The following is a 115343-nucleotide window of genomic DNA, read 5'->3' on the forward strand; positions in this document are numbered from 1 at the left end:
CGCTTGTCAGATGTTCATGATTCCAGCGACCATTCTGTTCGGTGCATTGGGCGTCGCTCACAGCTATGCGCTGAAACTTCTCGTATGCATCATGGGCGTCGCGACAACCGGACTTTGGCTCTATCGGATCTGGTATTGGACCGGTCTGTCGCTGATGGATCGCAGAACGGCGCTGGGTCTCGCGGGCCTGTTTGCCGCGGCTTGGATGATCACGTTGCTGGTTCAATTGAAGAATATGATCGCGCCGGGCTACAACAGGCGATAACGAAAATATCGAACGGTTGGCATCATCATCGCGTCAACTCGATTGCTGCGTCGAGTTGGCGCAGTTCCGCGTTTACAAATTTGGCGGCACTGTGATGAGTGGCTGCGAAACGCGCGATGCTCAAGAACCGGGCAGCGTCACAATCGCGTGAATCTCGAAAAGATAAGAAACTTCAATAGCTCAGGACGTGTGGCATTGCGCCGCCACGTAAATTGTTGCGTTGCATCCGAACATCTACTTCTCTCCCAGCACGCAAGACTGCAGGCACCTTTTCGTTTGACCGATTCATGCGGCCGAGACGTGAGTGTCGTTGTGTGTCGAGCAACAAAAAAAGGTGTGACGATGCAAACTCGGAATGGGTTCGTTTGGATGATCTTGCTTGCGGCTTCAGCACCTCTGCTGGCCGGTTGCAATGAACCAAACACAGCATCGGCCGCCACACCTCACATTCCTGAAGTCAGTGTCACCACGGTTGAGCCCAAGCCGCGTGCTTTGCTGCGTGAACTGCCTGGTCGAATTGCGCCGACACGCGTCGCCGATGTTCGACCACGGGTTTCCGGCATCATCGTCGAGCGGCGCTTCGAACAGGGAAGCGAAGTGAAGGCGGGCGACGTCCTTTACAGGATCGATCCCCGTCCTTTCGAGGTTGAATTACAGGCGGCGGAAGCCTCTATGGCCAAGGCCAACGCTGCATTCGAACAGGCGTCCCTCCAGGCCACCCGCGTTTCAACCCTCGTCCATCAGCGCGTTGTGTCTCAAGTCGAGCATGAGAACGCGAACGCACGCATGCTGCAGGCGAAAGCAGATGTCGCGGCTGCCGAAGCCGAGATCGCCCGTGCAAAGCTCAATCTGGAATATGCGACAATCCGCGCGCCGATCAGCGGCGTCATCGGTGCCGCGCTGGTGAGCGAAGGAGCGCTTGTGGTGCAGAACGACACGCAGAGCCTCGCGACGATCCAGCAGCTCGATTCGGTTTATGCAGACTTTACTCAGCCGATAAGCGACTTGAATCAATTGCGGCGTGCGCTTGAGGCCGGTGATCTGGAACAGGTCGCCCCCGATATGGCCGCCGTCAGGCTCGTTCTCGATGACGGCACGCTCTATCCGCAAAAGGGCAAGCTGTTGTTCTCTGACGCCAAGGTCGATTCCTACACCGGGCAGGTCACGTTGCGCGGCGAGTTCAAGAACGGCAAGCGCGAGCTTCTCCCGGGTATGTATGTCCGCGTCCTCATCGAGCAGGGTGTTGACAAGGATGCGCTTGCAGTTCCGCAGCAGGCCATTCAGCGCAATACCAACGGCGAAGCCGAAGTCTTCATCGTGAAGGACGACGACCACGTCGCCGTGCAGCCGGTGCGAACAGGGAGCCAGCAGAACGGTCATTGGCTGGTAAACGAAGGCTTGAAGCCCGGCGACCGCGTCGTTGTCGAAGGCTTCCAGAAATTTACGGCGGGCGACAAGGTCGCGCCGAAAGCCTGGACCGAAGTCCGTGCTGTCGCTCCTGAAGGAGCCGGCGACCCTAACGCGACCACTGAGCTTCGCAAGTAACGCCATGCCGAGTTTCTTTATCGACCGCCCGGTCTTCGCATGGGTGATCGCGCTGTTCATTTGCTTGATCGGCGCAATCTCGATCCCGTTTCTTGCTGTCGCGCAGTATCCGATCATCGCGCCGCCGTCGATCTCGGTGAGCACGAGCTATCCGGGTGCATCGCCAGAAAATCTCTACAACAGTGTGACGCGGCTCATCGAAGAAGAGCTCAATGGCGCTTCGGGCATCCTAAATTTCGAATCCACCAGCGATTCACTTGGCCAGGTCGAAATCACCGCGAACTTCGTGCCTGGCACGGATCCGAGCCTTGCCTCGGTTGAAGTGCAGAACCGCATCAAGCGCGTCGAAGCGCGCTTGCCACGCGCGGTGATCCAGCAGGGCATCCTGATCGAAGAAGCGTCCAGCGCGGTATTGCAGATCATTACGCTACGCTCGACCGACGGCAGCCTCGACGAAGTGGGTCTCGGCGATTTCATGATTCGGAACGTGCTCGGTGAAATTCGCCGCATCCCCGGTGTCGGCCGTGCCACGCTTTATTCGACCGAACGCGCGCTGCGCATCTGGATCGATCCAGCGAAGCTTGTCGGTTTCAATCTCACGGCCGACGATGTGACCAAGGCGATCACGGCGCAAAACGCGCAGGTGGCTTCCGGCAGCATCGGCGCGGAGCCAAGCGCAAGCGACCAGAAGATTTCGGCGCTGGTGCTCGTGAAGGGTCAGCTTAGTTCACCCGATGAATTCGGTGCCATCGTTTTGCGGGCCAATACCGACGGTTCCACGGTGAGGCTGCGCGATGTCGCGCGGATTGAGGTCGGTGGTCTGGGCTATCAGTTCACCACCCGGCTCAACGGCAAGCCGAGCGCGGGTCTTTCGGTGCTGCTGTCGCCCACAGGCAATGCGCTGGCGACGGCGGGTGCCGTTGAAGCAAAAATGAAAGAACTGTCGAAGTTCTTTCCCGATAATATCGCCTACGACATTCCCTACAACATCACGCCAGTGGTGGAAGCATCGATCAAGAAGGTGCTGACGACCCTGGTCGAAGCCGTCGTACTGGTGTTCATCGTGATGTTCCTGTTCCTGCAGAACATCCGTTACACCATCATTCCAACGATCGTGGTGCCGGTGGCCTTGCTTGGCACCTGCGCGACATTGCTGTTGCTCGGTTACTCCATCAACATGCTCACCTTGTTCGGCATGGTGCTTGCGATCGGCATTCTGGTGGACGACGCCATCGTCGTCGTGGAAAACGTCGAACGCATCATGGCAGAGGAGGGGCTTTCGCCGAAGGACGCCACGCGCAAGGCGATGTCCCAGATCACGAGTGCCATCATCGGTATCACGCTTGTGCTCGTTGCGGTGTTCGTGCCCATGGCCTTCTTCCCGGGATCGGTGGGCATCATCTATCGCCAGTTTTCGGTGACGATGGTCGCGGCGATCAGCTTCTCCGCGCTGATGGCGCTCTCGTTGACGCCGGCGCTATGCGCCACGATTTTGAAGCCCGTCGAGAAGGGGCATGAGCATGGCAAGAGCGGTGTGTTTGGTTGGATCAATCGTAAGCTCGACGCCATCAAAGAGCGCTATGCGACATTTGTCGGCTGGGAGCTGAAGCGAACCGGGCGCCTGATGGCGATTTACGCCATCCTGTTGGTTGGTCTCTCGTTTGCCTTTGTGCGCATGCCAGGCGGCTTCTTGCCTATCGATGACCAGGGCTTCTTCACCACGGACGTTCAGACGCCCTCGGATTCCTCGTTTAATCGCACCGAAGCGGTGGTTCAGAAGGTCGAGAAATATTTGCTGGAGCGCCCGGGCGTTGAAGACGTCACGTTCCTGACGGGCTTCAGCTTCCTCGGCCAGGGCATGAACAGCGCGCAGGCCTTCATCACGTTGAAGGACTGGTCGGAGCGTGGGCCAGGTGAGTCTGCGGCAGAGATCGTCGCGGACACCAACAAGGCGCTTGCATCGGTGAGGGATGGGCGAGTCTCGGCGTTGCAGCCGCCGCCGATCGACAATCTCGGCAATTCGAGCGGGTTCAGCTTCCGCCTGCAGGATCGTGGTCAGAAGGGTTACAAGGCTCTGATGGATGCGACCGATGCCTTGCTCGCAAGCGCCAAGCAGAGTCCGATCCTGCAGAACGTCTATGTCGAGGGCTTGCCGCCGGCTCCGCAGGTTAATCTTGTGATCGACCGTGAGAAGGCCAGCGCTTTTGGTGTCACCTTTGAGGACATCAACAACACGATCTCCACGAATCTCGGCTCGAACTACATCAACGATTTTCCGAACCGCGGGCGCATGCAGCGCGTCATCGTGCAGAGCGATGCTGCAAGCCGTATGAATGCGGATGATATTCTGGCGTACAATGTGAAGAACAGCCGCGGGCAGCTTGTGCCGTTCTCGTCATTCGCAACGGTGCAGTGGGCGCGTGGTCCGACGCAGATCGTGGGCTTTAATTATTATCCGTCCGTTCGTATCAGCGGTGAAGCCAAGCCGGGCTACACCAGCGGTGACGCCATCGCCGAGATGGAAAAGTTAACGGGTCAACTGCCACGCGGCTTCGGCTACGAGTGGACGGGCCAGTCACTGCAGGAAAAACTCTCCGGCTCGCAGGCTCCGTTCATTCTTGGCCTGTCGGCGCTGGTCGTCTTCCTCTGTCTGGCAGCGCTTTACGAGAGCTGGACCATTCCGCTTGCGGTTCTGTTGACCGTGCCGCTGGGGATCGCCGGCGCGGTGACTGCAGCCTCGATCCGTGGCCTTCCCAATGACGTCTACTTCACAGTGGCTCTCATCACGATCATCGGTCTGGCGGCCAAGGACGCCATTCTGATCATCGAATTTGCGAAGGACCTGCGGGCGAAGGGCAAGCCTTTGCTGGAAGCAACGATCGAGGCGTGTCATCTGCGCTTCCGGCCAATCTTGATGACGGGTCTTGCCTTCGTCTGTGGTGTGTTGCCGATGGTGATTGCCCACGGTGCCGGCGGCAAGAGCCAGCAGGCGATCGGCACCAGCGTGATGGGCGGCATGATTGCGGTGGTCGTTCTCGCACTGCTGATGGTGCCGGTGTTCTTCGTCGTCGTGCAGCGCTGGCTCTCTGGTGATCGGTCGGCGGATGCGCCTGTCGCCGAAAAGCGGGAGGCCTATGGTCCTCCATCGCCATCAGGACACGCTACAACCTCCTGACTCTTGAAATTAAAACGAGCGCGTCATGCCTGATGCGCTCGTTTCGTTTCATGTCCCACAGCCGGCATGATGCCTGTCACTGGCTGAAATCTGCCGCGGCCCTCTGCTCACCGCGCCCTATGCGCCGCGTGACCGCGCTTGTCGGCGTGTGCTATGAGGCGAGCAAAGTCACGCTTCCGGTAGGTGCAGCAATGTCGACCACAACAAGAAAAGATGCCAAATCGCTTCGGAGCGCCCGCTGGTTTGCGCCGGACGATCTCAGATCATTCGGGCATCGATCCCGCGCTATGCAGATGGGCTACGCCCCTGAGGAGTGGGTCGGGCGCCCGGTGATTGCGATCCTGAACACGTGGTCGGACGCTCAGCCATGCCACATGCATTTCAAGACCCGTGTCGACGACGTTAAACGCGGCGTGTTGCAGGCTGGCGGCTTCCCGATTGAACTGCCCGCGCTGTCGCTGTCGGAATCTCTGCTCAAGCCAACAACGATGCTCTATCGCAATCTTCTGGCGATGGACGCCGAGGAATTGCTGCGCGGCCATCCGGTTGACGGTGTTGTGCTGATGGGCGGGTGTGACAAGACCACGCCCGCGCTGTTGCTGGGCGCGACCAGCGTGGGATTGCCGACGATCTACTTGCCCGCCGGACCGATGTTACGCGGCAACTGGAAGGGCAAGACTCTCGGCTCAGGCTCCGATGCCTGGAAATACTGGGACGAGCGCCGCGCGGGGAAAATCACCGCCGAGGAATGGGTGAACGTCGAGGCCGGCATCGCGCGCAGTTATGGCACCTGCATGACCATGGGAACGGCCAGCACGATGACGGCGATTGCCGAGGCCATTGGAATGTCGTTGCCGGGAGCCTCATCGATCCCGGCTGCGGACGCAGGCCATATCCGCATGAGCTCCGAATGCGGCCGTCGCATCGTGGACATGGTGTGGGAAGATCTGACGCCGCAGAAGATTCAGACGCGCAAGGCGTTCGAGAATGCGATCACGGTGGCGATGGCAATGGGCTGTTCGACCAACGCCATCATTCATGTCATCGCGCAGGCGCGACGCGCCGGGCAGGATATCGGTCTCGATGATTTCGAGCGGGCAAGCCGCAAGGTGCCGGTGATCGCGAATGTCCGTCCGAGCGGCGACGCCTACTTGATGGAGGACTTCTTCTACGCCGGTGGGTTGCCCGCACTGATGGAACGTATTCGCGATCACCTGCATCTCGATGCAATGACTGTTACCGGAAAAACCCTTGGCGAAAACATTGCCGGCGCTGAAGTCTATAATGAGGATGTCATTCGCACGGTCGACAATCCGATTTATGCCGAAGGTGCGCTGGCGGTGTTGCGTGGAAATCTCGCGCCCGATGGCTGCGTGATCAAACCCAGCGCCTGCGAGCCTCGCTTCCTGAAGCACTCCGGCCCGGCGCTGGTGTTTGACGATTACCCGTCGATGAAGGCTGCGATCGATCGCGAGGATCTCGACGTCACGGCGGATCATGTTCTGATCCTGCGCAACGCCGGTCCACAGGGCGGCCCCGGCATGCCGGAATGGGGCATGCTGCCGATCCCGACCAAGCTGGTGAAACAGGGCGTGCGGGATATGGTGCGGCTGTCGGACGCGCGCATGAGCGGCACCAGTTATGGCGCATGCATTCTGCATGTCGCGCCGGAATCTTACATCGGCGGGCCGCTGGCGTTGGTGCGCAATGGTGACCAGATCACGCTCGACGTCGCAGCGCGGACCATCAATCTGGATGTGTCGGAAGAAGAGCTGGCGAAGCGTCGCGCGGAATGGAAAGCGCCGGAACCGCACTATGAACGCGGTTATGGCTGGATGTTCACGCGCCACATCCGGCAGGCCAACGAAGGCTGCGACTTCGATTTCCTTGAAAGCAGCTTCGGCGGACCAGTGGACGAACCGTCAATTTACTAGAGCGTTTTCGAGCGAAGTGGATCCTAGTGGCCCGATTTGAACGTTCGCATCCCGTCTCAGCAAGCACCGTTGCGAACGTTCAAATCAAAGGACCACGAGCAGATACATAATTGGAGTGGAGCTGAGGATTTGACCTTCGCATCGCGAATTTGCGGCAAGCATGGTGCGAAGGTCAAATCCGCTCCACTCGTTCGCGTGAAGAAAACGCGATAAAACAAAAGATTAGAGCCAGGCTTTGATGCTATCAAAGCCGGATAGGCTCTGACGGTTTGATCCAGACCCGGTTGTCGTGAACTGCCGCGCCGCCATAGGGCGCGATCGGATCGGCGCCGGTCAACGTATTGATGCCGCGTCCGTCTTCGTAGGCCGCATTCGGCCAGATCGACTCGGCGATCAAAACGCCACGCCGGACACCTTCGAACAGCTTGGCGTGCAGGCGCACCTCGCCGCGCGTGTTGCCGAGGATCACCTTATCGCCGTCGGTGATCGACAGCGCCGCCGCGTCATCCGGATGGATCATCACCGTTGGCTTCTGCTCGCGGCCGAGCGCAGTGGGCGTCTCGGTGAAAGTCGAATTGAGAAAGCTGCGTGCTGGCGAGGTCGCCAGCCGGAAGCCGTGTTCGTCGTCGGCTTCTTCGATCACCCGCCAGTGGTCCGGCAGCACCGGCATGTCGTTGATCGGGCCGGAATGCCAGGGACTGCGGAACGGCACCGTGGGCCATTCCGGCTTGAAGCGGAATTTGCCGCCGGGCCATGCAAAGCCCTTGGTGTAATGCGCGGTGTCGAAGTCCGGCTGGCAGTCGGCCCAGCGGTTACGTTTCAGACTTTCCCAATCGCCATAGCCGGAGTGCTGCAGGGTCCAATCAATGATTTCGTGCGGACTCATATCGAATCCGCGATGCTCCGCACTCAGACGCTTTGCGAGTCCGACGATAACATCGTGATTGGAGCGGCATTCTCCAGGCGCTTCGATCAGCTTCGGTCCGGCGAGAATGTATTGGTGTCCGCCGCCTTGGTAGACGTCATCATGCTCCAGGAACATAGTGGCAGGCAGGACGAGGTCGGCAACCTTCGCGGTCTCGGTCATGAATTGTTCGTGGACGCAGACGAACAGGTCTTCCCGTGCGAATCCTTGTTTGACGAGAGTCTGGTTTGGCGCGACCGATATGGGATTTGTGTTCTGGATCAGCATCGCGGTGACCGGCGGGCCGTTCCGCAGTGCCTCTGCTTCCCCGCACAAGACAGCTCCGATCCGCGATTGGTCGAGTGCGCGGATCGAGGGATCGAGAGCGTCGAGCCCTTCGATCAAAGTTCTGTTCCAGCGATAGATCGCGCCGTTGTTGTGAAACGCGCCGCCGCCTTCGTAGCGCCATGCACCGGAGACGGCTGCAATGCAACTCGCTGCGTGCATGTTGGGGGCGCCGTTGCGTGAGCGCGAGAATCCATAGCCAAGCCTGAAGTATGTTCGCTTGGTATCGCCGACGAGCTGGGCGAATTCCTCGATGGTCTCTACCGGGCAGCCCGTAATTTGTGAGGCCCATTCTGGTCCGCGCGTGCGCAGATGCTCTTCGAGTTCAAGTGGCGCATCGGTATGTTCCGCGAGGAAGTCACGATCCGCTTTGCCGTCGCGAAACAGGCAATGCATCACCGCGCAGGCGAGCGCGCCATCGGTGCCCGGCCGAACCAGGATCGGCAGATCGGCCTGTAGCATGGTGCCGTTCATGTAGACGTCGATTGCGACGATCTTCGCGCCGCGTTCTTTGCGAGCACGAACCGCATGGGTCATCACGTTGACCTGGGTATTGACGGCGTTGGTCCCCCAGATCACGACGCAATCTGACTTCGCCATCTCGCGCGGATCGGGGCCGGCTAGGCGGCCAGTGCCAGCGATGAAGCCTGTCCATGCGGGGTTGACGCAGATGGTCGAATGAAAGCCGGAATATTTCTTCACGTGACGCAGGCGATGGATGCCGTCTCGCATCACGAGACCCATCGTCCCCGCATATTGGTAGGGCCAGATCGCCTCCGATCCATGGCGCTGTTCGGCTTTGATGAACGCTTCCGCGACGATATCGAGGGCATCATCCCATGCAATCGGCTCGAAGGTGCCCGAACCCTTTGCGCCGGTCCGCCGCAATGGCCGCATCAGGCGATCAGGATGATGAACGCGCTCGGCATAGCGCGCGACCTTGGCGCAAATCACGCCTGCCGTGTAGCCATTGTCCGCCGCACCGCGAACACGGCCGATGGTGCGTTCGTCGAGGACGTCCACCTCAAGCGCGCAGGTCGAGGGACAGTCGTGCGGGCAGGCTGTGGCCGCGGTGCGAATGGGCTTTACCGCGGCGCTACGGGCTTTGGGACGGAACATCTCATTCATGGCATCGAACTTAATCAGATGTTCCGGGACATGCAAAGCAGCGATAAATGGCGTGTTTCTGCATGATTTAGCTGCAAAAAATCATTCCATCCGACTCAACGCAGGGGATGCAGATGTGCTATGCGAAGCCCACCCGGCGCGGGACTATGCTGTTCCCGCTCTGGGGACTATCTCTGTCTTGAAATTGTGGGGAGTTGCCGTCCGCATGAGCCCCTGTGAAGCCAATTGAGGAATTGTCGATGAATATTCTGCCCGGCAACATGCGTTTCGGCGCGGGCCAATCCGTGAAGCGTCTCGAAGACCAAAGACTTCTCACGGGTAAGGGGCATTTCATCGACGACAAGGCGGAAGACGGTGCGCTCTGGCTGTATGTCCTGCGCTCGCCCCATGCTCATGCGAGCATCAAGTCGATCGATTCCAAGGCCGCAGCAGAGCTTCCCGGCGTCAAAGCGGTGTTCACCGGCGCCGATCTGATCGCGGACAATATCGGTTCGCTGCCGACCTTGCCGATTTTCAAACGGCCCGATGGCACGCCCTTGGCGGCTCCGCCGCGGCGGCTGCTTGCCCATGAGACCGTGCGATTCGCCGGCGAGCCGGTTGCGGCTGTGGTTGCCACATCGCGCAGTGCCGCCCAGACGGCCGCGGAAGCCATCATGGTCGATTACGATGTGCTTCCAGCCGTTGCCGATCCACTCGCGGCGGTCGAGCCCGGTGCGCCAGTGGTGTGGAAGGATGCACCCGATAACATCGCGGCCGCGATGAGCTACGGCGACGCGGAGGCCACGGAAGCGGCGTTCGCCAAGGCCAAGCATGTCGTGTCGCTCGACATCGTGAGTCAGCGCCTTGTGCCGGCCGCAATGGAGCCGCGCAGCACGATCGCCGAAGTTGACAAGAAGACCGGGCGATTGACGCTCTACGTCCAATCGCAGACGCCGACCGCGACCCGCGACATTCTCGCCGATGCGGTGTTGAAGCGTCCCAAAGACAGCATTCAGGTGCTGGTGGGCGACATCGGTGGCGGCTTCGGTCAGAAGACCAATCTCTATCCGGAGGACGGCATTGTCGCCTACGCTGCCACAAAACTCGGCGGCAAGGTTCGCTGGCGCGGTGATCGTATTGATGAGTTCGTCGGCGGTTCACACGGCCGCGATCTCACGTCTGTCGGTGAATTCGCCTTGGATGAAAAAGGTCGCGTGCAGGCATTCCGCGTCCGCTCCTATGGTGGCACCGGGGCCTACCTGACTGGCGCTGGACTGATCATTCCGCTGGTGCTTGGTCCGTTCGTGTCTACGGGCGTTTACGATCTCCCGCTGATCCACTTCGACATCAAGGCCGTGCTGACCAACACCGCACCGACCGGGCCGTATCGCGGCGCCGGCCGGCCGGAAGCCGTCTTCATTGTCGAGCGATTGATGGATGCGGCCGCACGCCAGCTCAAGATGGATCCGCGCCAGATCCGCAAGGTGAACTACATCAAGCCAGCACAGCTTCCCTACAAGAATGCGGTTGGCCAAGTCTATGATAGCGGCGCCTTCGCTCACATGCTCGAACGTGCGTCAGAGCTCTCGGACTGGAACGGATACGCTGCGCGCAAGAAAGCCGCGAAGAAGAAAGGGCTGCTCTACGGCCGTGGTCTCACGAGCTATATCGAATGGACTGGCGGCCGTGCGCACGTCGAGAAGGTGACGCTCTACGCCACCACGGAAGGTCGCGTCGTATTGCATTCCGGTACGCAGGCTATGGGACAAGGCCTGCAGACGGCCTACTCGCAGATTGCCGCGACTGCACTTGGGATTCCCATCGATCGTATCGATGTCATTCAAGGCAACACCGATCTCGCGACAGGCGGCGGTAGCGTCGGTTCGCGCTCGCTGTTTGTCGGTGGCACTGCGGTTGCGGTCTCCACGGTTGATCTCATCGAAAAGGCCCGGGAGAAGGCGTCTAACCTGCTCGAAACCTCGATCGGTGACATCGAATACGGCGATGGCTGGCTGACCGTGGTCGGCACGGATCGTCGCGTCAGTCTGTTCGATCTGGCAAAGCACGAGCAGGGTGGGCGGCTCAGCGTCGACAGCCAGGGCGAGGTGGATGCGCCAAGCTGGCCAAACGGAACGCATATTTGCGAAGTCGAGATCGATCCGCAGACTGGGATCACCAAAGTGGTGCGCTACACCACTGTTGACGACGTGGGGATTGCCATCAATCCCATGCTGGTCGAGGGACAGATCCATGGCGGTGTCGCTCAGGGCATCGGTCAGGCCTTGTATGAAGGCGTGACCTACGATGCCGAGGGGCAGCTGATCACCGCGACGTATCAGGATTATTGCATCCCGCGCGCCAGTGACATTCCGCCAATCGCCGTCACGCTCGATGAAGCCGCACCATGCAAGACCAACCCGCTGGGAGCCAAGGGCTGCGGCGAGTCTGGGGCGATCGGTGGTCCGCCCTGCGTCACCAACGCGGTCATCGACGCATTGAGCGAGCTTGGTGTCAAAACGCTGCAGACGCCGCTGACACCGATGAAGATCTGGGAGGCAGTTCGCAGCGCGCAGTAACGCCGACTTAGCTTTCAGCTCGTTCCAATCCAAATTCTTGAAGCTGCTCCCAGAGCAGCTTCGAGATTTTTCTGATCTCGGTTGCTGACATCTTGCCGAGCTGCTCTGTATTCCAGACCTCGCCCGCGACCCGCAGGGTACCGATGGTCACCATGGCGAGGAGCCGTAACCGGAGCTGATCCGGCTTGCCTTTCGTGCGCGCGGCCAGTGCGTCGTACAGCTTCTGTTCGAGCTTGGCGTATTTGAGATGATCGCGTGCGCGTAAGGCCGGCGTGCCCTTAATCAATTTGCCGATCGCGAGCGACTGCGGACTGATGGCATCGAGGATTGTGGAGATCAGTGCTTCCTCGACGACCTTGGTCAGGGGTTCCTTAGCCGGGCGGGCGGCGACGGCGGCCAGAAGCGCATTGGAGAATTCGTCCTGCCAGGCGGCGACCACGTCCTCCTTCGTTGGGAAGTAGTCGAAGAAGCCACGCTTGGATACCTCCGCGGCGGCGGCGATATCGTCCACCGTGGTGGCTTCAAAACCACGTTCGAGAAACAGCGCCATGGCTGCGCTTGCGATGCGCTCGCGGGTTTGTCGGCGCTTGCGCTCGCGCAGTCCCTCTGTCGTTGCAGTTGTTGTCTTCTTCGTTCCGCGCATCGCCTTACCGGCTGCAAATGTGCATCTGATGCAGATACCACACCGAAGCGCGTCGAAGGCAAGGGATTTCGATGCGCGATGTCAATCGGCGAATGGAGACAAGGCGCGGCGCGTCACCTCGATGGGCTGTCGCCGTGTGATTCGATACACCGAAGCCGGTGGCAGGTTGAGCACTGTTCCGCCAATCCGCGTTGCCTTGAGACCCAACCTGTCGAGAATCGGGCGCGAGACGGGACAGCGTGGTCCATAGGTGAACTGATAAAATGCGCCGCCAGCGCGGATGTGGCTGAATGCGCCCGTGAGAATTGAAACTACTTTGCGCGGCGACATCGACAGCAGCGGCAGGCCGCTGACAACTGCGCCGGCGGGTGCATCGGGGAAGAGATCGTACTGGCCGAGTTGCGATGCATCCATCCAAAGCACGCGGGCACTCGGAAAGCGGAACTGCAGCACGCGCATGAAATCCGACCCGTATTCAACAAGGGTGAGGTCGCTCTCGCGGATGCCTCGGCCAAGCAGTGCTTTGGTGAAAACGCCAGTCCCTGCACCGAGTTCAAGAACCGGACCGTCCGAGGGCAGGATTTCCTGTGTCATGACGCGGGCCAAGGATTCTCCGGAGGGAGCAATAGCGGCAACGCGCAGCGGATCCGAGATCCAGGAGCGGAAGAACTGGAAGAAGTCTGAACACTCGGAAGCGGCTGTCATGATCGGCTCCGGCCGTTGAGGCTTTGAGGGAGGCGACCGGATGAAACCCGACGCGCCTGCGATCGCAGGCGACGTGAACGGCCGCCAGCATCTTTTTCTTTACCTATTGCAATTTTGCACTTAGTGCAAATATATTATTTGCGCGGCGCTGCAATGAGAGCGTGCCGGATCACGGATTGAACAGGAGAGCATCATGCAAAACTGGGGTGTCGCGGAGATTCCTACGCAGGCAGGTCGCATTGCGATCGTCACCGGAGCGACCAGTGGTATCGGCTATGAAGCTGCACTGGCTCTGGCTGGCGCGGGAGCGAGCGTCGTACTGGCGTCACGCAATGAAGCGAAGGGCGCGGAGATGCTGTCGCAGATTCGTGCACAGCACCCGGCAGCGGATGTCAGTTTCGAGCCGTTGGATCTCGCAAGTCTCAAGTCTGTCGAGGCGTTTGCCGATCGAATTTCCCGGACAATGTCCCGTATCGACCTGCTGATCAACAACGCCGGCGTCATGGCGATACCCACGCGTCACGTCACGGTCGATGGCTTTGAAATGCAGCTTGGTGCGAACTACCTCGGCCACTTTGCGCTGACCTTGCGCCTGTTGCCGCGGATATTCGCGGCGTCCAGGCCGCGCGTCGTGACGGTGAGCAGCCTCGCGCATCGGACGGGCCGGATCCATTTTGATGATCTGCAGCTCGAGAAACGATACACGCCGTGGTCAGCTTACTGTCAGTCGAAACTTGCGACGCTATTGCTCAGTCTGGAATTGGAGCGACGTGCGCGCGCCGAGAACTGGAATTTAATCAGCAACGCGGCGCATCCGGGATACGCTATCACCGGGCTGCAAAGCACTGGACCGCAAATGGGCCGCAAAAGTCCAAGCATGATTCAGCGACTGAGCAAGGTGCTTGAGCCCTTTTTATCTCAATCGGCAGCAGCAGGTGCTTTGCCGACGCTCTACGCAGCGACGTCGCCCGACGCTGGGGGTGGCGTGATGTATGGGCCGGATGGCTTTTATGAGATGACGGGTTCGCCGCGCAAAGCCAAAATCGTTTCGGGCGCATTGGATCCGGCGGTTTGGAGCAGGCTGTGGGAGGTCTCCGAGCGGCTGACCGGTGTAACGCTCGCCCGCACCCAGGCAGCCTAGCTGCTGAAAGACGCTGGCCGTCAGGTTACGCGGGACCATCTCCCGCCGCCCGGAGCGCCGTGAGGCCTTCGCGATACGTCGGATAGGCCAGCGTCACGCCAAGCTCGTCGCGCAAGCGCTGATTCCGGACGCGTTTGTTCTCGGCGTAGAACGAGCGGCCCATCTCGGTGAGGCCGGCATTCTCGATATCGACTTCACGCGGCGCCTCGCAGCCGCAGAGACTTGCGGCAAATGTCACAACATCCTGTGGCGGCGCAGGCTCATTGTCGGTCACATTGTAGATTCGCCCCGCATGCGGCCGGTCCATTGACGCGTCCACCGCGCGCGCAATGTCTTCGACATGAATGCGATTGAACATTTGCCCGGGTTTGATCACGCGCCGTGCCGTTCCCTTGGCGAGCTGTACAAGCTGGCTTTGGCCGGGACCATAGATGCCGGCGAGCCGGAAGATATGAACCGCGAGATCGTTCGCCGCGCCGAATGCGAGCCACGCCTGCTCAGCATTCGCACGATGATGTGACCGCGCATTGCTCGGAGTGATGGGCGTGTCTTCGTCGACCCACCCGCCATCATGATCACCATAGACGCCGACCGTCGAGAGATAGCCGATCCAGCGCAAATTCGGAGCCGCGGCAATATGCTGTGCGAAGGCCGTCAGAACCGGGTCCCCATCGGCACCCGGAGGTGCCGATATCAGCAATGCCTCGGTTGTCTCGAGATCGGACTCGATTTCGCTGTCGCTTTCATCTGGGCCGAAAACCCGTGTTGGCAGACCTGAACTCGCAAGCATGTCTGCCTTGTCACGCGAGCGCACAGTTCCAATTGCACGATGCCCGTTCGTCATATGCCGCTCGGCAATGTATTTGCCGCTATAGCCGAGACCGAAGACGAAGAGTTTCACGAAAAAGCCCTGTTCAAAATTGCCAGTGCAACGTACCTATCGGCAGATCATATTTCAAAACTGAGGTGTTGGGTGAGCGACTACGATCCGCTTCGCGAATATTTGTCGCAGCAGGCTGCGATAGAGCTGATTCTGACCTTCGATCAGATCGAGGACATTCTTGGCTTTGCGCTGCCGCGTGCCTCGCAGCGGGCGTCGTGGTGGGAAAAGGAGCGCAACCCTGAAAACGCGCGGCCACAGCGCGATGCCATTCGCGACGGGGGCTATGAAGCCACACGCCTCACCGACGGCAAAGGCGTTCGCTTCCGTAAGCTGTCGGCGGGCCGGTTCAGGCCGAAACACTAATTTCTAAAGCCTGCACGCTGCCTTGTCGCGTGCTGCTCCGGCGCGGTGAGGAGGCTGATCAGCGCGGCTGCCGCTGCAGCGTGAGCTGTCCGCGCCGTGGGTGTGGCAGCGTACATTGTCGCCAATTCGCATCCGGGAGGCAGCGGGCCGACGAGCGTCAATCCGGGTGTGTTGAGGATTTCCGTGGTCTGCGTGCAGCCGATCGGGCGTGCTGCATCGGACGATGCAAGATGGCGCATGGCGGTGGCGCCATTGGGAAATTCTCGCAGCCGGGATTTCATTTCATCGGCGAGGCCAAGCTGGTTCAATACTTTTGCGATGTGCTGTCCGGCAGTGGAGGCCTTGGTGTCCGGGACGAAGAAGGCATCGCAGGCACGCAGCGAATCGCGCAGTGCATCAGCTGTCTCTACATGAACTGCCGGGTCAGATGCACGCACGGCAATGGTGGTTTCAACCAAGCCGACATCCGTCGCCGCGCCTGAGGCTATGAAGCTATCACGGGCGAGGGCGTCGAGCACGGCTGTCGTCAGGATCAACACGTCCGCGGGTGTCCCGGTCCGCAATTTTTCGGCCATGGTGCCGACGGCGCCGAACTCGCCTTCGATGTTGTAGCCGGTCATTTCGCGGAATTTGGGGGACAGCGAGTCGACAAGACCTTGAGCGGCGCCGCCGCTGAGAATTCTGAGAGTGTTCATGGGGATGCTTTACTGTGCTTTGCTGTCGATCGTTTTGACGACGGTTGCCCATTTGGCGATGTCGCCGCGAAGGAATTTGTCGAACTCGGCCGGCGTCATGGACATCGGCGCGGCGCCCTGCTCGGCCCATAGCTTAACAACATCGGGCCGCTTGATAGCGGTATTGATCGCAGCGTTCAATCGCGCGACGATTGGCTGCGGCGTGCTGGCTGGCGCCATGATGCCGAGCCAGATCGTTGCCTCGTATCCCGGAACGCCGGCTTCCGCCACCGTCGGTACATCCGGCAAAACGCTGGAACGTGTTGTCCCCGTTGTCGCGAGCGCACGCACCTGTCCTGCCGCGATGTTCGGCGCCATGGTAGTGACGGCGTCGATCATCATCTCGATTTGCCCGCCGATGACGTCGTTACGGGCCTCTCCGCTGCCGCGATAAGGAACGTGAACGATGTTGGTGCCGGTCATGACCTTAAAGAGTTCGCCGGCCATGTGATACGGCGTGCCCTGTCCGGATGATGCGTAGTTGAGTTTTCCGGGATTTGCCTTGGCGAGGGCGATGAACTCCGACAAGGTTTTGGCCTGCACGGCCGGATGGACCACCATCACGAGATCGGACGTGTTGATGGGCGCAACGGGGATGAAGTCGCGCATCAAATCATAATTTCGTTGCGGCAATAGAGACTCGTTTGCCGTCTGGGCATTCGACATTATCAGCAGCGTATAACCGTCAGCTGGTGCCTTTGCCGCTTCCAGTGTTCCAATGACAGCGCCTGCTCCGGGCCTGTTCTCGACGATGAAGGGCTGCTTGAAGTCCTCCTGAAGAACTTTGCCGACCAGCCTCGCCGCGACGTCCGCAGGGCCGCCTGCCCCGAACGGCACAATGATCTTGACCAACCGCGACGGAAATTCCTGTGCCGACGACGGCGTTGCAACAAGAACGGCACAGAGAGCCAGGGCAAACTTCAGTCGACTCATCGCTTCCTCGCGGATCGTGATCCGTGTTCCATTAGGTGCAAAAAATGGCCGAATTGCCGAATGCGGCGCCCAAGGGTGCGCTGCAAAATTTAGGATGGCATGTCGCATCGGCTTTAACAGTCGCTGCTAAAGTCGAATGACTGTAAGGGCTTCGCCGGTATAAAAGGGACGGCCTCAAACGAAAAGTTTACTGGGAGTGAACATATGAAATCAAAGATACTGGCCGCCGCGGTTGCGGCATTTTGCGTATCGACGGCATTGCCGGCTGCAGCACAGGTCAAGATCGGTATTCTGAACGATCAGTCCGGCGTGTACGCTGACTACGGCGGTAAGGGATCCGTCGAGATCGCCAAGATGGCTGTCGAGGATTTCGGCGGCGAAGTGCTTGGCCAAAAGGTCGAGATCGTTTCGGCCGATCACCAGAACAAGCCTGATCTCGCCGTGAGCATTGCGCGCAAGTGGTTTGAGGTCGACGGTGTCGATATGGTCACTGAGCTGACCACATCGTCCGTCGCGCTCGCGGTTCAGGAACTCGCGAAACAGCAAAAGAAAATTGACATCGTTGTTGGTGCTGCGTCGTCGCGCATCACTGGTGATGCCTGTACGCCTTATGGTTTCCACTGGGCATTCGATACTCATGCCCTCGGTGTCGGCACCGGCGGTGCGCTGACCGAAGCCGGCGGCGATACCTGGTTCTTCCTGACCGCGGACTATGCGTTCGGATATTCGCTGGAAGAAGACACCGGCAACATCGTCAAGTCCAAGGGCGGCAAGGTGCTCGGTTCGGTTCGCCACCCGCTGAACTCGTCGGACTTCGCGTCCTTCCTGCTGCAGGCACAGAATTCAAAGGCGAAGGTCATTGGCCTTGCGAATGCAGGCCTCGACACCACCAACTCGGTGAAGCAGGCAGCGGAATTTGGCATCGTAGCTGGCGGTCAGAAGCTCGCTGGTCTGCTGCTGACGCTGGCGGAGGTGCATGGTCTTGGTCTGCAAGCCGCGCAAGGTCTCGTTCTGACCGAGGGCTACTATTGGGATCTGAATGACAAGACTCGCGATCTCGGACAACGTTTCTTCAAGCGCACCGGCCGCATGCCGAACATGATTCAGGCCGGTACGTATTCGGCCGTGCTGTCGTATCTAAAGGCGGTGAAAGAAGCTGGCACCAAGGACAGCGATGCGGTTGCCAAGAAGCTGAAGGAGCTTCCGGTCAACGACGATTTCGCGCAGGGTGGCAAGGTGCTCGCCAATGGCCGCATGGTGCATGACCTCTATCTGTTCGAGGTCAAGAAGCCGTCGGAATCCAAGAAGCCATGGGATTATTATAAGCTGATCTCGACCGTCCCCGGCGACAAGGCTTTCGCGACCGCAAAGGACAGCGGTTGCCCACTGACCAAGTAAGTTAAGCATTCCGTCCCGGCGAACGTACGCCGGGGCGGATCTCTTTTCGACTAAACGTTTCAATCCGCGCAAATTTTAATCATTGTTCTTAAGCATTCCGCATTGATTGCCTTTGTGATGAGGCAACGGCGCGCTAAAAAAATCGAATGAAGCATATTCTCGCCTCCTGCCTTTTTGTCGCGTTCTGTGCGCCGGCCATGGCACAGCCCTTACCTGAGCCGAAGCCTGCTGCGCCTGAACAGAGGCCTGCCGCGGCCGACCAAAAACCTGCTGCCACACCGGTCGCTCTCACCTGCGTCTACAACAGCAAGACTTACAGCGACGGCGCGTTTGTCTGCGTGAACAAAAATCTGATGCTGACGTGTGCAGCCGATAGCAGCAAAGCGATTTGGAACGTGGCGACTGATCAGGACGTTCATGACAAGTGCGCTCGCCCCGCTGTCCATCTGACCAAGGCGCAACAGCGCGCGATCTGGCAGCGGAACAATATTCGCCGGCAGATCACGCGGCCGACGGGATCTCCGCCGTTCTGCTTCGGCTTTGATGATGGCCCGCTTTACTGCGAGTAAGTTGCTCGCGTGAGCTTGCGGCAACGCGTTTGCCGCAAACTGATCAATTCACCTTGTAGATCGAATTCGCCCACGTGCCGCCGCAGGTCTCGTCGCGGTTGCCGGTGCACTTGGCGTTGCAATTATCCGCCGTCCCAGAGGCGCCGAACTTGTTGCCGCAGAAGCAATAAGACGCGTACTGCGTGCCGGCGTGGCTGAAGCCTTTGTCGCGGCAGGCCGAGACGCAAAGCTGCGTCGTCATGTTGCGGTCGTAGAAATTATGCCCGTCGAGATCGCGTTTAGGCTGGTCCTTGAAGCACCCGAGATAGCCCGTCGCAGTTGAAGCCGCTGTTGCCGCGGGAGCGGATGCCGCCGGTGATGAGGCCACAGGCGCTGTCGCCTTCTGCGCAGGCTGCAGCGAGCGTTCGTCAGGCGTCGCAGTCGCAACCTTTAACTCCTGTGCCTTCAGTTCCTGCATGCGCGCACGGGCGAGGTCGCCGTAGATGCTGTCGCCAAACCGGCGCACGAAAGCTTCGAGCACAGCGGGATTGTTGGTTGCGGAGACCGCACGCCATGCTTCTGCAATATCCGCCGACGACGGTGCAGCAGAGGCAGGCGCGCGTGCTGCCACGGATTGATCCGCCGGAGCAACTGCGACTTGCGTTGCTGCTGCAGCCGGCTTGTTCTGGGCCTGAACAGGCGATGCGGGAGTATCCACAATGGCAACGGTGTTGCCGCCGAGCGAGCCGTAGACGTAGGGCTCCTGCTTGCGGCTTGTCGACGCCATCACCGAGTCGCGGACGCGGCCGAATGCGATGCGCAGGTCAACGCCCGGGACGGCGATGTTTTCGAGCAAGGCCGTGGTGAATGGGCTGTTGGCGCTGTCGCCGTCAAGCGCGACCGAGCCTGCTTTCGCAGCGAAGGCGATCAGCGTGTCCGAGACGGTGGGCTCGACTTTCGCGAGACCGCGGCCAACCGAGCGCGAGGCGACAGTGCGCTTCATGGTTTTGGAAAACGGATTGTCGCGGCAGGCATCGAGCATGATGAGCCGTAAACGCTTGGCAGGCTCGATCGCCTTCAGCAGGCGATCAAGCGACAAGGCCTCGTCTTCGATGTCAAAGTCGCGCGCGAGCTTGGCGTCCGCAGGAATAAGATAGTTCGTTCCATCCACCTCGATGCCATGACCTGCGTAGAACACCACGGCGATATCCGCGTCCTGTGCCTTGTCCGAGAAGTTGCCCACGGAACGGCGCATTGCGGCAATGCCGACATCGCGATGGGTTTCGACGACATCGAAGCCTGCCTTTTTGAGCAGGTCCGCCATGGCACCCGCATCGTTAGACGGGTTCGGAAGCTTCGTGACGTGTTCGTATGCGGAGATGCCAAGCACAAGTGCCACACGTTTGTCGGCATTGGCAGCTGTGGCTGAATACTGCGCCGCCGCCAGCATTGCGCAAAGCACCAGAAAAGATCGCAGCGCTGTCAGCAACGTCAAATCTCCAAAAAAATCAATTTCTAAAAAGGTCTGGTGGGGTTTTTATCACACGCGCCGAGGCTCGGAAAAGAGGCGGAACGTCGCAAAAAATAGTGTAGCGGTTCAGAAGTCCGCATCATTCGTGCGGCGAGTCCGAAATGCGGACTTCTGAACCAAAGCCACACTAGAATCATAGGTTTACTGGTGTCCTTCGATTCCGAAGTTCGCAGACGAATGTGCCGCGGAATGATGCGAACTTCGGAATCGGGACACGAGTTGTTTCCCTTGAACTTTCTGGCCCGTGGCGTAGACATCGCGCGGCAGGAATTTAGCTGCCGGAACCTAGGAGACCGTTGTCAATGTCCGTTCGTATCGTCGATGTTCGCGAAGTCACCAAGCCGATCTCGTCTCCCATCCGCAACGCGTATATCGACTTCACGAAGATGACGACAAGCCTGGTTGCCGTGGTCACCGACGCGGTCCGTGACGGCAAGCGGGTGGTTGGCTACGGGTTCAACTCCAATGGCCGGTATGGACAGGGCGGGCTGATCCGCGAACGCTTTGCGCCGCGGCTTCTGGAGGCCGATCCCAAAACGCTCCTTGATGCCACCGGCGACAATATCGATCCCGATAAGGCGTGGGCCACGCTGATGTCGAATGAGAAGCCCGGTGGCCATGGAGAGCGCTCCGTCGCCGTCGGCACCATCGACATGGCGATCTGGGATGCGGTGGCGAAGATCGCGGGCAAGCCGCTGTTTCGCCTGCTGGCAGAGCGTCACAAGCGCGAAGCCGATCCGCGCGTATTCGTCTATGCAGCAGGCGGCTACTATTATCCCGGCAAGGATCTTTCGATGTTACGTGGCGAGATGCGCGGCTATCTCGATCGCGGCTACAACGTGGTGAAGATGAAGATCGGCGGGGCGCCGATTGCGGAAGATCGCGAACGTATCGAAGCCGTGCTGAAAGAAATCGGCGGTCAGGCACAGCTCGCAGTCGATGCCAACGGCCGCTTCGATCTGGAAACCGCAATCGCTTACGCCAAGATGCTACGAGAGTATCCGCTGTTCTGGTACGAGGAAGCCGGAGATCCGCTCGACTATCACTTGCAGGCGTCGCTTGCGGAATTCTATACAGGTCCGATGGCCACGGGTGAAAACCTGTTCAGCCATCAGGATGCGCGCAATCTCATTCGCTACGGCGGCATGCGGCCGGATCGCGACTGGCTGCAGTTCGACTGCGCCTTGTCGTATGGTCTGTGTGAATATCTGCGCACGCTCGATGTGCTGAAGACCCACGGCTGGTCGCCGAGCCGCTGTATTCCGCACGGTGGTCACCAGATGTCGCTGAACATCGCGGCGGGTCTCGGCCTTGGCGGCAATGAAAGCTATCCGGATCTGTTCCAGCCCTATGGTGGATTCCCGGATGGCGTGAAGGTCGAGAACGGCCACATCACCATGCCGGATCTTCCCGGCATCGGGTTTGAGGGTAAGTCCGATCTCTATACGGAGATGAAGGCGCTGGCGTCATAAAGCGCGCCAGGCGCCCTTGATTTTGTCGATCAAGCCGTGAACTTTCCTCCGCGCTCGCTTGACCAAAACAGAGCGGCGCGGAGGCGTGGTCATGGGATATCCGTCATCGAAGCGGGCCGGTATTGCCGGCTTTGCGCTCCTTGCCTTGAATGGCGCGGCGCAGGCCCAGCAGTCTGGTGGTCCGTTGAGCAGCTTGCTCAAATCGAAATCCGACAGTGTGTGTTTTCGGCGTGACTACGACGCTGCTCATCTCAAGCGTCATCCAGGTCAGATGACGGAAGCGATCACGCTGTCGTTCCGGGGCGACGGGGTCCGGATCGAACTGAAGCAGAAGGACCGCAAGGCACCGCGCTATATCGGAGCAAGTTGCGATTGGAGCGAGAAGGCCGGTCGCGATGTGCAAGATCGCCGATTGATTCCCGCCTTCAAAAAAGCTTCAGGCTATGACTGCATTGTCATTGTCTCGCCGTCATCCGCCGAGGAAGGCGGCTATGCCATCATCGATCCGGCGCGTGATGGACAATCGCTGATGCTTTATATCGATGACCCGGTGGTGGTTCAGGACGGTCTCGGCAAGGACGATCGTGCCTTGTCGTTCAAGCTTGGTCGCGAAGACCGTCAGTTTCAGCTCACGCGCGCGGATGCCGCGTTGTGCAAGCCGATGGACGATAAGCTGGAACTTCCATACACGCGGAATTTGAAAGAATGAAAGGCCCGTCCTATTTCAATCGCTGCTTCCGCCGTCGCTTTGGCCTGACGCCAACTGAGGCGAGAGGCGCTACCGCTAATGAAAGATCGCTTCAGCACGGGCAATCGTGGCTGTCGCATGTTGGCTTATGCATTGACATGGATGAAGTCGCGCAGCAGCGGATAGATTTCATTGTTCCAGCGTTTGCCGCTGAAGACGCCATAGTGGCCGACGCCGGCCTGCATGTGGTGCACCTTGCGATACGCGCGGACGCCCGTGCAGAGATCCTGGGCCGCGAGGGTTTGACCGATCGAGCAGATATCGTCTTTCTCCCCTTCGACAGTCATCAATCCCATTTTCCTGATTGAGCCGGGATTGATCAGCCTGCCACGGTAAGTGAGTTTGCCCTGGGGTAGCAGATGCTCCTGAAAGACATCGCGAATGGTGTCGATATAGAAATCCGCCGGCAGGTCCATCACTGCAAAGTATTCATCATAGAAAGTCTTGATGGTGTCGGCCTTGTCGGTCTCACCCTTGGCCAAATGCTCCAGCAGATCCTTGTGTGATTTGATGTGGCGCTCCAGATTCATCGAGACGAACGCCGTCAACTGGATAAAGCCGGGATAGACCTTGCGGAACGCGCCTTTGCACTGCAGAGGTACATAGTTGATCAGATTGTCTTCAAACCATTTCAAAGGTTTAGACTTCGCAAATTCATTGACCTTGGTTGGCTGAATGCGCGTGTCGATTGGTCCTGCCATTAATGCCAGGCTGGCTGGGCGCGCCGGGTGATTGTCTTCGGACATGATCGCGGATGCAGCGAGCGCCGACACGGACGGCTGGCAGATCGCGATCATATGAGACCGTGGCCCGAGCCAATCCATAAAGGTGATCAGGTGTTCGGTGTACTCGTCCAACCCGAACCTGCCTTGGCTGAGGGGAATATCGCGGGGATTATGCCAGTCCGTGATGTAGACGTCGTGATCCTGCAGCAACGTCTGAACGGTCCCACGCAACAGTGTTGCGAAATGTCCGGACATCGGTGCCACGAGCAAGACCTTCGGTTGCTCCGGTGCGCCATCCTTCCTGAAATGCAGAAGCGAGCCGAACGGTGTCGCGAACGGAATTTCCTCGCTCACCTCATGTGCGCGATTGCCGACCAATACCGGTTTGATGTCGTAAGGCGGGCGGCGATAGGTGAGCGAGCTGCGCGAAATCAGCTCCAGCGCGGCGGCAAGGCGGCCGAACACTTTGTCGGACAGCCCCTCTCGGAAAAACCTGCCTTCCGGAAAAAGCCGGAGAAGGGCCAGCGCTGACGCTGCCCCGCTTCGCCATGGGGCGGTTGCATCCATGGTGTTCTGATAAGTTTGATACATCATCGGTGACATCGGCATCATTCCTTGCCGTTTTTGCCATGCAACTTCGGCGCCAGAACCGCGATCCGCCCGCCTCTTGTGGCTGGCATGTGGTTTGCTGAGTGAAAGTGAGCCGCCGCTTAAACAACAGGCAGGCGGATATTTGTGCAGGCGTAGAAGAGGCATGTCATGGCCAAAGCCACACTCACCATCAGCAGTAAGAATTATTCGTCGTGGTCACTGCGCGGCTGGCTGCTGACCAAATTTTCCGGACTCGAATTCGATGAGATCGTTGTCGCCGCGGACGATGCATCGGCGCGTGCGGAGATCTTGCTGCTATCGTCTTCCATTCTGGTCCCCTGCCTCCGGCACGAGGGCGCAACCGTCTGGGACACTCTGGCGATTGGCGAATATCTCAATGATCTCAAACCGGAAGCGCAGCTATTGCCTGCCGAGCGGATACCCCGCGCGCATTGCCGTTCCATCTGCGGCGAGATTCATTCAGGGTTCACGACGCTGCGTTCATCGCTGCCGGTCAACCTGAAGGGCCACTTCCCCGGTTTCAAGATCTGGTCCCGCGCCCAAGCCGACATCGACCGGATTTGCGCGATTTGGAGCGACTGCCTGGAAAAATCCGGCGGACCATTCCTGTTTGGCCATCGCACGATGGCGGATGCCATGTATGCGCCGGTCGTGACGCGGTTCATGACGTACGATGTGCAGCTCCAGCCTGTTCTCGCAAGCTATGCAAAGCGGATCATGAGCCTTCCGGAAATGCAGGAATGGATTGCGGCCGCGAAGCTCGAACCTGCGGATATCGAAGAGCTGGAGGTTGAATATTAGGCGCACTTTGCGTGCAAATGCCTGCTCGCTAGCCAAACACCTTGCGTGTTCTCGGTGCGCAGCGAGCGACTTCTGGGATGCCAGAGGCTTTTCGACGCATCAATTTTCAATCGCGCCGTGTCGCATTGGGAATCTCATACGGGATTCAGCGACATCCACCGCTGCGCAAAACTTCCGCACACGTCGTCCATTGTCGAAGCCCGCAATGGCGCGGAATTCGCATGATCGATAGCAGAAGCAAACGAGTCGACGATGAGGTCGCTCACTGCGGCCTCGCCGGATATCGCTTTGCCTGAAAGGACAGCGTGGAGGTTGCAATGAACAAGCACGATCCGGTGATGAAGTTCTCGCACGTCAAGCCCGAAGACACGGAGTTCAAGGGCGGAGGCCTGCGCGATTTCTTTCTCTATCGCGATCTTGGAATCGCGGACGCAACGGGCGGCCAGGTGATTGCTCATCTCGTGAAAGCGAACATGCCGCCGACGGATGGCACCGGCTGGCATCGCCATGATTGCGATTTCCAGATCGTCATCATGACCAAGGGCTGGGCGAAGTTCATGTATGAAGACAAGCCGACCTTGGTGAAGGCAGGCGATGTCGTGCATCAGCGGCCGGGCATCACGCACTACCTGTTCGATTATTCACCGGACATGGAATATCTGGAGATTGTCAGCCCCGCCGACTTCAAGACGGTGGATATGCCTGCCCCGACCGACACCGTGCCGCCGGTGACGCCATGGCCGGCGGATGCAAAGCCGGACTGACTGTTCACTCGTGCAATCAGCGGCTGCGGCGGCAAGTCTGCTTGCTTATTCAGGCTCCCGGAGATCTCGCCTCCGGGCGGCGTGCGACGCCCAATTGACGTTTCGTTAACGTCTTGGGCAGCCATCCCCGCTGTCCACCGCTCTCCACCGAGAAAATCTGCAACAAGCCATTGACGCGAATCGCGATCTCATACCACATGTAGTCGTCATGGTTCTTCTGGGCACCAACACCCAGAAGCTAAGAGGGAAGCCGGTGCGCTGTCGGATCTTTACGATCTGCAGCAATGCCGGAGCTGCCCCCGCAACTGTAACGGCGAGCATCAGCTCTTATAGTCCACTGGACGACCCATCGGGGTGTATCCGGGAAGGCAGAGCGACGCGACGACCCGGAGCCAGGAGACCTGCCGTGACACCAGAAAACGTCCTCGGGCGGGGTGTCCCGGTGGTCGCCGCTGACGGCTGACATTCGGTCAGCCGCTTTCATGCAGCGTCCCCTCGGCCCAAGCCCCCTAATCCAAGAAGGGGTTTGCCGAATGTCTTTGTCAGTTGAGATTTCCAGTAACGGTCGTCAGGCGCCAGCCATAGCAGCGCGCGCACCGGAGGCGCCGTTTTCCGCGCCGGCGTTTCACGTCATCCGCCGCAATGGCAGCGTGAGCGGATTCGATGCCAGCAAGATCCAGATCGCGGTGACGCGTGCGTTCCTGGCTGTTGAAGGGCAGGCTGCTGCCGCGTCGCGGCGTGTGCACGAAACCGTCGAAGAGATCACCGCGCAGGTGGTGACGGCGCTGACGCGTCGCGTCGATGCCCAGCGCGCCCTGCATATCGAAGATATTCAGGACCAGGTCGAACTGTCGCTGATGCGCGGCGGTCATCACAAGGTGGCGCGTGCTTACGTGCTCTATCGCGAAGAACGCGCCAAGGCGCGTCGTGAATCCGACCCGGAAATCGCCGTATCTGCCGCGCCCACGTTGAATGTGCGCGGCGCTGATGGTGTGCTGCGTCCGCTTGACGAAGAGCGGCTGCGGCGCGTGATTGCGGAAGCGTGTGAAGGCCTTGATGGCGTCTCGGTCGAGCCGGTTCTGGCTGAGGCCCGACGCAATCTCTATGACGGCATGACGCTCGATGAGTTATCGCAGGCACAAGTCATGGCGGCCCGCACGCTGGTCGAGCAGGAGCCGAATTATTCCTACGTCAGCGCGCGCCTATTGCTCGATTCGTTGCGCCGCGAGGCGGTCTCCTTCGTCGAGAAGCGCGAACAGCTTCCCAGCCAGTCGGACATGACGTCGCAATATGCCGATTACTTCCAGACTTACGTGGGCACCGGCATCGTGCACGAACTGCTCGATCCCGAATTGCGCCGTTTCGATCTGGCGCGGCTTGCGGCGGCGCTGAAGCCTGAGCGTGATCTGCAATTCCAGTTCCTCGGCCTGCAGACCCTGTACGATCGCTACTTCCTGCATGTGCGCGGCACACGCATCGAGTTGCCGCAGGCGTTCTTCATGCGTGTGGCGATGGGCCTTGCGCTCCGCGAGATCGATCGTGAAGCGCGCGCCATCGAGTTTTATGATCTTCTGTCGTCGTTCGATTTCATGGCCTCGACCCCGACGCTGTTCAATGCCGGCACGCTGCGGCCGCAATTGTCGTCCTGCTTCCTGACCAGCGTACCGGACGATCTCGACGGCATCTTCAAGTCGATCAAAGATAACGCGCTGCTCGCCAAGTATTCCGGCGGTCTTGGCAATGACTGGACCCGCGTGCGAGGCCTTGGTGCGCATATCAAGGGCACCAATGGCGAATCACAGGGCGTGGTGCCTTTCCTGAAGGTGGCGAACGACACGGCGATCGCCGTCAATCAGGGCGGAAAACGGAAGGGCGCGGTCTGCGCCTATCTCGAAACCTGGCACATCGATGTCGAGGAGTTCCTCGACCTGCGCAAGAACACCGGCGACGATCGCCGCCGCACCCATGACATGAATACTGCCAACTGGGTGCCGGACCTATTCATGCAGCGCGTCGAAGCCGATGGCACGTGGACGCTGTTCTCGCCGGACGAGACGCCGGATTTGCACGATCTTTACGGCAAGCCGTTCGCGAAGGCCTATGAAGCGTATGAGGCCAAGGCTGAGCGTGGCGAGATGCGGGTGTTCAAGCAGGTGCGTGCGGTCGATCTATGGCGGCGCATGTTGACCATGCTGTTCGAAACCGGACACCCATGGATCACGTTCAAGGATCCTTGCAACATCCGCTCGCCCCAAGGGCATGTCGGTGTGGTGCATTCATCTAACCTCTGCACCGAAATCACCTTGAACACGTCGGACCGTGAAGTCGCCGTCTGTAATCTCGGTTCGATCAATCTCGTGGCGCACGTCACCCCGATGGGGATCGATCAGGCCAAGCTTGCGCGCACCGTAAAGACGGCTGTGCGGATGCTCGACAATGTGATCGACATCAACTTCTACACCATTCCGGAAGCCCGCAATTCCAATCTCAGGCATCGGCCAATCGGCCTTGGTCTGATGGGCTTCCAGGATGCGCTGCAGACGCTGCGCTTGCCTTACTCATCGGATGCGGCCGTCGCATTCGCCGACGAGAGCATGGAAGTCATCAGCTATCATGCGATTTCGGCGTCGGTTGATCTTGCCGCCGAGCGCGGGCGCTATCCATCGTTCGATGGGTCGCTGTGGAGCCGGGGCATCCTCCCGGCGGACTCCATCACACTGGTGGATGAAGCGCGCGACGGCATGCACGCCTTCGACCGCTCCGCGACGCTGGATTGGGAGCCGCTGCGCGCGCGCGTCAAGTCGACTGGCATGCGCAACTCCAACGTCATGGCCATCGCGCCGACTGCGACCATTTCCAACATCTGCGGTGTCGCGCAGTCGATCGAGCCATCGTACGAAAACCTCTACGTGAAATCGAACATGTCGGGCGATTTCACGGTGGTGAATGCGTCGCTGGTCCGCGATCTGAAAGCTCGGGGCCTATGGGACGACGTGATGATCTCGGACCTGAAATACTTCGACGGCAGTGTCGGTCAGATCGACCGTGTGCCGGACGATCTCAAGGCGATCTACGCCACAGCATTCGAGATCGATCCGTCATGGCTGATCGAAGCTGGAGCACGACGGCAGAAGTGGATCGATCAGTCGCAATCGCTCAATCTCTACATGGCCGATCCATCGGGTCGGAAGCTCGATGCGCTCTATCGCCTGGCGTGGCAGCGTGGTCTGAAGACGACTTATTATCTGCGGTCACGCAGCGCGACCCACGTGGAGAAGTCCACGTTGAAGGGCACGGACGGCAAGCTCAACGCCGTGTCTGCCCATGCGGTCGAAGCTGCGCCGGAACTTATTCTGGTCCCGGAACTCGCCTGCAACATCAACGATCCCGATTGCGAGGCGTGCCAATAAGCGCGCGCCACCGTGTCATGCCCGGATAAGACCGGGCATGACTAAATCGGATTTATCTGGAGGGAATTATGTTGGACTGGTCTGAAACATCTCCGTCGCCGGCCGCGACGGCCGGTATCCCAAAGCCGCCCGTTGCGGCCGCAAACAACGTTGGCCCGATCGATCGCGCGGGTGGGCGCGTGCGTGTCGACGACAAGGCGATGATCAACTCACGCGCCGACGTCAATCAACTGCTGCCGCTGAAATATAAGTGGGCGTGGGAGAAGTATCTCGCTGGTTGCAACAATCACTGGATGCCGACCGAAGTCTCGATGCAGGCCGATATCGCGCTGTGGAAATCGCGCGATGGCCTCACCGAAGACGAGCGCCGCATGATCAAACGCAACCTCGGCTTCTTCGCTGCGTCGGAGTCACTGGTCGCCAACAATATTGTACTTGCGATCTATCGTCATCTGACCAATCCGGAATGCCGGCAATATCTGTTGCGGCAGGCCTTCGAAGAGGCGGTGCACACCCATACGTTCCAGTATGTGGTGGAGAGCCTTGGTCTCGATGAAGGCGAGCTCTTTAACATGTATCGCGAGGTGCCGAGCATCACCGACAAGGCGGCATGGGCGCTGAAGCATACGCAGGCACTCGACAATCCAACGTTCGCCACGGGAACGATGGAAAACGACCAGACGTTCCTGCGCGATCTGATTGCCTTCTACGTCGTGTTCGAAGGCATGTGGTTCTACACCGGCTTTGCGCAAATACTGTCGCTCGGCCGCCGCAACAAGATGGTCGGTATTGCCGAGCAGTATCAGTACATCCTGCGCGATGAATCGATTCATCTGAACTTTGGCATCGATGTCATCAACCAGATCAAGATCGAGAACCCGCATCTGTGGACGGCGAGCTTTAAGGAAGAGGTCCGCCAGATGCTGCACGGTGCTGCGCAGCTCGAGGCTCAGTATGGGCGGGATACAATGCCGCGCGGATTCCTCGGTCTCAACGCTGCACTGTGCGAACAATACATGCACTTCATCGCCAATCGGCGTTGTGCGCAGATCGGGCTCGCTCCGGTGTTCCCGGAAACCGAGAATCCTTTCCCGTGGATGTCGGAAGCCATGGACTTGAAGAAGGAAAAGAACTTCTTCGAGACCCGCGTGATCGAATATCAAAGCGGTGGCGCATTGAGCTGGGACTAAGGAGCTATTTCCGGAGCGCCGGGCGTAGTATGTCTCCTAATCAAAAACCCGCCGATCACGGCGGGTTTTCCGTTCGGAAGGCGCCGCCGGCCCCAGCAGGCGGAAATTGTCTCATTGGTCGCGACGGTGGCCAAATGGCTCAGCGCTTCCACGCCGAGCGTCGCTGGTTTGCGCGATCGTTCCTCACGACCTCTTTCACCGCCAAGCCAAGCCAAGCCAAGCCAAACCGCACCTGCCACCTGCACGATGGTCGAGGCGTTGCGGCGGCGCAATCAAGGAGGCAAAGACTCGAAGCTCGGCCACATTGACCGGCAAGAATATCCGCAAATGATCGCGACAAGGCCGCCTCAGCGATCGCCCACCGACATAGGGACTATGTCCGAATTCCAGTTGGGAATGAACGCGGTGCGAAGCGCGTCGTTCACTTGATCGAGAACAGTTTCCCATTCCCTGGACGCAGTCTGTCTGAATAGTTGCGCGGTCGGATACCAAGGGCTGTCATCGCGATTGATAAGCCACCGCCAATCAGGAACATAAGGCAAAAGTATCCACACAGGCCGCTGGAGTGCCCCTGCCAGATGGGCGACGCTTGTATCCACTGAAATGACAAGGTCGCACTCAGCAATGAGCTCAGCCGTTTCAGTGAAGCTGGTTAGTTCGGTACGAAGGTCGAGAATTTCGCTGTGTGACTTAAGGATATCGGAATCGCGGGGCCTGACCTCTTTCTGCAAGCTTACAAAAGTCGCATCAACTCCTTCCAGAGCCCCGATAAACGTATCGAGCGGGATCGAGCGATTGTAATCATTCGGATGGGCGGTGCCGCCTGACCACACAATGCCTATTCGTGATTTTGTTTTAGGAAGGAGCTTGTCCCAGCGCCCACTACGAACCGGTTGAGGGAGGTAAGGCTTGTTGGGGATGGTCTCGAGCGTCGTGCTAAATCCAAGAGGAAGACTCAACAGCGGACAATGAAAATCGAACTGTTCGTATTTCTCGTCTGACCGCAAAACAACATTAACGCCTTGAATGCCGGATAGAATTGAATTCAGCGCTCGGTTGACATCCAAGATGACGTTTGCGCCTTTGGCTGCCAGCATCGGTATGTAACGAGCAAATTGAATGGCGTCCCCAAGACCCTGTTCGTTATGAACGAGAATCGTTTTGCCCTCTAGTGGCTCTCCCTTCCACATTGGTTGAGAAAATTGACGATAGGGCTTGAGAACCTCCTCAGATTTCCATCGCCACTCACTCTTTTCCCATCCGACTGTAAGATCTCCTGTCAAAAGTCGAGTGATGGCTTCGTTCCAGTGGGCATTGGCTAGATTTGGATTGAGTAAAATAGCCTTCTCGAAATCCCGGAGAGCCTCATCGTAACGTGCGAGATCCAGCAAGGTGATCCCCCGGTCCTGGTATCCTTCAGCAAATTCAGGATTCATCGCGATTACCCGGTCATACTGACCGAGTGCTTCCTCAAAACGGTTCAAGCGATGAAGGACGGCGCCCAAATCGACTATTGCGTGGAAAAAATTTGGCCGCAATTCGATTGCGCGCTCAAAATCTCTCGCGGCTTCCGCAAGCTTCTTTGTGTCTCTGAGTGCTCTTCCTCGAGTATGAAAGGCTTCCGGCATAGAGGGGTGCAAAGCGATCGCTTTATCGCAATCCGCAATTGCCCTCGCATGCTGTTGCTGTCTTAAAGCTATTTTGGCTCTATTGCTAAACGCTTCCGCAGAATCCGGATGTTGTTCGATGGCATCGTTGTAGAACCTAAGAGCTTCATCCAACCGATCGAGATCTGCCAATACGACCCCTTTACAATTCAGCAGCTCTGCTGAATTTGGAGAAAGGGATAGTCCACGGTCACAAATTTCGAGCGCCTCGGCAAGCCGTCCAGTCTTCTTTAGAATGTCTACACTATTGTTAAAGGGGAGAAAGTCTCCACTGCGACTCGTTTCAATTGCGTGCTCATAGGCAACAAGAGCTTCGTCGAGACGGCCGAGAGACTTAAGGATGATCCCGCGATTATTGTAGAGGCCGGATACATTCGGAAATCGAGCAAGTGCGCGATCACAGGCCGCCAGCGCATCTTCTGTTCGACCAGACTCGTGTAAAACGACAATTAGGCTCCGGTGAGCATCGAGGTGGTCGGGTTGGAGTGCAAGAACCTTATCGAATTGTTCGATGGCCTGTTCCCTCGAGCCGATGGCTTGAAGTACTCTGGCTCTCATGAACAAGGCGTCGACCCAATCCGGCTTCAGGTCGATCGCGAAGCGGTAACACTCTAATGCCTCGTTTAATTTCCCAAGCTTCTGAAGGGCCTCGGCAAGAGTGACGAAAAAATTAGGGTTTCGGTTGTCCAGCCGAATTGCCTGACTGATCCAACCGATCGCAGCATCATACTGCGCTGCTTTGATGAAAAGTGCGCCCAGCAGATGCATCGCTTCGGCGTTTTGTGGGGTATTTTCCAGTATCTGCCGGCAGCACTTTTCCGCGTCGCTTAGTCGTCCAGCCTGATAGTGGGCAACAGCGACATTGAGACGGGGATCTGAGGCAATGTGTGATCTGGCCCCATTCGTTTGTTGTCCGGCTTTCGCAGCTGCGCGACGTTTGTGTCGATTCATTTTTTAGCCAGCCAGTAAAAAATAAATCAACCGATAGTTGATTCTTAAGACTACGGAAAGAGGCGCGAGCCTTCGCTGCTGGGTCAATCGAAAAAGGCGTGGCGCGACAATACACCCGGCTCGGCAGGGAAAATCACGAACTGCCAGATAGGTGTGTTTGCGAGCTATGTTTCGCGTCACGGTCATGCGGTTATAGACCGCGCGTTATATCTTCCAAGGGAATGGACCAACGATCCCGATCGTCTGGAAGCCGCACTAAATGCTGTCGGTCCATATCTTATGCGAGACGGCCGATCTACCCGAGCACGGAGCTTCGATTCCTAACGACAGCCATTAGTCGAATATACTGGGACAGCATCAGTGATCTCTCGGCGCCGCCGGCGTCAGATATCTGAGTACTTACTTTACTCGGCATTCCACGGGTAACAACTCAGCGCAGCTATGACTAAACCCCGCTGCCGGAGACGGCGGAGGCTTAGTCATGACGGGATGTCGTTCGTTTAAGCTTACCGGTTCGTTTGTTGAGTTTTTGCAGGTCGAGGCAAATTTCGACTTTAGGGGATGTACTATGCCAGGAATCGACGTTTGATGACTGCGCTGTCTGAATCTGACACGCGAGATTTCAGCGGTCTAGCGGCAAGATAGGTGACATGCTATGCCCGAGACTGCAGAGCGCTCGTTTTCCGGAACCATCCTGTTTCTATCCGGAAAACGGGTCTCCTTCCTCTCGAATACACGCTAAGGTCCGCGGCCTTGCCGATGCACGTTGCATCGCATGCGCCGGGGACTTTAAAAACAATGACCGCGCCGCGCGTTGAATTCGCCGTCGACGAAACGTCCTTCAAGTACGGCGGCTGGCGCGTTGTCGCGGTTTGCTTCTTGGTCGCGACGTTCGCCTGGGGCGCAGGTTTCTACGGCCAGGGTGTTTATCTGGCGGAATTACAGCGCCTGCACGGCTGGCCGGCGTCGCAGATTTCCACGGCCACGACCTGCTACTATCTGTTCAGCTCAATTCTGGTCGCCTTCGTCAGCGAGGCCATCCGCGTTCTCGGTCCTCGCCTGCTGTTGATCTCCGGTATCGCCTGTATGGCCGCGGGAACGGCGCTGGTCGGGCAGGTCACGTCTCCGTGGCAGCTTTACGCAGTCTATGCGGTGTTCGCTTTCGGCTGGGCGGGGACGAGCGTGGCCGCCATTAACAACACGCTCGGGATGTGGTTCGACAAGCGGCGTGGCATGGCGATCAGCCTTGCCCTGAACGGAGCGAGTTGTGGCGGCGTCATTGGCGTGCCTCTGCTTGTTGCCGCGATCGGCCGGTACGGCTTTTCCTCAACAATGCTCATTGCGGCGTTGGTAATCATCGCGGCTGCGATCCCGTTCATTGTGTTGTGGGTTGGGCATCCCCCGAAACATCCCTCGGATGCGGCTGCTCGGGCTTCTAACTCGGCTACGCTCTCGGCGGCGCAAATACGAAGCGCTGCATTTCGCAGCCTGCCGTTCTGGACTATTGTCGTGCCATTCTCACTGGTCCTGACATCTCAGGTCGCGTTTATCGTGCACCAGATTTCGTTCTTTGACCCGATCATGGGGCGTGAAAGGGCCAGCATCGCTGTGTCTCTGATGACCGCGATGGCTGTGATCGGGCGGGTGGGTCTTGGCACCGTGATCGACCGGCTGGATCAGCGCAAGGCTTCCGCCGCGTCATTCGCCAGTCAGGCCGTGGCCCTTCTGGTCATGATCAACACCCAGAATGAATACGCGCTGTTTGCCGCGAGCGCGGTGTTCGGCTTCTCGGTCGGCAACGCCATCACGCTGCCGTCTCTGATCGTTCAGCGGGAGTTCAGCGCGGCGTCGTTCGGCGTGCTGGTCAGTCTGGTCACCGCGATCTGTCAGTTCACTTATGCGTTCGGGCCCGGCTTGATCGGGCTGCTGCGAGACGCTTTCGGCAGCTACACGGTGCCGTTTTACGTCTGTATGTCGTTTGAATTGATCGCGGCAACGGTCGTGCTGATCCGTGGAAAACCACCCGAGATCTAGGTCGCCTCGCGGTCCCGCAGCAGCGCTTCGACATCGAGGCGTCGGGTAAACATCGCCAGCGAACCGTCGGGATTGCGCGGCCACTCGGCCTCAGGCCGGTCGCGATAAAGTTCGACGCCGTTCTCGTCCGGATCACGCAGATAAAGTGCCTCGCTGACACCGTGGTCGCTGGCGCCATCGAGTGCAATTCCCGCCTGCAGCACGCGATACAATGCGTCTGCAAGCGCGGCACGCGTGGGATAAAGAATCGCAGTGTGAAACAGCCCTGTGGTGCCGGGTGGTGGTGGACTGCCGCCCTTGCTGTGCCATGTATTGAGGCCGATGTGATGATGATAGCCGCCTGCTGAAATGAAGGCGGCCTGATCGCCATAGCGCTGCATTAGCTGGAAACCGAGCAGGTCTTGATAGAAGCCGAGGGCCCGGTCGAGATCAGCAACTTTCAGATGGACGTGGCCGATGCGCGTGCCGGCTGCAATCGGTCTGGAAGGTGTTTCCGTATTTGTCTCGGGCAGCGACATCGTCATCTCCACATTCTGTCGTCACCCACATCTAGGTTGTGTTCCTTACGGCACAAGGTCGGACATCGCGCCTTCCGGTAACTCGACCTCAAATGCATTAAGCGTCATCGAGACAAGCGTGTAGTAACCGAGTAGGCCCACCAGCTCGACGACGCCTTTCTTGCCCAACAACTCAATGGCCTTGTCATAGAGCAGCTTCGGTACGGTGTGGTTCTCGTGGAGTGATTCGCTGAACTCGTAGATCAGCTGTGCCTTAGGATCATCAAAGTCCGGCACATGCCGATGATTGATCGCGTCGATAATCGCGGCATCAAGTCCGGCCTGCAGAGCCAGTTTCTTGTGCGCGTACCATTCGTATTGGGCGCTCCAGTATCGGGCTGTCACCAGGATCGCGAGTTCTGAATAACGTACGCCCAGTGCGGTGTCGTAGCGCAGATAGGCGCCAAGGCGGCTGGAGTGGCGCGCGACTTCCGGGGCGTGGATCCAGGCGCGAAGCGGCGGCGTGACGACGCCGCGTTTGCTTGCCTCAGATTCGGCGTAGATTGTTTTTTGATCATCGCTCATTTCGCTAGGCGAAAGTGTCGGCAAGCGCATGTTGGTTTCCTCTGTCTTTTCAATCATTGGGTCGCGAACCTCGTGCATCACGAGCATATCTCACAAGCGCTCGCTCTCGGCAGGGAGATATTGAAATCCCGCAGGCGGGCAGTACAGTCCGGCCAACCAAGCACTTATCGCCGCGCGTGCAGTGCTGACGGCGAATGAAGAGGAAACCGCACGATGGAAAATCTTGAACAATTCCGCGCAGACACGCGCGCCTGGCTGGAAGCCAACTGTCCGCTGGAGATGCGCAAGCCGGTGGCGAACGAGAGTGATGTGTTCTGGGGTGGCCGCAACACGGTGTATTCGTCAGAGCCGCAGCGTCTCTGGTTCGAGCGCATGCGCGACAAGGGCTGGACCGTGCCGGACTGGCCAAAGGAATACGGCGGCGGAGGCCTCAATCCTGAAGAGACAAAGATTTTGCGCCAGGAGATGTCCGCCATTTCGGCACGGCTGCCGCTGTCGAGTTTCGGTATCTGGATGTTGGGACCGGCATTGCTCAAATACGGGACCGAAGAGCAGAAGCGCGAACATCTTCCGAAGATTGCTGCCGGACTGATCCGATGGTGTCAGGGCTATTCAGAACCCAACGCGGGTTCGGACCTGGCATCGCTACAGACGCGCGCCGACGTCGACGGCGATGATTACATCATCAACGGTCAGAAGATCTGGACCTCGATGGCGAATTTCGCCGACTGGATTTTCTGTCTGGTGCGGACCGATTTCAGCGCCAAGAAACATGACGGCATCAGCTTCATTCTGTTCGACATGACATCGCAAGGTGTGTCGACCAAGCCGATTCTCTTGATCTCCGGCAAGTCGCCGTTCTGCGAAACTTTCTTCGATAACGTCCGCGTGCCGCGCTCCCATGTGGTCGGCACCGTCAATCGCGGATGGGATGTCGCGAAGTATCTGCTGCAGCACGAACGCTCCATGATCAGCGAAGTCGGCGAGCGCCGAGGCGCACGTCCGCTCGGGCAGGTGGCCGCGAATTCCATTGGCACCGACGAGCAAGGGCGTCTCGACGATCCGATGCTCCGCGGCCAGATCGCGGCGTTCGATATCGATGAAGCCGCCATGGCCTGCGCGGCCGAGCGCGCAGTGGATCTGGCAAAAGCGGGGCAGGGACATCCTGCTTATTCTTCCGCCTTGAAATACTACGGCACGGAATTGAACAAGCGCCGCCACGAAATTCTGATGTCGGCAGGTGGCATCAATGTGTTGGAGTGGGAAAGCCTGCGCTCGAATGAAGGATTGACCGCCCGGTCATGGCTGCGAACCAAAGCAAACTCGATCGAAGGCGGTACGAGTGAAGTGATGCTCGGCATCGTCGCCAAGCGCATTCTCGATCTGCCTGGCGCGTAACCTCGCTCATTCCTTTCATCGCGTTTTATTCGGATTTTTAAGATGGCTCTCGTCCTTAACGAAGAACAGTCAATGCTGCGCGACAGCGCGCGCGGTCTCATCAGCGATAAAGCTCCGGTCGCGCACCTGCGCAAGCTGCGCGATAGCAAAGATGCGACCGGCTTCTCACGCGAATTGTGGGCAACCTTCGGCGAAATGGGCTTTGCCGGATTGCTGGTTCCGGAAGATTTCGGCGGCAGCGGGCTCGGCTGTGTCGAGGCCGGCGTGGTGATGGAGGAAATCGGGCGCACGCTGATGCCATCGCCATTCTTGTCGACGGCTGTATTGACCGCGACGGCGCTCACGCGCGGCGGCAGCGATGCACAGAAGTCGGAATACCTGCCCAGGCTCGCCAAGGGCGAATTGATCGTATCACTCGCGGTGGATGAGGGGTCCAAGCACCGTCCGATCAAGACAGCGATGCAGGCGGTGCGGTCCGGGAATGGCTTCAAATTAAATGGTGCCAAGGCATTTGTTGTCGACGGTCATGTCTCGGATCTTTTGATCGTGGCCGCACGCACGGCGGGGAAGCCGGGCGAGAAGGAAGGATTGACGTTGTTTCTGGTCGATCCGAAGGCGAAGGGTGTGGAGATCGAGCGCACCATTATGGTGGACGCGCACAATGCGGCGCGCATCGATTTCAACGATGTTGAGGTGACCGCAGACAGTGTGCTCGGCGACGTCGATCGCGGCGGAGCATTGCTCGACGGAATTCTCAATGTCGGACGTGCAGCGGTCGCCGCCGAGATGGTCGGCATTGCCGAAGAGGCGTTCGGACGCACTGTCGCGTACATCAAAGAGCGCAAGCAATTCGGCAAGCTGATCGGTGAATTCCAGGCACTGCAGCATCGCGCAGCGCATCTTTATACCGATATCGAGATCACCAAAGCCGCGGTGATGAAGGCGTTGCAGGTGCTGGATACGGATTTCGACAACGCCGGTGCGGCGGTCGCGGTCGCCAAGGCCCGCGCCGGCTCAACGGCCACGCTGGCAGTTCAGGAAGCCGTGCAGATGCATGGCGGTGTCGGCATGACCGATGAATTCGACATCGGCTTCTTTATGAAGCGTGCGCGGGTGTGTCAGGAGTTGTTCGGTGATACCGCGTTCCACGCCGAGCGGCTGGCGGAGCTGAAAGGCTATTAAGCCTGGCGCTTGGAATCCCAGCCGAGAACGGCCCGGATTTAATCGTAAGGTCATCACGCCTCTCTCTGCTCGCGCAGAGAGAGGCGTTTTTGCATTGTTATCGGATCGGCGGGGCGTACTGGATGCCGCCGGCGTTCCAAAGCTGATTCAGTCCGCGCGGAATGCCGAGTTTCGATGCCGTGCCGACGTTGCGCTCATACACCTCGCCATAGTTGCCGACGTGACGAATGATGCGCGCCGCCCAGTCCTTCGTCAGGTCCATCTCTTCGCCGTATGAACCTTCGGTGCCGACCAATCGCATGACGTCGGGCTTCTTCGACTTCATCGCCTCGTCGATGTTCTTCGAGGTGATGCCAAGCTCCTCGGCGTTGATCATGGCGTAGATCGCCCACTTCACGATCAGCAGCCACTCGTCGTCGCGTTGGCGGACCACAGGTGCCAGCGGTTCCTTCGAAATGACATCGGGCAGGATGACATGCTCGCCTGGCTTCGACAGCCGCAGGCGAAGGGCGTAAAGTTGTGAAATGTCTGTCGTCAGGACATCGCACTTGCCGGAGTCATAGGCCGCGATCACATCGTCGAGCTTCGGGAAGTTCATTTCCTGATACTTGATATTGTTTGCGCGGAAATAGTCGGCGAGGTTGAGCTGTGTGGTCGTGTTGGCTTGCACGCACACCTTGCTGCCGTCCAGCTCCAGGCCTGAATCGATGTTGCGCGACTGGCGCACCATGAAGCCTTCACCGTCATAATAGGCGACGGCCGCGAAGTTCAAGCCATACTCAGTTTCACGGGACATGCTCCAGGTCGAATTGCGGGACAGGATATCGACCTTGCGATCCCGCAATTCCTTGAAGCGTTCATTGGCGTCGAGAGGAACGAACTTGACCTTGTTGGGATCGTCGAAGATGGCGGCCGCAACCGCGCGGCAAATATCGACGTCAAAGCCCGACCAGTTGCCTTTGTCGTCCGGCATCGAGAAGCCGGGCAGGCCGGTATTGACACCGCACAGCACCGCATCACGGCGCACCGTGCGTTTCAAGGTCCGCGTATCGTAGCGTTCGTAGGCGATCGCGGCTGCCGCGACGCCGAAAGCGACGGCGAGGCCGATCAGAAGTCCTGCCCGGAAATTCCACTTCATATGAATATCTCGCTGGTGAGCTGGCGAATGAAATGAGTGATGCTGGAAAGATGATTGATGCGATCAGAGTTCGGGTCGCTGCCGGATGATCACCTTTGTGCCGACCGGAACGCGATCGAAGAGGTCGGTCACGTCGGCATTGACCAGCCTGAAGCAGCCCGACGATACGGCGCTGCCGATGGTCTGCGGCTGATTGGTGCCGTGGATACGATAGACCGTGGCGCCGAGATAAAGTGCCCGCGCGCCCATCGGATTACCGGGACCACCTGCCATGAAGCGAGGCAAATACGGTTGGCGCTGGATCATCTCCGGCGGCGGTGTCCAGTCCGGCCATTCCTGCTTGCGCGTGATTTTCTGCAGCCCCTGCCACTGGAAGCCTTCCCGGCCGACGCCGATGCCGTAGCGTAGCGCGCGTCCATTGCCTTGGACGAGGTAGAGATAACGCTCAGACGTGCTGATGATGATGGTCCCCGGCGCCTCGGTGGTCCGATAGAACACTACCGTTCGCTTGTATTCCGGCGGGAGTTCTTCCTCGGCCTCATTCGGAACATAGCCCGGCTGATCGCCGACGTTCATCATCTCGCGGCCTTGTGCGAATGCCTGCGGCATGGCGAGAAAAGAAGTCGCCATAAGACACGCTGCAGCGACAACGCCCTGCAGAAGCCTGAACTTTGTCATCTGAGAATCCTGCGTTAGCCCTTGAATGGGTATCAAACCCCAGCCATGGGCGGCTGGCAAGTCACAGGCTTGCCAGCACGGCCGCACCATGTGTCGTAAATCCTTAAAATACTTATGAAATGTCGCGGTGACCGATCAGTGCGGGGCAATCCAGAGCCGCAAGATAAAGGCAATCAGGCCGACCGCGCCGATCCCAAGCAGCCAGAGCGCGGCGAACCACATCAGCTTCTGGATCAAGGGACGTGGGTGCTGGTGCGGATGGGTCATCATGAGTGATAGCCGCCGCTGTCGGCGTGGACCTTGCCGCGGAACACCCAGTAGGCCCATGCGGTGTAGATCAGGATGATCGGAACCAGGATGGCCACGCCGACAATCATGAAATTGAGGCTGATGGCGGGAGCTGCCGCCTGCCAGATGGTGACGCTCTGGGGCACGATATAGGGAAACATGCTGACACCGAGACCCGCATAGGAGAGCGCGAATAATGTCAGCGTCAGGAAGAATGGTCGGTAATCCTGTTTGTTCGCGACGCTCTTGAGCAGCATCAGGGTGACGATCGTGACTGCAATCGGTATGGGGGCCGTAAAGAGGATGTTCGGCCATTGAAACCAGCGCCGCCAGTAGTCTGCCTGAAGGAACGGCGTCGCGAGGCTGACAGCGACAATCGCGATCAGGGTCGCAATCAATAGCCACCACGTCAGCCGGTAGGCGTGATCGCGCAATTCGCCCGTTGTTTTCATCACGAGCCATGTGGCGCCAAGCAATCCGTAGCCGGCGATGACCGCGAGTCCCGTCAAGATGCTGAACGGTGTCAGCCAATCCCACCAGCCGCCTGCGTACTGACGGCCTTCGACATGAATTCCTTGAAGGATCGCGCCAAGTGCGATGCCTTGTGACAGGGCCCCCAGGAACGAGCCGCCAGCGAATGCAACGTCCCAGCGGTTGCGTTCGCTTTGTGTGCGCCAGCGGAATTCGAACGCGACCCCGCGAAAGATCAGCCCGATCAGCATGGCGATGATCGGTGTATAGATTGCGGGCATGAGTATGCCGTAAGCTAATGGAAATGCGGCAAACAATCCGCCGCCGCCAAGCACCAGCCAGGTCTCGTTGCCATCCCAGACCGGCGCGACGGTATTCATCATCACGTCGCGGTCTGCCTTCTTCGGAAACATCGGAAACAGCATGCCGAGGCCGAGATCGAAGCCGTCCATCACGATGTACATGAAGACAGCGAAAGCGATAATAAAGGCCCAGACGATTGCGATATCGATGGGAAAACCGGCCATGACACTTACCCTCGTGCTGGTGCGCTGACGCTTTGCGCCGGCGTGAGGCCGGCGGCGCGGGCCGGTATGTCTGCGCGGGGGCCTTCCTCGCCGTGATGGGGCGGAGCCTTCATCAGGCGCAGGATGTAGAACACGCCCATGCCGAAGACGATGAAGTACACAACGACGAATGCGATCAGTGAGGACGCGACGGCCGGCGCGGCAAGCGGGGAGGCCGAGTCCGCTGTCCGGAGCAATCCATAAACGGTGTAGGGCTGTCGTCCTGCTTCGGTCGTCACCCAGCCTGCGAGCACAGCAATGAAGCCGGCTGGCCCCATTGCCAGGGCAAAGCGATGCAGAAGCTTCCAATCGTGCAACATACCGCGCCACCGTGCCCAAAGGCTGAGAACGCCGATCCCAAGCATCAGAAAGCCGATGCCCACCATCACGCGGAATGACCAGAATACGATATCAACCCGTGGCCAATCTTTGCGCGGCACGGTGTCGAGGCCTTTCAGCGGCGCATCGAGAGAGTGTTTGAGAATCAGCGAAGAGGCTTTCGGAATTTCGATTGGAAATTTCACCACGCCTTCTGCCTGATCGGGCCAACCGAACAGGATCAACGGCGCGCCGTTCGGATGGCTGGTGAAATGGCCTTCCATGGCCATGATTTTCACCGGCTGATGTTCCAGCGTGTTCAGGCCGTGCTGGTCGCCGGCGAAAATCTGGATCGGCGCCACTAGCGCCGCCATCCACATGGCCATCGAGAACATCACGCGCGGACCTTCAAGCGCGGAATTCTTCAAGAGGTGATAGGCACCTACGGCACCGACGACGAACGCGGTGGTGAGGTAAGCAGCCAGCACCATGTGCACGAGGCGATAGGGAAACGACGGATTGAAGATAACTCTCCACCAGTCCTCGGGCACGAATTGTCCCGCAGCATTGATGGTGTGGCCGGTCGGCGTTTGCATCCATGAGTTTGCCGACAGAATCCAGAACGCTGAAACCAGCGTGCCAAGGGCGACCATCAGCGTCGCGAAGAAATGCAGGCGGTGGCCGACGCGCTCCAGCCCGAACAGCATGACGCCGAGGAACCCGGCTTCGAGAAAGAACGCTGTCAGCACTTCATAGGCCATCAAAGGGCCGATGACCGGTCCGGTCCTGTCGGCGAATACCGCCCAGTTGGTGCCGAACTGGTAAGACATCACGATGCCGGAGACGACACCCATGCCGAATGCAACGGCAAAGATCTTCAGCCAGTAATTAAAGAGATTGATGAAAACCTCGCGGCCGGTCCATAGCCACAGCGCTTCAAGAACTGCGAGATAGCTTGCAAGGCCGATGGAAAAGGCCGGAAACACGATGTGAAAGCTCATCGTGAAGGAGAATTGCAAGCGGGCCAGCGTGATAGCGTCGAAACCGTCGAACATCGCAACCCCCGGTATGGCCGTTCCAGGTATTCACGAAGGATACCATGCAACCGGTCGGGCTCATAACGCCGTGATCAGGCGGCGCGAGGCGGATTCGAGGTCGATCAAATTAAGCGAAGGGATTCATGCATTTGCTGCATGCGGCTGATTGAGCAAGCAGCTTTCCGGGCGGCCTTACCGCTTCACCCTAATTGAGGGTGAAGCGGTATGGCATGACGAATACGAGCGATGTTGCTGGAACGTCGGCAGGCGGCGCGGGCAGAGGCTGGGCGCGGCGAATGACGCCCATCGCTTCGGCATCAAGTGATGGATGCCCTGAGGACTTGGTGATCCGAATGCCGCTCGCTCCTCCGCCACGCGTGACAGTGAAGGTGACGATTGCGGTCCCCTGTTCACCTGCGGACTTCGCGCCCGACGGATACTGCTTGAAGCGAGCAATGTGGGCGGAAACGATGCCTTTATAGTCCGACATGGCAGCCTGCGATGCACGTGGCGGCGCAGTTGTGCGCGGCGCCGGCGTATCGGTTGGCTTCTTGGGCGGCTTCTTTTGGACGACGGGCTTTGGCTTTGGCTTCTCGGGCTCCGGCGTCGGGTCCGGTTTTGGCTTTTCCGGTGGCGCGACGACTTCAGGCGCTTCCTGCACGGGTGTCGGAGGAATTTCTTCTTTCTGTACTTCTTCCTGCTTTTCCGGTTCAGGCGCCGGTGGTTCGGCTTCCTGCATGACCGGACCCGGAGGCATATTGTCGATCGGAGTCTCCGTTGTCGGTGGCGCCGTTTCGAGGTCGAGCATGATGAGCTGGGAGCCCGTGCCGACAGCCTCCGGCGGTGGCGTCAACCACACGCCCGCACCGACCAGCGCGCCATGAATGCCCACAACCAGCAAAGCCGACAGGCCCCAACGCCTGAGGCCGGCCCGGGATGGGATGTAGAGAGCAAGAGCATTCATGACAATCAGTTCTTCTTTGGATTTCTTTGGTTGTCAGTTCTGTCTTGCGTCGAGGCCGACAAGCGCGATCTTGAGATAGCCTGCGTTGCGCAGCAGGTTCATGACCTCCATCAGGTCGCCGTAGTTGACCGTTTTGTCGGCACGCAGGAACACGGGATCGGCTTTCTTGCCGCCAGTTGCGGTGTCGAGTGCGCCGATAAAGGTGTCACGCGGAACGATGTCCTCGCCGACGGCCAGCGACAGATCGGGTTTGACGGTCACGAAGACCGGCTTGTCCGGCCGTGGCGGAGGCGTTGCGGTGCTCGCGGGCAGATTGACGCCCACGTCAACGGTCGCCAGTGGCGCGGCCACCATGAAGATGATGAGAAGCACCAGCATCACGTCAATGAATGGCGTGACGTTGATTTCATGCGTTTCGGCGAGATCGTCGTCGCCGAGGCCGAGATTTCCGCCCAGTTTTGCGCCCATGACTTAAATTACTCCGCAGCCCGCGCCACACGCAGGGACCGGCGGCCCTGGTCGCGGCTGATCAGCAACATCACTTGCGCCGACGCATCACCCAACAAAGCCCGGTAAGCCGAAATCTGGCGGGCAAGATGGTTGTAGATCACGACCGCAGGGATCGCCGCGATCAGTCCCATCGCAGTCGCCAGCAGAGCTTCGGCGATGCCAGGTGCAACGACGGCGAGGTTCGTCGTGTGCGATTCCGAGATGCCGATGAAGGAATTCATGATGCCCCACACCGTACCGAACAGACCGACGAATGGTGCGGTTGCGCCGATGGTGGCGAGAACACCGGTGCCGCGCGAAATTTTTCGCGCCATTGCCGCCTCGACCCGGCTCAGACGAAGTTCGACGCGCTCCTTAAAGCCATCGTCGAAAGCTTCCGACAGACTTGCTTCCTTGACCGCCGATTGCACGAGTTGCGCGACGGCGTCAGTCTTTTCGCGCGTATCGCGGTCAGCCTCCGCCATCGACGCATCATGAGACAACACCTTGATGCGCTTCTTGGCTTTCCGAGTGTCGGCGCGGAGTTCGACCATTTTGGCGAAGCAGACTGTCCAGGTCACGAGCGACGCGAAAGCGAGGCCAATCATCACCACTTTGACGACCACGTCCGCATTCATGAACATGCCCCATGGGGACAGGTTGTGCGGCAGCAAGGGATTAGGCGTGCCTGCGTCTGGAGCCGCGGCTGCGTCCTGCGCAAAGGCCATAACTGGCATCGCAAGCGATGTCGCAGATGCGATGAGTGAGCAGGCAATGCGGCGGGCGGTGTGCGAGACGCGTAAGCTGTTGTTCTTCATGTTGGACCGATCCGGTTATTCCGCAGGAGTTGTGTTGCTGATTGCGCCGGCGGGCGCGTTCGCTGAAGTGAGTTGTCCGCGATTGCCGCTTTTCATCATGGTGCGCTGACGGCGCTGACGGAGCCAGACCAGAATGCCGGTGACGCCAAGCACGGCAGGCATCAAGCCTGTCACGAATACGGTCAGACGCCAAATCTCTCCGGCGTGGCTGCCTTCATGCAACCAGCGAATCCAGAATGCGATCCGGTCACCTGCAAGCGGTTCGACGGTACTGACCGCGCCACTGCGGTCATTGATCAGGCTGGTTGTTGGCTCAGACTTGCCGTCCTCGCGAAGCTGAACCCGCCATGCGCCAGTTTGTGGGGTGGGAAAGAAGATCGCCGCAACCGCCGCGTTCGGCCGCTCTGTTGCAATGTTGTAAATCTCTGTCGGGGAACGCTGGGGATTGGTTATCGCCTGAGCGCCGCCACGTTGCTGTTCGGTGATCGGCGTGAACGTAGACAGCACGGAGCGACCCTGCTGCGGCCACGCGAGATAGATGCCGGTCAGCGACAGGAAAGCGAGCGGAAGGCAGACCCAGAAGCCGGCCACGTAATGCAGATTGGATGACGTCGCGGGGCTGCGCCGCCACGCGAAGGCGCGTGACCACTGATTGTGCCGCGGCCACCACAGATACAGTCCCGTTAACGACAGCGTGAGCATCGCGACGCCAACCCAACCAACGATGTCGCGGCCATAATAGAACGGGATCGTGAGGTTTTCATGGAAAACGTGCATGAAGCCGAAGAATGACGCGCGGAAATCGACCAGGTTCAAAACGCGCGAGTCGTTACGATCGACATATGCGGTCAGAAACGGCGGGCGTTCCCCTTTGGGAGCCTGTCCGCGTAGCGAGATCGTCATCGGGGCGCGTGGATTGTCCGGAAAGCGAACGACCGTCGGCTGGAATGTTTCGCCGGCTGCCTTCTTTGCGTTGGCGATCGCCAACGGCAAATCGACGGGACCTTGCGAAACGGTCGCTTCACGAGGTGTCTGCATCATTTCGTCGATGTCGTCGTGATAGACGAGGATCGCGCCTGACAAAGCGATCGGCACCAGCAGAACGAACAGGCCGATGCCGAGCCACAAATGAATATTGCGCCAAAGCCGCTGCGGCCATCCACGACGGCGAGGTGATGTTCGTTCTGACATTTGGATTCGTTCTAAAGTAAGCGATCTAGATCAATTCTAAAGAGCCGCTGTGATCGCGTCTGGTGCGGCTTCTTCTAGTCGCAGTGCGCACATGGTCGCAATTCCAAATGCCGCGAACGGCCCCAGTTTGCAGAAGTTCTAATTTTACCTCTCTTGTGTTGCGGCCTCCAATTTTCCAGAACCTGCGGCGAAATCGCGCGATCACGTGAACGTGCGAGAGATTTCCAAAATTTAAGTTGGTGGGGCGAGCAAAGCGATGCGGCGGGATGAGATCAATAATGGCCAGCACGAGGCTGGTGTTCCGGGTTCGGCCGAGATGCGGTCATCGTTTGTTCGTGCGGCGAAGAAGCCTGCTCCAGCGATGTGGGGTCTGGCATCGGCAATGCTTGCGAGCGGCGCCATGGCGCAGGAAGCGCTGCCGACCATCGATGTACAGGACACCAACAACAACGGTGGTGCGGGCGGCGGCTATCAGGCCCCGACCTCGTCAGGGCTTTCGCGCATGCCAACTCCGCTGCTCAATACGCCGCAGTCGATTACGGTTGTGCCGCAGCAACTGATCCAAGATCAGGGTGGAACCTCGATACAGGATGCGTTGCGCAACGTGCCGGGTATCACGTTCACGGCTGGCGAAGGCGGAGTTCAAGGCGACCAGATCACTATCCGCGGATACACCGCGCGAAATGATATCTATCGCGACGGCATTCGCGATCCAGGCTGGTACACGCGCGATGCTTTCAGCTTCGATCGTGTCGAAGTCTACAAGGGGCCATCGTCGTTTGCGTTCGGTCGTGGATCGACCGGTGGTGCTATCAATATCGTTTCCAAGTTGCCCCAGAACCGTGATTTCTACATCCTCGAAGGAACCGGCTCGTCGGCACCAGGAGGGCGCGCAACCATTGATGTCAACAAGACATTCGGAGACGTCGCCGTGCGCCTGTCTGCGCTGGGATACGATACCGATATCGCTGGACGTGATGCCGCGAACATCAGGCGCTATGGGTTTGCGCCGTCCATCTCGTACCAAATTAACGATCGGACCAAGAACACGTTCAGCTACATCTATCAGAACGACGACAACATCGCGGATCGCGGCATCCCAATGCTGCCGGGCTCGTATTTCGGGACTACGTACCGCCAACCCGCGCCGGTTCCCCGCAATACTTACTTCGGTGTGCTGACACCCGGTCAAAATGATGTTGAACAGACCGAAGCCCACAATCTCATGAACAAATTTGAGCATGAGTTTGCTCCCGGGCTGAAGTTCACCAACACGACCGGCTTCTCGTATGTCGATCGCTTCAATCGCACGCGGCCGGTGCAGATCAGCTTGAACGCGACGACTCAGAACTGGAATCTCTTCAATGCGCCTATCGGCGGCACAGCGTATAATTCTGGCAACAATCAATTATTGCCGGGCACGCCGCTCAGCAATGTCTGGATTGCCAATACCAACCACTTCCAGAATCAAACCACGAACCAGCTGATCAGTAACGTCAGCGACTTCAACGCGCGGTTCAACACCGGTTTCCTCGAGCACAATGTCCTGACTGGTTTGGAAATCAGCCGAGAAGATCGAGAGCAGCTCCGAACAAATTTCAATGATCCTTACCGGATCAACGTTGCGAACCCAAATCCTTACGTTACAGGAACACTCAATTCGTTTTCACAGAATACCTTGTCATCTGCGAACACGATCGGTGTGTATGCTCAGGATCAGGTCAAGGTCACCAAATGGCTAGAACTCATGGGTGGCGTACGCTTTGACAACTACACGGCTCAAGCGAAATCCTATTTTTTTGATAGGGCGAGTGGCGGCGTGTTGTCCTCCGGAACGGGAATTACCCCTCCAACAGATCTGTCGGCTGTCAATAATTTCGTGACCTATCGTGCCGGTGTCGTCGTGCATCCGACGGACAATTCGAGCGTCTATTACATGCACGGAACGTCGGCGAACCCGCCGGCTGAGTTTACGACGATCACTAATGGTCAGCAGTCGCTAGCGCCGGTGTTGTCGGAGACCGACGAAATCGGAGTAAAGGTCGACCTGCTCAATAATCGCTTGAGCACTAGTGCAGCCATTTTCCGTACCAAAAAGACGAACGATTACGAGAACCAAGGTACAGCCACCGCGCCGCAGTATGTTGCGATCGGCGACTCACAGGTGGAAGGTTTCGAGATTGGTGCTCAAGGCAAGCTGACTGACCAATGGAGCATCTTTGGCGGCTATACGTATCTGAACTCGAAGCTGACGAATTCGTTGACGCTGACGAACATTGGTCATGAACTAGCTAACACACCACAGAATGCCTTCTCGATTTGGTCGACCTACGACATCACACCCCTATGGACTATTGGTGGTGGCGCTGTCTTCGTAGACTCGCGATGGACCAGTGTGACAAATGACGGGCGCGTTCCGAGCTATTGGCGGTTCGATGCCATGGCTTCTTACAAAGTCACGCCGAATTTCAAACTTCAAGTTAACGTCTATAATCTGGCGAACGAATACTATTACGATACGCTGGCCGGTGCTGGCTATGCCGTGCCTGGTCAGGGTCGTTACGTAACTGTATCGGGCCGTGCTTCGTTCTGACGCGGCTGTGATAATGCTCTTCAAGCCGGCATCGAAAGATGCCGGCTTTTATCTTAAAGAAGGTGGTTAGTGTTTGGGTTGAGCTGACGGAGTATCGAGCACCGTCGCGCCGATAATGGAGACGATGCCATGATGCTGCATATCCCCAACGTGCTTACCCCGGAGCAGGTCGCGCGCTGCAAGGAGGTCATGATGAAAGCGGCGTGGGTGGACGGCAACGTCACCGCCGGTCATCAGTCGGGCAAGGTCAAATTCAATCTGCAATTGCCGGAGGAGACTGCCGAGGCGCGTGAACTCGGCGACATGGTACGCGGTGCTCTCGCGCGCAATCCGATGTTCATGTCGGCCGTGTTGCCGATGCAAGTGTTCCCGCCGCTGTTCAATCGCTACGATGCGGGCATGACGTTTGGGTCGCATGTCGATAACGCGATCCGCACCCATCCGCATCAGCCGGTACGCATTCGCACTGACGTGTCGTCGACATTGTTCATCTCATCGCCGGAGGACTACGACGGTGGTGAGCTTGTGGTCGAAGACACCTATGGCAGCCACAGCGTTAAATTGCCTGCGGGCGATCTTGTGATCTATCCGGCGACCAGTCTGCATCACGTGACGCCAATCACACGCGGTTCGCGTATCGCGTCGTTCTTCTGGACTCAGAGCATGATCCGCGATGTCAGCCATCGCACCATGCTGTTCGATCTGGATATGTCGATTATCCGGTTGACGCAGGATGCGCCCAATCATCCATCGCTGGTCAGTCTGACGGGGCTCTATCATAACCTGCTGCGGCAATGGGCCGAGCTGTAAGCTCTTCGAAAGCCTTTAGGCGAGAGCAAAACTGCCGGGACGAGCCCCGGCAGTTTTTATTTTATCAGCCGGCGATTTCGAGGCCCGGATTCGCATAGACCACGCCGCCATCCACCGCGATGGTGTTGCCGACGACGTAATCACCCGCACGCGAGGCGAGATAGATCGCGACGCCTGCCATATCTTCGTCGGAGCCGATGCGCTGCGCTGGAATGCGCTTGGCGACAGCGTCGGCATGGTCACGTGCCGCGGTATTCATGTCGGACTGGAAGGCGCCTGGCGCGATGGCGGTGACCACCACATTGTCCTTGATCAGTTTCGCCGCCATCCTCCGTGTGAGATGGATCACGGCAGCCTTGCTCGCCTGATAGGAATAAGTCTCCAGCGGGTTGACGAAGATGCCATCGATGGAGGCGATGTTGATCACTTTCGCCGGGCGCTCGTGTGAGCCAGCGGCGCGTAGCGGCTTCGCCAGCGCCTTGGTCAAGAAAAACAGCGACTTGACGTTGAGGTTCATCACCTTGTCCCAGCCGTTCTCCGGAAACTCGTCAAATGCCGCGCCCCATGCCGCACCGGCATTGTTGACCAGGATGTCGAGCTTCGGTTCGCGCTTGATGATCTCATCCGCGAGGGTCTGACAGCCAGCAACGGTGGAGATGTCGATCGGCAGAGCGATGCATTCGCCGTCATACTTCTCGGTCAATTCTTTCGCGGTCGCTTCACATGGTCCGGCTTTGCGCGCAGTGATGTACACGCGCGAGGCACCATAGGCGAGAAATCCGCTGGCGATCATCTTGCCGATGCCGCGCGAACCGCCGGTGACGACTGCAACACGACCCTTCAGCGAAAACAGATTTTCAAACATACGTCCTCCTGTTTATTTGGTGCGGATATAGCGCCCGCAGCGACAGGGGTGTCAAGGAAGGTTGACGCGAGAAAAGTGTTTGAAACGCAGTCTTGATTCGAAGGCGAGGCCAGCAGTTCGTGATGAACTCAGGCGGCATCCACGCGGCGGAAGCCATTCCACACCGCGGTTGCCGCCCCTGATGTGAGCACCGAAAGGAATCGCGTGCTCTGGTAATTGCCGTTCAGTGAGATGCGCGGCAGCGCCGTGAGATGATCGGCGTTTTCAGGGAAGATCATTCCGGGACGGGTCGTGACTGCGGTCTTAAATCCCAGCGTGCGTGCGATGGCAAATTCGCGGGCTGCCGCGGCGGTCTTGTAACCGTAGGGATAAGCGAAATGCAGCGCTGGTTTCTGCAGCTCGGCTTCGATGCGCTCGCGACTGGCGCGCATCTCGCGCGATGCTTCGTCAGTGGTTTCGTTCGCCAGATTGCAGTGACTGATCGTGTGCGCGCCGATCGTCACGAGCGGGTGGCTTGCGAATGACTTCAGCTCGTCCCACGGCATGCAGAGCTCGCGTGCGATCCCGGAATCATCGACGCCATGACGCACGCAGAGGCTGCTGACGGCGTGCTGAACGTGCATGTCGCTCGGCAAGCTCTGAAGCCAGCCGTGGAGCTGGTTGAAGGCGTCCTGCTTGGCGCTTGCACTGTTCGCGTCGATGCGCGTTGCGATGCCGTCCAACTCAACATCGAGCGTGTCGACCGCGGCAATCAGCCGTTCGAGCGCGACCCACCAGAGCCGGCCGCGACCGTCAGCGAAATCGCTTGCGACGTACACGATGAACGGCGCGTCATAGTCCTGCATGACCGGCAGGGCATGGTCGCGATTGTCGCGGTAACCGTCATCGAATGTGAAGCAGGCAAAACGGCGGGTGAAGTCCCGTTCGGTCATCCGTCGGTGCGCCTCGTCCATCGAAACGATGTCGATATTCAGCGCGTGGACGTGGGCCAGGACCTCGCGGAGGAATTCGGGGGTGATTTCGAGGTGCCGATTGGGCTGGAACAAAGAGTCGCGGGCCGGGCGGACGTGATGCAGCATGAAAATTGCGCCCACGCCTGCCAGAATAGGCCGCAAGACGTGGTGAGCGCCGGTGAAGTACAGCGCATCGAAGCCGGCGCGGATGATGTTGTTGCGAAACTGCTTCATTGGCGGTGGGCCGTGCCCGCGTTCGGGTATCGAAGCCGGGATATTTGACCGGAACGGCTGAACAAAGGGTTAGGCGAGCGGGGCAAAAGGCCGGGGAAACGGATGGGCGCATTTCTAGTTTGACACCCAGCCAAGGGTTTGTTTTGTCTGCTTCCCAACAGGTTAAAGGGTTGGAATGAGCCGATTTTCCCGCTGGGGACGTAAATGGTGGCCGGGGTTGATCCCTCTTGCCCTGGTCTGGATCGCTGCGATCTGGACCAGCAGCGTGCCTATCGAGAAAGATCTGGGTGCGCGGGCCGTTGATGCGCTCAAGGACACTGTACTCGACAAAACCCGCGTTGATGTCGCCGGCCGTGATGTCCGGCTCTCCGCAGAGGCGTTCTCGGAAGAGGGGCGGCGCAACGCCGTTTCGCAGGTCGAGGCTGTCGGCGGTGTGCGGCTTGTGAATGATGACACAGGTCTGATTGCCGAGGCCAAGCCGTTCGTCTGGACAGCGGAACGTGATGTCGTGCGGGTGACGCTGGGCGGCAATGCGCCTTTGCCGTCGGTGAAGGCGAAGTTACTCGACACGGCGCGCGCGTCCCTCAAGGGGACTGAAATTGCAGATCATATGACCATGGCGCGGGGGGCGCCGCCGCGTTTCGACAATGCGGTTTTGTTGCTGATCGATCAGATCGGCAGGCTCAAGGAAGGCAAGATCACCTTGAGCGATACCAGCGTGAGCCTTTCCGGCATGGCCCGCGAAATTGGTAACCGCGAGGCGATTGCCGCCGCGCTTAAAAATTTGCCTGAGGGATATTCAGTTGCCGAGAACGCCATCAAGGCGCCGCCCTATATCTTCCAGGCCAACAAAGACCCTGTTGCGAATACCATCACGCTCGCCGGTTACGTTCCGGACAACAACACCCATGCGGCGATTGTGGCTGCGGTTGGCCGCAAGTTCTTCAACGAGAAAATCGTTGATAATCTCAAGGCGAGCACAGGCGCGCCATCCGGCTTCTCAAATGCGGTTATTTCGGCACTCGGTGCGCTGTCGCGGGTTTCGACCGGATCGCTGGTGGTCTCCGATCGCGACGTCAAACTGTCGGGCGACGCGCTTTATGCCGTGGCCGCCAACCAGATCCGCGGCAACTTGAATAGCGATCTCCCTCAGAGCTGGAAGGCCAACGCAGAAGTCTCGGTCAAGCCGGTGGCAAGCCCTGTGGATGCGACAGTCTGTCAGCAGCTGTTTGTCGAGTTGCTGGGCAAGGCCAAGATCAGGTTCGATTCCGGACGCGCAACCATTGATCCCGATTCCATCGGCCTTCTCGATCGGCTGATCGAAACCGCCTTGCGATGTCCGTCCGCCAATATCGAGGTGGCAGGGCATACCGACACCGATGGTGATGATGCGGCCAATCAGTCGCTGTCCGAGAAGCGTGCGCAGGCCGTGGCGGATTACCTGATCAAGGCCGGACTGCCGCCGGACAGGTTGAAGGCGGAAGGCTATGGCAGTTCCAGGCCGGTTGCCGACAACGATACGGATGAAGGCAAAGCCAAAAACCGGCGCATCGAGTTTGTGGTGAGGTAAGGGACATGTTGTATCTCGCCATGTTCAATTGGCCTTGGCTGCTGGCATCGGCCCTGATCGGTCTCGCGATGGGGTGGATTGCGGTGGTTCACCGCGGGCAGGGACTGTCCAACGTCACGATGCGGAAGATCGGCGTATTCGTCGTGGCGCTGATCATTGCGTCCGCCCTGCATCTTGCTCCCGGCCGGGCTGGTTACTGGCTGGACTTGGGGCTCACCATGTTCGCAGTCTATATCGCAAGCTGCGCAGTCGGATCCTGGCTGCGCAACCTTGTGGTTTCGCGCGATATGCCGGCGTCTTGAGAGCCTGTCCCTGACACCCCATTTGAGGGATGCGCCAGTCTACTTTTTGGAGCCTCTCTGGAGGCCTGAATTTGATTATTTTTCAACGGCGGCACCCGTTCGGTCAGCTTCGGTTGCATTAAAAAGTGTCACCGCGACACCAGCCATTCGAATTAATCTTACAGGTCTCGCAGTCGCCGAAAGGGTCTGCTAGGACCTTTGTTAAGCCAATGCATGATAATAACGTGGGTCATGCATGCGTGCTGGTCATGTCGGGTTTGAGGTCTTGATGCTGGAAACACTGCGCGGGGCAATCGCGTATATGCGCGAGAAGCAGCTTCTTCATAAGCTCGGCGTTGCGCTCAGCATCGCGATCATCGCGGCTGCCTGTTACATTCTCTACAATATGCTTCAGGATCTCGATCTCGATGATCTTTATGCAGCCCTGCGCGAAACTGAAGCCCGCACGGTCATCATGGCCGGTCTCTGCGTGGCTGCGGGCTATTTCACCCTGACGTTTTATGACCTCTTCGCCCTGCGAACCATTGGTCGTAACGAAGTGCCGTACGGCATCGCCGCTTTCGCAGGTTTCACCAGCTATTCCATCGGCCACAACGTTGGCGCCAGCGTTTTCACGGGCGGCGTCGTGCGGTATCGCATTTACTCAGCGCACGGTCTCTCCGCTATCGACGTTGCCAAGATCTGCTTTCTGGCAGGATTGACCTTTTGGCTAGGTAACGCAGCAGTGCTCGGCATGGGCGTTGCGTACCACCCGGAGGCGGCCGCTTCCATCGACAAGCTGCCGGTTTGGCTCAATCGCTTCGCCGCAATCTGCATCCTGATTGCTCTGGCCCTCTATGTCATCTGGGTTTCGATCCGTCCGCGTGAGGTGGGTCGCGGCAACTGGACGGTTACGCTGCCGGGAGGCCGGCTTACCTTGCTGCAGATCGGGATTGGCATCGTCGATCTCGGTTTTTGCGCCCTGGCGATGTATTTCCTGGTTCCGGATGAGCCGCATGTCGGCTTCATCGTCGTGGCGGTTATCTTTGTCTCGGCGACGCTCTTAGGCTTCGCCAGCCACTCGCCGGGCGGTCTTGGTGTTTTCGACGCCGCCATGCTGGTCGGGCTGTTCCAGTACGATAAGGAAGAGCTGCTGGCGGGCATGCTGCTGTTTCGTGTGCTCTATTATCTTGTGCCTTTTGTTCTTTCCGTCATCTTGCTCTCGCTTCGGGAGCTTATCGTCGCGCTTCGGGCGAAGCGGGTCGCGGCGGCCTTGCGCAGACTGGATGAAGCTGCGAAGCCGCAATCACCCCAAGGCTCGCGGTCTCCCGCTTCATAATTCGAGACCGCATTCATTGCGCACAGGCAGTTTCCGGCGGCATGACGACGACGAATTCATCGACCTCAAGCTTCGCACCTTGGCCTGATCGGCTGAGGCGTTCGGCCATCGTTTTGATCGCTGTCATGCTGGGCTTGTCCGCGGCGGTGGCGTTCGGCGGACTCTCGCCTTCGCATGCGGGACTGATCTTTATTTGCGTGCTCGGAGCGGCGCTGGTGCCCTGGAGCCTGCATCACGCTGTGCCGGTCACCGACGATCAAGCCGGCATGAGACCCGCCGAGACGCCGGTCGTTCAGGCGCTGGTTGGGGGAATGCCGGAAGCTGCGGTGCTGCTCGATCGCGCGGGCCGCGTGCTGCATTTCAACGTTGCCGCCGGCCAACTCGCCCCGGCTTTGCGCAAGAACGAACTTGCGCTGTTCGCGTTGCGCACGCCAGAGATCATCACCGCGCTGCGTCAGGCGATTGCAACGCGTGAACCACAACGCACCACTTATGTCGATCACGTGCCAATCGACCGCTGGATGGAAGTGATCGTGACCCCTCTGTTGTTGCCGACGGCATTCGGCGGCACGGAGTATTGCATTCTCATGACATTCCACGACCAGACGCCGCTGCGCCGGGTTGAGGAAATGCGTGCGGATTTCGTTGCCAACGCGAGCCACGAGCTGCGCACGCCGCTGGCGGCACTATCGGGATTCATCGACACCCTGCAGGGGCCGGCGCGTGATGACGTCAGGGCGCGCGAGCGATTTCTCGGTATCATGCATGCGCAAGCCACGCGTATGGCGCGGTTGATCGACGACCTGCTGTCGCTGTCACGCGTTGAACTCAGCGCGCACGTGCGGCCGGACACGTTGGTCGACATCGTTCCGCTGGTGCACCAGGTGATCGACGGGCTGGAGCCGCTGGCAAGCGAACGGCAAGTCTCCATCGAGGCTGAGTTGCCCAGGACGTCGGTGACCATTGCCGGCGATACTGAGGAACTGCTGCGGCTGTTCGAGAACCTGATTGAAAATGGCCTCAAATATGGCGCGTCCGGTGGCCGGGTGGTTGTTTCACTGACGGAACCATCGAGCAAAGATGTCAACGAAATCCGTTTCGCGGTTCGCGACTTCGGACCGGGCATCGCCCCCGAGCATTTGCCGCGGCTGACAGAGCGGTTCTATCGCGTTGATGTCGGTGACAGTCGTGCGCAGGGTGGCACCGGTCTTGGTTTGTCGCTGGTGAAGCATATTGTGCAGCGGCATCGCGGGCGGTTGCTCATCGAGAGCATATTCGGCCACGGCGCTACATTTACAGCTTGCTTTCCCGCTCTGAAGGGGCCGGCGAAGGAATAGTGCAGAAGTCGAGGTGCTGTATTTGCCTTGCGTGGCTGCTGCACCTTTGTCCCTGACCTCGCGATCTTCCAGGCAATAAAAAAGCCTCATCGGTCAACCGATGAGGCTTTCGTGTTTTGCGTTGAAGCTGCGGCTTACTTACCTGGAACGCGTGCCTGACGGCGGCGGTCGCCCGCCGGCTGATAGGCGATGCGCGAGTGATGTGCGCAGTAGGGCAGGCTATTCAGGGCCTTGCCGCCGCAGAAGAAGAAGTCCGGGCTGCCCGGATCGCCGACCGGCCAGTGGCAGGTGCTTTCATTCAGCTCCAGCAGAGACAGCCGCTGGCTCATGGGAACCACGTTGTCGTAAGCGATCGGATCGGGTTCAACCTCCACCTCGAAGGCCTGCGCGAGGGCGGTGTTCCCGCGCGACACCGGGCGGCTGATCCGCATCATGTGTTGGGCGGGGCGCACCTTGCGCTGCCGTGGGGCGGCCGAGGATGGGCTCTTGGCGCGACCCGAGAGTCCAAGCCGGTGGACTTTTCCGATCACGGCATTTCGGGTGATATTTCCAAGCTCGGCTGCAATCTGGCTCGCCGACAGTCCGGCTTCCCAGAGCTTTTTCAGTTGTTCAACGCGATCGTCGGTCCAGCTCATCACCGTCATCGCACACTTCCTTTTGATATCGCACCGGCCGTTCTGGCGCGGCGTCGCGATTGCAAATTTCTAAAATCCCTGCGGTCAGAATCCCTTAGCCCTCGCCGACCGTATAAAAACGACCGGGCGTTTACGCCTACACCGGGACCATCGAGGATCAGAACTGCCGCACGAGATGTCGTATCCGACAATGCGAAAGCTACAATATGGCGCGACTCACGCGCAAGAGTCGGCCATTGCGCGTCCACATGTTCCGAATCAAAAGCAACTGAATTCGTCGTCCTGTCATGTTGCAAACGACGCTGAGGTGTCCTCCGAGGGGTTTACGCGCACGTGGTGCGGAACGTTCCGGGGCTGTTTTTGAAGGCCAAATGACGCCAGAAAACGGCTTTGGTTCGTGTTGACACCTGTAGGGTCCCCAATAGAATGACCCGTGCGTGCCGCCTTTCCGGGCGGCACGTTTTGTTTCCGGGGCAGGCAAGCGAGCACAACGGCATCTCCGTACTCGCAATTGTTGCCAGCCTAACACTGCAATCAGGTCGTCATGAGCCAAAGCGCCAAGCCGCAAGTCGAGTCCCACATGTTGCCGGTTTTTGCCCGGGTCGATGTCGCGTTCGAACGCGGCGAAGGACCCTGGCTGATCTCGACCAAAGGGGACCGCTATCTCGATTTCACCAGCGGCGTTGCGGTGAATGCGCTCGGCCATGCGCATCCGCATCTCGTTGCGGCGCTGCAGGAGCAGGCCGCCAAGCTCTGGCATGTCTCCAATCTTTTCAGGATTCCGGAAGGCGAGCGCCTTGCTGCGCGGCTGTGTGAAGTGAGCTTTGCCGACGTTGTCTTCTTCTGCAATTCCGGTGCAGAGGCGATGGAAGCCTGCATCAAGATGGCGCGCAAGTATCAGGCTGCGAACGGCAAGCCGGAACGCTATCGCCTGATTACCTTTGAAGGCGCTTTCCACGGCCGTACGCTCGCGACGCTCGCGGCAGGTGGCCAGCAGAAATATCTCGAAGGTTTCGGACCGGTCGTCGAAGGTTTCGATCAAGTGCCGCTCGGCGATCTCGAAGCCGTCAAGAAAGCAATCGGTCCGCACACCGCAGGTATCATCATCGAGCCATGGCAAGGTGAGGGCGGCGTGCGTGCCGCGGATCCCTCATTCTTCCGTGCCCTGCGCCAGCTGTGCGACGAACAGAAGCTCGTTCTGGTGTTCGATGAAGTGCAGACCGGCATGGGCCGTATCGGCTCGCTGTTCGCGCATGAGCGCACTGGCGTTACGCCTGACATCATGGCGCTGGCGAAAGCACTTGGTGGCGGCTTCCCGATGGGGGCATGCCTTGCGACGTCGGCGGCTGCTGTCGGCATGACGCCGGGAACGCATGGTTCGACATTCGGCGGCAACCTGCTGGCGGCCGCTGCCGGCAACGCCACGCTGGATGTGATGCTTGCGCCAGGATTCTTTGATCACGTGCAACGCATGTCGCTGTTCCTGAAACAGAAGCTTGCAGCGATTGTCGATCGCTATCCTGACGTCGTCAGCGGTGTGCGCGGCGATGGGCTTCTCATCGGCTTGAAAGCTGTCGTGCCGGCTGCTGATCTCGGCGTTGCGTTGCGCGATGAAAAGCTTCTCACTGTTGGTGCGGGTGAAAACGTCGTGCGCTTGCTGCCGCCGTTGATCGTCACTGAAGCTGAGATCGAGGATGCTGTTGCGCGCGTCGAGCGGGCTTGTGTGAAGTTCTCGCAGACCGCGTCGATGCAGGGGGCTGCGCAATGAGTGCAGCACCTCGTCATTTCCTTGATCTGTTCGATGTTCCAACTGCGGAATTGCGGTCGATTCTCGATGCCAGCGTCGCAATCAAGAAGCAGCTCAAAAGCAGCGCGAAGCCGGACAAGCCGCTCGAAGGCAAAACGCTTGCGATGATTTTCGACAAGCCGTCGACGCGGACCCGCGTTTCGTTCGATGTTGGTATGCGCCAGCTTGGCGGCGAAGCGATTATGCTGACCGGCGCTGAAATGCAGCTCGGCCGTGGCGAAACCATTGCCGATACCGCTCGCGTGCTGTCCCGCTTCGTCGATGCCATTATGATCCGCATCCTCAGCCATGATGCGCTGATGGAACTCGCGACATATGCCACCGTCCCGGTCATCAACGGCCTGACGCGCCGTTCGCATCCTTGCCAGGTGATGGCGGACGTCATGACGTTCGAGGAGCATCTCGGCCCCATCAAGGGACGCACCGTGGCCTGGACCGGCGATGACAACAACGTGCTGGCGTCTTGGGCGCATGCGGCAGAGCGTTTCAGCTTCAACCTTCGCGTCGCAACGCCGCCGGAACTCGCGCCAAACAAGCTGCTGAAAGACTGGATCAAGTCGGCGAACGCACCGATCGTGCTGGGTACAAGCGCGGAAGAAATGGTGCGCGGGGCGGATTGCGTTGTCACCGATACGTGGGTGTCGATGGGCGACAAGGATGGTGAACACCGGCACAACCTGCTCAAGCCTTATCAGGTCAATTCCAAGCTGATGTCGCTCGCCAAGCCGGAAGCGATTTTCATGCACTGTCTGCCGGCGCATCGGGGTGACGAGGTGACCGACGAGGTCATCGATGGTCCGCAGTCCGTGGTGTTCGACGAGGCTGAGAACCGTCTGCACGCTCAAAAGGGCATTCTGGCCTGGTGCTTGAACGCGGTCTCGTGATTTGGGCCAGTCTCTTTTCTGCGCGGCGAAGTGACCTATATAGGTGAAGTATGGCTTCGGCAGGCGTTCCACGCCGCCGGAGCATTATGTCCGCTGGTTTGAGCATTCATCTGCCGCAAGCCAAATCCACCTCATCAGAGAATGCTCATGACGCTTGAGACTTCTGTCCGCGCTCCGTCAGCCACGCCTGTCGATGATGCCGTCCTCCCGTTCGAGGTGAGCGCGCTGGATGTGCGCGGCCGGCTGACGAAAATGGGGCCGGCTCTCGATGAGATTTTGACCAAGCACGATTATCCGGCACCGGTCGGCAAGCTGCTTGGCGAGGCGATCGTGCTGACGACGTTGCTCGGCTCAACGTTGAAATTCAATGGACGCTTTATTCTGCAAACCCAGACCGACGGCCCCGTGTCACTGATCGTGGTCGATTTTCATGCGCCAGACCGGCTGCGTGCTTATGCCCGTTTTGATGCGAGCAGGCTTGAGGCTGGTCAGGATTCCGCGGCTCTGCTCGGCCACGGTCATCTCGCCATGACCATCGATCAAGGTCCCGATATGAGCCGCTATCAGGGGCTGGTCGCGCTGGAAGGCGGCAACCTTGAAGATGCCGCACATGAGTATTTCCTGCGCTCGGAGCAGATCCCGACGCGTGTGCGCCTTGCCGTTGGCGAGGAATTTCGTGGTGGCGATGGTCCGAAGCACCGTTGGCGCGGCGGCGGCATGTTGATGCAGTTTCTGCCGAAGGCGCCGGAGCGCGCGCGGCAGCCGGATCTTCATCCCGGCGACGCGCCCGAGGGCATCGTGGCGCATGAGGTCGCGGAGGACGACGCTTGGGCTGAGGGGCAGTCGTTGTTCGGGACCATTGAGGACGTCGAGTTGATCGATCCCGAATTGTCGGGCGAGCGCTTGTTGTTCCGGCTGTTCCACGAGCGGGGCGTGCGGGTGTTCCCAACTCAGGACGTTTGTGCGCGGTGCTCCTGTTCGCGCGACGCGGTGGCGGGAATGCTGTCCAGCTTCACGCCGGAAGATCGCGAGAGCATGGTGGAAAACAACAAGGTCGTCGTCACCTGCGAGTTCTGCAGCTCGGTCTACGAATTCACGCCGGACGAAGCTGGCGTCGTGCCGCACGCCGGGAATGGGGCAGTCAAAGATTAATTCAGGGTTCGCCTCTGGCCGGGGCTGTCGAGCGAGAACGTCGGAATATCGATTTCAAACGGCTCGCCGTCCTCGGTGACCATCTGATAGCTCCCGGTCATAAATCCTGATGCTGTGGAGAGAGGTACGCCACTGGTGTACTCAAACCTTTCGCCCGGCTCGAGGATGGGCTGCTCACCGACAACCCCCTCACCATGGACTTCCTGGTTCCGTCCCGTTCCGTCGGTAATGATCCAATGCCGCGTTTTAAGCTGTACGGTTTCGCGCCCCGAATTGACGATGACAATGGTGTAAGCCCAGAAAAACCGGCCATCCTCGGCAGAGGAGCGCTCCGGCATGAAAGTCGGCTCGACGATCACTTCGATCTGGCGGGTGACGGCGCGGTACATGAATTGATCCAAATCCGGTCTATCCTAGGAGTGTCAGGGGGCTCGGCCCAAGCATCCGTTGATTGTCTTCCATACTAACTCCGGTCTCGACGGCAAGATACGAGCCGGAACGATCATTGTTTCACGCGGTTTTTATCCAGCATGCTTCGGGAGAAGTGTCCATTTGAATGCTTGCAAATTGCGGGCCGTATTGATCTTCCGTAAGACTGCGGGACGGAAGCTTGGTTTTCCCAACGGTGCCGAAATCGAATGACACTCGTGACCCCTCAGATGACCGATCGGGCCGTCGTGGAGGTGCCGTCCTTTAAAGTGGCAGCACCGGTGTCCACGAGTGAGCGCGAACTGCGTCTCGATCTCTTTCGCGGTATCGCGTTGTGGCTGATCTTCATCGATCACCTGCCACCCAATATTTTGACTTGGTTCACGATCCGCAATTACGGGTTCAGCGACGCCACCGAGATTTTCATTTTCATTTCCGGATACACCGCGGCGTTCGTTTATAGCCGCGCCATGCTTGACCGCGGCTTCGTGGTGGCAAGCGCGCGGATCTTCAAGCGCGTTTGGCAGATCTATGTCGCCCACGTCTTTCTTTTCACGATTTACCTGGCGGAGATTTCCTACATCGCCACCCGGTTTGAAAATCCGCTCTACGCGGAGGAAATGGGCATCCTCGATTTTCTGAAGCAGCCGGATGTCATGATCGTACAGGCGCTGCTGTTGAAATTCCGTCCCGTCAATATGGACGTGCTGCCGCTCTACATCGTGCTGATGATGTTTCTGCCGCTGATCCTGTGGTTGATGCAGCGCAAGGCGGATGTGACGCTCGCGCTTGCAGTCATTCTCTATGCGATCACCTGGGAGTTTGATCTCTATCTGCCGGCCTATCCCGGCGGCTTTTGGGCCTTCAATCCATTTGCCTGGCAATTGCTGTTCGTCTTCGGTGCCTGGTGCGCGCTTGGCGGGGCGAAACGTATGGCACGCATACTGTCGTCGCAGATCACGTTTTGGCTCTGTATCGCCTATCTGCTGTTTGCCTTCTGCGTGACGCTGACCTGGCATGTCCCACAGCTCAACACGTTCATGCCGCGCTGGCTGGAGAGCTGGATGTATCCGATCAACAAAACGGACCTCGACGTTCTTCGTTTCGTCCACTTCCTTGCGCTGGCTGCGATTGTGGTGCGTTTCCTGCCCAAGGACTGGCCTGGCCTGAAATCCCCCTGGCTGCGCCCCGTCATTCTGTGCGGCCAGCACTCGCTTGAGATCTTTTGTCTGGGCGTGTTTCTGGCCTTTGCCGGGCACTTCATTCTCGCCGAGTTTTCCGGCAGTGCCTGGATGCATTTCCTCATCAGCGTCTCAGGAATCGTTATTATGTCCGCCGCGGCGTGGCTTTTTTCGTGGTACAAGACTGAAGTGGGCAAGAGCGGAAAGCGGGCGAAAGCCGCAGAGGGCGATGCCGACCTCGCCGGAGGCGGATCATGAAGGCGGTATTGATTGCAGGTGTTCTGGCAGGCCTCCTCGCCCTCGTCCCTGCGCGGGCCGAGGATGCGCCGACTTGCACCGTGCCGTCCTATCTTGTCACCACGGAAAGCCCGCTAGCCAAGGTGGCTGCGGCCGTCAAAGACGGCAAACCCCTGAATATTCTTGTGGTGGGCACTGGTTCGTCCGGCTTGGCCGGTCCCGACGGCGCAAGTGCGGCCTATCCGGCGCGGCTGGAAGCAGCCTTACGCGAGAGGCTGCCCAAATCCACCGTCAATGTCAGGGCGGATATCAGGGCAAAGAAAACGGCTGGGGAAGTGGCCGACGACTTAGAGGCATTCATCGGGAAAATGCCGGAGGACCAGAAGCCGGCTCTGGTGATCTGGCAGACCGGAACCATTGACGCGATGCGCTCCATCGATCCGGATGATTTCCGGGCCGCGCTGGGTCAGGGGGTTGATGCGCTGCAAAAGGCAGGCGCGGACGTGCTCTTGATGAATTTGCAGTACAACCCACGTATGGAGACGATGCTTTCGGTCTCGCCGTACAACGATACGATGCGTGTTGTCGCGCAGGAGCACGATATCCCGCTGTTCGATCGCTTTTCGATCATGCGCCACTGGAATGATATTGGTGATTTCGATTTGTTTGGCCAGGTTCACGGCTTTGGAATGGCAAGACGAGTTCACGATTGCATCGGCCGGTCGCTTGCGACGATGATCATCGAGGCGTCGCGCATCAACCCGGCGGAGCTTGGGATGCAGCGTTGATGCGCTCTGATTTTCGATCGGTTATTTCTGTTTCAGTGATTGCCGCACTCTTCCTGTCAATTCACCCCGCTCAACCGTTCGCGCAAACTGAAGCAGTGAAGACGGATGCGGCGAAGCCACCCGTGCAAAAAGGCCTCGCGACGAAAGCCATTGAGGCCGCGAAAGGTGCTGCGCGCGAGGCTGGCGATATTTTGTCGCGCGTCCCGTGCTTGCCCGCCAAGGGGCTGACCGAAGTTCCGGGCTCGTTGCCGAGGGTTGCGCGCCGGATCGCGGCAGGGGATCCTGTGAAAATCGTCGCGTTCGGCTCGTCCACGACCGTGGGATACGGCACGTCCTCGCCGGCCTATACCTACCCGAACCGGCTGTTGGATCAGCTGCGCAGAAAATTTCCGACGGCTGACATCACCATCGTCAATCGTGGCATGGGCGGTCAGGACACGCCTGAAATGATGAAGCGTTTTGATGAGGCTGTTCTCGCAGAAAATCCGGATCTGGTGATCTGGCAGCTCGGCACCAATACCGTCCTCCGCGGTGGCGCCGAGGACGTTGCCGCAACCGCGGCTCTTTTAGAGGACGGTATTGGGCAGCTTCAGGCGCGCGGCATCGATGTGGTGTTGATTGATCCGCAATATGTGCCTGCGGTGACTGCAAAGGCAGAGAACGCCAGCGCGATGGTGAAATTGCTCGCCGAGGTTGGGAAGCTCAAGCATGTTGCCGTGTTTCCGCGCTTTGAAGTCATGCGGCAATGGCATCAGGACGAGAAGATACCGTTCGACAAATTTGTCATTGGCGACGGTTTACACATGAACGATTGGGGCTATGCCTGCTTTGCGCAATTGCTCGGCGACACCATCATCAAGTCGGTCGGGCAGGTGAAGGCTGGTGCCAACACTCCGACCAATGTCATGACGTTTCGCCCGATGTGAGCGAGGACCAGGCTCGCCTCGTTGAAGGCAAGACAATAAAAGGGAGGGGCGCAAGTTCAGCTTGCGTCCCCTCCAGTGTCTGAAGAGGTTTATGCCTTTTCCAGTGCGGCCGCCAAATCCTCGATCAAGTCGTCGGGGTGTTCGAGACCGGCCGAGAAGCGAATGAAGCCCTCGCTGATACCAAGCTCTGCGCGCGCTTCCGGCGTCAAACGCTGATGCGTCGTGGTTGCCGGATGCGTCACGATGCTCTTGGAATCGCCGAGGTTGTTCGAGATCTTTGCGAGCTTGAGGGCGTTCAGCGTCCGGAACGCAGCGGCCTTGCCGCCTTTCACCTCGAAGCCGATCAGCGTTGAGCCGCCACGCATCTGCTTCTTGACGATCTCGGCCTGCGGATGATCGCTACGGCCGGGATAGACCAGCCGCGAGATTTTCGAGTGCTTTGCCAGGACATCGGCGAGCGCCGCAGCCGTTTCGGTCTGCGCCTTGACGCGAATGCTGAGTGTTTCGAGTCCCTTCAGCAGTACCCAGGCATTGAATGGCGACATCGCAGGGCCGGTCTGGCGCAGGAACGTATGGATGTGTTCCTGGATGAAGTCGTTCGACGACAGAATGACGCCGCCGAGACAGCGGCCCTGTCCGTCGATGTGTTTGGTGGCGGAATAGACGACGACATCTGCGCCGAGCGCGAGCGGGCTCTGCCAGATCGGTGTCGCGAAAACATTATCCACGACCAACCGTGCACCGCCGCGATGGGCGACCTCAGCGACCGCGCTGATATCGACCACGTCGAGGGTTGGGTTGGTCGGGCTTTCAAGGAAGCAGGTCTTCGTATTCGGCTGCATCGCCTTTTGCCACTGATCGAGGTCGTGACCGTCGACCAGTGTGGATTGAATACCGTAGCGGGGCAGCAAATCCTCGACCACATAACGGCACGAGCCGAACAGAGCTTTTGCAGCCACGACGTGATCGCCTACCCGGAGCGGCGCGAGGATCGCGGTGGTGACCGCAGCCATGCCGGTTGCAGTCGCACGCGCGGCTTCCGCGCCTTCGAGTTCGACCATGCGCTGCTCGAACATCGCGACCGTCGGATTAGAAAACCGCGAATAGAGAAAACCTGGATCCTGCCCAGTGAAGCGCGCTTCGCACTGTTCGGCGCTGTCGTAGATAAAGCCTTGAGTCAGGAATAGCGCTTCAGACGTTTCACCGTATTGTGAGCGTAATGCGCCGCCGTGAACGAGGCGTGTTTCAGGCCGATAGGCGTGGGTTGGCTTGGGGGCAGGGACCTTCACTTCAGACATGTGACCTCCGTCGTGGCCATCCTGAAGATGGACACAAAAAAACCGGCCTGGATAAAATCCACAGGCCGGGATCACACTGGTCCCCGGCCTGTTTAGCGAGTTATTTAACGTGGCTGCAAGCCGGCCGGCTCAAATGACCACGGGATAAGTCGTAGGCTTAGTCCCGCCTGCTCTTTCCGTCAAGCACCCCATCGGATACTCGATAAAGTGTGTATTTTGCCGGCCGAGGGGATCGGCAACCGAGGACTGAAAAGTGTCGTTTACGCTCGCCCCAGATGCGACTGGCATCCTCCCGGACCGCATGATTGCGGCGATGGCCGACGCCGGCCTGATCCTGCCGGAATATCCGTTCGTCGAAAGCCAGATCCAGCCCGCGAGCCTCGACCTGCGTTTGGGAAATATCGCGTACCGTGTGCGCGCCTCGTTCCTGCCGGGACCAAAATCGACGGTTGCGGAACGCATCGATGAATTGAAGCTGCACGAGATCGATCTGTCCGATGACGCGGTGCTGGAAACCAACTGCGTTTACATCGTGCCATTGCTCGAGAGCCTTGCGCTGCCGCCGAACATTCTCGCTGCCGCCAATCCGAAGAGTTCGACGGGCCGGCTCGATGTTTTCACCCGGGTCATCACCGATGGCACGCGCCGCTTCGATATGATCGGCGCCGGATATCACGGGCCGCTCTATGCGGAGATCAGTCCGAAGACCTTCCCCGTGCTGCTACGCGAAGGATCAAGGTTGTCGCAGATTCGTTTCCGCGCAGGGCACCCAACGCTTGATGGCGATGAATTGCAGGCGCTGCACGCCAAGGAGCGGCTTGTCGATGTCGACAACGCCGACCTCGCAAATGGCGTTGCGGTGAGCGTTGATCTGTCCGGCGAAGGTTCCGATGGGTTTGTCGGCTATCGGGCCAAGCGCCACACCGGCGTCGTGGATGTTGATCGCCGCAGCGGTTACTCGGTGGGTGAATTCTGGGAGCCGATCAAAGCACGGCCGGATCGTAGCCTGATCCTTGATCCCGGTGAGTTTTATATTCTTGCTTCCAAGGAAGCAGTGCAGGTGCCGCCGGATTTCGCTGCCGAGATGGTGCCGTTCGATCCGCTGGTCGGCGAATTCCGCGTGCACTATGCGGGCTTTTTCGATCCTGGCTTCGGCTACGCCGGTGCCGGTGGTCAAGGCTCGCGCGCAGTGCTGGAAGTTCGTTCGCGCGAAGTGCCCTTCATTCTCGAGCACGGCCAGATCGTCGGTCGTCTCGTCTATGAGAAGATGCTGGGGCGGCCTGATGCGCTGTATGGTCAGCGCATCGCTTCGAACTATCAGGGCCAGGGCCTGAAACTGTCGAAGCACTTCCGGGTCTGACGCTCGTCGTTCGCGGCATATCGCCTTCGGATGTTCTTCGCTGCCCGGAACAGCAGCTTCGAAGCCGTGGTGGCGGCATGTGCTGCCGGCCCATTGTCAAAGCTGCAATTCCACACCTACTATGCCCGTGTTCTCAGGGCGGGGCGAAATTCCCCACCGGCGGTATGCAGCTTTACGTTGCGAGCCCGCGAGCGCCTTCCGTGGAAGGGTCAGCAGATCAGGTGAGATGCCTGAGCCGACGGTTATAGTCCGGATGAAAGAGAACGGGTGGTTCCTGCTGTCCAATCGGACAGTCAGGCCGCGCGTGATCGCCTTGGGTGACGTGTCACTAACAAAGGAGATCACAATGACACCCACCCGTTATGCCTTCATCAAAGCCAATTGGCACGCTGACATCGTCAATCGAGCGCTTGATGGCTTTTGTGAGCTGATCCCAGCCAAAGACGTTGATGTGTACGACGTTCCCGGCGCTTTCGAAATGCCGCTTCTTGCGCGCGATCTTGCGGCATCTGGGAAATACTCAGCCGTGGTTGCCGCGGCTTTTGTGGTCGATGGTGGAATCTATCGCCACGAATTCGTTGCCCAAGCTGTCGTGGATGGGCTGATGCGCGCGGGAATGGATACAGGGGTGCCGGTTTTGTCGGTGTCGCTAACGCCTCACCAGTTTCAGGACACCGAACACCACATTCAGATTTACCGGGCACACTTCATTGAGAAGGGACGCGAAGCCGCGAGAGCTGCTTTGATGATAGGACGCGCCCGCGCGTCTATCGCTGCGTAAAGAATCTCCGGGGGTGGGGCGCAGCTCCATCCCCGGTCTTCCTCGTTAGTTCAGAGATTTGGCTTTTATTTTTCAGACGCATGGATTGGTTCGTCGTGTTCAAGTTCTCAGCCAACGGCTTGGCCAAGCAAGAAACGTGATCTGGCAGCGCTTGCTGTCGGTGTCCAAATGCCGGATCATTCCTGAAAACAACGGGATCGATCCCGGCAAGGAAGGAACGTCATGACGCAAGCCGCCCACGCTTCGGCCAGAATCTCGGACACGCCTGCTGAAAAGCCGCGATCAGAGTTTGGTCTGATTGCGCCCGATACATCGGGCATGAATTTCTATCGTGCCGATCCGGTGCTGGCGGATCTATTGCGCGTTCATCTTCCCGACCATTTGTTCCGTCACATCGAGCCGCATCTTGATCGCCTCGGTGCGCTTGCGGGTGGTCATCTTGATGAGTGTGCACGACTTGCGGACAAGCATGGACCTGTCCTGCATCAGCGCGACCGGTTCGGGAACGACCGCCAGTGGATCGAATATCATCCGGCCTATCGCGAGCTTGAACGCGCCGCCTATGGTGAGTTCGGCATTCACGCGATGTCACATCGGAAGGGCATCCTTGGATGGGCGGATACTTATCCCGCGGTGGCCAAGCACGCCTTTACGTTTTTGTTCAATCAGGCGGAGTTCGGCCTTGGTTGCCCGATCAATGTCACCGATGGCGCAGCGCGGCTGCTGTCGCGCTTTGGCGATGATGCACTCAAGACGAAATATCTCGATGGCCTGACCCAGACCGACATGACCAAACTCACCCAGGGTGGGCAGTTCATGACGGAAAAAGAGGGCGGCTCTGACGTCGGCAGGCTCACGACGGTCGCGGTGCAGGAGGGCAATCACTGGCGGCTGCACGGCGAGAAATGGTTCTGCTCCAACGCTGATGCTGAAGTGGTGATGCTGCTGGCGCGGCCGGAAGGTGCAGTCGATGGCACCCGCGGTGTCGGCTTGTTCCTGATGCCACGAAGGCTCGATGACGGTTCGCCGAACCATTATCGCATCGTCCGTCTCAAGGATAAGCTCGGCACGCGCTCGATGGCGTCAGGCGAGATCAAGCTCGAAGGCGCGATTGCCTATGCAGTCGGCCGTCTCGATCGCGGCTTTGTGCAGATGGCCGAGATGGTCAATTGGTCACGTCTGTCCAACGGCGTGAAGTCGGCGGCATTGATGCGGCGTGCGCATCATGATGCGAATACCGTTGCCAACAATCGCGTGGTGTTCGGCTACCGCATCGTCGACCTGCCGCTCGCGCGCAGGCAGCTGATGAAGGTCATGCTGGCGACGGAGCAGGCGGTCTCACTGAGCTTCCTCACCGCGGATGCGCTGGATCGTGCCGAGGCGGGTAGTCAGGATGCGGCAGCGCTGCTGCGAGTGCTGACGCCGACCCTGAAATACCGCGCCACCCGCGATGCGCGCAAAGTTTGCGGCGATGCGCTCGAGATGCGCGGCGGTATCGGCTACATTGAGGAATTCGCCACGCCACGGCTGTTGCGGGACGCTCATCTCGGTTCGATCTGGGAAGGCACCGGCAACATCGTCGCGCTCGATGCGTTGAAGCGTGCTGTTGGCCGCCATGGCGCGGAAGCGGCACTCGCAGCCGATCTTCACGCGCGGATCGATGATGCCGCAGGCGTGCCGCAAGTCTGGCTCGATCGCCTGCGAAGTCTGACGGACAAAGCCGTCGGTTTTGCTCGCGAAGTGGCTGGTCGATCGGAGAACGAAGCTGAAGCGCGCCGCGCCACCAGCACGCTCTATCACGTTGCCAGCGCGGTTGCGTTCGCATGGGAAGGATCGAGAATCCACGCCATCCGTGGGGACGCCCGGCGGTTGCTGCTCTCGCGGCTCGTGGTTGATCACCGGCTGACGGCACAAGACCCCTTTGCGATGCTATCCAGAGGCGAGGGCGACATCGCTGGTCGACTGCTGGGTGATAAGCCGACCAGCATGGCGGATGCGTCGAGCGTGCTCGCGGCCGTTTAAAACGCTGATAGCCCCCGGCTGTGCCAACGCGGAAGTCCTATGCGCGGCGCGCGTATTGTTCCGCGGAAATTCAATGCTATGGCTCTAAGAAAAGGGCGGCTCGCGACATAACAAAAACGCCGTCCAGGGGAGATTATGTCCGAGATCGGTGTTGCCGAGATACCTGTGCCGGCGGGCGAAAAGCCGCCGCTGCCGCGCATCAAGGACCCGGTCAGAAATCCGCTGCTGGACGGCCCTATTCTGCGGACATTGTTGCGGCTCGCCGCGCCCAATGTCGTCGCACTGACCGCCGGCACCTGCGTTGCCATTGCGGAAACTTCCTACATCGGACGACTGGGGGTTGAGCCGCTGGCGGCAATGGCCTTGGTGTTTCCGTTCGTCATTTTGATGATGACGATGTCCGGTGGTGCCATGGGCGGCGGTGTGGCCTCGTCGATCGCGCGCGCGCTGGGTGCCGAAGATACCGAACGCGCGGCGGCCTTGGCCGTGCACGCGTTGATGATCGGTGTCTGCTTCGGCCTCGTGTTCATGACGAGCATGCTGATCTTCGGGCCGCGGCTTTTCGCCATGCTCGGCGGGCAGGGGCGTGTCCTGAGCGAAGCCATCGGCTACGCACACATCTTTTTCGGCGGCGCAGTCATCCCTTGGGTGATGAACACGCTGGCGGCTCTGATACGCGGGACCGGCAACATGAAGCTGCCGTCTGCGGTTATTCTCAATTCGGCGCTGTGTCAGATCGTTCTTGGCGGCGTGCTCGGTCTTGGCCTCGGTCCAATTCCGCAGTTAGGAATGCGCGGCGTCGCGGCCGGAACGTTGATTGCGTTCTCGCTCGGTGCGTCCATCATGGCCTGGTATCTGCTGTCGGGCCGCGGCCGCGTGAAGCTGAGCTTCAAGGGCTTTCAGTTTCAGCGTGCGATGTTCTACGACATCCTGTCAGTCGGAGCCATTGCCTGCTTCTCGCCGCTGCAGGTCGTACTCACTATCACGATCTTCACACATTTGCTGGCTGCGTTCGGGACTGAAGTTTTGGCTGGATACGGCATCGGAGCGCGGCTGGAGTTCATGCTCACGTCGCTCGCTTTTGCAGTGGGCATCGCGTCGGTGCCGATGATCGGCATGGCTATCGGCGCCGGTCGTGTCGCACGCGCGCGGCGCATTGCATGGACGGCCGGTGGTGTTTCGTTTGTGGCGGTTGGATGCGTCGGCGGCTTCTTCGCTGTCTTCCCCGATATCTGGGTCAATATTTTCACCGACAATGCCGCTGTGCGTGCGGCGAGCCGCCAGTATTTGTCGACCGCGGCTCCCCTTTTCGCATTCATCGGTCTATCGATCTCGCTCTACTTCTCGTCGCAGGGTGCTGCGAAGGTCGTCGGACCTGTCTTGGCCCAGACGGCGCGGCTGGTTTTCATCATTGCCGGCGGCTGGTGGCTCTCGTCACAAAGCGCCACCAGTGCGCAGTTCTTTTGGCTTGCGGCCGCTTCCATGATTCTGCTCGGTGTGCTCGCCACAGCCGCCGTTCGCTTCACGAATTGGGGACCAAAGGCGGCGTTGCCAATTGCGGCCGATTAGTTTTCTCCTATTCAACCGTCACCGGACGTGACAGTGCGGCCCGCGCGAATTTCTTGGCATTCACGGGTTTGCCGAACAGATATCCCTGGGCAAGATCAAATCCCATCTCATGAACGGCGACGAGATCGGCGCGCGTTTCCACACCCTTGGCAACGGTACGCACGCCGAAGCGTTTTCCAAGCTCGAGAATGCGGCGGCACACGGTCTGCTTCAATCGATTGTCGGCGCAGCCCGTAACGAACTCCCTGTCGACCTTGATTTCGACGAACGGGAAGCTCGGGACATCCATCAGTGACGGCCAGTCCACGCCGAGATCATCGATTGCGATAGCGATGTTGTGAAATCGAACTCGTTTGGCAACATCGAGTGCGAGATCGAGATTTTGAATGATCTCGGTGCTTTTGACTTCGATGATCAATCCGCCGAACGCCGGATGGTCGGGAATCATGCGGCACAGCATTCCGATCGAAGCCGGGTCTTCAAGGAAGCTGATGGGTAGATTGATCGCGATATCGACCGGGCCATGCTGGCCGATGAAGTAGTACCAATCATTCAGCGCGCGCCTGATGACGAATTCGGAGAGAGCGGTGAAGTTTGGATCGCGGTCGTCCGGAATGAAGTAAGCCGGCGGCACCACCCCCCATGTCGGGTGCCGCAATCGGACAAGCGCTTCGGCGCCACGCGGTGCGAGCGTGTGAACGTCGATCTTTTGCTGATACCACAATTCCAGCCAATCGGCCTTGAGTGCCTCTGCGACGTCGACCGCGGGGCTTGGCGGTGTCTGGGCTGGAAGCAGTGTGGCGACACTTGCGCGCAAACCGTCTGCGCTGAATGGCGTCGCAAGCGGCGGCAGCATCGCCACGCCGAATTCTTCACCGAGCTGACGTACGGCTGTGACAAGAATGGAATTCTTCGGGCCGATCAACAGCACCTTGCCGTCATATTCATGGTCGACCAGGATTTTCAGCATCTGCCCTGCCTCGACACCGTCCGCAGGCAAGCCCAGGACGATGAGGTCGGGCAATTGCTCCTTCAGAATGGATGACAGTTCAGTTACAGCCGCGCATTCACAGGTGATGAAGCCGAGCTCCTCAAGAGCTTCACCCAAGAACGTGCGGATGTGCTTCTTGCCGTCGGCAATGCAAACGCGCGGAGCGACCTTCCGCTGACCGAAGGTCGCAACCCGTTCTACTTGTACCGACTTTTGTTCTCTCATTCGCCACCTCCATGCCCCCGAGCGAAACTATCGCTGCGACGAAGGTTGCAAATATGAAATCTTTGGAACGGTAGATTGAATAGTTAGGTAAGGTTAAACGGGCGATAGAAATTAAAATTTTATCGATCGCGAATTTCAAATTTTCTGCATCGCGGTCGTGTACGATAAGTCCGTCATTTGGTTTCAGAAAACGCTGTAAGCCGATTCAAAATTCGTGCGTGCAGGTCTGAACGAAGAAATTTTCGACGCGCAACGCGCCGATTGTCTGTTCGATTCTTGAACAATTACGCTGTCTCACAATTTCACTTTTCCACAGCGGGGCAATTACCTGTGGTCAAGTTTTGTCTTCATCGCGGTCACAGCGAGGTCCATTTGCGCATCAATGTAGGCCGCGATGCTGTTCGGCAGCACATCGACGGTCCAGACGAACTTGCAGCGCTGTTCTCCTTCATCAAAGATTTGGACTGACGCACTGTGCTGCGTGATGCGTTCGCTTTTGATGGCGTAGACCAGTCGCCGCCTCGCATCGTCGCAGTCAACGAGGACTTCGCGTGCAACCGTGCCGTTCGCAAAGGTCACGATCCGCGCGTCACCGTCTTTCCTGGCGTCAGTAACGAAGCCGGGTGCGAGGCGCGTGTGGACCGCGTCGAAATCGCGCACCGCATCCCAGACTTCGTCTGATGGAGCTTCGATCAGGGTCTCTTTGTGAATCGACGCCATGGCTCGTCTCCTGCGTCATCGTGTTACGTGCAGACAGCTTCGATGTTGTTGCCATCCGGGTCGATCAAGAATGCCGCATAGTAAGTCGGGCTGTAATCCGCGCGTGGGCCAGCACCGCCGTTGTCGCGTCCGCCGGTCTTCAGCCCGCTAGCATAAAAGGCTTTGACAGCGTTGTGGTCGGTTGCGCGAAACGCCACATGCGCACCGCCCTTGGCCGCATCGGACAGATGCAGCCACAACGCAGGCGCATCCTTTGGCCCGAAGCCCGCGCCGCTGTCGTCACGGGAGCAAAGCACATGGCCGAGTGGTGCAAGTGCAGCGGTATAGAATTTGATGCTGGCGTCGAGGTCTCTGACTCTCAGTCCGATATGATCGTACATGGTGATCTCCGTTTGTGATGGAGATCACCCTAGGGCGTGTGCCTGCATCCGATCTTGGAAAATCTTGCGGTCACCGCGTGCGGCCTCGCGGAACCGCCGCGGTGAGACGCCGGCGGCCCGGTGGAACGTGCGCACGAAGTTCGACAGATCGCCGAACCCGACATCGAAGGCGATATCGGTGATGGATCGCGTGTCGTCGGCGAGCAGCCGCGCCGCGTGACGCAGCCGAGCCCGGACCAGATACTGATGCGGAGTCACACCGAGAATGTTCGAAAACAGCCGCAGGAAATGGAATGAACTCACGCCGGCGGCTTTCGCGGTGGTTTCGAGATCGAGTGGTTGATCGCTGTTGTCGTCGATCCACATTGCACTTTCGACGGCGCGACGGCGGTCGCGCATCGGCAACGGCGCCGTTCGCCTGGATTGTCCGGATACCGATTCCATAAAGCGGGCAACGAACAGCATGGCGACTTCGTCGACGCCGATGTCGTTCTCGCCATATCCCGCAGCCTGCGCAAGTTCACCATAGATCATCAACTCGGGCCGCGGCGGTAGACATCCGGTGCGTAGTGCGTCCTGGCTGAGGCCGATCTCATCGGCAAAAGCCGGGGTCAGTTGAAATGACAGGCATTCATCGCCGCACTCATGATGGGCATGCGAGCAGACATATTCGTCGCCCATATGCCCGACCATGACCGCTCCGGCCACTAACTCGTGAGAATGGCCCCGGCTGTCATAACCAAAGCTACCCTTTCGGACATACGACAGCGAGTGGCAGTGGTGCTGTTCGACGAATGGCGTATCGTCCGGCCCCATGCTGCACCGGTAGTCGACCACAGACAGGCATTCGCTTTGAAACAGCGGTTGGGCTTGCATGCGGCGATGTTATCGTCGCTGCCGGCGCGGAGCAATCGACAGGCCCGGATCGAACAGCATCGGACTGTCGTCGGCCTTCTGGGCGGTCTTCGCACCTTCGATGGCCAGCATCCGGAACTTGGTTATTACACCGCCATTGGCCGAGAAGCCGCCGGTCTTGCCATTGGCTGCCAGCACGCGATGGCAAGGGATGACAATCGGAAATGGATTTTGTCCGAGTGCCTGGCCGATCGAGCGAGAGAGCAGCTTGTCGCCCAGCCGTGTGGCGATATCGCCATAGGTCAGGGTTTCACCCGGCTCGATGGTCCGCGCGATGTCATAGACGCTGCGGTTGAATTCCGGCACGTGGCTCATATCGACTTTGATGAAAGACAGGTCGCTTTTTTCGCCTCTGAGGAGGCTCGCCATGGCCTCGCAGGCGTTCTGCACATCCGGCGGCGGAGAGGTTTCCTCAGCGCCGGGCGCTTTCTGCTGGATGCGCGCACGGGTTCTGGCGTCGTTTGCCTCCGGCAACTGCACGCCGAGAAGGCCGCGCTCGCCCCAGGCGACGCCGCAGCGGCCAATTTCTGTGTCAAACAGTGCAAAACTAGGTGTCATGATGTGCCTCCGCGATAACATGGCTTGTCATCATTGGACTTGGAGAATCTTGCGCTTTTCCATGCCACCTGCCACCCGAAATCTGCTATGGGAACCATCTTGCGGCATCGCACAGGGTATGGCTAAGGTCGTCCTAGTGCGTCAGATCCACCGCACTACCGCGGGCGTAGTTCAATGGTAGAACGGCAGCTTCCCAAGCTGCATACGAGGGTTCGATTCCCTTCGCCCGCTCCAAACCCTTTGAAGCCCCCAATCTTGTGAAAACTTGTACGAAATTCGCGTCTGCAACGGTGGCAAAAACAAAGTCCGAACTGCAAATTTAAAAAGTTTCCTTGGGGTTTCAGCTGGCGTCGGTTGTGGCTCACCCTTAGCAAGCTCTCTGTCAGTCATTAATCGAAACATTCTATTCAGCCGCGAGAACGACGCGCGCGAAAGTGACTTAAAGGATTTGTCCGCATCCTTCGGGAGTTTCAGAAGGAGATTGAGGCAGGGTTTTCTAACCGAAGGTCGCCGGGCCGCAAATCTTCAACGACATTTTGACAGGTGCATCTCCACGTGGGCTTTCGTCAAAACATTCTCGCGAAATCCAAGCTTTTGGTACAGAGTAACTTGGCAGAAGTTGCTTAAGCCCCTTCCTTTACGATGGATTTTTAGATGGCAAGGGAGGCCCTCCCTCCGCCAAGTGCCCATCCTAGCGCACTGAAATCTTTGGAATTGCCAACGTTTTGCGTTTGCAGTCCCCAGATCAGTCCCCAAACTCTGTCCAATAAAGTGGTTGCTCCTAGACTCTAATTGCGTGCTCCAATTATGCTCGGCAATTGGTTTGGGGGGCGTTTTCATGAAGATCTGGATTATCGCATTTGCAGTCGCGTTATTCGCTACGATTGAGCCAACTCACGCGCGAGGCCCTTATGGCTCCATAAGCGTCGGTGAATGGAAGGGCGGCGCGTACACAAGCGAACAAACAGGAAGCTTTTCTCACTGCGCGGCAGGCGCCGCTTACCAAAGCGGAATATATTTTGTTGTCGCTATCAGTGATGATTTGAGCTGGACCTTGGGCTTTTCCCACGACAATTGGAAGTTGATACCAGGCCAAGCCTTTCCAATCGCCCTGACTTTTGACGGGCAATCCCCCATCAACGTGCATGGCGTGCCTTCCACCGCGACCTTCGTCAAAGTCTCGATGCCGGTAAAGTCGACGCTTATCGACCAGTTTCGAAAAGCAAGCGTTATGACCGCCTTCACGCAAGGCCAACTGTTTCAATTCAAACTAACCCAAACCGCTCAGTTATTGCCCTCACTTGTGAATTGCGTCCTGAGCGTGAAGAAGAATGGGGTCGCTAATGCCGGAGAGTTCGCGGTTGCTGCCTCCACACCCGCGGCCGCAAAACCGGTAGTCTCTACGACAGCAACGCCAAGTGCGCCGCCATCTAAGTCCTCGAAGCTCTCCGATCAGACTGGAACCGGTTTTGTAGTGAGTACTGATGGACATATTGTAACCAATCAGCATGTGGTGAACGGATGCGTTGGGGACATCCAAGGTAGTTTGACCGGGGCCTCACCCGTAAAACTCCGGCTCGTCTCCAGTGACGAAACAAATGACTTAGCTCTGCTGCAAGCTTCTGGCAGCTTCAAAGAAGTCGCTACAATTAAAACCAAAGCAGTCCAGTCAGGTGATAGCGTGGTTGCGATTGGCTACCCCTTTCATGGTTTGCTCACATCGGACTTCACTGTGACTACAGGAATCGTGAGCTCTTTAAGTGGCGTCTTAAACGATACCCGTTATCTGCAAATAAGCGCAGCCGTACAGCCGGGTAACAGCGGCGGTCCGCTCTTGTCATCTAGCGGTGAAGTCGTCGGGGTAGTTGCCGCCAAATTGAATGCGCTAAAGTTTGTGAAAGCGACGGGCAACATTCCTGAAAATATCAACTTCGCTATCAAGACAGGTGCGCTCAGAGATTTTTTGGACAATAGCGTGGTGCCCTACCAAACTTCTGATGCCAAGATTGAGCTAAAGACGACGGACATCGCTCGCAATGCAAGAGCCTTTACTCTTCTCATTACTTGCAAGGCGACAGAGCAAACCGAGACAGCAAAAAAATAGGACATGTCGCAGGAATCGAGTGTTCGAATAAGAATGCGCTTTTCCTTACAATTGCGGTTCTATTTTTTGGCGCAACGACATTTGCTGCGGAAACAAGCCGCGACGCTCGGGTGAGGGCATGGGGTTTTGGAGCTGCGCTGCCATTTTTATATTTTTTGTTTCGGCGTTGCGATTGTAGGTTTCCTTCTCGGAAATCCGCGATTCTGGCAATTCCTCGCGAGGCGCCAGCCTGTATATCATTTCTAAAACCCAAAAACGAAGGGAAGCCTCGCCGTTTACATTGAAAGCGGGCGATTTCGGCTCGTTGCTATTCTTCGTTCGAGTCGTATGCGAATTTGACATGCCGGTTTTACTGCATCATTAGACTCGCTTTTAACTTGTCCCAATGTCATCTCCGAAAGAGGCCTGATGTCGCAGCCGCAATTGTTCACGCCCATCACGCTTCGCAATGTGACCGCAAAAAACAGGATCGTGATCTCGCCGATGTGTCAGTACTCGGCGGACGATGGCGTGGCCAACGATTGGCACATGGTTCACCTCGGCAAGTTCGCGCAGGGCGGTGCCGGCATTGTCATGACCGAAGCCGTCGCGGTCGTCGCAGAGGGACGCATCACCCACGGCGACCTCGGGCTCTGGAACGATAGTCAGGTTGCGCCGCTCAAGCGCATTACGTCGTTCATCCGTGCCAATGGGGCAATCCCCGCGATCCAGCTCGCCCACGCCGGCCGCAAGGCCAGCATGCAGCGGCCCTGGTTCGGCAATGCGGCGCTGACGGCTGAGGATCGCGCGCGGGGCGACCTGCCGTGGACCATCGTCGCGCCCAGCGCCATTCCAATGGACGACGGCTGGCTGATGCCGCATGAGTTGACCGATGCGGACATGAAGAAGCTGCGCGAAGATTGGCGCCTTGCCACGCTTCGCGCCGTCGAGGCGAATTTTGAGGTGCTCGAAATCCATTGCGCTCACGGCTATCTGCTGCACGAATTCCTCTCGCCGCTGTCCAATCAGCGCAACGATTCCTACGGCAGTGATCGCGCCGGCCGCATGAAATATCCGCTCGAGATCATTGAGACCGTGCGCTCCGTCTGGCCGAAGGAACGCCCGCTGTTCGTGCGTATCTCATCCGTCGACGGTCTCGACGGTGGTCTCGATATCGCCGACTCGATCGCATTCGTGCGTGAAGCCCAGGCACGGGGCGCGGATGTGATCGACTGTTCGTCCGGCGGCCTGATGGGATCGGCCACCGCCGCCCGCATTCCGCGTGGTTACGGCTTCCAGGTGCCGTTCGCTGAAGAAATCCGCCGCGAGACCAATTTCACGACCATGGCTGTGGGGTTGATCCTTCATCCGCAGCAGGCCGAAGATATGGTGGCTGAGGGGAAGACGGATCTTGTCGCGGTGGGGCGCGAAGCATTGTTCGATCCGAATTGGCCCTTGCATGCTGAACTCGCGTTGCGCGAATCGAAGGGCGAGATCGGAGACGGCACGTTCGATTCCTGGCCCAAGCAATATGGCTGGTGGCTGGAGCGGCGGGAGCCGGGGCTCCGCAAGCTTAGCGGCCCAGCGTTGCCGTTCCGCAGGATTTAGGCCACGCTTCGTCCCGTCACGCGTTGGGGGCGGGCAGGGCGATGGGACCATCTCAATCCATTTGTATTGCTGGTGCGGGCAGCATCGGTTGTTTTGTCGGCGGCATGCTGCGTGCCGGTGGTCGGTCCGTGTCGTTGCTGGCGCGGCCACGCACGATCGACGACATCAATCAGCATGGCTTGCAGGTCACGAGCTTCGAGGGCATCGAGCATCGCCTGTCGTCTGCGGAGATGAGGCTCGCGGCTGATCCGGCGATTCTTGCGGACACGGATATCATTCTCGTCACCGTGAAGAGCGATGATACGGCTGCAATGGCCGATCAGATTGCGCAGCATGCATCGAAGAGGGCCACGATTGTCAGCCTTCAGAACGGCACTGGCAACGTCTCCGTGTTGCGGGAGCGGCTTCCCGGATATCGCGTGCTGGCCGGTATGGTGCCGTTCAACGTCATTGCGCTTGGCGAAGGTCATTTCCACCGTGCAACGTCTGGCGACATTCTGCTGGAGAAGGACGAGGCGGATACGGCGGGCCAGCTTTGGCAGCCGGAACTGGCCTTTCGCGGGGTGGACAACATCACCGGCATTCAATGGGGCAAGTTGCTGGTCAACCTGAACAACGCGCTGGTCGCCTTGTCCGGCCTCCCCCTGCGGGAGCAGCTTGCACAAAGGCCTTGGCGGGTGCTGTTCGCGGACCAGTGGCGCGAGGCGCTGGCTGTCCTCAAGGCGGAAGGCATCGCGCCAGTCTCGATGACACCGCTCCCGGCATCTCTCACGCCCTATGTCCTGCGGCTGCCGGACTTCCTGTTTGAGCGGATCGCGAGTTCGATGGTGAAGATCGACCCGAAAGCGCGCTCGTCCATGTGGGAGGATCTGCAGCGCGGACGGCGGACCGAGATCGATCACCTTCAGGGACTGATCGTCACGCTGGCCGCGCGGCATGATCTGCAGGCCCCTCTTTCTGCCCACATCGCGGCCCTCATCAAAGGCGCCGAGCAGGCAGGGAGGGGATCACCCGGTTTGAGCCCCGAGCAGATACGAAGCGCCTGACGTCTGTTATGCAACGGCGTCATCCCTCAATTTTGTTCCCGCAAAATCCATTTGGAAAAATGCACTAAATCGCATCACTGCCTAAAGCCGCGGCTGGCTGAAGTATGCGACCTGGATTATATTTTTTTACTGATGTGATGACCGGGCGACGGCAAAGGCTTTCGCTTTCCCAAGCGTCCGGTGCGGTCATTCCGAAGCGGTGTGCGCTGCGCAACGCCATACCCTTCGGGATGAACGATGTGCGAGGCTGAGAGTTGGAACTCTGGAGGCTCACATGTACGCAGATTCGGTGAGAGACAAACCTCATCGCCTTGTCGCGAGCGACCGGGTGGAAGGTTCAAGGCTGCTGAATGCCGATGGCAAGAAGATCGGGCATATCAAGCGGCTGATGATCGATAAGCTCAGTGGAAACGTCGCTTATGCCGTGGTGTGCTTCGGCGGATTCCTTGGGATCGGAGAAGAGTATTTCCCGCTTCCATGGTCGAGCATGAAGTACAATCCAGCGGTGGAAGCCTATGAGCTCCTGACGCTGATGAGCGATGAAGAGCTCGCCAAGGCACCGTCCTACGCGACCAACAAGGAATTCGATTGGGGTAATCGGATACGCGAAGTCGACGCGTACTGGATCGGCTTCTGACGATCGCTGATTAAGCGCTTCGCGATGCGGGCTATGCTGCCGCGGCCTGCGTTACTCGATGCGCTTCCCCGCGCCGATAAACCATCAGAGTCGCGACCAACCCGCAGACGGCAGCAAATGTCATCCACATACCGGGAGCCGCCTTGTCGCCCGTCGCTTCGATCAGCGCGGTTGAAACCGCGGGCGTAAAGCCGCCGAACAGGGCGGTTGCGAGGCTATAGCAGAGCGAAAAGCCGACGGTTCGCACGCTCGCAGGGACGATTTCGGTCAGCGTGACAACCATGGCGCCGTTGTAGCTGCCGTAGAGACAAGAGAGCCACAACTCAACCAGCAACATCCGCTCGAACGAGGGCTGCGACACCAGCCATGATATGGCGGGATACGCTGTCAAAATCGTAAGAACGGTAAAGCACATCAGAATGGGGCGCCGGCCGATGCGGTCAGACAGCGCGCCCATCACCGGGAGCCAGAACAGGTTCGATAGCGCCACGCAGAAGGTCACGACCAGCGAGTCCGTGATAGAGAGTTTCAGCACGCTCTTGCCGAAGGTCGGCGTGTAAACCGTGATCAGATAGAATGAGACGGTCGTCATCACCACGAGCAACATGCCGGCCAGCACGATCCACCAATTCGAGACGATCGATTGGAAAATCTCGGGAAGCGTTGGTTGCCGTTTGCGTGCGAGAAAGGCTTCGGTTTCCTGCAACGAACGCCGAATGATGAAAATGAACGGCACGATCAGCGAGCCGATGAAAAAAGGGATGCGCCAGCCCCAGTCGGACATTGTCTCTGGCGCGACCGATGTGTTCAGGACATAGCCGATGATGGCGGCAACGATGATGGCGACCTGTTGGCTGCCCGACTGCCAGCTGACGTAAAATCCCTTCCGGTTCGGGGGCGCCATTTCCGAGAGATAGACCGACACACCGCCGAGTTCGACACCAGCCGAAAAGCCCTGCAGCAAGCGGCCGATCAGGATGAGCATGGGCGCGGCCAGGCCGATGGTCGCATAGGATGGCACGAACGCGATCAGCACGGTGCCGATCGCCATGATCGCCAGCGTGACAATCAGTCCTTTTCGGCGTCCGACCCGATCGACATACGCGCCTAGTACGATCGCTCCGAGTGGACGCATGAGAAAACCCGCGCCAAAGGTCATGAAGGTCGCCAGTAGCGACGCGAACTCGTTGTCCGCCGGAAAAAACGCCTTCGCGATGTAGGTCGCGTAAAATCCGAACAGGAAGAAGTCGAACATCTCAAGGAAATTTCCGCTGGTGACGCGGAGCACGGCTGAGAGCTTCGATTGGGGGACCTTGGGGCTCAGCTCGGGTGCTGAGGTCGGCGCGGCAGTCATTGCATCTCCGGGAGAGCTCTCGTGGATGCAGGCAAACTGCGCCGTTTTGCCACATCCTGCAAGACGGCGCGGCTTGTGAAGAGGTCAGGTGCTATGCGACCGCCTTGGCTGCGGCGCGGCCGGCGTTGCGTCCGGAGAAAAGACAACCGCCGAGGAATGTCCCTTCCAGCGCGCGGTAGCCGTGCATGCCGCCGCCACCGAAGCCGGCGGCTTCGCCCACGGCATAGAGACCCGGAATGATCTGGCCGTTGGCGCCAAAGACACGCGCGTCCAGATCGGTCTCAAACCCGCCGAGTGTTTTGCGCGTGAGGATGTTGAGCCGCACAGCGATCAAAGGCCCGTGCGCCGGATCGAGGATCTTGTGCGGCTTCGCGGTGCGGATCAGCTTGTCCCCGATGTAACGCCGCGCATTGTGGATGCCCATCACCTGGGTATCCTTGACGTAAGGATTGTCGATCTCGCGGTCGCGGGCTTCGATCTGCTGTTTGATGCTCTCGAGGTTGAGCAAGTTTTCCCCGCTGAGCTTATTCATGGCGGTGACGAGATCCGCAAGATTGTCGCGAACGATAAAGTCGATGCCTTTCTGCTTGAAAGCTTCCACCGGTGCAGGCGCGCCTTTGTTCAATGCGCGGCGGACGGTCATGCGCCAGCTCTTGCTGGTCAGGTCCGGATTCTGTTCCGAGCCCGAGAGCGCGAATTCTTTCTTGATGATGCTCTGGGTTAGAATGAACCACGAATACTCGTAGCCGGTCTTCATGATGTATTCGAGCTGACCGAGCGTGTCGTAGCCGGGATAGAGCGGCGAAGGCGGGCGCTTGCCCGTGGCATCGAACCACATGGAGGATGGGGCCGGCAGAATACGAATGCCGTGTCCGGGCCAGATCGGTGACCAGTTGTGGACACCTTCGACGTAGTGCCACATGCGATCGCGGTTGATGAGGCGCGCGCCGGCGGCTTCGGTAATGCCGATCATGCGGCCATCGACATGGGCGGGCACACCGCTGACCATGTTTTTCGGGGGAGTGCCGAGGCGCTTCGGCCAGTTCTGCCGCACCAGATCGTGGTTGCCGCCGATGCCGCCCGAGGCAACGATCACCGCCTGCGCTTTCAGCGAGAAGTCGCCCGTGACTTGACGCGACGAATTAACACCGCGCGGTTCCGACGATGGCTCCAGCGCTTTCCCGCTGACGCCTGTGATGTGGCCAGCCGTCGTGTCGAGCGAATCCACACGATGCCGGAACTTGAATGCGATCCGGCCTGTCTTCGCATGTTCGCGCGCACGGCGCTCGAACGGTTCCACCACGCCGGGCCCTGTGCCCCAGCTCACATGAAAGCGCGGAACCGAGTTGCCGTGCCCCATAGCGTCGTAGCCGCCGCGTTCTGCCCAACCGACAACGGGAAAGATCCGGTGGCCCATCGCCTGCAGCCAGGCTCGCTTCTCGCTGGCGGCGAAAGCAACGTAGGCCTCAGCCCAGCGCCTGGGCCAAAGGTCTTCGTCGCGATCGAAACCTGCAGTGCCCAGCCAGTCCTGCAAGGCGAGGTCGTGCGAATCCTTGATACCCAGCCGTCGTTGTTCTGGTGTGTCAACGAGGAACAGCCCGCCCAATGACCAAAAGGCTTGCCCGCCGAGATTCTGTTCGCCTTCTTGCTCGACGACAATGACGCGCTTACCGGCGTCAGCTAATTCCGTTGCGGCAACAAGACCGGCAAGGCCCGCTCCCACGATGATGACATCGGCATCGTTCGCCATTTCGTTGTCTCCCCCATTCGTTCAATTGAAGCGTGGGGTGTGAAGCCGGGTCAACGAAATTTCTGCGCGAGACAAATTCTGCACAAAGTCAGAGTCTACTGACGATGGCGTGGGCCAGTGGACCAGTGTCGTGTGTTCCATTGGCCTGTGCAGCAAGCCAGCAACACCATACCAGAAATCTTTTTTGCACCGCAGGTCGCGCTAGACAAAATGCCTGACTCGCAACACGCTGTTGGTGCCCTGACAACTTCGCATCACCAGGGCGACGGGGCCTGTGAATGAGACTTGTGACGGGGATTCTCGCGGCGGTTCTTCTTTTGGCAGGTGTTGGCGCAAGTCATGCCGTAATGCGAATCTCCGACGACAGGGGCGGCCGCATCGGAACTTACGTCGATCGATTTCAAAGTCTTCGCGGTTCCGGCGAAACCGTGATGATCGATGGCCTGTGTGCATCGGCCTGCACCATCGTTCTGGGCGCTGTTCCTCGCGACAAGATTTGCGTCACCCCGCGAGCCGCGCTTGGATTCCACGCGGCCTGGGACCCCGGTGCCGGTGGCCGGCCAGTGACGAACTCCGAGGCGACCCGGATGCTCTACGAAATGTATCCGTCATCGATTCGCCGATGGATTTCACACCGCGGTGGATTAAAGCCACGGATGATTTTCCTGCGGGGCCGCGAACTCGCGAACATGTATCGGCCTTGCTATCTTGATGCGCAGGCCTCAGCCCATCCGACCACACACCGCTAGTGTGGTGGTTCAGAAGTTCGCTCGATTTTTTCTGCGAGTCCTTCCAGCGACCTTCTGAACCTAAGCCACACTAGAATCATAAATTTGCTAGTGTCCTCCCGAATCCAAAGTTCGCTACGGAGCGCGCTGCGGCACGAGGCGAACTTTGGATTCGGGACACTAGCGGCTCAATTCTCCAGCATTGCCAAGGTTTTGCTCCGCGTCATGTGATCACAGGGCGCGCCGGCAACGCTTGCCCGGTGACGCCATGGGCTTTATCTGGTCCTGTTAACCGGTGATGTCGTCCTTGCACGCGATATCAGGATCAAGGAACGGATCATCATGGAGAAAACCACCCGGCCGCTGATTGTGGTTGCTGCGTTTGCGGCAAGTCTCGCGATTGGTCTGCTGGTGACGCTGTGGCTTGTCGGCGGTTTCCGCGGCGCTGCGGCCCCGGCCGCGATCGGCGGACCGTTCCAGCTGACGGATCAGGCCGGTCAGAGCGTCACCGAGAAAAATCTCGTGGGTCGTCCGACCATCATCTTCTTCGGTTTCACCCACTGTCCGGATGTGTGCCCCACATCTTTGTTCGAAATGTCCGAAGTGCTGCGCGCCATGGGGCCGGATGCGGACAAGATCAATGCCTTTTTTGTGTCGGTTGATCCCGAGCGGGATACTCCGCAGGCCATGAAAGATTACCTTTCCAGTTTCGATCCGCACTTGAAGGGACTGACGGGAAGCAACGAGGCGATCGCCAAAGTGATCTCGGCGTATCGTGTCTACGCCAAGAAAGTCCCGCTCAAGGACGGGGACTACACCATGGATCACACCGCGCTGATCTATTTGATGGACCGCGAGGGCAAATTCGTGCGGCCCTTTGACCTGAAGCGGAAGCCCGAAGAAGCTGCGGCCGATCTGAAACGGTATCTCTGAAGTCCACCGCGCTTTTGCTCGCGTCCTTCCCCGGATCGTCTATAAGACCGTCACGCGGACGTCTTGGACAATGCAACCACAGATAGCAAAACCTTTTCAGCCCCGGTCATACGGAACAGTCGTGCTGGCGGCCGGATGGCTGTGCATGGTGCTGTTGGGAACCGTTTCGACGGCCGCGGCGCAGCAGGCGGCGGCGCCCGACAGCAAGCCGAAGGCAAGTGCCCCTCAGGCGGTTCCTGGGTTCTGGGATCCAAGGCGGCGGCCCGAGCGGCCCGACCTGTCCCGCCTGAGCGTGATCCGGTTTATGACCGAAACTGACTACCCGCCGTTTAATTTCACGGGTCCCGACGGCAATCCGGCGGGCTTCAACGTCGATCTCGCGCGGCTGATCTGTGAAGAGATCAAGGTCACTTGCACGATCCAGATGCGCCGGTTCGAGACGCTGGTCGATGCAATCAACAGCAACCGTGGTGATGCGATCATCGCATCCATGGCAGTTACCTCGCAGCTTCGCGCCAAGCTCGATTTCAGCGACCCATATTACCGCGCGCCGGCCCGCTTCGTGTCGCGGCGCGATGGGGTCATGGCGGAAGTCCGGCCGGAATATCTCGAAGGCAAGAAAGTCGGTGCCATCGCGGGCTCAGCGCATGAGGCCTATCTGAAGACGCTGTTTACCGATGCGCAGGTCGTCAGCTTTCCGAACGACGACGCGCTGCGCACAGCTCTCCGGCGCGGTGATGTCGATTTTATTTTCGGCGATGCCATCTCGCTCGCACTGTGGATCAACGGCACGGATTCCGGTGATTGCTGCGCTTTCAGCGGTGGCCCCTTCGTCGAGAGCCGCTATTTCGGCGAGGGAGTAGGGATCGGGGTGCGCCGTGGTAATGATTTGCTGCGCCAGGCGCTGAATTGGGCCATGTTCCGATTGTGGGAAAAGGGCCGTTACACCGATCTGTGGCTGCGCTATTTCTCGGTCAGCCCTTTCTAGTCTCCCCGAGGCAAGCGAGTGAGCACCATGAGGACGGCGAAGCTGAAAAGGATCGCCGCAGCCGGCCTGGCGCTGCTCGGCTGGGCCGCCCTCGTGCTTCAGTATGTCCTGTTACTTCAGAACGCGAACGCCCTTGGCTTGTCGGCGACCGAGGGAACCATCAGGTTCTTCTCGTTCTTCACCATTCAATCAAACATCCTCGTCGCACTGGTTCTGACCGCGTTCGCCATCAAAAGCGGGCCGGATGAATGGCTGGTGCATCCTTTCGTGCGCTCAGCCGTCGGCGTCTATATCGCGATGGTCGGGATCGTGTACTTCGCCGTGCTCCGCCAACTTTGGGCACCGCAGGGGGCGCAATGGATCGCGGACGTGGTGCTGCATTATGCGATGCCGCTTGGTTATCTGGCCTTCTGGCTGACATGCGTCCGCAAAGCGGGACTGTGGTGGTACGATCCGCTGCTCTGGCTGATTTACCCGCTGTTTTACCTCGCCTTTATCCTTGTCCGCGGGAAATTGGCGGGTTTTTACCCCTATCCCTTTGTCGACGCCGGGACCTTGGGTTATGCCAAGGTTGCGTTTAATACACTTGGGTTGCTGATCGTCTGCGCTGCGCTCGGCACCGTTTTTGTCATGGTTGGCTGGTGGCTCTCGCGCCGGCAAAAACCCTGATCTTGTCCGGGCGCGGAGAATTCGATGTCGAATGAGATGCCTACCGCAAGCGACCTGCGGGCGCTTGCCGAACAATCCAATGCCTGGCCGTTTGAGCAGGCCAAGAAAATCGTCGAACGGCTGAAGAGGAAGCCGAAAGACGAGGTGTTGTTCGAGACCGGGTATGGCCCCTCCGGCTTGCCGCATATCGGAACGTTCGGCGAAGTGGCGCGGACGACCATGGTCCGTCATGCGTTTCGTGTCCTCACCGAAGACAAGATCAAGACCCGCCTGCTGGCGTTCTCCGACGATATGGACGGTCTGCGCAAAGTGCCGGACAATGTGCCCAACAAGGAGATGTTGGAGCAGGATCTCGGCAAGCCGCTGACGCAGGTGCGCGATCCGTTCGGCACGCATCCGAGCTTCGGCGAGCACAACAATGCGCGGCTGCGCACATTTCTTGACGCGTTCGGTTTTGGCTACGAGTTCGCGAGTTCGACGGAATACTACAAGTCTGGCCGTTTCGATGCGACGCTGCTCCATATGCTGGCGAACATCGACAAGGTGATGGCCATCATGTTGCCGTCACTGCGTGAGGAGCGTGCCGCGAGCTACTCACCGTTCCTTCCGATCTCGCCGCGCACCGGCGTGGTGCTGCAGGTGCCGATTGTCGCGCACGATGTAAAGGCCGGGACAGTGTCGTACGATGATCCCGATACAAAGGAGCGCATCACCGTTCCTGTGACCGGCGGTCATTGCAAACTGCAGTGGAAGCCCGATTGGGCCATGCGGTGGGTCGCGCTCGGTGTCGATTATGAAATGGCCGGCAAGGACCTGATCGACTCGGTGAAATTGTCCGGGAAGATCTGCAGCGCGCTTGGCGGCACGCCGCCGGAAGGCTTCAACTACGAGCTTTTCCTTGATGAAAAGGGCCAGAAAATATCCAAGTCGAAGGGCAACGGCCTGACGATCGACGAATGGCTGCGCTACGCTTCGCCGGAATCGCTGTCGCTCTTCATGTACCGGGAGCCGAAGGCGGCGAAGCGTCTGTATTTCGATGTGATCCCGCGCAACGTCGATGACTATCAGCAGTTCATCGATGGCTATCCGCGTCAGGACGGTAAGCAGCGCCTGAGCAATCCGGTCTGGCACGTTCATTCCGGCCAGCCACCGCAAGGGGACATGCCGGTCACGTTCCAGTTGCTGCTGACGTTGGTGTCATCATCGAATGCGGAGAACGCCGAAACCCTGTGGGGCTTTATCGGCCGCTATCGTCCGGGCGTTACGCCGAAGACGCATCCGAAGCTCGACGCGATGGTCGGTTATGCGATCAACTACTATCGCGACTTCGTGGCGCCCACGAAGCAGTTCCGGCAGCCGACAGATGGCGAACGTGTCGCGTTGCAGGATCTGCGGGAGGCATTGTCGCAACTGTCGTCAGACGCGTCAGCCGAAGACATTCAGAACGTGGTCTATGAGATCGGCCGCCGCGAGCCGTTCCTTGATCACGTGAAGAAGGGCAAGGATGGCCGCCCCGGCGTCTCGCTCGATTGGTTCAACATGCTCTATCAGGTGCTGCTCGGGCAGGAGAAGGGGCCGCGCTTTGGCTCATTCGTCGCGGTCTATGGTGTGCCGAACGCGATCGCGATGATCGACGGAGCATTGGCGCGGTCGACTTGATTTGTTGCTAATGGTGACGCCGTCACTGGTGTCGCCATTCAGCATCGCGTGCCGTTACTTTTACTGGCTTGCCCAGACGATCCGGGCCATCCATTCGACGTCGGAGATGGCCAACGTGCGCTCACTATGGCCGGGATCCACCGACTGCAGCTCGATGGTCTTTGCGGTTCGCCGCCGCAGCTCCTTGAGCATGATTTCGCCGTTTCGGGCTTTCAGCACGACGCGATCACCGCGACGGACCGGAGCGGCGGGCGACACCACGATGATGTCGCCGTCGCGATAGGCCGGCTTCATCGCGTCGCCGGAAATTTCCAGGGCGTAGGCGTGTTGATCGCTGACCGATGGAAGTCCAGCTTCGTCCCAGCCGTCGCCGATGATGGGCAAGCCGCTCTGATCGAATCGGCCGCTGGCGCCGGCCTCTGCAAAGCTGAGAAGAGGGACGGATTGTACGCCACGTGCCGTTTCATCGATCAGTTGGACGAAGGTGTGGATCGTCGTCCCGGTCGCAGCCAAAGCCTTCGAGACCGATTCGGTCGATGGCCATCGCTCGCGCCCGTCGCTGGTGACGCGCTTCGATTTGTTGAACGTCGTGGGATCGAGCCCGGCGCGTTTTGCGAGCGCCGACGGTGATAGCCCTGCTTGTGCGGCCAGGCGGTCGAGTGCGGTCCAGATCTGATTGTGGGTCAGCATGGTGTCGCCGCGTTTCTGAGCCGGGTCGACCGGATCCGGGCAGTGACTTCTATCAGGAAGTTAGGAATTATTACCTTAAGTGATCGAACCCTGCAATCCACCCCTGCGGGCGGGAGGCTGGCCTTGAAGTCGCCGAAGCGCGCCGATACGGTCGGCGGCAAGATCGGCCTGATCCTGAAAATCTCAAAAAATCCAACGGCTAACCGAAACCCACAAATCCGTGTCCACGATTTACAAAGTTTGCCCCGCCTCGGCATGGCGCGAGGTCGAGCGTCAGGGCGCCTATCGCGGCAGCGCTGACGACCGGCGCGATGGATTTATTCACTTTTCCACAGCGTCCCAACTGCCCGGCACCCTCGCCAAGCATTTCGCCGGCCAGACCGGACTTTTTTTGATCGCGGTAGATGCTGACGAGCTTGGCGATGCGTTGAAGTGGGAGCCATCACGCGGTGGGGAGTTGTTTCCGCACCTTTACGGCGAACTGGATCTTGGCGCGGTCAGAGAGATCTTTGATTTGCGCGCCCGCTCCGATGGCTCGCATGACATTCCGGAGCTGCCCAAGTGATCCGCGCCTTCGATACATTCACACTGCCGTTGCTGCGACGGCTTGATGCTGAAGATGCGCACCGGCTGGCGATCAGCGGATTGCGGATGATTCCTCCCGGCAAGCCGCGCCCCAGCGATCCGCAGCTCGCGGTGCGGGCTTTCGGTCTGAACTTTCCCAACCCGGTGGGGATGGCCGCTGGCTTCGACAAGAATGCCGAGGTGCCTGATGCGCTGCTGCGGCTGGGCTTTGGATTTGTCGAAATCGGTTCCGTGACGCCGATGCCGCAGGCGGGCAATCCGCGTCCACGGTTGTTTCGTCTCGAGCGGGATTCCGCGGTCATCAATCGCATGGGCTTCAACAACGACGGCGCAGAGGCTGTGCTGCGGCGTCTTGCGGCGCGTGCGGGGCATGGCGGGATCGTCGGGGTGAATGTCGGCGCCAACAAGGATGCGGCGGATCGCACCGCAGACTATGTGCGGCTGATTGAGCTGTTCGCGCCTGTCGCGAGCTATTTCACTGTCAACGTGTCGTCGCCGAATACGCCGGGGTTACGCAACTTGCAGCAGGCCGCTGCCTTGGACGATTTGCTGGCACGGGTGATCGATGCGCGCGAGCGCGTGCGCAAGAACGCGGGCGACTCGCCGTTGCTGTTGAAGATCGCGCCTGATTTGACACTGGCCGAGCTCGACGATGTGGTTCACATCGCGCGCTCGCGGCGCGTCGATGGCATGATCGTGGGCAACACCACGATCTCTCGACCTGCTTCACTGCGGGATCTGGATCGAGCGAAAGAGCAGGGCGGATTGTCGGGGCGGCCGTTGCTGCGGTTGTCGACCCGCATGGTGGCAGAAACTTATGTTCGCGCTGAAGGCGCCTTTCCTTTGATCGGTGTCGGCGGCATCGACACCGGCGGCGCCGCGTTGATGAAGATCCGCGCCGGCGCGACCCTGATCCAGGTTTACTCGTCGCTCGTGTACAAGGGTCTTGGCCTCGTGGACGACATCAAGGCGGACCTCGTGTCGACCTTGCGGCGTACCGGCCGTGATCATCTCTCCGAGATTGTCGGCGCGGATGCTGCGACCATTACCGCCGAGCCTTGGCCGGAATAGGTTTCACCGTAGGCTTCAGCGAGCTTGTGGCGTGATCAGGCGAAGGTCGTTCGGACCAACGCGGGATATCGCCACGCCTGCAGCAGGCCGCGCGAGAGGAAGAAGATCAGCAGCGCAATCCAAAGCCCGGCGTTACCAAGAGGAAGCAGCAGCGCCCACGAACCCAAGTAGATGACAAAGGACGTGATCATCAGGTTGCGCATGTCGCGTGCCCACGTCGCACCGATGTAAATGCCGTCATAGCTGTAGGCCATCACGCCGCAGATCGGAGCCAGTGCGGCGAGCCACATAAAGTCCCGCGCAGCGGCGCGAACCTGTGGGCTGGTGGTCATGACATCGATCAGGTTTGCACCGCCCAATGCAAATACGATGGTCACGGTGGCGCCGAATGCAAAGCCCCAACGAACCACCAGCCTGACGGCCTGTGAGAAATTCTTACGATCGCGCGCGCCGAGGCTGCGGCCGCAAAGTTGTTCGGCTGCGTTCGCGAGGCCATCAAGGAAGAATGATCCGACAAGGATGAAATTGTTCAGCACGGCATTGGCGGCGAGTACATCGTCGCCAGCGCGTGCGCCTTGAGCCGTGAAAAACAGGAACGCGCCAATGAGTGCCGCCGTGCGGATCATGATGTCGCGGTTGATCGCAAGCATATGCAGGAGCTTCGTGCGATCGAACAACACGTGATGGGGAATGTCGATGCGCCCGCCGAGGAGGCGCCATGTGACAATGGCGCCAGCGATTAATCCGGTTGCTTCGGCAATGATCGCGGCAACTGCGGCACCAGTGATGCCCCAGTTGAGACCAAGCACGAGCCATGCGGTCATGGCCATGTTGACGACGTTGATCACGACTTGAAGGGTCAGCGCGACGCCGGTGCGCGCCTGTCCGATCAGCCAGCCCAGCATCACGTAGTTTGCCAGCACGAACGGCGCCGACCAGAGCCGGATCGAGAAGTAAAGCCGCGCAGCGCGTATCACTGCATCGCTTCCGCCCATGATGCCGAGCATGAAGGTTGATAGCGGAGCTTGCAGGATGATCAGGACGATGCCGACCACCGCGGCGATCAACACTGCCCGGATCAGAACGGCTTGGACCTCCGTACGATCTTTGGCGCCAACGGCCTGCGCCGTAAACGCAACGGTCCCCATGCGCAGGAAACCGAATAGCCAGAACATGCAGTCAAATATGATGCAGGCGATCGCGACGCCGCCGAGCAGTGCAGGTTCACCGAGGCGGCCGATGACGGCGGTCGCCACGATGCCGAGAAACGGCGTCGTGAGATTGGCCAGCATCGCCGGGCCAGCAATCGCAAAGACCCGGCGTGTCGTGACTTGAAACGGTTCGGTCAATCAGCGTGGCCGATTGGAATTGAACAGCCGTGAAATCAACCAGATCGGAACGACGATCACGGCGCCGAGCAGGAAGTACCGCCATAGACCGTTGATCGCATCGAAGCCGAGATTCCAAATCCATTCGAACAAGCGGCGGATGCTCTGGACAATATTCCACGGATCGAAGCCGATCGTCGCCAGAACGACACCGACGAGAATCGACAGCAAAATCAACCGCAGCAGCACCGCCAGCGGCGAGCCGCCGAGAAAGCGCGACAGGTTATCGTTTCTCGCGGGCAAGTCTCTCACGTCGTCCGGCATCAGGGTCTCCCGAATGGTGCTTCGCCTGCAATCTTGCTCAGCATAACACGCCAAATGGGAAATCTCGCTGTTCTCGTCAATGTTTCTCGGCGAGGGCGGGCAATGAATTTTTGGCTTCGGAGATTAACATTCGTTCAAGTGTCTCAAGCCTGTCAGCATCTCGCGGCGGCTTGTCCCAGCGCAGGCGATTGATCCGGGGGAAACGCATGGCGACGCCTGATTTATGCCGCGCCGAACGCGCCAGTCCTTCGAAGGCCACTTCGAAGACGAGGCCCTGATCAGGCTCATGCACGACATGACGGACCGGGCCGAATTTCTCGGTAGTGTTGCGGCGAACGAAGCGGTCGATTTGAATCAATTCCTCGTCGGTAAATCCGAAATAGGCCTTGCCGACCGGGACAAGCTGATCGCTTTCACCATCATTCGTCCAGACTCCAAACGTGTAATCGGAATAGTAGGACGAGCGCTTGCCGTGGCCGCGCTGCGCATACATCAGCACGGCGTCGATGATGTGGGGATCTCGCTTCCATTTCCACCACTGGCCTTTCGGGCGGCCCGGCAGATACGGCGCATCGCGGCGTTTCAACATGACGCCTTCGATCGCTTCGGCATTTTCACCGGCGCCTGCACTGGCGGGATTGGCCCGAGCCGCAGCCAGATCGTCCCACGTCGTGAACGGGATGAGTGGCGAAAGATCGATACGCGGATCATCGAGCTCTGCGATGAACGCTTCAAGTTTTGCTCGGCGTTCGACGAATGTCAGCATGCGCAGGTCGTTGTCGCCATCGCTGAGCAGATCGTAGGCACGCAGATGAACGGGATAGTCCTTCATCAGCTTTGGTGTCACGCTCTTGCGGTTGAGCCGTTGCTGCAGAACGTTGAATGTCTGAACGCGGCCATCGCGCAGCACAAGCAACTCGCCGTCGATTGCGCCGGGTTGCCGCAGCGACGGCACCAGATCCGGAAAGCTCTTGGTGATGTCTTCTCCGGTTCGGGAATAGAGGCGCGTGACGATGGCGTCGTATTCATCGCGCCCGCTGACGGCTTGAACACGGATGCCGTCCCACTTCCACTCCGCGGTGAAATCTTCCGGCGCAAGGCTCGCGAAATCGGCATCTTCGATGGCATGTGCGAGCATCACCGGCCGGAATGGAGCGGCATCGAGATTGACGGGTTTGTCCGCGCGGCCTTCCAGCCACGCAAAAAGATCGAGATAGGGCGGCGTCAGTCCGGGCCACAGCAGCTCAACATCGTGGGCGTCCTTATCACCGAGCGCTGCCGCAGCGGTTTTGGCGAGGCGTGCCGAAACACCGATCCGCAGGCCGCCGGTGACAAGCTTGAGAAGCGCCCAGCGACCTGTCTCGTCGAGTTCATCGAGCCAGCGCACGAGTTGTCCAGGAATTTCCGTTTTGCCCAGCGTATTGAAAGTGGTCACCACCTCGGTCAGGGTCGGTGGCGGCGGCGTGTTGGTGGCGCGCCGGTCTGCGGGCCACATCAATGCAACAGTCTCGGATAGATCGCCGACGTAGTCATACGACAGTGCAAACAGCACCGGATCGGTGCGGGCGCCGATGAGATCGCGGATCAGTCCAGCCTTCGCGTGGCGAAAGGACAGCGCACCGGTCAATGCCGCCAGTGCGTAGCCGCGGTCCGGATCCGGTACTTCGCGAAAGTAATTGGTGATCAGCCGCAACTTGTTGTTGCGTCCGGGCTCATAGGCGAGGCGGTCGAGCAGCTGTGCAAAGCGGTTCATGACCCGGATGCCTCATCCGTTGCGGCATCACTTTCATCCTCGTCGCCATATCCCACCAGATCGAGCGGCCGCGCTTTCAGTCCCTTGCTTTGGCACCAGTGGACCAGCGCATCTTCCTGTCCATGGGTCACCCAGACTTCGCCGGCGCCCGTTGCATTGATGGTCGCGCACAGACCATCCCAATCGGCATGGTCGGAAATCACCAAGGGCAATTCGATTCCCTTCTGCCGCGCGCGGGCGCGCACCCGCATCCAGCCCGATGCGAATGCTGCGACAGGATCGGGGAAGCGTCGCGTCCAGATGTCCGTGATCGCCGAGGGTGGCGCCAGTGTTATGGTGCCGGCGAGGTCGGCCTTCTTCATGCCTTTGACCAGCCGGAGCTCGCCGAGCGCAATGCCACGGCTTTCATAATAGCGGGTGATCTTCTCCATCGCGCCGTGCAGATAGATTGGCGCGTCGTACCCGGCCTCGCGTATCAGCGCGATGACGCGCTGTGCCTTGCCGAGCGAATAGGCGCCGACCAGATGCGCGCGTTCTGGAAACAGCGCGACCGATGACAACAGTTTCGAGATTTCACCGATCGGGTCGCTGTGGCGAAACACCGGCAATCCGAACGTCGCCTCGGTAATGAAGACGTCGCACGGGACGATCTCAAACGGGGCACAGGTGGGATCAGCCGTATCCTTGTAGTCCCCCGACGCGACGACACGGGTCTTGCCGCTGGTCACCGCGATCTGCGCGGAGCCGAGCACATGGCCCGCGGGATGAAACGTCACGCTCACCTCGCCGAGCATGATCGTTTCGCCGTAGGCGATGGCTTGCGTGCTGCGCGCGAAGTTGTCGCCGTAGCGCAGCCGCATCATGTCGAGGGTTTCCTGCGTGGCCAGCACCGCGCCGTGCCCTGGGCGGGCGTGGTCGGAATGGCCATGGGTAATCAGCGCCCGCTCGACAGGCCGCACCGGATCGATGTGAAACCCGCCAGGTTTGCAACAAAGTCCAGCAGCGACGGGCATGAGGATGTCTTGCGGACGCATCTCGGATATATAGGCGGCCCTCAGCGTCATTCGAGTCTGCCCATATTTGAGTTGTTAGGTCGTATTCATGTCCTCTTGGTTGTTCCTGTCCTCCGGAAACTTGATTGCCGACCGCCGGTTTGATTTCGGGCGCGATTTGCAATTGCGCGGTGATTTGTCCGCGGCTGCTGATCTGATGGCGCAGGCAGTGGAGCTTGAGCCGGGCTTTGCTTCGGCGTGGTTTTCCTTAGGCGAGCTTCGTGAGCAGCTTGGTGAGCGGGAGGAGGCGATCACGGCCTATCGCCGCGCGCGCGATACCGATCCCTCCGACCGGCACGGTGCCAAGTTGCGGCTGATGCGGCTCGGCGCAGAAGATCTTTCCGGCATGCCGGCGGGCTATGTCACCGCGTTGTTCGATCAATACGCACCCAAGTTCGACAAGTCGCTGGTTGACGATTTGAATTATCGGGGGCCGCAGGTGCTGCTGAAGGCCGTGCTGACCGCGCGTCATGCCGGGCGTCTCCCCGCACGCTTCCGCCGGGCCGTCGATCTCGGATGCGGGACTGGTCTTGCCGCGCAGGAGTTCGCGTCGGTGGTCGATCAGTTTATTGGAATTGATCTCTCGCCGGGCATGATCAAGCAAGCCCGGGAGGCCGGCCTCTACGCACGGCTCGATATTGCCGACATGCTCGAGGGCCTGCGTGCGGAAGACAATGTCAGCGCTGATCTTGTCATGGCTGCCGATGCGTTTGTTTATGTGCCTAACTTAGCGCCCCTCATCGCGGAGGTGGCGCGTGTGCTGCAGCCGCAGGGCTTGCTGGCGTTCACTGTAGAAGCGCACGCAGGTGAGGGCTTTATTCTCAAGCCGACCCTACGTTACGCGCACAGCGTGGCCTATCTGCGCACGACGCTTGAGGGCGCGGGGCTCGCGGTGAGTGCGATTGCGCCGGTGTCCACACGCATGGAGGCTGGAGAGGCCGTCCCGGGCCTTGTTGTGACGGCAAGCAGACCCTGACGCTAGTTATATGCTGCATCTGAGGCGAACTTTGGATTCAGGAAACTAGCATTCAGCCAATAAAAAACCCGGCGTTTTGCGCCGGGTTTTTGTTTGGATCGCAGTGTTGCGAGATCAGTACTTCGCAACGATCGGCGAATTGAAGTGGTAGTTCAGGCCGGTGCGGAAGATGTGTTCCTGCACGCGGGTTGAGAAGGTGTGATCGATACCGCCTACGGTATAGGTGTCGGTTGTGCGGCCGAGATCGACATAAAGGTATTCGGTCTTGGCGGTCCAGTTCTTGCCGAACATGCCCATGAACTCGAACGGCGATTCGATGCCGCCGCCCACCGTGTAACCGGTCTTGGTCTTGTCGAAGGTCTGATCGAAGCCAGCGATACCGAGGCCAGTAGCCGTTTCTTGAATGCGGGTCTTTACGCTGCCGTAGGCGAGACCGCCCGTGCCATAGAACAGGGTCGATCCGAGCGAATAGCCGACGCGGCCGCGAACCGTACCAAACCACTGCAGCTTCTGGTCATACGACACGAATTGCGTGTTGGAGCAGGTCAAGATGCAAACGCGGTCGTCCTGCAGGCTCGAACCCTGGATATCGGCTTCGAGGCCGTAAACCCAGTTGGCTGCCTGCCAGTTATAACCGATCTGAGCGCCGGCGATGTAGCCATCCGGGCTGAGATTGAACTTGTTCGTGCTCGCAACGCCCGGGACGTTCAGGCTGCTGCGGTTAAGGGCTGTGCCGCCGCCGCCGTTGCCGCCGATGTAGAAGCCGCTCCAGTTGGCAATCGGCTCAGGCGCGTAAATGCCTGTGCCGCCGATGCGATAGTTCAGACCGGCGCGGAAGACACTGGCGCGGACATCCGAACCTACGCCGATTCCAGTGACCGGCGTTACGCCGTTCTGATTGCCAAGATCGATGTAGAGGTACTCGACCTTGCCGGTCCAGTTGCCGCCCAATGCAGCTTCAACGCCGCTGCCGACGGTCCAGCCGGTACGGGTGCTGCTCAAGGCCAAAGAGTCGGCAGGGGTTACGGAATTGCTGAACGTCGTCTTGACGTTGCCGTAAGCGAAGCCGCCCGTGAAGTAGGTCAGGACCGAACCGGTGGCGAGACCGACGCGGCCACGCGCGGTGCCGAACCAATCGATCTTCTGATTCAAGTCATACCCGCCGCCTAAACTGCAGGAGGTACCGTTGAAGCAGGTCCGGTCATCGTTGAGACCTGCGCCCTGGATGTCAGTTTCGACGCCGAGCACAAGGTTGCCGAAGCCGAGGAAGTTGCCGAACTGCCAATTGTAACCAATCTGGGCGCCGCCGACGCCACCAATCCCGCCGAGACGGGTCGTGTCGGCCACTCCCGGAGCGGCAACGATGGTATTGCTACGACCGAAGCCGGCACCGGCGTTCACACCGGCATAGAACCCGGTCCAGTTGTAAACCTGGATGACAGGGGCCTTGTAGTACGGCGCTTTGGTCGGCAAATCAGCAGCTTGTGCGCTGACAGCGCTACCAATCAACGCCGTTGCGGCAATAATCTTCTTCATAGGGCCCCCAAAATTCGATGCGAATCCATCCACGGTTGATGAACTGTACATGGCATAAAGCAATTTAGCTGTAACCCGGGAGCAACAGGCTTCAGCCGTGAATCTCGATTGGCTAAGGCATCGTAAAGCTTGAGGTTTTTCGGGGCTGCCGCGCCGGGCTGACGAATAATTTTTTCTATTGTCCGATGGCCTACTTCTGGGGGAAAAACCTCGAACTGCCCGTGCTCTCGACCCGGTCCGTAACAATGCTTACCTCTGCGATGTGAGCTCAATTTCCCGACCAATCGCCGACGCGGATATCCTGCCCGACCTGTTCGCGCGGTGGTTTGCGGATCGGGGCTGGGCGCCACGCCCTCATCAGCTCGATCTCCTTCAAAAAGCTCGCGAAAATCGCTCGGCGCTGCTGATCGCGCCGACTGGCGCCGGTAAGACTTTGGCCGGCTTCCTGCCGACCTTGGTCGAGTTGGGCGCGCCGCAGACGGTCTCCAAACCCGCAAAAGTGGCATCGACCGGGAAGACCGTGGTCCGCCCCAGCGGTCTCCATACCCTCTACATCTCCCCGTTGAAGGCACTTGCAGTCGACATCGCCCGCAACCTGGAGCGGCCGATTGCCGACATGAACCTGCCGATCCGGGTCGAGACCCGCACCGGTGATACCCCGGTGTCGCGCCGCCAGCGGCAACGGCGCTACCCGCCGGACATCCTGCTGACGACACCCGAACAACTGGCGCTGTTGCTGTCGTCGGACGACGCGCCGTACCTGTTTTCCTCCTTGAAGCGCGTCGTCCTCGACGAGCTGCATGCGCTGGTGACATCCAAGCGCGGCGATCTGCTCGCCCTGGGGCTGGCGCGGCTGTGGCGGCTGGCGCCGCAGGTGACGACCATCGGCCTGTCGGCAACGGTGGCTACACCCGATGATCTGCGCCGTTATCTCGTCCCGCAGAATGACGGGGGCGCCAACATGGCTGATCTCGTGATCGCCGATGCGGGGGCCGCGCCCGTCGTTGAAATGCTCGATACCCGTGAGCGATTGCCATGGGCGGGCCACATGGCGCGTCATGCGCTCGGCGAAATTTATGATCTCATCAAACGCAACCGAACCTCGCTGATTTTCGTCAATACGCGCGCGCAAGCTGAAATGCTGTTTCAGGACCTGTGGCGCATGAACGACGACAACCTGGCGATCGCGCTGCACCACGGTTCTCTCGACGTGGCACAACGGCGCAAGGTCGAGGACGCCATGGCGGCAGGCAAACTGCGCGGTGTGGTGTGTACGTCGTCGCTCGACCTCGGCATCGACTGGGGCGACATCGACCTTGTGATCAATGTCGGTGCGCCGAAGGGCGCGTCGCGTATGATGCAGCGAATTGGCCGCGCCAATCACCGCCTCGATGAGCCATCGCGCGCGGTGATGGTGCCGGCCAATCGTTTCGAAGTTCTCGAGTGCCGTGCCGCCATCGACGCGGTGGCGGAGAACGCGCAGGATACGCCGCCTCAGCGGACCGGCGCGCTTGATGTGCTGGCGCAGCACGTGCTCGGTTGCGCCTGTGGAGAGCCGTTTCAGTCCGACGATCTCTATCGAGAGGTCAGGACCGCATCGCCCTACATGGATCTCACGCGTGCGGATTTCGATGATGTGGTCGATTTCGTCGCCATGGGTGGCTACGCACTGAAAAGCTATGAGCGGTTTGCGCGCATCAAGCAGGACAAGCAGGAGCGCTGGCGTGTCGCCAATCCGAAGGTGCGGCAGAGCTATCGCCTGAATGTCGGCACCATCGTTGAAGAGCCGATGCTGAAAGTGAAACTTGTGCGCGGCAAGGGCGGCGGGTCGGGCTCGACCGGTGTGATTGCGCGCGGCGGACGTATGCTCGGGCAGATCGAGGAGTATTTCATCGAGGGCCTTGTGCCGAATGATACCTTCGTCTTCGGCGGCGAAGTGGTGCGTTACGAAGCCCTGATGGAAGACGAGGTTTATGTCTCTCGCACCAACGACTCGAATGCAAAAGTGCCGTCCTACATGGGCGGTAAGTTTCCTCTTTCGACCTATCTGGCGGAGCGGGTGCGTCTCCTGCTTGCGGACGAGCGTGCATGGAAGGGGCTGCCCGATCAGGTGCGCGAATGGCTTTCGCTGCAATTGCAGTTCTCGCGTGTACCGGGGCCGCGCGAACTCGTGGTCGAGACCTTTCCGCGCGCGGACAAGCATTATCTGGTTTGCTACCCGTTTGAGGGCCGCCTCGCGCATCAGACGCTCGGTATGTTGCTGACCCGGCGGCTAGAGCGTGCCCGCGCGAGACCGCTGGGCTTTGTCGCCAACGAGTATGCCCTCGCGGTCTGGTCGCTCGGCGATCTGTCGCTGATGATCCGCGATGACCGGCTCAATCTTGATGCCCTGTTCGATGCCGACATGCTGGGCGACGATCTCGAAGCGTGGCTGGCGGAATCCGCGTTGATGAAACGCACCTTCCGCACCTGTGCGGTCATCTCGGGCTTGATCGCGCGCCGCTTCACCGGCGAGGAAAAATCGAGGCGCCAGGTGCTGTTCTCCACGGATCTCGTCTATGACGTCCTGCGCAAGCATCAGCCTGATCACGTGCTGTTGCGTGCGGCGCGCGCCGATGCTGCCACCGGACTTTTGGATATTCGCCGTCTCAGCGATATGCTCACGCGCATCAAGGACCGAATCGTCCACAAGGAACTCGATCGCGTTTCACCTTTAGCGGTGCCGGTGATGCTGGAAATCGGTCGCGAAGCGGTTTATGGCGAAGCGTCGGATGAGTTATTGGCGGAAGCGGCCGAGGAACTCGTGAAAGAGGCGATATCGCCGCTTTAGATTTTAATTTTGACGCGTTTTCTTCACGCGAACCGGTAGCCACTTCGCTTGAAAACGCTCTAGGGCAGGTAATACGAAATGCAACCCGCGCGCAGGACAGATGGGCAGACAACCGTCAGTGTCGCGGGCGTCACGTTTGCCGCGGATATTTCCGGCGTGCTGTTCTGGGAGGAGGAAAGCCTTCTCGTCGTCTCCGATCTGCATCTCGAGAAGGGATCGAGCTTTGCGCAGCGTGGTGTGCTGCTGCCGCCGTTCGATACGACTGCGACGCTGACACGGTTGAGCACGGTGATCGCGCGGCACGATCCACGCACTGTGATCTCGCTTGGCGACAGCTTTCATGATCGCGAGGCACACGAACGGTTGTCGCCGGATAACCGTGACACGCTCGCGGCGTTACAGGCGCGGCGCGACTGGATCTGGATCTCGGGCAACCACGATCCGGCGTTGCCGCGTGATTTCGGTGGCGTGGTGGCTGACGAAGTCACGGTCGGCCCGATCGCGTTTCGGCATGAGCCGACCGGGGCAAGCGGAGAAATCGCCGGGCATTTGCATCCCAAGGCGCGCGTCTCGACGCGCGGTCGGTCGGTGGAGCGCAGATGTTTCGCAAGCGACGGTGATCGCGCGATTATGCCGGCTTTCGGCTCCTACACCGGCGGCTTAAGCATCCGCGACGTGGCCTTTGCCGCGATCTTTCAGACGCTGGCTTTCACCGCGCATGTCCTCGGCGATCGCCGCGTGCATGCCATTGCGGCATCGCGCTGTCGTTGACGTTGTTCAAGCCGCTTTGGCTTGGACCTCGCTGCAGAATTCCGCGAGGCGATCGGCGAGACGCAACGTCGCTGCGTTGGCTGTGGGTGATGCCACCAGCGCAACTTCCGTCTTGTCGATCGGTGCGAAGCCATCTTTCGCGCTGAGTGGTTGATGGTCCTTCTGAATAGCAATCTGAGGAAGAATGCTTAATCCAAGGCCTGCGGCGACTGCGGCCTGAATGCCGGACAGGCTGGAACTGGTGTAAGCCATATGCCAGCTGCGCCCCGCGGCTTCGATCGCGTGGATGGCGCGCGTGCGATAAAGGCAACCTGTCTGAAAAAAGACCAGCGGCAATGATTGTGCTTTCGTGTTGATGGGATTGGTTTTGCTCGTCACCCAATGCACGCGTTCGGGCCACACCGCGATGCCGCCGCTCTCCCCTGCATCGCGCTTGAGCAATGCGAGATCGATATCGCCGCGTTCGAGATCGCGTCGCAGATAGATGCTTTGGTCGGCGCGAACATCAAGGCGGATGCCGGGCCGCGAGCGCGCGAAACTCGCAAGCAGCTTGGTCAGGCGGTAGGCCGCGAAGTCTTCCGGGATACCGAGACGCACGGCGCCTTCTGTTGTTGGTCTGGCCAGGACGTCGCGTGCTTCTTCGGCGAGCGACAGAATGCGGCGCGCGTAAGAGAGCAGCCGTTCGCCGTCTTCGGTTGGCGTCACGCTCTTGCCGTTGCGATGGAGCAGCGGCCGGCCGAAATCATCTTCCAGGCGCTTGATCTGCTGGCTGACCGTCGACTGTGTGCGGTGAACCCGCTCACCGGCGCGCGTAAAGCCGCCGGACTCAACCACGGAGACGAAGCTGCGCAGGAGATCCAGATCCAGCATGACACGCTCCATTCGTTTTTCCACTGGAAATTATTTTATGATTTAATTTCCAAATAGCAAGGTTGAGGACTAGACGGGGTGGCACAAGGAGATGTGCCATGACCCACGCTTTGTCCGAGCCTGCTACGCGCAGCAAAACCAACCTGATGCCGTTCTACGTGGTCGGTTTCTGTTTGCTCTGGAGCGCCTCGTTTGTGGCCGGCAAGGTCGGTGTCACGGAATGTCCGCCGCTCATCCTGCTGACGGTACGCTTCCTCACCGCCGGAGTTTTGATCCTTGGTTTCGCGGCCATCCGGGGCGGCGAGTGGAACCTGTCGCGACGCGATATTTTCGTTTATGCGCTGATCGGTATCGCCAACAACGCGCTCTATCTTGGCCTCGGTTATATCGGACTCAAGACGATTTCGGCTGGACTTAACGCTTTGATTGTGAGCGCTAATCCGGTTTTTGTCGCGATCCTGGCTGCTGTGTTCCTGGGTGAGCAGATCACTTGGCAAAAGGTCGTCGGGTTGCTGCTTGGCGTCGCTGGTGTCGCGCTCATCGTTGCGCATCGCATGTCAGCCGGAACCGACAGTCCCATTGGAATTGCGTTTTCGGTAGGCGCCCTCGTGTCGATCGTCGCCGGCACTATTCTGTTCAAGGTGCTGGAGCCCAAGGGAAGCCTGCTGGTCGGCAATGGCATTCAGAACATGTCCGGTGGATTAGTGTTGATGCCATTCGCACTGATGTTTTCGAATATTTCCGATGTCGTTCCGAGCGGGCGATTGTTCCTGGCGCTGGGTTATCTCATCGTGTTTGGATCGATCATTGCCTTCGCGCTCTGGTTTCACTTGCTGACGACGATCGGCGCAACGGCGGCGAGTAGCTATCACTTCCTGATGCCACCGCTCGGAATGCTGTTTGGCTGGATGATCCTTAGCGAACACATCGCGGCCTTTGATCTGCTTGGTGTTCTGCCAGTTGCCTTGGGCATCTATCTGGTGACACGTCCGAGTACTCCATCAGTCCAGCGTTCGTAGCCCACAGAAGGATTGATTTGATTTCCGCCTCGTAATGCTGGAGCGCGGAGCCGCGACATTGATCGCCGAGCCTCCAGCGGCATCGTAACGAGAATCCCCGGGGAACCCGCGTATCCCTTTGGCGTTGCCGCATGCCACGAGGGATAACGGTTGAAAAAGCAGGCTGTAACGGCGGCACCAATAGCGGGTCACGACGAACAGCCACGTAGGCCGTCGGGCTTGCGAAAATTCCTGAAGACGCTCGGTCCGGGACTTATCACCGGCGCATCTGATGACGATCCATCCGGCATCGGCACTTATAGTCAGGCCGGAGCTCAACTTGGGTACGGCATCGGCTGGACCATGCTGCTGACCTTTCCATTGATGGTGGCGATACAGGACATATCGGCACGGGTCGGGCGTGTGACCGGTCGTGGCATTGCCGGCAACGTCTGTCGGTTTTATCCTGCGTGGCTTCTCAATATCATCGTGTTGCTGCTGTTCGTTGCCAACACCATCAATATTGCAGCCGATCTTGCGGCGATGGGTGACGCGCTGAAGCTTCTCATTGGCGGGCCGGGATTTCTCTACGTTCTGGTGTTCGGCGTGACATCGGTCTCGGCGCAGATCTTTCTCGACTACAAGCGCTACAACTCGGTCCTCAAATGGCTGACACTAAGCCTGTTCGCCTACGTCGCTGCATTGGCCGTTACCAACGTCTCATGGGGCGATGCGATCAAGGGAATTGCGATCCCGCAAGTGCAGTGGAGCTCGACATTTCTGACGACGCTGGTTGCGATCCTCGGGACGACAATTTCGCCTTATTTGTTTTTCTGGCAGGCTTCGCAAGAAGCCGAAGAGCAGCGCATCGATGTGAAAAAGCGGCCCCTGGCTGAAAAGCATTATGGTGCACGGAAAGAGTTTCAACGCATCCGCGCCGATACCATCACGGGGATGGCGTTTTCCAATCTCATCGCCATCTCGATCATCATCACGGCGTCCGCAACGATGCACGCTACTGGCAAGACCAACATCGAAACATCGGCTCAGGCGGCAGAGGCCTTGCGGCCCATTGCCGGCGCATTTGCTGAATTCATTTTTGCAATCGGGATTATTGGAACTGGGTTGCTGGCGATCCCGGTGCTGGCTGGTTCAGCAGCTTACGCTATCGGAGAGGGACGGCGATGGCCCGTCGGTCTTGCTCGCAAGCCGCGCGAGGCAGTGGCCTTCTATTCAGTCCTGGCGCTATCGGCAGGAATCGGCATTGCGCTGAATTTTACGCCGATCAGCCCGATTTCGGCGCTGTTCTGGAGTGCCGTCATCAACGGCGTTCTGGCGGTGCCGGTGATGATCTTGCTGATGACATTGTCCCGCCGTCGGGACGTGATGAGCAAGTTCGTTGTCAGCGGGCTTTTGTACTGGCTTGGCTGGGCGTCGACCGGCGTGATGGCGGTGTGCGTCGTCGCCATGGCCGTCGGGTATTTCGTGTAACCTCAATCTCTGCGGAAGACGACAGAGGCAAGCCAGCCGGTGGCGAGCGCCATCAACGCGGTTACGAGGCCATAAAGGAGCCCATGCTGACGGGCCGCGTTGGCGACGAATTGCTCGAAACCGACTTTGACGATCTCAAACGCCGTCTCTGTCCTGGCGATCAGGACGCCTCCGGACAGCAGCTTGATATCTACATCATAGGTGCCGATCGGCACTTCGGCGGGCAGCGGAATTCCGGTGCGAAATAGCGTCGGCGTCAGGAATGTCACAGCGCTTTCCTGCTGGCGGTAAAGCCCGTGGTCGGTGCGCAGCTTGACGAACGCAATCCTGAAGGGGTCGCTCGCAACGACGTTTGCGACATCGGGACCGATCCGTTGCGGCAGGAAAACGTTGTTCAATCCGATCTGCTGCCGCCGCTGCACATCTGGTGCGGCGATTTCTTCGATCGGTCTGTTGGAAAAGATGCCGAGGTAGGAGGGCACCTGGATGAATTCGCGGGAATCGATGTTGATCCAGATTCCCAGTTTGCGCTCCTTTCGCCGGGTCACCATGTCGGCACGCGGGCCGCTGACCGTCACGACGATATCGTACTCGGTTCGATCTCGCGATCTGCTGTCGCGCTCGATGGAGCCGAACAGCACAAGTTCTTCACCGGAATAGTTTGGTGTGACCGTGATGCGGTGGTTGGAGACAGAGACGATCAAGCTCTCCGCGCGGGCGACACCACCCGCCACGAAGGCGAGGATGAATCCGGCGATGAAGATGGCAAAACGCTGCTTCATCCGCCGCTCCCCAGATCGCGGATGGAATAGAGCTCGGCCGGCTTGATCACGAGTTCGACGGCAAAGCGAATGCCGACGGAGAGAATCAAAAGCCCAAGCAGCAGGCGCAGATGTTCGCTGCGAATTCGTTGTCCAGCCCGCGCGCCAAATTGGGCTCCGATCACACCCCCAACCATCAGCACAAGGGCGAGCACGGCGTCCACGAGATGATTGGTGGTCGCATGCAGGATCGTCGCGAAGATCATGGTGACGAGCGTCAACGCCATTGATGTGCCGATCACGGTCGAGGTCGGCACGCGCAGCACATAGATCATGATCGGAATCAACAGGAAGCCGCCGCCGATACCCATGATCGCGCCGAGGAAGCCGATCAGCAGGCCGATGGCGACGACCGGGATCACCGACAGATAGATCTTGGAGCGCTTGAAGCGCATCTTGAGCGGAAGGCTGAGGATCCATCCTTGTGCCCGCGCCCGACGCGCCAGCGGCGGCGGACCTTTGCGGGTTCGCAGAATGGCGCGCGTGCCTTCCAGAAGCATCAGGGTGCCGACAGTGGTCAGCAGCGCCACGTAGGACAGCGCGATGATGAGATCCAACTGGCCGACGGAGCGCAGCAACGCGAAGATCCACACACCAAGTGCGGTGCCGGTCACGCCGCCGCTAAGTAGCACCATCGACAGCGCGGGATCGATGGCACGTCGTCGCCAATAGGATAAGGCGCCGGAGAATGATGATGCCGCCATGTGGCTGGAGACCGAGGCGACCGCCACCGCCGGCGAAATTCCGATGAAGATCAGGAGCGGCGTCATCAGGAAGCCGCCACCGATTCCGAACATGCCGGACACGAAGCCAACGGCCGCGCCCATCGCCAGGATGAGAAACACGTTGACCGGAATGTCGGCGATCGGAAGAAACAGTTGCACGCGCGTTCGCTTGAGGTCGGCGGCGGGACTGCACCGAGCCCTCGCAGCAGTGGGTTGCCGCGACGCGGGTTATGCGCCGCGATCCCTGATTAGCCGATATCGTGCGTGTGTGGGTTAAAGAATCCGGATATCGGCGCGGATAGACCCCTGACCGTTATGTCAGAGTTAAGCTGGTCATAATTGAGCTTAACGGGCCGCGCTCTTGGTCGGGGCTGGCTTATGCGATTTCACAGCCGTTTTGGCTGGCGGTGCGGCGTCCCATCCGCCTGGCGGCGTGCCGACCGCAACCGCATCGTCCGGCTGAGCTTCGGGCGTGAAGGTCTGAATCGCAAGTTTAGCTGCTGCGAGCGACTGTGCATCAAGCCGTTTGGCGATGTCGTCGCGCTTGCGGCCGGAGTCTGCATCGCCCTGGGCTGCAGCGAGGCTGAACCACTTGTAAGATTCGGCAAGGTTTTGCTCTACGCCGATACCGCGGGCGTAGAGAATGCCGAGATTGAACTGGCTATCCGCGACGCCGCGCTCGGCAGCTTTGCGGAACCATTGCGCGGCGCCTTTGTAGTTCGGGCCGGCACCGCCGCCATCCGCGTCGAGCACGGCGAGGTTGTGCATGGCTTTGGCGCTGCCTTTTTCCGCTGCCTGCATGTAGTAGCGGCGCGCGGTTTCAATATCTTTCTTCGCGCCGAGCCCTTTTTCATAGAGCGCGCCGAGGCGGAAGGTGGCCGGAACGATGCCGCCTTGCGAGGCGCGTTCATACCACTTCATGGCTTCCGCATAGTCGGACGCGACACCCCGACCTTCCGCATAGCGGACACCGATCTCGAAGGCCGCGCCGGGATCGCCTTTGTTCGCTGCAGTACGCAGTGCGGCGCTGCCAATACCGTCCGGCAGTTTGTCGTTGACCGGGATTAACGCGACCTTGGCCTTGGGGGCCGAGGGGATCGTGACCGAAACCCGCTCAGGCGGAGTTGCAATCGAGCCGGTCACGTCAGCCATCGCCGGTGCCTGCGGCATGACCGGAGCAACGGCAGGCATCGGTGGCAGCACAGGCGGAGCTGGCGGTGTGTTCAACGACTGGCGGTCGATTGGGGTCGGCGATGTGATGGACGGGATCGCCGGTACAACGTTCTCTGACCTGGGCTCGCCGTTGGTGGCCGGCGGTACGGCCGGTATTGCCGAGCTGGATTCTGCTGCGGGCGGTGACTGCGCGTGATCGCGGCCGCTCAGCAGGTTGAGGCCCATCTTCACAGTGCCAAGCACGATGACGACGACGCTCGCGCCGACGAGAAGTGCTCGAATTCTGGACGACACCTTCGATTCGCCGACGGTCGCCGCCTTAGCAGCAGTCCGGGCCGCATCATTCAGCGCGGTGACGCGATTGGCTTTCGCGCCCGGGGTTGCGGCAGGCGCGGCTGCAGCAGCCTGCGCGGCGCGTCGTGCAGCCTGAATGAAATTCGTTGGGCTGACCGGCTCACCGCCGGATGCGGATGAAATTTCGTTGAGCACCACCTCTGAAGCCGCAATGCGCTCAGATGGCGTCCCAACGCGGTTCTGCTGCGGCTTGGTACCCGGCTCGAGCGGGTGGTCAGGCGGCAGCGTCGGATCGATCGGGTTGCGCGGCATCGGAGCGGGGCGCGTGGCCTGCGCTTCCGGAGCGGGGGGCTGAACTTCCGCGGTCGGGCGGCTGATGGCTATATCGGCGATCGCAGGCACGCGCGGCGGCATCGGCGGCGCGACCGGAGCGCGCGCAATCGGAGGCTGAGCGGCAGCTGGATTTGGCAATTCAGGACGCGGCTGGGGCGCGGCGGCGCGGGGCTCTGGCGAGAACGACTCGTAGGCACGCGCATCAGGCATCCGATGTTCACGCGGCGCCTCGCGTGGCACGGGCGCGGACCGTGCTGTACGCAGGTCGCCCTCGATCTGCGCGAGACGATCGACCACGTGGCCGAGCGTATTGTGAACGGCCTCGAGCGAATCCTGGGTGTGCCGGTTCGTTTCCGACTGGCTGAAGCGGATGTCGGATAGTTCGCGCTTGATGGTTTCGACAAAAATGCCATCCATCGCTGCGCTGGAAGGAGCTGCCTGTTCGGCTGCCGCAGCATTGGCGCGCTGTTGCTCGAGATGACGCAGGATATCGGCCAGGCCTTCTTCGACCCGCGAAAAGTTGCTGCCGCCACGTCCCTGGGTGTTTTCCAGCCGCTCGAGTAGGTGGTGAATCCGCTGTTCGACGTGGTTCAGCGAGGACGCGCCGTCGTTACCGATCTGGAGATGATCGAGGCGATCCGAAATTGCGCGTACCGCGTTGTCGAAATAGCCGGTGTCGCTGGCCGCGGGGCGGTCGCGCTGCTCGAGCGCGGTTGTCAGGACTGCGATGCGCTGTTCAAGCGCTGACAAGATATCGCTGTTGCCGCTGGCATGCGCGAGTTGATCGACCTTCGCCGAGAGCGCCTGTAGATGACCGGCGAGCTCATTAAGGGCCTCGTTGGAGGCAACGTTCGACGCGATCGACTTGAGCGCCGTGATGGCGTCTTCAAGCTGACGGATCGTGGATGGATCGTGGCTCGAGCGCACAATCGAATCGACCTTGCCGCCGAGGTTGCGGATGGCTTCATCGAAACCTGCAAACTGTTCAGCCGGCGTAAGAGTGCGAAGCGCGCTGTAGATTTCGCTGAGCGCGCGTTCAATGCCGGCCAGCGCGGAGTTGTCGACCCCGGTTTGGCGCGTCTCGTCGATGCGGCGGCCAAGCGAACGGATTTCATTTTCCAACGATTCGATTTCTCGGCGCGGAACAGCCTCGGTGATGGTCCGGCGGATATCCGCGAGTTCGTTGCGGAAGCCCTCGATAGATTGCTCGAGACCGTCGGGACGCCGGAGCGTCGCAATCTGGCTGGTAATTTCGGACAGCTGCCGCTCAAGGCCCGAGAAATCGGCCTGCGGCTGCAGTGGGGGCGCAGCATAAACCGGCGGGGGATTGAACGCGGGGGCCACGAAGGATGGCGCAGGCATCTGCGCCGCGGTCGGCTGAGGCGCCGGTGACGGCCTCAAACCATCGAGCTGGCCTTGGCGCGCAATGATTTCCGCAATCGAGAAATCCATCGGCGACATCGCAGGCGCCATCGGCGGCGATGGCCGGAAAGCGGGTGCGGGCTGATTGGGTGCCGCTGCTTGAGCGCTCTGGCCTGAAATGTGCGAAAGGCGAGCATCAAGCCGCGAAATGGCATCGTTCAACTGCCGCGCAACGCCTGGGTCGCTCTTGGCGCCGGTTGGGGTGCGCGAAATATGTTCGACTTGATGGGCAATGGAATCCAGCCGTTTGTGGATTTCGGCGACGTCTTGAGCTTCGCGGCTAGGTCCAGAATAGCCGATGTTCTGAGCTTCGCGGCTCAGGTTAGGACGGTTCTGTTCAGGACTCTGAACAGGATGGCCGATGGTTGAATTCAGCCAGTCGCCCAGTGACATACCGGCGTGGCGCGCGGATGCCTCGGCCCTCTCGAGGACCGACGGCTCAATCCCGTCTACGCTCAACGATACGCGCGCTGCCATGCTTTAGTCCGGTGTCCCGGCGCCCGACTCCTGTCCGGCGCTTCAGCCACCCCACGTCCCTTTGAAGAGACAAGCAAATTCGGACGCGAGACGCCTGTTTCCGACACCGACCATTTATTGTTACGGTAAACACCGGGTTAATGGACGTTGTTTGGGGACCGAAAAGTTGTCCTTGACGGCACTCGGTTCCCCGGACGCTATCTCGCACAGCGGAATTGGCTAATGCGGCCCAGTTGCGGCCCAGTCATGTTGTCGCAACTTCTTTCTATCGTTTGGAAATACGATAGGGTCGCGCGCCGCGTTGCCGCATCGCAAAAAAGTTCCTATTGAAGAATCACTTCTAGCCCAATCGTGAGGACGCCATGCCGATCTACAAGGCCCCCGTTGAAGACATGAATTTCCTCCTCAACGATGTGTTTCAGATTGACAGGTACAACAATCTCCCCGGCTTCAGCGACGCATCGGCCGATGTGCGTGAGGCGATCCTCGATGAGGCTGCTAAATTCAGCGAACAGGTACTGCAGCCGCTCAACAGTGTCGGCGATCTCGAAGGCTGCAAGCGCCATGACGACGCCCGCGTCACCACGCCGACCGGCTTCAAGGAAGCATTCAAGCAACTGGCAGACGGCGGCTGGCTCGGCCTGTCCGCACCGGCCGAATTTGGCGGGCAGGGCCTTCCAACGACGCTCTCGCAGAGCGTCAACGAGTTCATGGTCTCGGCCAACATGGCCTTCTCGATGTATCCAGGTCTAACTCAAGGTGCGATGGCCGCCTTGATCGTGCACGGCACACCGGAGCAGAAGCAGACCTACGTTCCTAACATGGTGGCTGGCAAATGGGCCGGCACCATGAACCTGACTGAACCGCATTGCGGCACCGATCTGGGCCTGATGCGCACCAAGGCGGTGAAGCAGGCCGACGGCAGCTACAAAATCACCGGCACCAAGATTTTCATTTCGGGCGGCGAGCAGGATCTCACCGAAAATATCGTGCATCTCGTCCTGGCGCGCATTGAAGGTGCGCCCGCGGGTATCAAGGGCGTGTCGCTGTTCGTGGTCCCAAAGATGACCGTCAAAGCCGATGGCTCGCTCGGTTCGCAGAATGGTGTGTCGTGCGGCTCGATCGAACATAAGATGGGCATCCACGGCAATTCGACCTGCGTGCTGAATTTCGACAACGCCGTGGGCTGGCTGGTTGGCGAAGAAAACAAGGGCATGACGGCGATGTTCGTCATGATGAACGAGGCGCGGCTTGGCGTCGGCGTTCAGGGGCTCGCACAGTCGGAAGTCGCCTATCAGAATGCGGTTGCCTACGCGAAAGACCGCCTTCAAGGCCGCGCCCTGACAGGGCCGCAGGCCAAGGACAAGCCTGCCGATCCGATCATCGTGCATCCCGACGTGCGGCGCACCTTGATGAGCATCCGTGCCTTTAATGAAGCGGCACGCGCGCTTGTGGTGTGGACTTCACTCAAAAGTGACGTGGCGCATCGCTCCGACGATCAAAAGGAACGTCAGTCGGCCGACGATCACATGGGCCTGATGACGCCGGTGATCAAAGGCATGCTGACCGATGTCGGCTTTGCCAATGCGGTCGCTGCGCAGCAGATGTTCGGCGGTCACGGCTATATTGTGGAAACCGGTGTCGAGCAGTTTGTGCGCGATGCGCGCATTGCCATGATCTACGAAGGCGCCAACGGCATTCAGGCGCTCGATCTGGTGGGCCGCAAGCTGCCGAAGGATGGCGGCCGGGCGATCACCGCCTTCTTCAATGAAGTGTCTTCCTTTGTGAAGGAAAACAGCGCGGATGAGGCCATGAAGCCTTATGTCGCGCCGCTCGGTGCATCGGTACAGCATCTGCAAGGGGCCACGATGTGGCTTATGCAAAATGCCATGGCCAAGCCCGACAACGCTGCAGCGGCCTCGACCGACTACCTGCATCTCTTTGGTCTCGTTGCGCTGGCCTATATGTGGGCGCGCATGGCCAAGGTCACGCAGGACAAGATCGCAACCGCAGGCGAACAGCCCTATCTCAAGTCGAAGCTCGTCACGGGCAAGTTCTTCATGGAACGTATGCTGCCGGAAACAGCGACGCGCCTTGCGCGCATCCAGGCCGGCGCCGCCTCGATGATGGAATTGCCGGCCGAGGCGTTCTGATTCCAGTTTCCGCGCCGGTGTCCCCGACGCGGCACATCAATCGCAAGACATCAAAAGATCGAAGGAGAGCGACATGCCTGAGGCATTTATCTACGATCACGTGCGCACGCCGCGCGGCAAGGGAAAGTCCGACGGCGCGCTGCACGAGGTGACGGCGCTGGCACTGGCGACCGCTCCCCTGAAGGCGCTGAAAGAACGTAACAACCTTGCCGTGGACAGCATCGACGACGTCGTTCTTGGCGTGGTCGATCCGGTTGGTGAAGCCGGCGGCGATATCGCGCGCTTCGCGGCGATCAACGCGGGATACGGCACATCTGTACCGGGCGTGCAGATCAATCGCTTCTGCGCCTCGGGCCTCGATGCCGTGAATTTTGCTGCCGCACAGGTGATGTCCGGCCAGCACGAGATGACCATCGGCGGCGGCGCGGAATCGATGAGCCGCGTCGGTATTCTGTCATCCGGTGCGGCTTGGCCGATGGATCCGTCCATCGCGGTGCCGACCTACTTCATGCCGCAGGGCGTGTCGGCGGATCTGATCGCGACCAAATACGGTTTCTCGCGCGACGACGTCGACGCCTATGCCGTGCAGAGCCAGGAACGCGCCGCGAAAGCCTGGAGCGAAGGCCGGTTCAAGAACTCCGTCATTCCAGTGAAGGACATCAACGGCCTCACCATCCTCGACAAGGACGAACATATGCGTCCAGGCACGACGATGCAGTCGCTGGCGCAGCTGCAGCCGTCATTCGCCGTCATGGGCGCGATGGGTGGTTTTGACGCGGTGGCGGTTCAGTCCCATCCGGAAATCGAAGCGGTGAACTATGTCCATCACGCAGGCAATTCGTCCGGCATCGTGGATGGTGCGGGAGCTGTGTTGCTTGGCAGCAAGGAAGCTGGTGCAAAACGCGGATTGAAGCCGCGCGCCAAGATCCGTGCCTTCGCCAATATCGGCTCTGAACCGGCGATGATGCTGACGGGCCCGGTCGATGTCACCAAGAAGGTGCTGGAGCGCTCCGGCATGAAGCTTGGCGATATCGATCTGTTCGAGCTCAATGAAGCCTTCGCTTCGGTAGTGCTGCGCTACATCCAGGCGTTCGAAATCGATAACAGCAAGATCAACGTCAATGGCGGCGCGATTGCGCTAGGCCACCCGCTGGGTGCGACAGGCGCCATGATTCTCGGCACCGTGCTCGACGAACTCGAGCGCACCAACAAATCCACCGCTCTTGTCACGCTGTGCATCGGCGGCGGCATGGGAACGGCGACGATCATCGAGCGCGTGTGAGGAGCGAGCACATGACCTATCAGAATTTCAAGGTTGAGACCGACGCTGACGGCATCGCGCTGGTGACGTGGGACATTCCCGGCAAATCCATGAACGTGGTCGACGAGACCACGGCTACCGAACTCGCCGCCATTGTTGAGCAAACCACGAAAGATGCTGCGATCAAGGGCGTCGTTATCACCTCGGGGAAGGAAGCCTTCTCGGGCGGTGCAGACCTCACCATGTTAGAGGGCATCAACCGCGCCTATGGCGAACTGCTGAAGACCAAGGGCGAAGAGGCCGCCAACCAGTATGTGTTCGACGAAAGCCGCAAGCTTTCGCTGACGCTGCGCGCCATTGAAACCTGTGGCAAGCCATGGGTTGCGGCGATCAACGGTCTTGCGCTGGGCGGCGCGTTTGAATTGACGCTCGCCTGCCACCATCGGGTTGCGGCAGAGAATCCGAAGACACGTCTTGGCCTTCCGGAAATCAAGGTTGGTCTGTTCCCGGGCGGTGGCGGCACGCAGCGCCTGCCGCGTATCATGCAGACGCAGGATGCGCTGCAGTTTCTGATGAAGGGTGATCAGGTCGATCTCGCCAAAGCCAAGGGCTGGAAGCTGGTCGACGAGGTCGTGCCCGCAGCCGACCTCATCAAGACAGCGAAGGAATGGATCAAGGCCGGCGGTAAAGCTGTCGCGCCATGGGATGAGAAAGGATTCAAGCTGCCGAGCGGCCCCGTCTATTCCAAGGGTGGCACCATGATCTTCCCGCCGGCGAATGCGATCTTCCGCCGCGAGACCTTCGACAACTATCCGGCGGCCCGCGCCATCGTTCAGTGCGTATATGAAGGCCTGCAGGTGCCGATGGATGCCGCGCTGCGCATCGAGTCGCGTTACTTCTCGAAGATCCTGCGCTCGAAGGAAGCCGCGGCGATGATCCGCAGCCTGTTCGTGTCGATGGGTGAACTGAACAAGGGTGCGCGTCGTCCGCAGAACGTGCCGCCGACCAAGGTCAAGAAGCTTGCCGTCATCGGTGCGGGTTTCATGGGCGCGAGCGTCGGCTACGTCTCGGCACAGGCCGGTATTGATGTCGTCTTGATCGATCGCGATCAGGAGAGCGCAGACAAGGGCAAAGGCCACGCCAAGGCTGCCGTTGACGCGCAGGTGTCCAAGGGCCGCATGAAGCAGACGGATGGCGATGCCATCCTGTCGCGTATTACTGCGAGCGCCGACTACAACGCGATCAAGGATTGCGATCTCGTGATCGAAGCGGTGTTCGAGGACCGCAAGGTCAAGGCCGATACCTATGCCAAGGCCCAGCCGTTGCTGCGGTCCGACGCGATCTTCGCGTCCAACACCTCGACGTTGCCGATCAATTCGCTTGCCGAGGA

General features: G+C 59.3%; 96 protein-coding genes, 1 tRNA gene, 1 pseudogene and 3 riboswitches (2 of these 101 only partly in view). Of the genes and pseudogenes, 55 read left to right on the plus strand and 43 right to left on the minus strand.

Features of this window, described 5'->3' with window-relative positions; translation table 11 throughout:
* The 4 genes from ACZ5C3_RS02140 to araD form a co-directional block, all read left to right on the plus strand.
* A protein-coding gene (locus tag ACZ5C3_RS02140) for a hypothetical protein (protein ID WP_464034903.1) crosses the window boundary here: on the plus strand, positions 1-265 show its 3' portion. Its footprint begins 20 nt before the window's first position; 265 of the gene's 285 nt are visible here — the last part of the coding sequence; its start codon lies off the left edge, out of view; its stop codon occupies positions 263-265.
* A 369-nt stretch (positions 266-634) separates the two neighbouring features.
* Positions 635-1810: an efflux RND transporter periplasmic adaptor subunit gene (locus ACZ5C3_RS02145; RefSeq protein ID WP_464034905.1), complete on the plus strand. Its 1176-nt coding sequence runs from the start codon at positions 635-637 to the stop codon at positions 1808-1810.
* 4 nt (positions 1811-1814) lie between these two features.
* Entirely contained in the window at positions 1815-4985 is a 3171-nt protein-coding gene (locus ACZ5C3_RS02150; RefSeq protein ID WP_464034907.1) for a multidrug efflux RND transporter permease subunit, read from the plus strand.
* Positions 4986-5176: 191 nt separating this feature from the next.
* Positions 5177-6919, plus strand: a complete 1743-nt coding sequence (gene araD / locus ACZ5C3_RS02155; protein ID WP_464034909.1) for an L-arabinonate dehydratase — start codon at positions 5177-5179, stop codon at positions 6917-6919.
* A 244-nt stretch (positions 6920-7163) separates the two neighbouring features.
* Here the strand turns inward: araD and ACZ5C3_RS02160 are convergent, their stop codons facing one another.
* Positions 7164-9296 carry a molybdopterin-containing oxidoreductase family protein gene (locus ACZ5C3_RS02160; protein ID WP_464034911.1) on the minus strand — a complete coding sequence of 711 codons (2133 nt, stop codon included), beginning with the start codon at positions 9294-9296 and terminating at the stop codon, positions 7164-7166.
* 239 nt (positions 9297-9535) lie between these two features.
* On the opposite strand from ACZ5C3_RS02160, the gene ACZ5C3_RS02165 reads away from it, so the two are divergent.
* A complete protein-coding gene (locus tag ACZ5C3_RS02165) occupies positions 9536-11851 on the plus strand; it encodes a xanthine dehydrogenase family protein molybdopterin-binding subunit (RefSeq protein ID WP_464034912.1) in 2316 nt (771 codons plus the stop codon).
* Between the two features lie 7 nt (positions 11852-11858).
* Here the strand turns inward: ACZ5C3_RS02165 and ACZ5C3_RS02170 are convergent, their stop codons facing one another.
* Positions 11859-12494, minus strand: coding sequence for a TetR family transcriptional regulator (locus ACZ5C3_RS02170; RefSeq protein ID WP_464034914.1), 636 nt, complete (start codon positions 12492-12494; stop codon positions 11859-11861).
* A gap of 81 nt (positions 12495-12575) precedes the next feature.
* Positions 12576-13199: a class I SAM-dependent methyltransferase gene (locus ACZ5C3_RS02175; RefSeq protein ID WP_464034916.1), complete on the minus strand. Its 624-nt coding sequence runs from the start codon at positions 13197-13199 to the stop codon at positions 12576-12578.
* Between the two features lie 193 nt (positions 13200-13392).
* Between ACZ5C3_RS02175 and ACZ5C3_RS02180 the strand changes: the two genes are divergently transcribed.
* Complete coding sequence (locus ACZ5C3_RS02180; protein WP_464044485.1) at positions 13393-14340, plus strand: SDR family oxidoreductase; 948 nt, start codon at positions 13393-13395, stop codon at positions 14338-14340.
* Between the two features lie 25 nt (positions 14341-14365).
* Here ACZ5C3_RS02180 and ACZ5C3_RS02185 read toward each other — a convergent pair whose 3' ends face one another.
* Positions 14366-15241: an SDR family oxidoreductase gene (locus tag ACZ5C3_RS02185; protein ID WP_464034918.1), complete on the minus strand. Its 876-nt coding sequence runs from the start codon at positions 15239-15241 to the stop codon at positions 14366-14368.
* A 72-nt stretch (positions 15242-15313) separates the two neighbouring features.
* Here ACZ5C3_RS02185 and ACZ5C3_RS02190 point away from each other — a divergent pair, with 72 nt between their 5' ends.
* Complete coding sequence (locus ACZ5C3_RS02190; protein WP_464034920.1) at positions 15314-15586, plus strand: DUF7662 domain-containing protein; 273 nt, start codon at positions 15314-15316, stop codon at positions 15584-15586.
* Here the strand turns inward: ACZ5C3_RS02190 and ACZ5C3_RS02195 are convergent.
* Together ACZ5C3_RS02195 and ACZ5C3_RS02200 are read right to left on the minus strand one after the other, a co-directional pair.
* A complete protein-coding gene (locus ACZ5C3_RS02195) occupies positions 15583-16281 on the minus strand; it encodes a substrate-binding domain-containing protein (protein ID WP_464034922.1) in 699 nt (232 codons plus the stop codon). The two genes, ACZ5C3_RS02190 and ACZ5C3_RS02195, sit on opposite strands and share 4 nt — an antisense overlap.
* A gap of 9 nt (positions 16282-16290) precedes the next feature.
* Entirely contained in the window at positions 16291-17253 is a 963-nt protein-coding gene (locus ACZ5C3_RS02200) for a tripartite tricarboxylate transporter substrate binding protein (protein WP_464034923.1), read from the minus strand.
* Positions 17254-17457: 204 nt separating this feature from the next.
* Between ACZ5C3_RS02200 and ACZ5C3_RS02205 the strand changes: the two genes are divergently transcribed.
* Both ACZ5C3_RS02205 and ACZ5C3_RS02210 read left to right on the plus strand, forming a co-directional pair.
* Positions 17458-18651 carry an ABC transporter substrate-binding protein gene (locus ACZ5C3_RS02205; protein ID WP_464034925.1) on the plus strand — a complete coding sequence of 398 codons (1194 nt, stop codon included), beginning with the start codon at positions 17458-17460 and terminating at the stop codon, positions 18649-18651.
* A gap of 146 nt (positions 18652-18797) precedes the next feature.
* Complete coding sequence (locus ACZ5C3_RS02210) at positions 18798-19220, plus strand: DUF1496 domain-containing protein (protein WP_464034927.1); 423 nt, start codon at positions 18798-18800, stop codon at positions 19218-19220.
* A gap of 43 nt (positions 19221-19263) precedes the next feature.
* Here ACZ5C3_RS02210 and ACZ5C3_RS02215 read toward each other — a convergent pair whose 3' ends face one another.
* Positions 19264-20688: a caspase family protein gene (locus ACZ5C3_RS02215; protein ID WP_464034928.1), complete on the minus strand. Its 1425-nt coding sequence runs from the start codon at positions 20686-20688 to the stop codon at positions 19264-19266.
* A 344-nt stretch (positions 20689-21032) separates the two neighbouring features.
* Between ACZ5C3_RS02215 and ACZ5C3_RS02220 the strand changes: the two genes are divergently transcribed.
* Both ACZ5C3_RS02220 and ACZ5C3_RS02225 read left to right on the plus strand, forming a co-directional pair.
* Positions 21033-22202, plus strand: coding sequence for a mandelate racemase/muconate lactonizing enzyme family protein (locus ACZ5C3_RS02220; protein WP_464034930.1), 1170 nt, complete (start codon positions 21033-21035; stop codon positions 22200-22202).
* A gap of 91 nt (positions 22203-22293) precedes the next feature.
* Positions 22294-22911, plus strand: a complete 618-nt coding sequence (locus tag ACZ5C3_RS02225) for a hypothetical protein (RefSeq protein ID WP_464034932.1) — start codon at positions 22294-22296, stop codon at positions 22909-22911.
* A 125-nt stretch (positions 22912-23036) separates the two neighbouring features.
* On the opposite strand, the gene ACZ5C3_RS02230 is transcribed toward ACZ5C3_RS02225, so the two are convergent.
* Positions 23037-24278 (minus strand): polyhydroxyalkanoate depolymerase, encoded by a 1242-nt coding sequence (locus ACZ5C3_RS02230; RefSeq protein WP_464034934.1) that lies wholly within the window; start codon positions 24276-24278, stop codon positions 23037-23039.
* 156 nt (positions 24279-24434) lie between these two features.
* Here ACZ5C3_RS02230 and ACZ5C3_RS02235 point away from each other — a divergent pair, with 156 nt between their 5' ends.
* From ACZ5C3_RS02235 to ACZ5C3_RS02250, 4 genes are all read left to right on the plus strand, one after another.
* Positions 24435-25088: a glutathione S-transferase family protein gene (locus ACZ5C3_RS02235; RefSeq protein WP_464034936.1), complete on the plus strand. Its 654-nt coding sequence runs from the start codon at positions 24435-24437 to the stop codon at positions 25086-25088.
* 317 nt (positions 25089-25405) lie between these two features.
* Positions 25406-25852 carry a cupin domain-containing protein gene (locus ACZ5C3_RS02240; protein WP_464034937.1) on the plus strand — a complete coding sequence of 149 codons (447 nt, stop codon included), beginning with the start codon at positions 25406-25408 and terminating at the stop codon, positions 25850-25852.
* Between the two features lie 192 nt (positions 25853-26044).
* Positions 26045-26275: riboswitch (cobalamin riboswitch) on the plus strand.
* 110 nt (positions 26276-26385) lie between these two features.
* Positions 26386-29262: a ribonucleoside-diphosphate reductase subunit alpha gene (locus ACZ5C3_RS02245; RefSeq protein ID WP_464044486.1), complete on the plus strand. Its 2877-nt coding sequence runs from the start codon at positions 26386-26388 to the stop codon at positions 29260-29262.
* Between the two features lie 68 nt (positions 29263-29330).
* The gene (locus tag ACZ5C3_RS02250) at positions 29331-30452 is read left to right on the plus strand and encodes a ribonucleotide-diphosphate reductase subunit beta (protein WP_464034939.1); all 1122 of its coding nucleotides are present in this window, start codon (positions 29331-29333) and stop codon (positions 30450-30452) included.
* Positions 30453-30799: 347 nt separating this feature from the next.
* Here ACZ5C3_RS02250 and ACZ5C3_RS02255 read toward each other — a convergent pair whose 3' ends face one another.
* Positions 30800-33070, minus strand: a complete 2271-nt coding sequence (locus ACZ5C3_RS02255; protein WP_464034941.1) for a tetratricopeptide repeat protein — start codon at positions 33068-33070, stop codon at positions 30800-30802.
* 80 nt (positions 33071-33150) lie between these two features.
* Here ACZ5C3_RS02255 and ACZ5C3_RS02260 point away from each other — a divergent pair.
* Together ACZ5C3_RS02260 and ACZ5C3_RS02265 are read left to right on the plus strand one after the other, a co-directional pair.
* Positions 33151-33325: pseudogene (locus ACZ5C3_RS02260) on the plus strand (transposase); the annotation flags it as partial.
* A gap of 543 nt (positions 33326-33868) precedes the next feature.
* Entirely contained in the window at positions 33869-35104 is a 1236-nt protein-coding gene (locus ACZ5C3_RS02265) for an MFS transporter (protein ID WP_464034943.1), read from the plus strand.
* Here the strand turns inward: ACZ5C3_RS02265 and ACZ5C3_RS02270 are convergent.
* Both ACZ5C3_RS02270 and ACZ5C3_RS02275 read right to left on the minus strand, forming a co-directional pair.
* The gene (locus ACZ5C3_RS02270; RefSeq protein ID WP_464034945.1) at positions 35101-35622 is read right to left on the minus strand and encodes a VOC family protein; all 522 of its coding nucleotides are present in this window, start codon (positions 35620-35622) and stop codon (positions 35101-35103) included. The genes ACZ5C3_RS02265 and ACZ5C3_RS02270 overlap by 4 nt on opposite strands.
* A 45-nt stretch (positions 35623-35667) precedes the next feature.
* A complete protein-coding gene (locus tag ACZ5C3_RS02275; RefSeq protein WP_464038233.1) occupies positions 35668-36216 on the minus strand; it encodes a carboxymuconolactone decarboxylase family protein in 549 nt (182 codons plus the stop codon).
* Positions 36217-36399: 183 nt separating this feature from the next.
* On the opposite strand from ACZ5C3_RS02275, the gene ACZ5C3_RS02280 reads away from it, so the two are divergent.
* Both ACZ5C3_RS02280 and ACZ5C3_RS02285 read left to right on the plus strand, forming a co-directional pair.
* On the plus strand, positions 36400-37584 hold the full coding sequence (locus tag ACZ5C3_RS02280; protein ID WP_464034946.1) for an acyl-CoA dehydrogenase family protein: 1185 nt from the start codon (positions 36400-36402) through the stop codon (positions 37582-37584).
* 42 nt (positions 37585-37626) lie between these two features.
* On the plus strand, positions 37627-38766 hold the full coding sequence (locus tag ACZ5C3_RS02285) for an acyl-CoA dehydrogenase family protein (RefSeq protein WP_464034948.1): 1140 nt from the start codon (positions 37627-37629) through the stop codon (positions 38764-38766).
* A gap of 97 nt (positions 38767-38863) precedes the next feature.
* On the opposite strand, the gene ACZ5C3_RS02290 is transcribed toward ACZ5C3_RS02285, so the two are convergent.
* The 9 genes from ACZ5C3_RS02290 to ACZ5C3_RS02330 form a co-directional block, all read right to left on the minus strand.
* Positions 38864-39904, minus strand: coding sequence for an amino acid ABC transporter substrate-binding protein (locus tag ACZ5C3_RS02290; protein WP_464034950.1), 1041 nt, complete (start codon positions 39902-39904; stop codon positions 38864-38866).
* A 63-nt stretch (positions 39905-39967) separates the two neighbouring features.
* Positions 39968-40534 (minus strand): L,D-transpeptidase, encoded by a 567-nt coding sequence (locus ACZ5C3_RS02295; RefSeq protein WP_464038234.1) that lies wholly within the window; start codon positions 40532-40534, stop codon positions 39968-39970.
* Positions 40535-40717: 183 nt separating this feature from the next.
* Complete coding sequence (locus tag ACZ5C3_RS02300) at positions 40718-40849, minus strand: DUF2474 domain-containing protein (protein WP_464038235.1); 132 nt, start codon at positions 40847-40849, stop codon at positions 40718-40720.
* A complete protein-coding gene (cydB, locus tag ACZ5C3_RS02305) occupies positions 40849-41868 on the minus strand; it encodes a cytochrome d ubiquinol oxidase subunit II (protein ID WP_464034952.1) in 1020 nt (339 codons plus the stop codon). The genes ACZ5C3_RS02300 and cydB overlap by 1 nt, the downstream gene beginning before the upstream one ends.
* A gap of 5 nt (positions 41869-41873) precedes the next feature.
* Complete coding sequence (locus ACZ5C3_RS02310; protein WP_464034954.1) at positions 41874-43280, minus strand: cytochrome ubiquinol oxidase subunit I; 1407 nt, start codon at positions 43278-43280, stop codon at positions 41874-41876.
* A 187-nt stretch (positions 43281-43467) separates the two neighbouring features.
* Entirely contained in the window at positions 43468-44226 is a 759-nt protein-coding gene (locus ACZ5C3_RS02315; protein ID WP_464034956.1) for an energy transducer TonB family protein, read from the minus strand.
* Between the two features lie 33 nt (positions 44227-44259).
* Complete coding sequence (gene exbD, locus ACZ5C3_RS02320; RefSeq protein ID WP_464034957.1) at positions 44260-44694, minus strand: TonB system transport protein ExbD; 435 nt, start codon at positions 44692-44694, stop codon at positions 44260-44262.
* A gap of 8 nt (positions 44695-44702) precedes the next feature.
* Positions 44703-45452, minus strand: a complete 750-nt coding sequence (exbB, locus tag ACZ5C3_RS02325) for a tonB-system energizer ExbB (RefSeq protein ID WP_464038236.1) — start codon at positions 45450-45452, stop codon at positions 44703-44705.
* A gap of 96 nt (positions 45453-45548) precedes the next feature.
* Positions 45549-46724 (minus strand): PepSY-associated TM helix domain-containing protein, encoded by a 1176-nt coding sequence (locus ACZ5C3_RS02330; RefSeq protein WP_464034959.1) that lies wholly within the window; start codon positions 46722-46724, stop codon positions 45549-45551.
* Between the two features lie 256 nt (positions 46725-46980).
* Here ACZ5C3_RS02330 and ACZ5C3_RS02335 point away from each other — a divergent pair, with 256 nt between their 5' ends.
* Both ACZ5C3_RS02335 and ACZ5C3_RS02340 read left to right on the plus strand, forming a co-directional pair.
* Positions 46981-49317, plus strand: a complete 2337-nt coding sequence (locus ACZ5C3_RS02335; RefSeq protein ID WP_464034961.1) for a TonB-dependent receptor — start codon at positions 46981-46983, stop codon at positions 49315-49317.
* A gap of 129 nt (positions 49318-49446) precedes the next feature.
* Entirely contained in the window at positions 49447-50127 is a 681-nt protein-coding gene (locus ACZ5C3_RS02340) for a Fe2+-dependent dioxygenase (protein ID WP_464034963.1), read from the plus strand.
* A gap of 64 nt (positions 50128-50191) precedes the next feature.
* Here the strand turns inward: ACZ5C3_RS02340 and ACZ5C3_RS02345 are convergent, their stop codons facing one another.
* Complete coding sequence (locus tag ACZ5C3_RS02345) at positions 50192-50992, minus strand: SDR family NAD(P)-dependent oxidoreductase (protein ID WP_464034965.1); 801 nt, start codon at positions 50990-50992, stop codon at positions 50192-50194.
* Positions 50993-51120: 128 nt separating this feature from the next.
* Entirely contained in the window at positions 51121-52179 is a 1059-nt protein-coding gene (locus tag ACZ5C3_RS02350) for a polysaccharide deacetylase family protein (protein ID WP_464034967.1), read from the minus strand.
* Positions 52180-52354: 175 nt separating this feature from the next.
* Between ACZ5C3_RS02350 and ACZ5C3_RS02355 the strand changes: the two genes are divergently transcribed.
* From ACZ5C3_RS02355 to ACZ5C3_RS02370, 4 genes are all read left to right on the plus strand, one after another.
* Positions 52355-53749: an OmpA family protein gene (locus ACZ5C3_RS02355; protein ID WP_464034969.1), complete on the plus strand. Its 1395-nt coding sequence runs from the start codon at positions 52355-52357 to the stop codon at positions 53747-53749.
* A 5-nt stretch (positions 53750-53754) separates the two neighbouring features.
* A complete protein-coding gene (locus tag ACZ5C3_RS02360) occupies positions 53755-54051 on the plus strand; it encodes a hypothetical protein (protein WP_464034971.1) in 297 nt (98 codons plus the stop codon).
* 268 nt (positions 54052-54319) lie between these two features.
* Positions 54320-55369 (plus strand): lysylphosphatidylglycerol synthase domain-containing protein, encoded by a 1050-nt coding sequence (locus tag ACZ5C3_RS02365; protein ID WP_464034973.1) that lies wholly within the window; start codon positions 54320-54322, stop codon positions 55367-55369.
* A gap of 125 nt (positions 55370-55494) precedes the next feature.
* A complete protein-coding gene (locus tag ACZ5C3_RS02370; RefSeq protein ID WP_464034975.1) occupies positions 55495-56706 on the plus strand; it encodes an ATP-binding protein in 1212 nt (403 codons plus the stop codon).
* A gap of 134 nt (positions 56707-56840) precedes the next feature.
* Here the strand turns inward: ACZ5C3_RS02370 and ACZ5C3_RS02375 are convergent, their stop codons facing one another.
* A complete protein-coding gene (locus tag ACZ5C3_RS02375; protein WP_464034976.1) occupies positions 56841-57350 on the minus strand; it encodes a GcrA family cell cycle regulator in 510 nt (169 codons plus the stop codon).
* Positions 57351-57885: 535 nt separating this feature from the next.
* On the opposite strand from ACZ5C3_RS02375, the gene ACZ5C3_RS02380 reads away from it, so the two are divergent.
* The 3 genes from ACZ5C3_RS02380 to ACZ5C3_RS02390 all read left to right on the plus strand — a co-directional run bounded on the left by ACZ5C3_RS02380 (position 57886) and on the right by ACZ5C3_RS02390 (position 61184).
* Positions 57886-59109: an acetylornithine transaminase gene (locus tag ACZ5C3_RS02380; protein WP_464034977.1), complete on the plus strand. Its 1224-nt coding sequence runs from the start codon at positions 57886-57888 to the stop codon at positions 59107-59109.
* Positions 59106-60032: an ornithine carbamoyltransferase gene (gene argF, locus ACZ5C3_RS02385; protein WP_464034979.1), complete on the plus strand. Its 927-nt coding sequence runs from the start codon at positions 59106-59108 to the stop codon at positions 60030-60032. Before ACZ5C3_RS02380 ends, argF begins: the two co-directional genes overlap by 4 nt.
* A gap of 147 nt (positions 60033-60179) precedes the next feature.
* A complete protein-coding gene (locus ACZ5C3_RS02390; protein ID WP_464034981.1) occupies positions 60180-61184 on the plus strand; it encodes an Hsp33 family molecular chaperone in 1005 nt (334 codons plus the stop codon).
* On the opposite strand, the gene apaG is transcribed toward ACZ5C3_RS02390, so the two are convergent.
* Positions 61181-61573 carry a Co2+/Mg2+ efflux protein ApaG gene (gene apaG / locus ACZ5C3_RS02395; RefSeq protein ID WP_464034982.1) on the minus strand — a complete coding sequence of 131 codons (393 nt, stop codon included), beginning with the start codon at positions 61571-61573 and terminating at the stop codon, positions 61181-61183. The genes ACZ5C3_RS02390 and apaG overlap by 4 nt on opposite strands.
* A gap of 249 nt (positions 61574-61822) precedes the next feature.
* On the opposite strand from apaG, the gene ACZ5C3_RS02400 reads away from it, so the two are divergent.
* From ACZ5C3_RS02400 to ACZ5C3_RS02410, 3 genes are read left to right on the plus strand one after another with little or no spacing between them, the layout of a single operon-like run.
* Positions 61823-63052, plus strand: coding sequence for an OpgC domain-containing protein (locus ACZ5C3_RS02400; protein ID WP_464034984.1), 1230 nt, complete (start codon positions 61823-61825; stop codon positions 63050-63052).
* Entirely contained in the window at positions 63049-63819 is a 771-nt protein-coding gene (locus tag ACZ5C3_RS02405) for an SGNH/GDSL hydrolase family protein (protein WP_464034985.1), read from the plus strand. The genes ACZ5C3_RS02400 and ACZ5C3_RS02405 overlap by 4 nt, the downstream gene beginning before the upstream one ends.
* Positions 63819-64745: an SGNH/GDSL hydrolase family protein gene (locus tag ACZ5C3_RS02410; RefSeq protein ID WP_464034987.1), complete on the plus strand. Its 927-nt coding sequence runs from the start codon at positions 63819-63821 to the stop codon at positions 64743-64745. The genes ACZ5C3_RS02405 and ACZ5C3_RS02410 overlap by 1 nt, the downstream gene beginning before the upstream one ends.
* 89 nt (positions 64746-64834) lie before the next feature.
* On the opposite strand, the gene ACZ5C3_RS02415 is transcribed toward ACZ5C3_RS02410, so the two are convergent.
* On the minus strand, positions 64835-66043 hold the full coding sequence (locus ACZ5C3_RS02415) for an O-succinylhomoserine sulfhydrylase (RefSeq protein ID WP_464034989.1): 1209 nt from the start codon (positions 66041-66043) through the stop codon (positions 64835-64837).
* Between the two features lie 71 nt (positions 66044-66114).
* A riboswitch (SAM riboswitch) is annotated at positions 66115-66194 on the minus strand.
* Between the two features lie 102 nt (positions 66195-66296).
* On the opposite strand from ACZ5C3_RS02415, the gene ACZ5C3_RS02420 reads away from it, so the two are divergent.
* The 4 genes from ACZ5C3_RS02420 to ACZ5C3_RS02435 all read left to right on the plus strand — a co-directional run bounded on the left by ACZ5C3_RS02420 (position 66297) and on the right by ACZ5C3_RS02435 (position 71775).
* Positions 66297-67403 carry a 2'-deoxycytidine 5'-triphosphate deaminase gene (locus ACZ5C3_RS02420; protein ID WP_464034990.1) on the plus strand — a complete coding sequence of 369 codons (1107 nt, stop codon included), beginning with the start codon at positions 66297-66299 and terminating at the stop codon, positions 67401-67403.
* A gap of 125 nt (positions 67404-67528) precedes the next feature.
* A riboswitch (FMN riboswitch) is annotated at positions 67529-67672 on the plus strand.
* Between the two features lie 77 nt (positions 67673-67749).
* On the plus strand, positions 67750-68184 hold the full coding sequence (locus tag ACZ5C3_RS02425) for a 6,7-dimethyl-8-ribityllumazine synthase (protein ID WP_464034992.1): 435 nt from the start codon (positions 67750-67752) through the stop codon (positions 68182-68184).
* Between the two features lie 318 nt (positions 68185-68502).
* Positions 68503-70206 carry an acyl-CoA dehydrogenase family protein gene (locus ACZ5C3_RS02430; protein ID WP_464038237.1) on the plus strand — a complete coding sequence of 568 codons (1704 nt, stop codon included), beginning with the start codon at positions 68503-68505 and terminating at the stop codon, positions 70204-70206.
* Between the two features lie 135 nt (positions 70207-70341).
* Positions 70342-71775, plus strand: a complete 1434-nt coding sequence (locus ACZ5C3_RS02435) for an MATE family efflux transporter (protein WP_464034994.1) — start codon at positions 70342-70344, stop codon at positions 71773-71775.
* Between the two features lie 7 nt (positions 71776-71782).
* Here the strand turns inward: ACZ5C3_RS02435 and ACZ5C3_RS02440 are convergent, their stop codons facing one another.
* The 5 genes from ACZ5C3_RS02440 to ACZ5C3_RS02460 all read right to left on the minus strand — a co-directional run bounded on the left by ACZ5C3_RS02440 (position 71783) and on the right by ACZ5C3_RS02460 (position 75564).
* Positions 71783-72991: an EAL domain-containing protein gene (locus tag ACZ5C3_RS02440; protein WP_464034996.1), complete on the minus strand. Its 1209-nt coding sequence runs from the start codon at positions 72989-72991 to the stop codon at positions 71783-71785.
* A 324-nt stretch (positions 72992-73315) separates the two neighbouring features.
* A complete protein-coding gene (locus ACZ5C3_RS02445; RefSeq protein ID WP_464034998.1) occupies positions 73316-73711 on the minus strand; it encodes an SRPBCC family protein in 396 nt (131 codons plus the stop codon).
* A 23-nt stretch (positions 73712-73734) separates the two neighbouring features.
* The gene (locus tag ACZ5C3_RS02450; protein WP_464035000.1) at positions 73735-74091 is read right to left on the minus strand and encodes a VOC family protein; all 357 of its coding nucleotides are present in this window, start codon (positions 74089-74091) and stop codon (positions 73735-73737) included.
* Positions 74092-74115: 24 nt separating this feature from the next.
* Positions 74116-74967 (minus strand): helix-turn-helix domain-containing protein, encoded by an 852-nt coding sequence (locus tag ACZ5C3_RS02455; RefSeq protein WP_464035001.1) that lies wholly within the window; start codon positions 74965-74967, stop codon positions 74116-74118.
* A gap of 9 nt (positions 74968-74976) precedes the next feature.
* On the minus strand, positions 74977-75564 hold the full coding sequence (locus ACZ5C3_RS02460) for a methylated-DNA--[protein]-cysteine S-methyltransferase (protein ID WP_464035002.1): 588 nt from the start codon (positions 75562-75564) through the stop codon (positions 74977-74979).
* 160 nt (positions 75565-75724) lie between these two features.
* Between ACZ5C3_RS02460 and ACZ5C3_RS02465 the strand changes: the two genes are divergently transcribed.
* A tRNA-Gly gene (locus ACZ5C3_RS02465) sits at positions 75725-75798 on the plus strand.
* A 604-nt stretch (positions 75799-76402) separates the two neighbouring features.
* A complete protein-coding gene (locus ACZ5C3_RS02470) occupies positions 76403-77668 on the plus strand; it encodes a S1C family serine protease (RefSeq protein WP_464035004.1) in 1266 nt (421 codons plus the stop codon).
* Between the two features lie 45 nt (positions 77669-77713).
* Here ACZ5C3_RS02470 and ACZ5C3_RS02475 read toward each other — a convergent pair whose 3' ends face one another.
* On the minus strand, positions 77714-78010 hold the full coding sequence (locus ACZ5C3_RS02475; RefSeq protein WP_464044487.1) for a hypothetical protein: 297 nt from the start codon (positions 78008-78010) through the stop codon (positions 77714-77716).
* Positions 78011-78076: 66 nt separating this feature from the next.
* Here ACZ5C3_RS02475 and ACZ5C3_RS02480 point away from each other — a divergent pair, with 66 nt between their 5' ends.
* The 3 genes from ACZ5C3_RS02480 (at position 78077) to ACZ5C3_RS02490 (ending at position 80938) form a co-directional block, all read left to right on the plus strand.
* Complete coding sequence (locus tag ACZ5C3_RS02480) at positions 78077-79255, plus strand: NADH:flavin oxidoreductase/NADH oxidase (RefSeq protein WP_464044488.1); 1179 nt, start codon at positions 78077-78079, stop codon at positions 79253-79255.
* 41 nt (positions 79256-79296) lie between these two features.
* Positions 79297-80301, plus strand: coding sequence for a 2-dehydropantoate 2-reductase (locus tag ACZ5C3_RS02485; RefSeq protein WP_464044489.1), 1005 nt, complete (start codon positions 79297-79299; stop codon positions 80299-80301).
* Positions 80302-80575: 274 nt separating this feature from the next.
* Positions 80576-80938, plus strand: coding sequence for a PRC-barrel domain-containing protein (locus ACZ5C3_RS02490; protein WP_464044490.1), 363 nt, complete (start codon positions 80576-80578; stop codon positions 80936-80938).
* 31 nt (positions 80939-80969) lie between these two features.
* Here the strand turns inward: ACZ5C3_RS02490 and tcuC are convergent, their stop codons facing one another.
* Complete coding sequence (gene tcuC, locus ACZ5C3_RS02495; protein WP_464044491.1) at positions 80970-82292, minus strand: tricarballylate/proton symporter TcuC; 1323 nt, start codon at positions 82290-82292, stop codon at positions 80970-80972.
* Between the two features lie 91 nt (positions 82293-82383).
* Entirely contained in the window at positions 82384-84042 is a 1659-nt protein-coding gene (locus ACZ5C3_RS02500) for an FAD-binding dehydrogenase (protein WP_464035008.1), read from the minus strand.
* Between the two features lie 278 nt (positions 84043-84320).
* Here ACZ5C3_RS02500 and ACZ5C3_RS02505 point away from each other — a divergent pair, with 278 nt between their 5' ends.
* The 5 genes from ACZ5C3_RS02505 (at position 84321) to ACZ5C3_RS02525 (ending at position 89019) form a co-directional block, all read left to right on the plus strand.
* Positions 84321-84791, plus strand: a complete 471-nt coding sequence (locus ACZ5C3_RS02505; RefSeq protein ID WP_464044492.1) for a hypothetical protein — start codon at positions 84321-84323, stop codon at positions 84789-84791.
* Positions 84792-85112: 321 nt separating this feature from the next.
* Positions 85113-85703: an SCO family protein gene (locus ACZ5C3_RS02510; protein WP_464035010.1), complete on the plus strand. Its 591-nt coding sequence runs from the start codon at positions 85113-85115 to the stop codon at positions 85701-85703.
* A 70-nt stretch (positions 85704-85773) separates the two neighbouring features.
* Entirely contained in the window at positions 85774-86691 is a 918-nt protein-coding gene (locus tag ACZ5C3_RS02515; RefSeq protein ID WP_464035012.1) for a transporter substrate-binding domain-containing protein, read from the plus strand.
* A gap of 27 nt (positions 86692-86718) precedes the next feature.
* Complete coding sequence (locus ACZ5C3_RS02520; protein WP_464044493.1) at positions 86719-87360, plus strand: Pr6Pr family membrane protein; 642 nt, start codon at positions 86719-86721, stop codon at positions 87358-87360.
* Positions 87361-87384: 24 nt separating this feature from the next.
* Positions 87385-89019 carry a lysine--tRNA ligase gene (locus ACZ5C3_RS02525; RefSeq protein WP_464035014.1) on the plus strand — a complete coding sequence of 545 codons (1635 nt, stop codon included), beginning with the start codon at positions 87385-87387 and terminating at the stop codon, positions 89017-89019.
* Positions 89020-89079: 60 nt separating this feature from the next.
* On the opposite strand, the gene ACZ5C3_RS02530 is transcribed toward ACZ5C3_RS02525, so the two are convergent.
* Positions 89080-89709: a S24 family peptidase gene (locus ACZ5C3_RS02530; RefSeq protein ID WP_464035016.1), complete on the minus strand. Its 630-nt coding sequence runs from the start codon at positions 89707-89709 to the stop codon at positions 89080-89082.
* Between the two features lie 220 nt (positions 89710-89929).
* Here ACZ5C3_RS02530 and ACZ5C3_RS02535 point away from each other — a divergent pair, with 220 nt between their 5' ends.
* Entirely contained in the window at positions 89930-90274 is a 345-nt protein-coding gene (locus ACZ5C3_RS02535; RefSeq protein WP_464035018.1) for a DUF952 domain-containing protein, read from the plus strand.
* Positions 90271-91365, plus strand: a complete 1095-nt coding sequence (locus tag ACZ5C3_RS02540; protein ID WP_464044494.1) for a quinone-dependent dihydroorotate dehydrogenase — start codon at positions 90271-90273, stop codon at positions 91363-91365. Before ACZ5C3_RS02535 ends, ACZ5C3_RS02540 begins: the two co-directional genes overlap by 4 nt.
* A gap of 35 nt (positions 91366-91400) precedes the next feature.
* On the opposite strand, the gene ACZ5C3_RS02545 is transcribed toward ACZ5C3_RS02540, so the two are convergent.
* The 4 genes from ACZ5C3_RS02545 to ACZ5C3_RS02560 all read right to left on the minus strand — a co-directional run bounded on the left by ACZ5C3_RS02545 (position 91401) and on the right by ACZ5C3_RS02560 (position 95804).
* Entirely contained in the window at positions 91401-92657 is a 1257-nt protein-coding gene (locus ACZ5C3_RS02545) for an MATE family efflux transporter (RefSeq protein WP_464044769.1), read from the minus strand.
* Positions 92658-92714: 57 nt separating this feature from the next.
* Positions 92715-93017 carry a DUF6460 domain-containing protein gene (locus ACZ5C3_RS02550; RefSeq protein WP_464035019.1) on the minus strand — a complete coding sequence of 101 codons (303 nt, stop codon included), beginning with the start codon at positions 93015-93017 and terminating at the stop codon, positions 92715-92717.
* Between the two features lie 76 nt (positions 93018-93093).
* Positions 93094-94770, minus strand: a complete 1677-nt coding sequence (locus ACZ5C3_RS02555; RefSeq protein ID WP_464035020.1) for a cisplatin damage response ATP-dependent DNA ligase — start codon at positions 94768-94770, stop codon at positions 93094-93096.
* Complete coding sequence (locus ACZ5C3_RS02560) at positions 94767-95804, minus strand: ligase-associated DNA damage response exonuclease (RefSeq protein ID WP_464044770.1); 1038 nt, start codon at positions 95802-95804, stop codon at positions 94767-94769. The genes ACZ5C3_RS02555 and ACZ5C3_RS02560 overlap by 4 nt, the downstream gene beginning before the upstream one ends.
* Positions 95805-95871: 67 nt before the next feature.
* On the opposite strand from ACZ5C3_RS02560, the gene ACZ5C3_RS02565 reads away from it, so the two are divergent.
* Positions 95872-96798 (plus strand): class I SAM-dependent DNA methyltransferase, encoded by a 927-nt coding sequence (locus tag ACZ5C3_RS02565; protein ID WP_464035022.1) that lies wholly within the window; start codon positions 95872-95874, stop codon positions 96796-96798.
* A gap of 114 nt (positions 96799-96912) precedes the next feature.
* Here the strand turns inward: ACZ5C3_RS02565 and ACZ5C3_RS02570 are convergent, their stop codons facing one another.
* Positions 96913-98334, minus strand: a complete 1422-nt coding sequence (locus tag ACZ5C3_RS02570) for an outer membrane protein (protein ID WP_464035024.1) — start codon at positions 98332-98334, stop codon at positions 96913-96915.
* A 262-nt stretch (positions 98335-98596) separates the two neighbouring features.
* Between ACZ5C3_RS02570 and ACZ5C3_RS02575 the strand changes: the two genes are divergently transcribed.
* Both ACZ5C3_RS02575 and pdeM read left to right on the plus strand, forming a co-directional pair.
* A complete protein-coding gene (locus ACZ5C3_RS02575; RefSeq protein WP_464035026.1) occupies positions 98597-101164 on the plus strand; it encodes a ligase-associated DNA damage response DEXH box helicase in 2568 nt (855 codons plus the stop codon).
* 78 nt (positions 101165-101242) lie between these two features.
* The gene (pdeM, locus tag ACZ5C3_RS02580) at positions 101243-101935 is read left to right on the plus strand and encodes a ligase-associated DNA damage response endonuclease PdeM (RefSeq protein WP_464035028.1); all 693 of its coding nucleotides are present in this window, start codon (positions 101243-101245) and stop codon (positions 101933-101935) included.
* A 6-nt stretch (positions 101936-101941) separates the two neighbouring features.
* On the opposite strand, the gene ACZ5C3_RS02585 is transcribed toward pdeM, so the two are convergent.
* Complete coding sequence (locus ACZ5C3_RS02585; protein WP_464035030.1) at positions 101942-102805, minus strand: LysR family transcriptional regulator; 864 nt, start codon at positions 102803-102805, stop codon at positions 101942-101944.
* A gap of 98 nt (positions 102806-102903) precedes the next feature.
* Here ACZ5C3_RS02585 and ACZ5C3_RS02590 point away from each other — a divergent pair, with 98 nt between their 5' ends.
* Complete coding sequence (locus tag ACZ5C3_RS02590; RefSeq protein ID WP_464035032.1) at positions 102904-103824, plus strand: DMT family transporter; 921 nt, start codon at positions 102904-102906, stop codon at positions 103822-103824.
* Between the two features lie 180 nt (positions 103825-104004).
* The gene (locus tag ACZ5C3_RS02595; protein WP_464044771.1) at positions 104005-105294 is read left to right on the plus strand and encodes an NRAMP family divalent metal transporter; all 1290 of its coding nucleotides are present in this window, start codon (positions 104005-104007) and stop codon (positions 105292-105294) included.
* A gap of 2 nt (positions 105295-105296) precedes the next feature.
* On the opposite strand, the gene ACZ5C3_RS02600 is transcribed toward ACZ5C3_RS02595, so the two are convergent.
* The 3 genes from ACZ5C3_RS02600 to ACZ5C3_RS02610 form a co-directional block, all read right to left on the minus strand.
* Complete coding sequence (locus tag ACZ5C3_RS02600) at positions 105297-106076, minus strand: TIGR02186 family protein (protein WP_464035033.1); 780 nt, start codon at positions 106074-106076, stop codon at positions 105297-105299.
* Complete coding sequence (locus ACZ5C3_RS02605) at positions 106073-106999, minus strand: sulfite exporter TauE/SafE family protein (RefSeq protein WP_464035035.1); 927 nt, start codon at positions 106997-106999, stop codon at positions 106073-106075. Before ACZ5C3_RS02605 ends, ACZ5C3_RS02600 begins: the two co-directional genes overlap by 4 nt.
* Positions 107000-107185: 186 nt before the next feature.
* Entirely contained in the window at positions 107186-110539 is a 3354-nt protein-coding gene (locus ACZ5C3_RS02610) for a tetratricopeptide repeat protein (RefSeq protein WP_464044495.1), read from the minus strand.
* Between the two features lie 362 nt (positions 110540-110901).
* On the opposite strand from ACZ5C3_RS02610, the gene ACZ5C3_RS02615 reads away from it, so the two are divergent.
* From ACZ5C3_RS02615 to ACZ5C3_RS02625, 3 genes are all read left to right on the plus strand, one after another.
* Complete coding sequence (locus ACZ5C3_RS02615) at positions 110902-112692, plus strand: acyl-CoA dehydrogenase C-terminal domain-containing protein (RefSeq protein WP_464044496.1); 1791 nt, start codon at positions 110902-110904, stop codon at positions 112690-112692.
* A 73-nt stretch (positions 112693-112765) separates the two neighbouring features.
* Entirely contained in the window at positions 112766-113974 is a 1209-nt protein-coding gene (locus ACZ5C3_RS02620) for an acetyl-CoA C-acetyltransferase (RefSeq protein WP_464044497.1), read from the plus strand.
* Between the two features lie 11 nt (positions 113975-113985).
* Positions 113986-115343: the 5' portion of a 3-hydroxyacyl-CoA dehydrogenase NAD-binding domain-containing protein gene (locus tag ACZ5C3_RS02625; protein WP_464044498.1), read on the plus strand. Its footprint extends 856 nt past the window's final position; 1358 of the gene's 2214 nt are visible here — the first part of the coding sequence; its start codon is at positions 113986-113988; the stop codon falls past the right edge of the window.

This window comes from Afipia dichlorophenoxyacetatis (assembly GCF_055386385.1).

Coding starts and splice junctions, on each gene's coding strand:
- ACZ5C3_RS02295 (WP_464038234.1), bottom strand. CDS start 40,534: ATGGCGACTTCTTTTCTCGCCATGCCGCAGGCATTCGCACAAGGCCGC.
- exbB (WP_464038236.1), bottom strand. CDS start 45,452: ATGCCAGTTATGGCCTTTGCGCAGGACGCAGCCGCGGCTCCAGACGCA.
- ACZ5C3_RS02370 (WP_464034975.1), top strand. CDS start 55,495: ATGCTGGGCTTGTCCGCGGCGGTGGCGTTCGGCGGACTCTCGCCTTCG.
- ACZ5C3_RS02265 (WP_464034943.1), top strand. CDS start 33,869: ATGACCGCGCCGCGCGTTGAATTCGCCGTCGACGAAACGTCCTTCAAG.
- ACZ5C3_RS02505 (WP_464044492.1), top strand. CDS start 84,321: ATGAGACTTGTGACGGGGATTCTCGCGGCGGTTCTTCTTTTGGCAGGT.
- ACZ5C3_RS02415 (WP_464034989.1), bottom strand. CDS start 66,043: ATGTCTGAAGTGAAGGTCCCTGCCCCCAAGCCAACCCACGCCTATCGG.
- ACZ5C3_RS02460 (WP_464035002.1), bottom strand. CDS start 75,564: ATGACACCTAGTTTTGCACTGTTTGACACAGAAATTGGCCGCTGCGGC.
- ACZ5C3_RS02510 (WP_464035010.1), top strand. CDS start 85,113: ATGGAGAAAACCACCCGGCCGCTGATTGTGGTTGCTGCGTTTGCGGCA.
- ACZ5C3_RS02310 (WP_464034954.1), bottom strand. CDS start 43,280: ATGTTCGACGGTTTCGACGCTATCACGCTGGCCCGCTTGCAATTCTCC.
- ACZ5C3_RS02170 (WP_464034914.1), bottom strand. CDS start 12,494: ATGCGCGGAACGAAGAAGACAACAACTGCAACGACAGAGGGACTGCGC.
- ACZ5C3_RS02485 (WP_464044489.1), top strand. CDS start 79,297: ATGGGACCATCTCAATCCATTTGTATTGCTGGTGCGGGCAGCATCGGT.
- ACZ5C3_RS02245 (WP_464044486.1), top strand. CDS start 26,386: ATGTCTTTGTCAGTTGAGATTTCCAGTAACGGTCGTCAGGCGCCAGCC.
- ACZ5C3_RS02195 (WP_464034922.1), bottom strand. CDS start 16,281: ATGAACACTCTCAGAATTCTCAGCGGCGGCGCCGCTCAAGGTCTTGTC.
- pdeM (WP_464035028.1), top strand. CDS start 101,243: ATGCAACCCGCGCGCAGGACAGATGGGCAGACAACCGTCAGTGTCGCG.
- ACZ5C3_RS02365 (WP_464034973.1), top strand. CDS start 54,320: ATGCTGGAAACACTGCGCGGGGCAATCGCGTATATGCGCGAGAAGCAG.
- ACZ5C3_RS02145 (WP_464034905.1), top strand. CDS start 635: ATGATCTTGCTTGCGGCTTCAGCACCTCTGCTGGCCGGTTGCAATGAA.
- ACZ5C3_RS02230 (WP_464034934.1), bottom strand. CDS start 24,278: ATGTCACCGATGATGTATCAAACTTATCAGAACACCATGGATGCAACC.
- ACZ5C3_RS02620 (WP_464044497.1), top strand. CDS start 112,766: ATGCCTGAGGCATTTATCTACGATCACGTGCGCACGCCGCGCGGCAAG.
- ACZ5C3_RS02375 (WP_464034976.1), bottom strand. CDS start 57,350: ATGACGGTGATGAGCTGGACCGACGATCGCGTTGAACAACTGAAAAAG.
- ACZ5C3_RS02250 (WP_464034939.1), top strand. CDS start 29,331: ATGTTGGACTGGTCTGAAACATCTCCGTCGCCGGCCGCGACGGCCGGT.
- ACZ5C3_RS02150 (WP_464034907.1), top strand. CDS start 1,815: ATGCCGAGTTTCTTTATCGACCGCCCGGTCTTCGCATGGGTGATCGCG.
- argF (WP_464034979.1), top strand. CDS start 59,106: ATGAGTGCAGCACCTCGTCATTTCCTTGATCTGTTCGATGTTCCAACT.
- ACZ5C3_RS02345 (WP_464034965.1), bottom strand. CDS start 50,992: ATGTTTGAAAATCTGTTTTCGCTGAAGGGTCGTGTTGCAGTCGTCACC.
- ACZ5C3_RS02520 (WP_464044493.1), top strand. CDS start 86,719: ATGAGGACGGCGAAGCTGAAAAGGATCGCCGCAGCCGGCCTGGCGCTG.
- araD (WP_464034909.1), top strand. CDS start 5,177: ATGTCGACCACAACAAGAAAAGATGCCAAATCGCTTCGGAGCGCCCGC.
- ACZ5C3_RS02585 (WP_464035030.1), bottom strand. CDS start 102,805: ATGCTGGATCTGGATCTCCTGCGCAGCTTCGTCTCCGTGGTTGAGTCC.
- ACZ5C3_RS02475 (WP_464044487.1), bottom strand. CDS start 78,010: ATGTCAAATTCGCATACGACTCGAACGAAGAATAGCAACGAGCCGAAA.
- exbD (WP_464034957.1), bottom strand. CDS start 44,694: ATGGGCGCAAAACTGGGCGGAAATCTCGGCCTCGGCGACGACGATCTC.
- ACZ5C3_RS02285 (WP_464034948.1), top strand. CDS start 37,627: ATGGCTCTCGTCCTTAACGAAGAACAGTCAATGCTGCGCGACAGCGCG.
- ACZ5C3_RS02275 (WP_464038233.1), bottom strand. CDS start 36,216: ATGCGCTTGCCGACACTTTCGCCTAGCGAAATGAGCGATGATCAAAAA.
- ACZ5C3_RS02315 (WP_464034956.1), bottom strand. CDS start 44,226: ATGAATGCTCTTGCTCTCTACATCCCATCCCGGGCCGGCCTCAGGCGT.
- ACZ5C3_RS02360 (WP_464034971.1), top strand. CDS start 53,755: ATGTTGTATCTCGCCATGTTCAATTGGCCTTGGCTGCTGGCATCGGCC.
- ACZ5C3_RS02550 (WP_464035019.1), bottom strand. CDS start 93,017: ATGCCGGACGACGTGAGAGACTTGCCCGCGAGAAACGATAACCTGTCG.
- ACZ5C3_RS02175 (WP_464034916.1), bottom strand. CDS start 13,199: ATGACAGCCGCTTCCGAGTGTTCAGACTTCTTCCAGTTCTTCCGCTCC.
- ACZ5C3_RS02435 (WP_464034994.1), top strand. CDS start 70,342: ATGTCCGAGATCGGTGTTGCCGAGATACCTGTGCCGGCGGGCGAAAAG.
- ACZ5C3_RS02525 (WP_464035014.1), top strand. CDS start 87,385: ATGTCGAATGAGATGCCTACCGCAAGCGACCTGCGGGCGCTTGCCGAA.
- ACZ5C3_RS02270 (WP_464034945.1), bottom strand. CDS start 35,622: ATGTCGCTGCCCGAGACAAATACGGAAACACCTTCCAGACCGATTGCA.
- ACZ5C3_RS02555 (WP_464035020.1), bottom strand. CDS start 94,770: ATGAACCGCTTTGCACAGCTGCTCGACCGCCTCGCCTATGAGCCCGGA.
- ACZ5C3_RS02615 (WP_464044496.1), top strand. CDS start 110,902: ATGCCGATCTACAAGGCCCCCGTTGAAGACATGAATTTCCTCCTCAAC.
- ACZ5C3_RS02405 (WP_464034985.1), top strand. CDS start 63,049: ATGAAGGCGGTATTGATTGCAGGTGTTCTGGCAGGCCTCCTCGCCCTC.
- ACZ5C3_RS02160 (WP_464034911.1), bottom strand. CDS start 9,296: ATGAATGAGATGTTCCGTCCCAAAGCCCGTAGCGCCGCGGTAAAGCCC.
- ACZ5C3_RS02400 (WP_464034984.1), top strand. CDS start 61,823: ATGACACTCGTGACCCCTCAGATGACCGATCGGGCCGTCGTGGAGGTG.
- ACZ5C3_RS02205 (WP_464034925.1), top strand. CDS start 17,458: ATGAAATCAAAGATACTGGCCGCCGCGGTTGCGGCATTTTGCGTATCG.
- ACZ5C3_RS02200 (WP_464034923.1), bottom strand. CDS start 17,253: ATGAGTCGACTGAAGTTTGCCCTGGCTCTCTGTGCCGTTCTTGTTGCA.
- ACZ5C3_RS02220 (WP_464034930.1), top strand. CDS start 21,033: ATGTCCGTTCGTATCGTCGATGTTCGCGAAGTCACCAAGCCGATCTCG.
- ACZ5C3_RS02565 (WP_464035022.1), top strand. CDS start 95,872: ATGTCCTCTTGGTTGTTCCTGTCCTCCGGAAACTTGATTGCCGACCGC.
- ACZ5C3_RS02225 (WP_464034932.1), top strand. CDS start 22,294: ATGGGATATCCGTCATCGAAGCGGGCCGGTATTGCCGGCTTTGCGCTC.
- ACZ5C3_RS02425 (WP_464034992.1), top strand. CDS start 67,750: ATGACACCCACCCGTTATGCCTTCATCAAAGCCAATTGGCACGCTGAC.
- ACZ5C3_RS02545 (WP_464044769.1), bottom strand. CDS start 92,657: ATGCTGGCCAATCTCACGACGCCGTTTCTCGGCATCGTGGCGACCGCC.
- ACZ5C3_RS02165 (WP_464034912.1), top strand. CDS start 9,536: ATGAATATTCTGCCCGGCAACATGCGTTTCGGCGCGGGCCAATCCGTG.
- ACZ5C3_RS02430 (WP_464038237.1), top strand. CDS start 68,503: ATGAATTTCTATCGTGCCGATCCGGTGCTGGCGGATCTATTGCGCGTT.
- ACZ5C3_RS02570 (WP_464035024.1), bottom strand. CDS start 98,334: ATGAAGAAGATTATTGCCGCAACGGCGTTGATTGGTAGCGCTGTCAGC.
- ACZ5C3_RS02470 (WP_464035004.1), top strand. CDS start 76,403: ATGAAGATCTGGATTATCGCATTTGCAGTCGCGTTATTCGCTACGATT.
- ACZ5C3_RS02280 (WP_464034946.1), top strand. CDS start 36,400: ATGGAAAATCTTGAACAATTCCGCGCAGACACGCGCGCCTGGCTGGAA.
- ACZ5C3_RS02240 (WP_464034937.1), top strand. CDS start 25,406: ATGAACAAGCACGATCCGGTGATGAAGTTCTCGCACGTCAAGCCCGAA.
- ACZ5C3_RS02355 (WP_464034969.1), top strand. CDS start 52,355: ATGAGCCGATTTTCCCGCTGGGGACGTAAATGGTGGCCGGGGTTGATC.
- ACZ5C3_RS02340 (WP_464034963.1), top strand. CDS start 49,447: ATGATGCTGCATATCCCCAACGTGCTTACCCCGGAGCAGGTCGCGCGC.
- ACZ5C3_RS02300 (WP_464038235.1), bottom strand. CDS start 40,849: ATGACCCATCCGCACCAGCACCCACGTCCCTTGATCCAGAAGCTGATG.
- ACZ5C3_RS02455 (WP_464035001.1), bottom strand. CDS start 74,967: ATGCAAGCCCAACCGCTGTTTCAAAGCGAATGCCTGTCTGTGGTCGAC.
- ACZ5C3_RS02235 (WP_464034936.1), top strand. CDS start 24,435: ATGGCCAAAGCCACACTCACCATCAGCAGTAAGAATTATTCGTCGTGG.
- ACZ5C3_RS02480 (WP_464044488.1), top strand. CDS start 78,077: ATGTCGCAGCCGCAATTGTTCACGCCCATCACGCTTCGCAATGTGACC.
- ACZ5C3_RS02330 (WP_464034959.1), bottom strand. CDS start 46,724: ATGTCAGAACGAACATCACCTCGCCGTCGTGGATGGCCGCAGCGGCTT.
- ACZ5C3_RS02500 (WP_464035008.1), bottom strand. CDS start 84,042: ATGGCGAACGATGCCGATGTCATCATCGTGGGAGCGGGCCTTGCCGGT.
- ACZ5C3_RS02440 (WP_464034996.1), bottom strand. CDS start 72,991: ATGAGAGAACAAAAGTCGGTACAAGTAGAACGGGTTGCGACCTTCGGT.
- apaG (WP_464034982.1), bottom strand. CDS start 61,573: ATGTACCGCGCCGTCACCCGCCAGATCGAAGTGATCGTCGAGCCGACT.
- ACZ5C3_RS02445 (WP_464034998.1), bottom strand. CDS start 73,711: ATGGCGTCGATTCACAAAGAGACCCTGATCGAAGCTCCATCAGACGAA.
- cydB (WP_464034952.1), bottom strand. CDS start 41,868: ATGGCCGGTTTTCCCATCGATATCGCAATCGTCTGGGCCTTTATTATC.
- ACZ5C3_RS02350 (WP_464034967.1), bottom strand. CDS start 52,179: ATGAAGCAGTTTCGCAACAACATCATCCGCGCCGGCTTCGATGCGCTG.
- ACZ5C3_RS02180 (WP_464044485.1), top strand. CDS start 13,393: ATGCAAAACTGGGGTGTCGCGGAGATTCCTACGCAGGCAGGTCGCATT.
- ACZ5C3_RS02335 (WP_464034961.1), top strand. CDS start 46,981: ATGCGGCGGGATGAGATCAATAATGGCCAGCACGAGGCTGGTGTTCCG.
- ACZ5C3_RS02490 (WP_464044490.1), top strand. CDS start 80,576: ATGTACGCAGATTCGGTGAGAGACAAACCTCATCGCCTTGTCGCGAGC.
- ACZ5C3_RS02255 (WP_464034941.1), bottom strand. CDS start 33,070: ATGAATCGACACAAACGTCGCGCAGCTGCGAAAGCCGGACAACAAACG.
- ACZ5C3_RS02290 (WP_464034950.1), bottom strand. CDS start 39,904: ATGAAGTGGAATTTCCGGGCAGGACTTCTGATCGGCCTCGCCGTCGCT.
- ACZ5C3_RS02590 (WP_464035032.1), top strand. CDS start 102,904: ATGACCCACGCTTTGTCCGAGCCTGCTACGCGCAGCAAAACCAACCTG.
- ACZ5C3_RS02610 (WP_464044495.1), bottom strand. CDS start 110,539: ATGGCAGCGCGCGTATCGTTGAGCGTAGACGGGATTGAGCCGTCGGTC.
- ACZ5C3_RS02390 (WP_464034981.1), top strand. CDS start 60,180: ATGACGCTTGAGACTTCTGTCCGCGCTCCGTCAGCCACGCCTGTCGAT.
- ACZ5C3_RS02600 (WP_464035033.1), bottom strand. CDS start 106,076: ATGAAGCAGCGTTTTGCCATCTTCATCGCCGGATTCATCCTCGCCTTC.
- ACZ5C3_RS02410 (WP_464034987.1), top strand. CDS start 63,819: ATGCGCTCTGATTTTCGATCGGTTATTTCTGTTTCAGTGATTGCCGCA.
- ACZ5C3_RS02560 (WP_464044770.1), bottom strand. CDS start 95,804: ATGCGTCCGCAAGACATCCTCATGCCCGTCGCTGCTGGACTTTGTTGC.
- ACZ5C3_RS02530 (WP_464035016.1), bottom strand. CDS start 89,709: ATGCTGACCCACAATCAGATCTGGACCGCACTCGACCGCCTGGCCGCA.
- ACZ5C3_RS02210 (WP_464034927.1), top strand. CDS start 18,798: ATGAAGCATATTCTCGCCTCCTGCCTTTTTGTCGCGTTCTGTGCGCCG.
- tcuC (WP_464044491.1), bottom strand. CDS start 82,292: ATGACTGCCGCGCCGACCTCAGCACCCGAGCTGAGCCCCAAGGTCCCC.
- ACZ5C3_RS02515 (WP_464035012.1), top strand. CDS start 85,774: ATGCAACCACAGATAGCAAAACCTTTTCAGCCCCGGTCATACGGAACA.
- ACZ5C3_RS02380 (WP_464034977.1), top strand. CDS start 57,886: ATGAGCCAAAGCGCCAAGCCGCAAGTCGAGTCCCACATGTTGCCGGTT.
- ACZ5C3_RS02450 (WP_464035000.1), bottom strand. CDS start 74,091: ATGTACGATCATATCGGACTGAGAGTCAGAGACCTCGACGCCAGCATC.